Source organism: Arthrobacter pascens, from assembly GCF_030815585.1.
GTDB classification, from domain to species: Bacteria; Actinomycetota; Actinomycetes; order Actinomycetales; family Micrococcaceae; genus Arthrobacter; species Arthrobacter pascens_A.
In genome coordinates this window covers 1,365,295-1,480,637 of record NZ_JAUSWY010000001.1, presented here as the reverse complement: position 1 = coordinate 1,480,637, position 115,343 = coordinate 1,365,295, and the positions used below count along the sequence as shown (strand labels likewise).

Annotated in this window: 90 protein-coding genes, 4 tRNA genes and 2 pseudogenes (1 of these 96 running past the window's edge); 32 read left to right on the top strand and 64 right to left on the bottom strand. The window is 62.6% G+C overall.

The genetic code is table 11. The annotated features are described in order from the left end of the window. Window positions 1-547: 547 nt before the first annotated feature. Both wecB and QFZ30_RS06865 read left to right on the top strand, forming a co-directional pair. Window positions 548-1,690 carry a non-hydrolyzing UDP-N-acetylglucosamine 2-epimerase gene (gene wecB / locus QFZ30_RS06870; protein ID WP_307074687.1) on the top strand — a complete coding sequence of 381 codons (1,143 nt, stop codon included), beginning with the start codon at window positions 548-550 and terminating at the stop codon, window positions 1,688-1,690. Window positions 1,691-1,757: 67 nt separating this feature from the next. Further along, window positions 1,758-4,436 (top strand): heparinase II/III domain-containing protein, encoded by a 2,679-nt coding sequence (locus tag QFZ30_RS06865; RefSeq protein ID WP_307074685.1) that lies wholly within the window; start codon window positions 1,758-1,760, stop codon window positions 4,434-4,436. 98 nt (window positions 4,437-4,534) lie between these two features. On the opposite strand, the gene QFZ30_RS06860 is transcribed toward QFZ30_RS06865, so the two are convergent. The 10 genes from QFZ30_RS06860 to QFZ30_RS06815 form a co-directional block, all read right to left on the bottom strand. Beyond that, window positions 4,535-6,787 (bottom strand): heparinase II/III domain-containing protein, encoded by a 2,253-nt coding sequence (locus tag QFZ30_RS06860; RefSeq protein ID WP_307074683.1) that lies wholly within the window; start codon window positions 6,785-6,787, stop codon window positions 4,535-4,537. A 358-nt stretch (window positions 6,788-7,145) separates the two neighbouring features. Continuing rightward, a complete protein-coding gene (locus QFZ30_RS06855; protein ID WP_307074312.1) occupies window positions 7,146-8,435 on the bottom strand; it encodes an ISL3 family transposase in 1,290 nt (429 codons plus the stop codon). Window positions 8,436-8,590: 155 nt separating this feature from the next. Next, window positions 8,591-13,000 (bottom strand): glycosyltransferase, encoded by a 4,410-nt coding sequence (locus tag QFZ30_RS06850; protein ID WP_307080102.1) that lies wholly within the window; start codon window positions 12,998-13,000, stop codon window positions 8,591-8,593. A 30-nt stretch (window positions 13,001-13,030) separates the two neighbouring features. Further along, window positions 13,031-14,278, bottom strand: a complete 1,248-nt coding sequence (gene wecC / locus QFZ30_RS06845) for a UDP-N-acetyl-D-mannosamine dehydrogenase (protein ID WP_307074682.1) — start codon at window positions 14,276-14,278, stop codon at window positions 13,031-13,033. 19 nt (window positions 14,279-14,297) lie between these two features. After that, a complete protein-coding gene (locus QFZ30_RS06840; protein ID WP_307074680.1) occupies window positions 14,298-16,208 on the bottom strand; it encodes a glycosyltransferase in 1,911 nt (636 codons plus the stop codon). A gap of 2 nt (window positions 16,209-16,210) precedes the next feature. Continuing rightward, window positions 16,211-17,095: an ABC transporter ATP-binding protein gene (locus tag QFZ30_RS06835; RefSeq protein WP_307074678.1), complete on the bottom strand. Its 885-nt coding sequence runs from the start codon at window positions 17,093-17,095 to the stop codon at window positions 16,211-16,213. Then, window positions 17,085-17,945 carry an ABC transporter permease gene (locus QFZ30_RS06830; protein ID WP_307074676.1) on the bottom strand — a complete coding sequence of 287 codons (861 nt, stop codon included), beginning with the start codon at window positions 17,943-17,945 and terminating at the stop codon, window positions 17,085-17,087. Before QFZ30_RS06830 ends, QFZ30_RS06835 begins: the two co-directional genes overlap by 11 nt. A 32-nt stretch (window positions 17,946-17,977) precedes the next feature. Continuing rightward, a complete protein-coding gene (locus QFZ30_RS06825) occupies window positions 17,978-19,738 on the bottom strand; it encodes a glycosyltransferase family 4 protein (protein ID WP_307080100.1) in 1,761 nt (586 codons plus the stop codon). After that, a complete protein-coding gene (locus QFZ30_RS06820) occupies window positions 19,738-20,994 on the bottom strand; it encodes a glycosyltransferase family 4 protein (RefSeq protein WP_307074674.1) in 1,257 nt (418 codons plus the stop codon). Before QFZ30_RS06820 ends, QFZ30_RS06825 begins: the two co-directional genes overlap by 1 nt. A gap of 9 nt (window positions 20,995-21,003) precedes the next feature. Continuing rightward, entirely contained in the window at window positions 21,004-21,417 is a 414-nt protein-coding gene (locus QFZ30_RS06815; RefSeq protein WP_307074671.1) for a hypothetical protein, read from the bottom strand. Between the two features lie 195 nt (window positions 21,418-21,612). Between QFZ30_RS06815 and QFZ30_RS06810 the strand changes: the two genes are divergently transcribed. Then, complete coding sequence (locus QFZ30_RS06810; protein ID WP_307074669.1) at window positions 21,613-21,957, top strand: hypothetical protein; 345 nt, start codon at window positions 21,613-21,615, stop codon at window positions 21,955-21,957. After that, the gene (locus tag QFZ30_RS06805; RefSeq protein ID WP_373462883.1) at window positions 21,954-22,445 is read left to right on the top strand and encodes a DUF3515 domain-containing protein; all 492 of its coding nucleotides are present in this window, start codon (window positions 21,954-21,956) and stop codon (window positions 22,443-22,445) included. Before QFZ30_RS06810 ends, QFZ30_RS06805 begins: the two co-directional genes overlap by 4 nt. A gap of 8 nt (window positions 22,446-22,453) precedes the next feature. On the opposite strand, the gene QFZ30_RS06800 is transcribed toward QFZ30_RS06805, so the two are convergent. The 6 genes from QFZ30_RS06800 to leuC form a co-directional block, all read right to left on the bottom strand. Beyond that, window positions 22,454-23,602 (bottom strand): D-alanine--D-alanine ligase family protein, encoded by a 1,149-nt coding sequence (locus tag QFZ30_RS06800; protein ID WP_307080096.1) that lies wholly within the window; start codon window positions 23,600-23,602, stop codon window positions 22,454-22,456. Window positions 23,603-23,604: 2 nt separating this feature from the next. After that, window positions 23,605-24,657 carry an NAD(P)H-dependent glycerol-3-phosphate dehydrogenase gene (locus QFZ30_RS06795; protein ID WP_307074667.1) on the bottom strand — a complete coding sequence of 351 codons (1,053 nt, stop codon included), beginning with the start codon at window positions 24,655-24,657 and terminating at the stop codon, window positions 23,605-23,607. Continuing rightward, window positions 24,647-25,447, bottom strand: a complete 801-nt coding sequence (locus QFZ30_RS06790; protein WP_307074665.1) for a lysophospholipid acyltransferase family protein — start codon at window positions 25,445-25,447, stop codon at window positions 24,647-24,649. Before QFZ30_RS06790 ends, QFZ30_RS06795 begins: the two co-directional genes overlap by 11 nt. Before the next feature lie 9 nt (window positions 25,448-25,456). Continuing rightward, on the bottom strand, window positions 25,457-26,782 hold the full coding sequence (gene murA, locus QFZ30_RS06785; protein ID WP_307074663.1) for a UDP-N-acetylglucosamine 1-carboxyvinyltransferase: 1,326 nt from the start codon (window positions 26,780-26,782) through the stop codon (window positions 25,457-25,459). 177 nt (window positions 26,783-26,959) lie between these two features. After that, window positions 26,960-27,562, bottom strand: coding sequence for a 3-isopropylmalate dehydratase small subunit (gene leuD, locus QFZ30_RS06780; protein WP_307074661.1), 603 nt, complete (start codon window positions 27,560-27,562; stop codon window positions 26,960-26,962). Between the two features lie 9 nt (window positions 27,563-27,571). After that, window positions 27,572-29,026, bottom strand: a complete 1,455-nt coding sequence (gene leuC, locus QFZ30_RS06775; RefSeq protein WP_307074660.1) for a 3-isopropylmalate dehydratase large subunit — start codon at window positions 29,024-29,026, stop codon at window positions 27,572-27,574. 113 nt (window positions 29,027-29,139) lie between these two features. Here leuC and QFZ30_RS06770 point away from each other — a divergent pair, with 113 nt between their 5' ends. Then, window positions 29,140-29,859 (top strand): IclR family transcriptional regulator, encoded by a 720-nt coding sequence (locus tag QFZ30_RS06770; RefSeq protein WP_307074658.1) that lies wholly within the window; start codon window positions 29,140-29,142, stop codon window positions 29,857-29,859. Window positions 29,860-30,456: 597 nt separating this feature from the next. On the opposite strand, the gene QFZ30_RS06760 is transcribed toward QFZ30_RS06770, so the two are convergent. Then, the gene (locus tag QFZ30_RS06760; RefSeq protein ID WP_307074657.1) at window positions 30,457-31,740 is read right to left on the bottom strand and encodes a hypothetical protein; all 1,284 of its coding nucleotides are present in this window, start codon (window positions 31,738-31,740) and stop codon (window positions 30,457-30,459) included. A gap of 627 nt (window positions 31,741-32,367) precedes the next feature. On the opposite strand from QFZ30_RS06760, the gene QFZ30_RS06755 reads away from it, so the two are divergent. Next, the gene (locus QFZ30_RS06755) at window positions 32,368-32,502 is read left to right on the top strand and encodes a hypothetical protein (protein WP_307074655.1); all 135 of its coding nucleotides are present in this window, start codon (window positions 32,368-32,370) and stop codon (window positions 32,500-32,502) included. 6 nt (window positions 32,503-32,508) lie between these two features. On the opposite strand, the pseudogene QFZ30_RS21960 reads toward QFZ30_RS06755, so the two are convergent. Then, window positions 32,509-33,440: pseudogene (locus QFZ30_RS21960) on the bottom strand (ABC transporter); the annotation flags it as partial. A 218-nt stretch (window positions 33,441-33,658) separates the two neighbouring features. Here QFZ30_RS21960 and QFZ30_RS06745 point away from each other — a divergent pair. Further along, a complete protein-coding gene (locus QFZ30_RS06745) occupies window positions 33,659-34,198 on the top strand; it encodes a DUF1697 domain-containing protein (RefSeq protein ID WP_307074651.1) in 540 nt (179 codons plus the stop codon). A gap of 65 nt (window positions 34,199-34,263) precedes the next feature. Here QFZ30_RS06745 and QFZ30_RS06740 read toward each other — a convergent pair whose 3' ends face one another. Together QFZ30_RS06740 and QFZ30_RS06735 are read right to left on the bottom strand one after the other, a co-directional pair. Next, complete coding sequence (locus tag QFZ30_RS06740) at window positions 34,264-34,914, bottom strand: FMN-binding negative transcriptional regulator (protein WP_307074649.1); 651 nt, start codon at window positions 34,912-34,914, stop codon at window positions 34,264-34,266. A 4-nt stretch (window positions 34,915-34,918) separates the two neighbouring features. Then, complete coding sequence (locus tag QFZ30_RS06735) at window positions 34,919-35,908, bottom strand: DMT family transporter (RefSeq protein ID WP_307074647.1); 990 nt, start codon at window positions 35,906-35,908, stop codon at window positions 34,919-34,921. On the opposite strand from QFZ30_RS06735, the gene QFZ30_RS06730 reads away from it, so the two are divergent. Then, complete coding sequence (locus QFZ30_RS06730; RefSeq protein ID WP_307074645.1) at window positions 35,907-37,319, top strand: aminotransferase-like domain-containing protein; 1,413 nt, start codon at window positions 35,907-35,909, stop codon at window positions 37,317-37,319. The two genes, QFZ30_RS06735 and QFZ30_RS06730, sit on opposite strands and share 2 nt — an antisense overlap. A gap of 45 nt (window positions 37,320-37,364) precedes the next feature. Here QFZ30_RS06730 and QFZ30_RS06725 read toward each other — a convergent pair whose 3' ends face one another. Both QFZ30_RS06725 and QFZ30_RS06720 read right to left on the bottom strand, forming a co-directional pair. Continuing rightward, window positions 37,365-38,981 (bottom strand): GTPase, encoded by a 1,617-nt coding sequence (locus tag QFZ30_RS06725; RefSeq protein ID WP_307074643.1) that lies wholly within the window; start codon window positions 38,979-38,981, stop codon window positions 37,365-37,367. Beyond that, window positions 38,978-40,394 (bottom strand): annotated as a pseudogene (locus QFZ30_RS06720) (ABC transporter). The gene QFZ30_RS06725 and the pseudogene QFZ30_RS06720 overlap by 4 nt, the downstream one beginning before the upstream one ends. A gap of 66 nt (window positions 40,395-40,460) precedes the next feature. Between QFZ30_RS06720 and QFZ30_RS06715 the strand changes: the two are divergent. Next, window positions 40,461-41,750, top strand: a complete 1,290-nt coding sequence (locus tag QFZ30_RS06715; protein ID WP_307074641.1) for an ISL3 family transposase — start codon at window positions 40,461-40,463, stop codon at window positions 41,748-41,750. A 46-nt stretch (window positions 41,751-41,796) separates the two neighbouring features. After that, window positions 41,797-42,660, top strand: coding sequence for a transposase (locus QFZ30_RS06710; RefSeq protein ID WP_307074639.1), 864 nt, complete (start codon window positions 41,797-41,799; stop codon window positions 42,658-42,660). Window positions 42,661-42,874: 214 nt separating this feature from the next. Here QFZ30_RS06710 and QFZ30_RS06705 read toward each other — a convergent pair whose 3' ends face one another. The 29 genes from QFZ30_RS06705 to QFZ30_RS06565 form a co-directional block, all read right to left on the bottom strand. Next, complete coding sequence (locus tag QFZ30_RS06705; protein ID WP_307074637.1) at window positions 42,875-44,710, bottom strand: polysaccharide pyruvyl transferase family protein; 1,836 nt, start codon at window positions 44,708-44,710, stop codon at window positions 42,875-42,877. A gap of 76 nt (window positions 44,711-44,786) precedes the next feature. Beyond that, a complete protein-coding gene (locus QFZ30_RS06700; protein WP_307074635.1) occupies window positions 44,787-45,794 on the bottom strand; it encodes a polysaccharide pyruvyl transferase family protein in 1,008 nt (335 codons plus the stop codon). A gap of 97 nt (window positions 45,795-45,891) precedes the next feature. Then, the gene (locus tag QFZ30_RS06695) at window positions 45,892-47,034 is read right to left on the bottom strand and encodes a glycosyltransferase (RefSeq protein WP_307074632.1); all 1,143 of its coding nucleotides are present in this window, start codon (window positions 47,032-47,034) and stop codon (window positions 45,892-45,894) included. Between the two features lie 38 nt (window positions 47,035-47,072). Continuing rightward, window positions 47,073-48,734, bottom strand: a complete 1,662-nt coding sequence (locus tag QFZ30_RS06690; RefSeq protein ID WP_307074630.1) for a glycosyltransferase family 4 protein — start codon at window positions 48,732-48,734, stop codon at window positions 47,073-47,075. A gap of 107 nt (window positions 48,735-48,841) precedes the next feature. Then, a complete protein-coding gene (locus QFZ30_RS06685; RefSeq protein WP_307074628.1) occupies window positions 48,842-50,638 on the bottom strand; it encodes a hypothetical protein in 1,797 nt (598 codons plus the stop codon). Window positions 50,639-50,861: 223 nt separating this feature from the next. After that, complete coding sequence (locus QFZ30_RS06680; protein ID WP_307074626.1) at window positions 50,862-51,914, bottom strand: polysaccharide pyruvyl transferase family protein; 1,053 nt, start codon at window positions 51,912-51,914, stop codon at window positions 50,862-50,864. Further along, window positions 51,871-54,831, bottom strand: a complete 2,961-nt coding sequence (locus tag QFZ30_RS06675; RefSeq protein WP_307074624.1) for a polysaccharide pyruvyl transferase family protein — start codon at window positions 54,829-54,831, stop codon at window positions 51,871-51,873. Before QFZ30_RS06675 ends, QFZ30_RS06680 begins: the two co-directional genes overlap by 44 nt. A 740-nt stretch (window positions 54,832-55,571) precedes the next feature. Then, window positions 55,572-55,644, bottom strand: a tRNA-Glu gene (locus tag QFZ30_RS06670). Window positions 55,645-55,776: 132 nt separating this feature from the next. Continuing rightward, window positions 55,777-55,848: transfer RNA gene (locus QFZ30_RS06665), tRNA-Gln, on the bottom strand. A 230-nt stretch (window positions 55,849-56,078) separates the two neighbouring features. Next, the gene (locus QFZ30_RS06660) at window positions 56,079-56,270 is read right to left on the bottom strand and encodes a hypothetical protein (protein ID WP_307074622.1); all 192 of its coding nucleotides are present in this window, start codon (window positions 56,268-56,270) and stop codon (window positions 56,079-56,081) included. A gap of 428 nt (window positions 56,271-56,698) precedes the next feature. Next, window positions 56,699-56,911, bottom strand: coding sequence for a hypothetical protein (locus tag QFZ30_RS06655; protein ID WP_307074620.1), 213 nt, complete (start codon window positions 56,909-56,911; stop codon window positions 56,699-56,701). Between the two features lie 643 nt (window positions 56,912-57,554). Continuing rightward, entirely contained in the window at window positions 57,555-58,076 is a 522-nt protein-coding gene (locus tag QFZ30_RS06650) for a hypothetical protein (RefSeq protein WP_307074618.1), read from the bottom strand. A 115-nt stretch (window positions 58,077-58,191) separates the two neighbouring features. Beyond that, window positions 58,192-58,929 carry an HAD family hydrolase gene (locus tag QFZ30_RS06645; protein ID WP_307074616.1) on the bottom strand — a complete coding sequence of 246 codons (738 nt, stop codon included), beginning with the start codon at window positions 58,927-58,929 and terminating at the stop codon, window positions 58,192-58,194. Beyond that, a complete protein-coding gene (gene gltX, locus QFZ30_RS06640; RefSeq protein ID WP_307074614.1) occupies window positions 58,929-60,443 on the bottom strand; it encodes a glutamate--tRNA ligase in 1,515 nt (504 codons plus the stop codon). Before gltX ends, QFZ30_RS06645 begins: the two co-directional genes overlap by 1 nt. A gap of 69 nt (window positions 60,444-60,512) precedes the next feature. Beyond that, window positions 60,513-60,665 (bottom strand): hypothetical protein, encoded by a 153-nt coding sequence (locus tag QFZ30_RS06635; RefSeq protein WP_307074612.1) that lies wholly within the window; start codon window positions 60,663-60,665, stop codon window positions 60,513-60,515. 134 nt (window positions 60,666-60,799) lie between these two features. After that, a complete protein-coding gene (locus QFZ30_RS06630) occupies window positions 60,800-61,576 on the bottom strand; it encodes a fumarylacetoacetate hydrolase family protein (protein ID WP_307074610.1) in 777 nt (258 codons plus the stop codon). Window positions 61,577-61,635: 59 nt separating this feature from the next. Then, window positions 61,636-62,424, bottom strand: coding sequence for an MBL fold metallo-hydrolase (locus QFZ30_RS06625; RefSeq protein WP_307074608.1), 789 nt, complete (start codon window positions 62,422-62,424; stop codon window positions 61,636-61,638). Window positions 62,425-62,484: 60 nt separating this feature from the next. Then, on the bottom strand, window positions 62,485-63,816 hold the full coding sequence (locus tag QFZ30_RS06620) for a polysaccharide deacetylase family protein (protein WP_307074606.1): 1,332 nt from the start codon (window positions 63,814-63,816) through the stop codon (window positions 62,485-62,487). Window positions 63,817-64,084: 268 nt separating this feature from the next. After that, window positions 64,085-65,197 (bottom strand): branched-chain amino acid aminotransferase, encoded by a 1,113-nt coding sequence (locus QFZ30_RS06615; RefSeq protein ID WP_307074604.1) that lies wholly within the window; start codon window positions 65,195-65,197, stop codon window positions 64,085-64,087. Between the two features lie 136 nt (window positions 65,198-65,333). Further along, window positions 65,334-66,386 (bottom strand): 3-isopropylmalate dehydrogenase, encoded by a 1,053-nt coding sequence (locus QFZ30_RS06610; RefSeq protein WP_307074602.1) that lies wholly within the window; start codon window positions 66,384-66,386, stop codon window positions 65,334-65,336. Window positions 66,387-66,565: 179 nt separating this feature from the next. Beyond that, complete coding sequence (metG, locus tag QFZ30_RS06605; protein WP_307074600.1) at window positions 66,566-68,125, bottom strand: methionine--tRNA ligase; 1,560 nt, start codon at window positions 68,123-68,125, stop codon at window positions 66,566-66,568. A gap of 34 nt (window positions 68,126-68,159) precedes the next feature. Further along, complete coding sequence (locus QFZ30_RS06600; RefSeq protein WP_307074598.1) at window positions 68,160-68,915, bottom strand: ABC transporter ATP-binding protein; 756 nt, start codon at window positions 68,913-68,915, stop codon at window positions 68,160-68,162. After that, on the bottom strand, window positions 68,912-71,707 hold the full coding sequence (locus QFZ30_RS06595) for an ABC transporter permease (RefSeq protein WP_307074596.1): 2,796 nt from the start codon (window positions 71,705-71,707) through the stop codon (window positions 68,912-68,914). Before QFZ30_RS06595 ends, QFZ30_RS06600 begins: the two co-directional genes overlap by 4 nt. Before the next feature lie 205 nt (window positions 71,708-71,912). Next, the gene (serA, locus tag QFZ30_RS06590) at window positions 71,913-73,502 is read right to left on the bottom strand and encodes a phosphoglycerate dehydrogenase (protein WP_307074593.1); all 1,590 of its coding nucleotides are present in this window, start codon (window positions 73,500-73,502) and stop codon (window positions 71,913-71,915) included. 123 nt (window positions 73,503-73,625) lie between these two features. Then, window positions 73,626-74,651, bottom strand: coding sequence for a ketol-acid reductoisomerase (gene ilvC, locus QFZ30_RS06585; RefSeq protein ID WP_307074591.1), 1,026 nt, complete (start codon window positions 74,649-74,651; stop codon window positions 73,626-73,628). 108 nt (window positions 74,652-74,759) lie between these two features. Next, window positions 74,760-75,272 carry an acetolactate synthase small subunit gene (gene ilvN, locus QFZ30_RS06580; RefSeq protein ID WP_056628144.1) on the bottom strand — a complete coding sequence of 171 codons (513 nt, stop codon included), beginning with the start codon at window positions 75,270-75,272 and terminating at the stop codon, window positions 74,760-74,762. 2 nt (window positions 75,273-75,274) lie between these two features. After that, complete coding sequence (locus tag QFZ30_RS06575; RefSeq protein ID WP_307074588.1) at window positions 75,275-77,182, bottom strand: acetolactate synthase large subunit; 1,908 nt, start codon at window positions 77,180-77,182, stop codon at window positions 75,275-75,277. A 361-nt stretch (window positions 77,183-77,543) separates the two neighbouring features. Further along, complete coding sequence (ilvD, locus tag QFZ30_RS06570) at window positions 77,544-79,265, bottom strand: dihydroxy-acid dehydratase (RefSeq protein WP_307074586.1); 1,722 nt, start codon at window positions 79,263-79,265, stop codon at window positions 77,544-77,546. Window positions 79,266-79,404: 139 nt separating this feature from the next. After that, window positions 79,405-80,331: a LysR family transcriptional regulator gene (locus QFZ30_RS06565; protein ID WP_307074585.1), complete on the bottom strand. Its 927-nt coding sequence runs from the start codon at window positions 80,329-80,331 to the stop codon at window positions 79,405-79,407. A gap of 169 nt (window positions 80,332-80,500) precedes the next feature. Here QFZ30_RS06565 and QFZ30_RS06560 point away from each other — a divergent pair, with 169 nt between their 5' ends. The 3 genes from QFZ30_RS06560 to QFZ30_RS06550 all read left to right on the top strand — a co-directional run bounded on the left by QFZ30_RS06560 (window position 80,501) and on the right by QFZ30_RS06550 (window position 82,946). Further along, the gene (locus QFZ30_RS06560) at window positions 80,501-81,664 is read left to right on the top strand and encodes a sunset domain-containing protein (RefSeq protein WP_307074583.1); all 1,164 of its coding nucleotides are present in this window, start codon (window positions 80,501-80,503) and stop codon (window positions 81,662-81,664) included. A 46-nt stretch (window positions 81,665-81,710) separates the two neighbouring features. Continuing rightward, complete coding sequence (locus tag QFZ30_RS06555) at window positions 81,711-82,754, top strand: PQQ-dependent sugar dehydrogenase (RefSeq protein ID WP_373462819.1); 1,044 nt, start codon at window positions 81,711-81,713, stop codon at window positions 82,752-82,754. A gap of 116 nt (window positions 82,755-82,870) precedes the next feature. Then, window positions 82,871-82,946 (top strand) — tRNA-Lys (locus QFZ30_RS06550). Window positions 82,947-83,080: 134 nt separating this feature from the next. On the opposite strand, the gene QFZ30_RS06545 is transcribed toward QFZ30_RS06550, so the two are convergent. Both QFZ30_RS06545 and QFZ30_RS06540 read right to left on the bottom strand, forming a co-directional pair. Then, the gene (locus QFZ30_RS06545) at window positions 83,081-84,457 is read right to left on the bottom strand and encodes a hypothetical protein (RefSeq protein WP_307074581.1); all 1,377 of its coding nucleotides are present in this window, start codon (window positions 84,455-84,457) and stop codon (window positions 83,081-83,083) included. Next, on the bottom strand, window positions 84,457-84,936 hold the full coding sequence (locus tag QFZ30_RS06540) for a hypothetical protein (RefSeq protein WP_307074579.1): 480 nt from the start codon (window positions 84,934-84,936) through the stop codon (window positions 84,457-84,459). The genes QFZ30_RS06545 and QFZ30_RS06540 overlap by 1 nt, the downstream gene beginning before the upstream one ends. A gap of 528 nt (window positions 84,937-85,464) precedes the next feature. On the opposite strand from QFZ30_RS06540, the gene QFZ30_RS06535 reads away from it, so the two are divergent. Further along, window positions 85,465-85,791, top strand: coding sequence for a hypothetical protein (locus QFZ30_RS06535; protein WP_307074578.1), 327 nt, complete (start codon window positions 85,465-85,467; stop codon window positions 85,789-85,791). A 340-nt stretch (window positions 85,792-86,131) separates the two neighbouring features. Here the strand turns inward: QFZ30_RS06535 and QFZ30_RS06530 are convergent, their stop codons facing one another. After that, on the bottom strand, window positions 86,132-86,605 hold the full coding sequence (locus QFZ30_RS06530) for an SRPBCC family protein (protein WP_307074577.1): 474 nt from the start codon (window positions 86,603-86,605) through the stop codon (window positions 86,132-86,134). Window positions 86,606-86,933: 328 nt separating this feature from the next. Then, a complete protein-coding gene (locus QFZ30_RS06525; RefSeq protein WP_307080093.1) occupies window positions 86,934-87,389 on the bottom strand; it encodes a MarR family winged helix-turn-helix transcriptional regulator in 456 nt (151 codons plus the stop codon). Between the two features lie 96 nt (window positions 87,390-87,485). On the opposite strand from QFZ30_RS06525, the gene bcp reads away from it, so the two are divergent. The 8 genes from bcp (at window position 87,486) to QFZ30_RS06485 (ending at window position 97,456) form a co-directional block, all read left to right on the top strand. Further along, window positions 87,486-87,971 (top strand): thioredoxin-dependent thiol peroxidase, encoded by a 486-nt coding sequence (gene bcp / locus QFZ30_RS06520; protein WP_307074575.1) that lies wholly within the window; start codon window positions 87,486-87,488, stop codon window positions 87,969-87,971. Between the two features lie 89 nt (window positions 87,972-88,060). Continuing rightward, window positions 88,061-88,142, top strand: a tRNA-Leu gene (locus QFZ30_RS06515). A 278-nt stretch (window positions 88,143-88,420) separates the two neighbouring features. Further along, complete coding sequence (locus QFZ30_RS06510) at window positions 88,421-89,092, top strand: fasciclin domain-containing protein (RefSeq protein WP_307074573.1); 672 nt, start codon at window positions 88,421-88,423, stop codon at window positions 89,090-89,092. 134 nt (window positions 89,093-89,226) lie between these two features. Beyond that, window positions 89,227-90,897 (top strand): ABC transporter substrate-binding protein, encoded by a 1,671-nt coding sequence (locus tag QFZ30_RS06505; protein WP_307074571.1) that lies wholly within the window; start codon window positions 89,227-89,229, stop codon window positions 90,895-90,897. Window positions 90,898-90,976: 79 nt separating this feature from the next. After that, on the top strand, window positions 90,977-92,479 hold the full coding sequence (locus QFZ30_RS06500) for a malate:quinone oxidoreductase (protein ID WP_307074569.1): 1,503 nt from the start codon (window positions 90,977-90,979) through the stop codon (window positions 92,477-92,479). Window positions 92,480-92,506: 27 nt separating this feature from the next. After that, window positions 92,507-95,728: an efflux RND transporter permease subunit gene (locus QFZ30_RS06495; RefSeq protein ID WP_307074568.1), complete on the top strand. Its 3,222-nt coding sequence runs from the start codon at window positions 92,507-92,509 to the stop codon at window positions 95,726-95,728. 130 nt (window positions 95,729-95,858) lie between these two features. After that, window positions 95,859-96,968 carry an LLM class flavin-dependent oxidoreductase gene (locus tag QFZ30_RS06490; protein ID WP_307074566.1) on the top strand — a complete coding sequence of 370 codons (1,110 nt, stop codon included), beginning with the start codon at window positions 95,859-95,861 and terminating at the stop codon, window positions 96,966-96,968. Then, window positions 96,968-97,456 carry a MarR family winged helix-turn-helix transcriptional regulator gene (locus QFZ30_RS06485; RefSeq protein ID WP_307074564.1) on the top strand — a complete coding sequence of 163 codons (489 nt, stop codon included), beginning with the start codon at window positions 96,968-96,970 and terminating at the stop codon, window positions 97,454-97,456. Before QFZ30_RS06490 ends, QFZ30_RS06485 begins: the two co-directional genes overlap by 1 nt. Here QFZ30_RS06485 and QFZ30_RS06480 read toward each other — a convergent pair. Then, the gene (locus QFZ30_RS06480; RefSeq protein ID WP_307074562.1) at window positions 97,453-98,259 is read right to left on the bottom strand and encodes a transglutaminase-like domain-containing protein; all 807 of its coding nucleotides are present in this window, start codon (window positions 98,257-98,259) and stop codon (window positions 97,453-97,455) included. The genes QFZ30_RS06485 and QFZ30_RS06480 overlap by 4 nt on opposite strands. Before the next feature lie 73 nt (window positions 98,260-98,332). After that, window positions 98,333-99,154, bottom strand: coding sequence for a hypothetical protein (locus tag QFZ30_RS06475; RefSeq protein WP_307074561.1), 822 nt, complete (start codon window positions 99,152-99,154; stop codon window positions 98,333-98,335). A 161-nt stretch (window positions 99,155-99,315) separates the two neighbouring features. Here QFZ30_RS06475 and QFZ30_RS06470 point away from each other — a divergent pair, with 161 nt between their 5' ends. Genes QFZ30_RS06470 through QFZ30_RS06460 form a run of 3 tightly spaced genes read left to right on the top strand, consistent with a single transcriptional unit; the run spans window position 99,316 to window position 101,422 of the window. Beyond that, a complete protein-coding gene (locus QFZ30_RS06470) occupies window positions 99,316-99,993 on the top strand; it encodes a DUF1684 domain-containing protein (RefSeq protein WP_307074559.1) in 678 nt (225 codons plus the stop codon). Window positions 99,994-100,010: 17 nt separating this feature from the next. Continuing rightward, window positions 100,011-100,853, top strand: coding sequence for a fumarylacetoacetate hydrolase family protein (locus QFZ30_RS06465; RefSeq protein ID WP_307074557.1), 843 nt, complete (start codon window positions 100,011-100,013; stop codon window positions 100,851-100,853). Window positions 100,854-100,870: 17 nt separating this feature from the next. After that, window positions 100,871-101,422 carry a GtrA family protein gene (locus tag QFZ30_RS06460; RefSeq protein WP_307074555.1) on the top strand — a complete coding sequence of 184 codons (552 nt, stop codon included), beginning with the start codon at window positions 100,871-100,873 and terminating at the stop codon, window positions 101,420-101,422. A gap of 16 nt (window positions 101,423-101,438) precedes the next feature. Here QFZ30_RS06460 and QFZ30_RS06455 read toward each other — a convergent pair whose 3' ends face one another. The 6 genes from QFZ30_RS06455 to QFZ30_RS06430 form a co-directional block, all read right to left on the bottom strand. Further along, complete coding sequence (locus QFZ30_RS06455; RefSeq protein WP_307074552.1) at window positions 101,439-102,596, bottom strand: cysteine desulfurase family protein; 1,158 nt, start codon at window positions 102,594-102,596, stop codon at window positions 101,439-101,441. Between the two features lie 7 nt (window positions 102,597-102,603). Further along, window positions 102,604-103,491: a carboxylating nicotinate-nucleotide diphosphorylase gene (gene nadC, locus QFZ30_RS06450; RefSeq protein ID WP_307074551.1), complete on the bottom strand. Its 888-nt coding sequence runs from the start codon at window positions 103,489-103,491 to the stop codon at window positions 102,604-102,606. A gap of 7 nt (window positions 103,492-103,498) precedes the next feature. After that, window positions 103,499-105,343: an L-aspartate oxidase gene (gene nadB / locus QFZ30_RS06445; RefSeq protein WP_307074549.1), complete on the bottom strand. Its 1,845-nt coding sequence runs from the start codon at window positions 105,341-105,343 to the stop codon at window positions 103,499-103,501. Next, entirely contained in the window at window positions 105,343-106,653 is a 1,311-nt protein-coding gene (nadA, locus tag QFZ30_RS06440) for a quinolinate synthase NadA (RefSeq protein WP_307074547.1), read from the bottom strand. Before nadA ends, nadB begins: the two co-directional genes overlap by 1 nt. Beyond that, entirely contained in the window at window positions 106,650-107,360 is a 711-nt protein-coding gene (locus QFZ30_RS06435; protein ID WP_307074545.1) for an NUDIX hydrolase, read from the bottom strand. The genes nadA and QFZ30_RS06435 overlap by 4 nt, the downstream gene beginning before the upstream one ends. 136 nt (window positions 107,361-107,496) lie before the next feature. After that, window positions 107,497-107,976 carry an Lrp/AsnC family transcriptional regulator gene (locus QFZ30_RS06430; RefSeq protein WP_307074543.1) on the bottom strand — a complete coding sequence of 160 codons (480 nt, stop codon included), beginning with the start codon at window positions 107,974-107,976 and terminating at the stop codon, window positions 107,497-107,499. Window positions 107,977-108,151: 175 nt separating this feature from the next. Between QFZ30_RS06430 and QFZ30_RS06425 the strand changes: the two genes are divergently transcribed. From QFZ30_RS06425 to QFZ30_RS06395, 7 genes are all read left to right on the top strand, one after another. Next, on the top strand, window positions 108,152-109,531 hold the full coding sequence (locus QFZ30_RS06425; RefSeq protein WP_307074542.1) for an amino acid permease: 1,380 nt from the start codon (window positions 108,152-108,154) through the stop codon (window positions 109,529-109,531). A gap of 93 nt (window positions 109,532-109,624) precedes the next feature. Then, the gene (locus QFZ30_RS06420) at window positions 109,625-110,671 is read left to right on the top strand and encodes a thiamine pyrophosphate-dependent enzyme (RefSeq protein WP_307074540.1); all 1,047 of its coding nucleotides are present in this window, start codon (window positions 109,625-109,627) and stop codon (window positions 110,669-110,671) included. After that, window positions 110,664-111,731: an alpha-ketoacid dehydrogenase subunit beta gene (locus tag QFZ30_RS06415; RefSeq protein WP_373462818.1), complete on the top strand. Its 1,068-nt coding sequence runs from the start codon at window positions 110,664-110,666 to the stop codon at window positions 111,729-111,731. The genes QFZ30_RS06420 and QFZ30_RS06415 overlap by 8 nt, the downstream gene beginning before the upstream one ends. Beyond that, on the top strand, window positions 111,724-112,053 hold the full coding sequence (locus tag QFZ30_RS06410; protein ID WP_307074538.1) for a biotin/lipoyl-containing protein: 330 nt from the start codon (window positions 111,724-111,726) through the stop codon (window positions 112,051-112,053). The genes QFZ30_RS06415 and QFZ30_RS06410 overlap by 8 nt, the downstream gene beginning before the upstream one ends. A gap of 4 nt (window positions 112,054-112,057) precedes the next feature. Next, window positions 112,058-112,885 carry an alpha/beta fold hydrolase gene (locus QFZ30_RS06405; protein ID WP_307074536.1) on the top strand — a complete coding sequence of 276 codons (828 nt, stop codon included), beginning with the start codon at window positions 112,058-112,060 and terminating at the stop codon, window positions 112,883-112,885. A gap of 54 nt (window positions 112,886-112,939) precedes the next feature. Beyond that, window positions 112,940-113,815, top strand: a complete 876-nt coding sequence (locus QFZ30_RS06400; protein ID WP_307074534.1) for a serine hydrolase — start codon at window positions 112,940-112,942, stop codon at window positions 113,813-113,815. 111 nt (window positions 113,816-113,926) lie between these two features. Continuing rightward, the gene (locus QFZ30_RS06395; protein WP_307074532.1) at window positions 113,927-114,574 is read left to right on the top strand and encodes a phosphoribosyltransferase; all 648 of its coding nucleotides are present in this window, start codon (window positions 113,927-113,929) and stop codon (window positions 114,572-114,574) included. Window positions 114,575-114,670: 96 nt separating this feature from the next. Here QFZ30_RS06395 and QFZ30_RS06390 read toward each other — a convergent pair whose 3' ends face one another. Continuing rightward, window positions 114,671-115,343, bottom strand: partial view of an MFS transporter gene (locus tag QFZ30_RS06390; protein WP_307074530.1) — the 3' portion only. 659 nt of this gene lie beyond the right edge of the window; the window shows 673 of its 1,332 coding nt (coding positions 660-1,332); its start codon lies off the right edge, out of view; it ends in the stop codon at window positions 114,671-114,673.

Below are 115,343 nucleotides of genomic sequence, written 5' to 3'. Positions count from 1 at the left end.
CGGTCCGTGATCGAAACGGGCGCCTTCCCGGACGTGAATCTGCGCCCGGAATGCACCGTACTGTCGGGTTGAAAACCAGCCGACGGGTGAGCCCGGCTCCCATCCCGCTAGAATCAACGGGGCAACCTGCCGGCCTGAAAGGAGTGTGTGTTGGAACCGTGTGAGAACAACGTCCCTGCGGCGCCACGCCACCTTCGGCGGCGGCGCTTCTGGCAACCGGCCTCCAGCGAGGGTTTTCCAGCTAAGCCGCAAGCCTCAGCGGGCATACCGGCCGCGGGGTCCGCATCGCGGCCTTCGCCCGAAGCTGCAGCGCCGGCACGTGAGTCGGGTGCAGCTCCGCGGAAACCGTTTGACCGCAAGCAGGTTAAGAGGAGCATCGCTTTGGCTGTGGTAATCCTCACGTGTCTGGCGATCGCTGCGCTGCTGTTGGCATTGATCTTCTGGCCCTGACTCCAGTGCAATGTTCCTCCCCTTTTTAGGGGAACCCGCGCCCTGTCCCGTAAAGTTCAACGCGTTGCCATAACCAAAGCCGCCCAGGGGGAAACCAATGCCCGTAGTCATGCCCATTTTCGGCACCCGCCCAGAAGCCATCAAGATGGCCCCGATCGTCACCGCGCTGCAGGAATCCCCCCACTTCGATTGCTTTGTCACTGTCACTGGGCAGCACCGGGAGATGCTGGACCAGGTCAACGAAATCTTCGGCATTGTGCCTGATCACGATCTGAATATCCTCAAGCAGGGCCAGTCACTGTCGGCAATCATGACCCGGACCATCGACGGGCTGGATATGCTGTTTGCCACCAACAAGCCGGACGTCGTTGTGGTCCAAGGTGACACCACCACGTCCACCGCCGGCGCCATCGCAGCGTTCTATCACGGCATCCCCGTGGTTCACGTAGAGGCGGGGCTCCGCAGCGGCAACCTTTTCTCACCTTTCCCCGAGGAAGCCAACCGCAAGATCACCAGCCAGATCGCCAGCCTGCACCTCGCGCCTACGAGCGTCAGCAAGGCCAACCTTCTTGCTGAAGGCGTCAATGCTGCGGACATTGTGGTAACCGGCAACTCTGTCATCGACGCCCTGTTGACCACCGTTGGCAAGGACATCCCCTTCACAGACCCTCAATTGGAGGAATTGGCGGCCAGCGGCCGCAAAATTCTTCTGGTCACCACGCACCGCAGGGAAAACCAAGGCGACGCAATGCGCGGGGTCGGACGGGCCTTGGCGCGCATCGCCGATGCCGAACCCGAGCTTGTCATTGTCCTGCCGGCCCACAAAAACCCCGTTGTACGGGAGGCTGTCCTCCCCGCAATCGAAGGCAAGCCCAACGTTGTTGTGACGGAGCCCTTGGCCTACGGGGAGTTCACCAGGATGCTCGCGCTGGCACACATTGTCCTGACCGATTCCGGCGGCGTCCAGGAAGAAGCCCCCAGTCTGGGCAAGCCGGTGCTGGTGATGCGGGACAACACCGAACGCCCGGAGGCAGTCGACGCAGGAACGGTGACCCTGATCGGTACCGACGAAGAGCGTATCGTAAAGGAAGTTGACCGGCTCCTCCACGACCAGTATCACTTCGATTCGATGGCCAACGCAGTTAACCCTTATGGCGATGGTAAGGCCTCGGAACGAACTGTCGCCGCAGTGGCACACCTGCTTAACCTCGGAGACAGAATCTCCGAGTTCGGTCAATGACCCGATCGGCCACTGCCGGTACCCCTGCCGGGCCCGGCGTGCTGGAACTTACACAAGGACGTAATCGATGACGGATCAGCTCGACTTTGAGTTGATGAAGGAGGCGGTGGCTGACCAGCTACCCCGAACAGCGCATCAAACGGCCAGGACGCGCGCGGAACGCTTCCTGCAAGAGGGAATTATTGTCAGTCCCCGCTTTGGTGACCTGCCGTACCGCGACGGAGAGATATGGGCAGACTCGAGCCAGCGGGCGCGGGCGCGCTTCGTTCATGGCTTCATTTTCTTCTCGGATTGGCACAAAACCGTCCTGAGCGACCCGGAAGTCGCCTCTGCGTATGCTGAAGCCGCCATACGCATAGCTCGGAAGTGGGCAGACACCTATCGGGACGGCCTAGTGCTCCCGACTGTTTCGCATCACGACGAAACGACTGCGCAGCGGCTCATCCAGCTAACGGCTCTTCTCCTCCAGCTTGACGACCTGGTATCCAAGGAGGAATCCAACTGGCTGTTCGGACTGGCCATGGACACGGCGCGTCTCTTGGCCTCCGAGGAGTTCCACTCGGCGGGGAATAACCACGGGATGTTCCAGGATCTCGCCCTCCTCTACTTCAGCGTGATGGCTGATTCCATTGCGCCTCCTGAGCGTCGTCATTTTTTTGATACTTCGATTGTGAGGCTGCACTCGTACTTCTCGTCGTCCTTCACATCAGAGGGCGTGCACATCGAAAACACTCCGACCTATCATCTGATGGTGTCCAAGCACGTGCATGGTGTTCTGGATATCCTGTCCCAGGTCCGTCATGAGCATTCCGGCTTTTACCGTTCGCTCCTGGACAAGGCAGCAGAGTACGCCACCCACGCCCTTATGCCGGATGGGATGTATCCGCCCATCAGCGACACCTCCCAGCAGTTCGAGTCTGCGGCCGCGAGGCAGAACATTTTCGACAGCGAAGAGTTTGTCTTCGCCGCCTCCGGAGGGAAGCTCGGCTCCCGACCCAGCCGCAGAACCCTGGTGCTGCCTGACTCGGGGTATGCGATTTATCGGAGTTCCTGGAATGACCCGAAGGCTACATTTGCTTTCTTTTCCGCCGCTTACAACGCTAATTACCATAAACACTCAGACGATTTGAGTTTTTTCCTCCGCAGCGGAGGTGTCGATCTGCTCTCAGAAGCGGGCGCCTATGGTTACGACTACAAGCATCCTCTAACGAAGTACGCCTACTCGTCGTACGCACATAACTGCCTCGTAGTAGACGGGATCTCACTTCCACGAACAGACAAGTCCAGCCACCTGACGACGCTGGAGTCTGAGAAGGTAGGCAATGACGGTTTCAGGGTTACAGGCCGCACCGAGCGTCTACGAGACACAGCCCACACCAGGACTGTAGAGATTCAGGAAACGGCTGGAATTCCTGAAATAAACCTCACTGACGTCGTCGAAAGCCGCGGCCAGCACTCTTACGAGCTGATTTGGAATCTGGGCCCCGACGTCGAACCGGTGGTTCACGGCCACGGTTTTGAACTTTTTCATAACGGTATCAAGCTCATGGACCTCCACTTTGACGCCGATGTGCCTACCAAGATTTCGCTGCATAAAGGGGAAAAACGTCCGAAGTACCTGGGCTGGCGATTTCCAAGCTTTGGCAAAGCCGTTGCCGCCCCCGCTATCCGGATTACTTTTGCCGGTAGTCGTGCAAAACTTGCGACAAGGATCCGGCTGGCGAATTTCACCTACCGCGACCGGGGCCTCAACGATAAATCGCTTGCCTGGCGGCGCAGCCAGGACGGGATCGGGCTTAACCATCTAACGGTTCCAGCACAGTCCGAAGCGGGCTCCCAGAAGCTCGCTGTGATCTTCAGCGCCATCCATCAAGCTGGCGACTTCACATACAACTACAAGAATTCCATTGACAGAGTGGGCGTGCACGCACTCTACATTCTCGATGATTTCGGGGACCAGGGGTCGTATTATTTGGCCGATCATGGCGACCGTTCCATCTTCGACGCTGTGCAGAGGCTCATCAGCAAGGAACTTTCCCGTTTGAACCTAGCTCCTGGGGACCTCATCACGGCGGGCTCGTCCAAGGGCGCGAGTGCAGCAATTCTCCATGGTGCGGCGGCAGGAGCAGGCCGGATCATCGTGGGAGCCCCGCAGGTGAAAATTGGATCGTTTCTTCGGCAACCGCACCCAAACATACTCGAGTTCATAACCGGGGACACATCGGAAGAGGCTGTCAACCGCTTGGACGGGGTTCTGTTCGATGCGGTGAGCAGCATGAGCGACACCACCCGGCTCTCCATCTTGGTCGGAGAAGCCGACCACCACTACCGGAACCACGTTCTCCCGTTGAAAGCGCACGCGGATACGCGGGGCAAGAACGTGGAACTCACCGTTCTGCCCGGGCTGCCCCACGCCGAAATCGGAGCTGTCTACAAAAACTTCCTAACTGAGAACCTCCAGCAGGAGACTCTCGGTACCTGTGAAGAAACCGTGCCGTACATCTTTCACACGATGAAGGGTCAGCCCGGAAGTCTCGCCCTGCAGGTGCAGGTTCCTGCTGGTTGGGAAGTCGCCTGCCGTCTTTTCAGCGGTTCTCAAGTAATCGCCAAGACATCCTATGCAGGGGACGGCATTGCGGAGTGGGAGGCACTGCCGGCAGGAAAGTATAGAGCCAGGGTCTATCTCAGAAATGCTGAAACCAGTGAGGTTCGCCCGTTCACCACCCCGTGGTGCACCATCGCTTGACATACTGACCTCAAAGGATCTCGCATGTGGCCCTAAGCCCCAAATCCAGGCTACCCCTGACCGTGAGGGTCAGGGGATTGCGGCTAACGGCACGTCTCTTAGTAGGCCGTCGTTGTGAGGTCCAGGCTCTGCACCTGAGGCATGGACAACTTGACGATGGTCAGGGCTTGGCCTTCAGGGCCTTTTTCCGGAGCAACCTCAGCTGTGATGGACGAGCCTGTTGGAATACCGGCAAACCGTAAAACCAGCATTTGGCCGTTGCGGCGCAGTACAGCGCGGTCCGTTCCCAGGCTGACTGAGGCGTCGGTCACCCACTGCCAAACCAGATCTTTGCGCTCCGTCATTCGAACTTCGTCCTTGAGCACGGTGCTTGTAGTTCCGTGCGAAACGGAGCGCGTTGCCGTAGATGCCCCAGGGAAGGCTTGGCGAAGGTCGACGGATGCAGCTGAAGCCGATGCGGAGGTAACCGGGGCAACTGCAGTCATCGGCTGGTTTACGCCCTTCACCATCAGGGTCGAGTGGGCGGAGGTGCTCGGCTTCCAGAACGTCCAGCGCATGGAATCCGAGTAGTAGCCCGGCGGCGCACTGGTCGGTGCGCCGGGGTCCACGGACCACTGCACGCCCTTTCGGTAAATTGAAGCCGTCCCTAAATCGAGATGGGCGTGGTTGGCGCTGTTGTTGCCGCCTTTGAGTGTTGCGGTACTGCCGCTTAGGTGCAGCGCCGCAAATCCCGTCTTCGGGTAAAGCACAGATTTTTTGGTGGGCACGGTGCCGGGTTTCGGAGTCCACCACATTAGGTAGGCGTCGGGCTTTTGTTTGAGTTTTTCCGCCACCCACGCCGAAACTCCTGCGTCATTGCGAACATAAGCGTCCCAAGCTGGCATCAATGGACTCAGCTCTGTGGGCAGAGCGTCAGCAAATGGGGTCGGACGCCCGTCAGGACCAGTGCTGTTCAGCGCGTATTCCGAGACCTTTGCCAGTGAGGGCATGGACACCGGCGGAACTGCGTACACATTGGGCAACGTGGAGTAAAGAACGGCGATCGCGCGGCTTTGGTAAGTCCAGTAGCCAGGTCCTTCTTGTGTCCCACCGTCAGCAGTGATATGACGCAGTGCAGGTTGGATCGACTCGAGGGACTCCTTTGCCAGTGCCGCCGCACGTGCTGGCGATTTCTTAAGAAAGACGGCTGCGGCAACGATGTTGGCTGAATTGTGGATCGCAGCAATGTTGGTCGGGGCGTCCACGAAATTTTCTTTGTCCGCCTGCAGGCAAGTCTGGGGACCGAGCCAGCGGACCAGGACAGTCTCTTCCATCCCAGTGGATTTCGTCCAGTCTGTAGCGGTGGCCGCCGCCAGGAGCAGATGGGATGATGTCAGGGTATTCATGCTTTCCGGTCCGGCAGCGAGGATCTTTCGTGCTTCAGACGCCAGGACGTTACGGGAAGCAGTGTCGCCACCGGACAACCAGCCGTAGCCCAAGCGGGCGATACGGGGAACGTAAGCTCCCTGCAAGTCCGCCAGCGGCAAGGCAATAGCTGCTTCGGACTTTGCGGAGCGGAGCATCTGTTCGTGGATGGCCTTCAGGGAAGCGTCGGCGTTTGCGCGGGAACCCGCGCTGGCAATAGTCACTTTGTTTGTCGCGACACCAGGGCCATCGGTGGGAAGCACCGGATTGAAGGCTGTACCGGCAGACGGCAGTGCGCAGCCGCCTGGGAAACCGACCCATCCTGAGATGGACGGTATTGTGCCGGAGCCGTTCTGCAGCGCACCCAACCAGGCAGGAGATTTCAAATCAGGCGCGGCAAGCGGTTTGCCAATCACTCCAAGCTGGACGGCCGTATCCGCTGCCAGCTGCGTAGTGAAAGCGCTGGCTCTCTCCTTTGTGGCAGCGTAGGTGGTGAGGGAGATTCTGGATACCGTCAGGTCGTCGAAGGCCGTGATGGCGACTCTTTGCTGTGCTTCCCGCAGGTCCTCCAGCACTTCCAACTGTTCCGCGCTCTTGCGCACTGTGGCTGCACGTGTGGCCTCTGCCTGCATGCGCACAGCCACCGCATCCATGGCCGCCTGGGTAGTGGCCACAGTCAGCGCGTCGCCTACTTCCTTAAGAGACGCAGTCCCCGATGCGATCGCGTCTTTTACAATGATGCCGTTCGTCCGTGCGAGCTCCGCAAAGAAAGGACGGGCGTTTACATAGTCTTGCGCCGCTTTATATGAGACCTGCCTGAGGGCGGCGCGCTGCTCGCTAAGAGTCGCCGCTGCCGCCGGACTGGCCAAAAGACCGGACGCCGCCACCGCGAGTAAAAGGCCTGTGGCAGCCTGTCGAACGAAACGCATCGGGGGTCGTGACCGCACGCCCCTATGATTGTGGGGGGCGAATAGCCGTACGAACGACTTCATGTGACAGGACTCCATGATGGCGGGGGGGCGAACATCGATTTCCGAAAACACGGCCTCAAATGGCCCTTCCGAGGGGCCAGCCGACTTGTTTTCGTGGACTCTTCGAGGTTAGCAACCGAGTTCTGGTGTGGCCGATCCCTAGGTTGATCCTGCGCAAAGCCTGCGGATCATGCGATTTTCTTGTAGGAAATCCGCGGAAACGGTGTGTGCAGAAGTGGACACAGCGCCAACTAGCTTTCCCCCAGATATGCCACGGTTCGCCCCATAACCGGCTCTTCACGGTTCGTGGGGAAGTGGATCCCTGGAATGAGTGTCATGCCGCCGTCCGGACGGCACTTCTCAAGAGAATAATCGATTTGTAGTTGGTGGCGTTGCGGTACCCGCGGGCGGTGCGTTTGATGTTCTTGATCGCGGTGTTGTTAGCTTCCACCTTGCCTGTCGTGGCACCGGTGATGATCAGCACCTCGATTTCTTTCCACCACCGGCAGACGGTGCGGTAGAGCCTGTTGGTTTCCGGCCTCGCGGCTGCTGTGACAAGTTCCTCAAGCTTGGCTTTCGCTATCGCGGCGTCCTCCAGGGAGCCGGTGCGCAGCAGGGCTCTGAGTTGTTCCTTGACCTTCCAGACGGCTTGAAGGGTGCCGGTCGGATCGTCAGCGGTGAACACTTCTTCCAACCGGCGGGCGGCCCGGCAGCTGAGGGTGTCGCCGCCACGCAGGAGAAGCATGCGGTGGGCCCAGGCCTTGTCGATGGCCCTGCCGCGGCGGCCCTTGACCTGTTGGGAGAGGTTCTGCCGGGTCTCGGTCATGGACTGGTTGGCCAGCGAGATCAGGTGGAAGTGATCGACCGCGACAGCGGTGCGGGGAAGCCACATCCGCAACGCCTTGCGGAACGCTGCGGAAGGGTCGATCGCGACGACCTGCACGGCCAGCCGCCACTGCAGGGGCCGGGCAAACAGCCAGTCTCCGACGCCTTTGTGGTCCCGGCCATCAACGACGCCAAGGACCTGGCCGGTATCCAGATCAACGATCGTTGTCATCCACGGTTCGAACCGGGTCCACGCCTTCGAGATGGGGTCTTGGAAGTAGCGCACGGACCGGAACCGGTGCTCGTCGATGCCCAGCATTCGAGGACTGAGCTTGTCCACGTCGGGCAGCCGGAGCAGACATGCTTCGGTCACCGCGGCCCGGACCATCCACCAGGACACGGCGAAGCCGGCAGCTGTCTCCGACACAGCCCTGCCGGAGCGGATGACAGCATCCACGAGCTGGTCCCGGAGCCGGGCCGTGGAGCGCGCACGGCGCGGAACCTGCGGAGTGGATTCAAAGAAGGACCGCCGGTCGCAAGCCGTTTCCTCGCAGTACCAGCGGTACTTGGACCAGAGCACTTCGACAGGTCCGGCAACAGGAATATCTCTAAGGCGCTGCACGCGGCGTTCCTTCCGCCGGGACGAGATGACACCGCAGCTCGGGCAGCCCGGCGGCTGGTCACTTTCAACGATGACCTGCCGGGAACCAGCAGTGACGGTGGTGGAGACGACGCGGTAGTCGGGCAGATTAAAGAGGATGGTGGCAGCGTCGGTTGCTACCCCGGTAGGCTCGTTCACGGGCTCGTGGTCCTGTTCCAGGTTGAATGCTAGACACACTCATCCCAGCAGGGCCACGGGCCCCTTTGTCTTCAACGACACGAACTCAATTCCCCACCAACCACGAAGAGCCCCATAACCCGACAAATCGGGCTAGGGGCGAACGCGTAAGTGCGTTAGACTGCCGGTTCTTTCAGGATCGATTCGGCGAGCTCCGCCAGCACCTCACGAGCATCAAAATGGGCGTGCACATATTCTTGGGCTGATTCAGCGGTACGACGCCACGATTCTTCATCAGCTAAACGGCCCAAGGCAGCCGCCATTTCCTCTACGTCCGAGTAAAGCCAATGAACCGGGTAGATCTGGTCGGCACCTGCCCACGCAAGGCTCACGGGTACAGCTCCTGAAGCGGCTCCGTCAGCCAGCGTCAGGTGGAAGGACTCGAAATCGCTGACTGACAGCACTACTCCAATTTTCCGATACCACTCGGCCATGTCGTCGCCGTGGGCATCGAAGAACACAGCCCCGGCGAGCAGCGGCTCGGACTCAATCCGGCGGTACTGCTCTTCGTAGTACGCCATTTCCTCCGGTCGGCTGGCCATCCAGGGGAAGTCTTCCGGTCGTTTCCCCTTGATGAACAGCCGGTAGCGCTTATCCTGGTTCCGCAACTGGCTTAGTACATCTAAAGCCTTGTCTAGGCGCTTACGGGCAGGAACAATCCCAACAAATCCTAGATTAAATCGGGCGTCAGCGGTCTTTTCCCGTCGAAGTGATTCAATGTCGACGGCGTTTGGAACCACCCGGGCAATCTCTCGCGGAACGCCGTGGTCGCGGACGCCGAGGTCGAGAATATGCTGGCCGACAACAACGATCTCGTCGACCTGGTCAAAGGAGACGTTCTTCAGATAAGGGCGGAAGAGCTCCTGAAGATGAATCCGAGTTACCAAGCGCTGGTGGGCAAGTTTGTTCTTGGAATACCACACCGCGTTGCCGAGCGTCCATTCACAGAAGATGGTGTCGGCGTCGGCAAGAAGGCGCTGGCTCACTACCTCATCATGTTTGTTGTGGTCATCCCACTTGTCGAGGACCACCCGGTGGCCGCGTCTGTTCAGTTCGGCGATCAGGCCAGATGCAAACTTCAGGTCGTGTCCCGCTATCAGAACGTTCTTCCGCTGGGCCGGAAGGGTTGAAGCCTGTGATCGGTCAGCGGATACTATCAGTTCCCGGCGGAGGCAGAGATCGGCTTGTCCGCCTTTGGCCGCCAGGGAGCGGAGTTGGGGGGATTCCGCGCTGCCCCGTCCAAGCTGTGCCAGACCCAGTCCGGGAACGTCCAGGCCCTCGCTCGAGAATGTAATGGAATTCCAGGCACCAAAACTGGTGGCGGTCAGCAAGTCCTCGAACACGGTCCGGTCGGCATGGTGCTCGCCGGGCCTGCCCAGGAATGAATGGCCCTCAGCTGTTGCCCGCAGTTCCGCCTCCCTGGCGTTCGAAACGATGGTGAAAGGCACATCGTTATGAACTACTGCGCGTACGCAATATATGTGCGCCGGCGGGACGGTCTGCATGTGCAGGACCGAGAGGACGTCCGCGGTGAGCGTCTCGACGAAGACCCCATATTTCGGCGCCTCGGGAGCGATCAACTGGAGACCGGCGGTCCGGAGTGCATAGGTCAAGCGGTGCGCCGCTGTGTGGCCTCGGTGTACGTGCCGGTATGCCAGCCAGGCATCCCGGAGACGTGCAGGCTCGTTTGTCATCCATTCGTCGACAAGCAGATCCGCTTGATTGCCATCGCTAACAACAGGAACCAGCCCATTCAGGACCTGCTGTACCCCGGCACCTTTTCCGCTTACTACTGTGGCACCTGATGCCGCGATTTCCATCACACGACGTGAAAACATGGTGGGCGAATCGTCCACGGAGTTGACGTTGATATGGACCGGATGGGCCTTGTAAGCCTCGACCATCTCGTCATATTCAAGCCCGCCGCGAACGAAGCGCACAAGGTCATTGGGGAATCGATAGGGGCTATCCGGGTTCAGATGCTGCCTGTCGTAGATCGAGAGGCCATGGTTCTTGGCTACACTCAGCAATTTCGCCAATTCGTCCGAGCGGCTTTTGTACCTGTCGCCGTAATACGATCCCGCATAAGCGACGGAATGATCATAAGGACGTTCGGCGGGGACGATGTTGTGAAGCCGCGGCTGGGCATAGAAGGGCAGGGACGCGACAGTTTGCTGTCGGTGCCCAGCCGTCGCCTTGTACCTGCGGATGCAGTTGGAATCAGTGCTGAACACATGATCAAAGTAGGAAGCTGTCCGACTGAACCGGTTGAAGTGCACCGGGTCTTCCTTGTTCCAGAAAATCGTGGGTACATCACGGGAGTTGCAGTACTCCAGTAGGGCTTTTAGAGCGGAGAAACGCTCCTCGTCGTAGTACCCCACCTGCTGCTTCCACAGGCCACCGTTGCCCTCCCACGCAGACTCAACAAAAAGCGCGTCCAGCGGCTTGCTGTCCAACTGTTCACGCCACGTGTCGGGTTCCAGTGCTATCAAGTCTGCTTCCGCCCGCAGACCCTCAAAGGTGAACTGGTCAGCAATGACACCGATAGTGAGGTCACTCAGGCCACGAGCGGTGGGGGCCACCGCGCTATTGCGTGCAAGCTGATGTGCCTCTACAGCATTCCTGCCCGCACGCCTCCACGTGCGCTCGTTGATCGTCCATAGGCGAGCCCTTCTGCCCATGGTAACGCGCCTTTCCGGATCGCAGGCTAAGGCCGTTATTGCTGCCGCGAGAGATTCAGCGTTTCCCGGTTCACAAAGGAGTGCACGTTCTCGGTTGGGACCGGCAAGATCCCTCAACGGTCCCAAGTCGCTAAGGACGAGCGCTTTGGCGCTGGCCATGGCCTCGAGCGGTTTCAAAGGCGAAACCATTTCAGTTACGGGAAGTCGCCGCCTAGGACAAGGCATGATGTCGAACAGGCTCACATATTCCGGCACCTCGGCAGCAGGTACGCGTCCTGTGAATGTCACCCGGTCTTTGATTCCGAGCTCAACTGACTGCCGTTTGAGTTCGACCAGCTGCTTGCCGTCACCGACCACGACGAGCCGTACGTCTGTACCGCCGTCGACGACGATCTTCATTGCAGACAGCAGGTCGGCAAGACCCTCGTAGGCAACGAGGCTTCCGGCGTAGCCAACCACTACTGAGTCCTCGCTCAATCCGAGCTTTCCGCGTAACGGATGGAAGGGTGGCATCGGGGTGAACGCATCGGTATCCACAGAGTTGGGCACGAGCGATATGATTTCGGCAGCTACACCCCGTTCAATCAATTCATCGCGGACTTGACTGGTGATGGCCAGAACAGCATCGGCTTCCTTGGCTACAAGGGTTTCAAGACGAAGTGCGAGCTTGTAGCGATCTGTTTCTCCCCATCCTGGCTTTGTGGACAGGTCCGTGATCTCCCAAAGCCCCCGCACCTCGTAGACAAACGGGATACCTAGCCGGCGTGCCGCCATGAGCGCCGGTAGCGCTGTCACGTAATTTGAGGCAGCATGAATCAGGGACACACGATTGCGCTGGGCCTCGCGCACGTAGACATCCACTGCCTCCGCGAGGTAGTAGTCCAGCCGGTCGACCGTCCATGTGGGACCCGGATTGAAAATATGCGGAACGCCGCTAACCTCGAGTTCAAACCGCTCCGCGGCCCCAATCTCCACGTCTACCTTGGAGTCCCAGGGATAGCCGGGACGAGCAACGACAAGCACGTCCTCGCCATCGGCTTTGAGGCCGGCGACAATCCCTGCGGTCCGAGTCGAGTAGCCATTGCTGTTGAAGTGTCCGGTGCTATGGGCGCAGTACATAATCCGGTTGCGCTCGGCTGTATATCCAGGGTTTGGTTGCCGGGGCGTCAGAAACTGGTTCTTGATCAGCAGCTCGCGCTGACCAAGGACGTTTTGAAGCAGCGACTGTTCCGATTCTGATGCATCCATGAAGAGCGCAGAATGCCGCTGGATAAACTCAGCTGGCTCTACAATCGCTCCCCCGTCAAAGTAGTCGTGGGAAACCAGTCGGATGGCCGTGCCCTTCGACGGATTGGCTGCAAATTCAGCTGACAGATGTTTGCGCTTCGCTGGACCACTTGTTTCCGCCGCTGGGCGGGCAACATTGCGTGCCGGCACCGGCGCGTCCTGCTGGGCTTGGTGGGGCTTCGCGAAGACCCCGCGCATGTAGGTGCGGGAAAACACGGCGAACCTGTTCAGCAAAGCCCGTGTGGCCGATAGCACGCGCAGCGGTTTACCGAGCGCTCGCCCCGTCCGAAAACTTCTGGACGAGCGGATCGCCTTCAAAACAGCCTTGAGCTCCTGGCGTTCTTTGTTAACCTTGGTTAGCTCGGTCTTGGCGTTGTCCCGTGCCCGCCGCATGGCGCCGAGGTCCCTTTCCAAGGCCTGGATCCGTTTTCTGCTCCGGTTTTCGTGGGACAGAAGGCGCTCGTAGTCCTGAATCAGGCTATCGATGTCCTTGAGGTAACGCCTACGCTTCGCCAGTTGAACCGTGCTCAACTGCGGAACTTCATCTGCATACTTCATTGCTGGCACAGCCCGCCGTATCCTGTTTAGTTATTGCCAAATTCCGCGAGTGTCCACAAGATGCTTACCATTCAAGATGGCTGGATCGATTTCCTTGAACACATCGTGGTCAACTAACAGCAACACTGCATCGGCCGCTGCCACCGAAGACTCCAACTCGCCCAGCGTGACATTCTCCAGTTCCGAAAGCTGATGTGGCAGAGATTCAACGTGCGGCTCGACAACGAGCAGATTGGCAGCGTCAAGTTTCCTGCTCAAGCGCTCGACGATAGAAACGGCCGGGGATTCCCGAAGATCATCAATGTTGGCTTTGAAGGCGAGGCCTAAGACAGCAACGGTCAGAGAAGTCTCTTCACCTACCAAGTCGAGAACCTTGTTGATCACCCAGTCGGGCTTCTGGTCATTCGTCTCACGCGCCTGCCGGATCAGCTGGGCTTCCTCTGGTGCCGCAGCAACAATAAACCATGGGTCCACGGCAATGCAGTGGCCCCCAACTCCGGGACCAGGCTGCAGGATGTTGACTCTGGGGTGGTGGTTTGCCAGCTTAATCAATTCCCAGACGTTGATGCCAAGTTTGTCGCTGATGACGGACAGCTCATTGGCGAACGCGATGTTGACGTCGCGGTACGAGTTCTCCACCAGTTTGGCCATCTCTGCGGTGGCGGCATCAGTCAAGAGGATCTCTCCCTGGCAAAACACTGCATAGAGCGCCTTCGCCAGTTCTGCGGCCTCAGGAGTCAGGCCGCCTACGATCCGGTCGTTAGTCACAAGCTCGATCATGATCCGACCGGGCAGCACCCGCTCCGGGCAGTGGGCGACGTGGATGGCGGGCCTGTCGTCAGCTCCGTCCAGGCTGAGGTCAGGCCGCAGACTGATCAGGAAGTCCCCCAAGAGCTGGGTGGTGCCCGGCGGAGAGGTGGATTCGAGGATGACCAACTCTCCCCCAACAAGGCGGGGGGCGATGTTGCGTGCCGCGGCTTTAATGTATGAGACATCGGCCGTGCGGTCCGGATTAAACGGCGTGGGAACAGCCATAATGTAGGCCTGCACAGCTGGGGTTTCAGCTGACGCGCTCAGCTTGTGTTGGCTGACGGCTCCTGCGACGTACGAGGCGAGGTCCGGCTCGACGAACGGAACTTCCCCGCGGTTTACCGCGTCGATCGTATTGGCATTTACGTCAACACCAATGACGTTGATGCCATTTGCTGCCAGTATGGCCGCCGTCGGCAGCCCGATGTAGCCCAGCCCGATGACTGCTACGTTCTCAATTGTGTCCACGCGAGAAAGTTCCCCCTAATTAGACAGTGACTTCGTCCCTGTAGTTACCAAAAAATTTCAGGTCAGCGGTTGCCAGCAATGACTCATCGCTGACTTTCCAAGTGTGACCATCGCCGGACCGCCGCTGGCAGTAATTGAACCTGTCCGCCGAATAGATTGATCCTCCGGCACTGACGACCTGCTTGAGGAATGCTGTGTCCTCGCCGCTACCCACGTCGGCAAACGGATGTGCCCTGAATATCTCGGCAGACCCCATGATAGTGGGCCCCATGACGGTACGAGTATATCGGTGCTCCCACTGAGCGAAGCGGAGGATCGTCGCGTTGAGGGTTTTCAGATGCATGTAATGGGCTTGTTTACCCACCAGATCGGCCTTGGAGTATTCAAGCGCATACAACTGATCGCTCAGGTAATTCGTGGCGTAATAATCGTCATCATCCATCTTCGTCAAAACTTCGCCATCGGCCGCCGCCGCGCAGACGTTAAGGCACTCACCTAGCGGCCGCGTAGCATCTGCTGTAAGGAATTTCACATCCCCGACTCCATACTTGTCCTTCAGAATGTCGACTTGTCCGCGATCCGGCTCGAAGCCGTGAGTCAGGAGAACCAACTGGAGGGAAACTCCGATCTGGCTACCGACGGTCTGAAAAATATGCTCCAACTGCCAAGGCCTCATTGTGCTGACCATGGCCGACACAGTGGGGCGCCGCACGCCCTGCGCCAGATGTGGAACAGTAGCAGCCAGCACCTTGTTACTTCGATGGCTGTACGTGTGTTCACGCCATATCCGCCTCTGACCTCTATGGAGCTGCCTCTCACCAAGGGCGGGATTCCGGTGCACTGCCAATAACAATGATTCCGCTTCTTGCTGGGTACCAACGGTGAAAATCTCATCGGGTGCAAAATGGGTGCCTATTGAATCGCTCCCGGTGGTAATGACGTTTGTTCCTGAGGCCACGATCTCAAAAATACGCCTTGGGCACATGGTAGGTGAATCCACCACTGAGTTAACGTTGAGGAATGTCTTGAAGGCCTTGTAAGCCGTTACCATCTCAGGGTAATCGAGGGACCCGACAACATGGTTCGCAAATTCGGGCGGGAACTGATATTTCGCGTCCCCTCCGAATTGTCGAGAGAAGATTTCCAGCCCGATGTCCATCTTGGCTGAGGCGTTCTTCGCGGCCGCTAATACGATTTCTAGCTGAGCCTTCCGTTCCGGGTACTTGTTTTCGAAGTACATTCCGGCAAACGCTACGTCACGCTCGTGCCAACCGTCCTTCGGGCGGACAGGGTTATGTATTACGGGCTGGGCCGCAAAGGGCAGAACATCAACCCGGTCATGCTTCAAATCGGAAAGGTAAGCCGGAATCCGGCTTGCATCGCTCGTGAATACACGGTCGAACAACTTAGCCGCGGCCAGAAAATCGTCATAATGCGGCGGGTCTTCTTTGTTCCAGAAAACAGTGGGAACGCCGTGCTCCCCGCACCACTGGGTGACATCCCGCAGGACGGAGGAACTGTGGTCAGCACCTGAAATCTTCCCCGCCCACTGTTGCCCCTGTCCCGACCAGGCGGACTCCACGAATAACAAGTCAATAGTGCCTGCCTGCAGCTGCTCGCGCCAACTTTTGGGAAAAAGGTGCAGGCAATCCCATTCTTGACTCAAGACTGAAGCTGAAAACTCATCCAGAATGACAGCAACCCGCGGCAAAATCCTTGATTCGGTCGAAGGAACCGGAAAGACGGCCGGTTTGAATCGGAGCTGACGACTCTTCCCCCGGCCTACCCAGACCCCCTCAGCACCACGAACCGTCTCCAGCCGGCGGTGTCCGGCTTCGAAAGCCCTTCTCTCAAGCCAAATTTTAACCTGCCTAGGCCCTCCTGCCCGAATATGCCACAGGAACCTCCTCGCGTCGGAAAGCAAACTCAAGATCAACTCCGCGCCCTTCGCAGGGAATTTCGGTCACTCACATCGGCTACCTGCAGGTTATTAAGCATTCTGCGCCGTAGTTTCAGGGCTCCGATTCGGTCACCATCCGCCAGTTTTTGCGTGAAGAGTCGGTACCACTTCACAACGGGCGCAGGATCGCCGTCCGCAACCAGTTCGCCTTGGTCCAACCAAATGACTCTGTTGCAGAGGTCAGCAATGGTGGCCATGCTGTGGCTGACCAGAAAGACCGTTCCGGCCTGTTCCAGCAGCTCCATCATTTTTTTGCGGGTTCGGTCTTTAAATTGGGCATCACCGGTGTTTAGAGCCTCATCGATGATCAGAATCTCTGGATCGATGGCAGCAGCAATGGCGAACCGCAGGCGCGACCCCATGCCCGCAGAGTACGACTTCATCGGCATGTGAATGGCGTCCTCGAGTCCGGACAGCTCAACGATTTCATCGTACTTCGCATTGATTTGACCGCGAGTCATCCCCATTGCCAAGCAACCAAGGACAATGTTCTGATCACCCGACAGGCCGGGAATCAGTGCCGCGTTGACGCCCAGCATCACCGGCGTCGACGTGGCATATACGGCTCCCGTGCTCGGGGGCACCTGGCCGCCCACCAGCTTCAGAAGAGTACTTTTACCCGAACCGTTTCTGCCTATGATCCCCAGGGATTCACCATGCTGGACAACCAACGAAACTTCCTTGAGGGCCGGAACGTCCACAGATTTGGTCCGGCTACCGGGTTGTCTTGCGCCAAACAGGTTTGAGGCAGCCGTTCGACCGGCGCTGCGGGACCGGCTGGTGGTGCGATAGGTCATGCTGACCCTATCGACCACAACAGCCGGGGTTCCCTGAATAAAGTCCAGCTCAGAGTTCACGGCCATAGCTTTCTTCCCCCTTCCAGAAGAAGACCATTCCCACAGCCAACATCCCGAGCGACCACAACGCGAGAATGGACCAAGCCCGCCAGTCGCCCACGCCCCCGTACAGCAAACATTCGCGGGCAAGGTGAAGCACGTTATAGAGCGGGTTCAACTCCATGAGGGCTTTAACGGCCGGGTACTCGTTGAAGCGGTCGATCGAGAAAAACATGCAGGAGCCGTACATCCACAGGCGCATGGCATAGGAAATGATCTGACTCGCATCATTGAATACGGAAACCACCCTGGCTAGGATCAGCCCCAGTCCCAGGTTGAAGACAAACTGAAACGCGACAATCGGGAGGAGCAACATCCATCGCCAGGTAACCTCTTCCGCAGGTGGAAGAACTATCACCAAGATCAGCATGGTGATGAGTACAGGGACGTTGGCGAGCAACTCCCTCACGTTTGCGGCGAGGACCAGGCTGGCCCGGGGGAATTGGAATGCGTGGATAACATTCTTATTGGCCGTAATGACGCGGGATGAGTTGCGGACAGCCCGGGTGGACATCTGGAACAGGAAAACACCAATGATGAGGAACGCGATAAAGTTCTCAACTCCACCCCCCGATTTGAGCAGCACGCCCATGATGAGGTAGAACATCAGCCCATTGAGTAACGGGCCCAGGACAAGCCATAACCGGCCAAGACGGTCATTTTCATGTCCGGTCTGGATCCGGGCTTGGGCGTCGTAAATGATGAAGTGCCGGTAATCCCAGAGCGCCACCATGTAGTCGAGGAACGGTGGGCGCTGCCCGACCCTTCGGAGTCCACGAAGATTAACCGATGTCTCCACCACGGTGGGCACCGGCCCTTGGGGAGTGGCGGACGTTTGTGTGCTCACCGGAAGCGCTCCAAAATTCTCTCGTAAGCCGCGCCTACGGCCTGTGCACTGGATGTCCATGTCCTGGTCTTCAGAACTGTCCGCCTTCCGTTCCTGCCCATGCGGACACGCTGTTGGCTATCCGCCAACAGCATTTCAAGTCTAGCGGCCAAATCCGCCTGGTCTTCTGCGTTGCACAGTAGGCCGTTGGTGCCATCGCTCACAACCTCCTGCAGGGCGGGAAGCTTGCTAGCGATAAAAGGGCGGGCACACGCCAGCGCCGGTACCGGCTTCAAGGGCGTGACACTTCCAGTGACCCGAAGATCCCTTCGGGGAACAACAAAGACCTCCAACGCTTGGTGACTGACATGGGCACGGCTGCGGGAAACCCGCCCGGCGAAAATTATACGCTCCCTGAGGCCGGCCGTACGAGCCTGTTCCTTCAGCGAGGGGAGGGCCACACCACCCCCTACAATGAGGAGCTTCAAGCGCGGATGCCGTGGCGCAAGGATCCCAAACGCGGAAGTAAGATCATTTATGCCTTCATATGTCACCACGCTGCTGACAGTCACCAAGCTGCTGACAGTACCGACGTATTGCCCCTTAGGATCCAGTCCCAGCTGCACGCGGGCTTCCGCAGGTGGAAGCGGTTCGGCGAGGAAAGCACCACCGACGGCGTTCAGAGCCACCAGGACCTTCTCCTCCGGAACTCCATCAGCGACGATGTTGTCTTTCACGGCCCGGCCAAGGGTCACCACGAGGTCCGCGGAAAGCATGGCTTCCGTTTCGCGCTCCTGGAACAGCGTATACCGCTCACTCCCCCTGGCCTCGGCCCCTCCGGTGGCAGCCCACGTGTCGGCCAGGTGGCCGCTGACCTCATATACCCACGGGATGCCAATCACCTCGGCGACCGCACGCGTGACAAGGGCATTCACATGGTGAGAGGTGGTATGCAGCACGCTGGGACGGAATTCCAAGGCTATGGCCAACACTTCTTCAACCTGGTGCTGCAAGCGCCCATCCATGGTGGCTGACAGCCGGGATGGCAATAGGCGCTGATAGGTGGCTCCCACCACGTCACGATTCCGGGCTTTGAGTTTTCCCACCTTCACCGGATAGCCAACTCGAGTGACGGCCAGCGTTTCCCAGCGGGCCTGCTTCTTGGCGAGCAAAATGGAGTGCGAACGGTGCGCATAGCCACTGGCTGTATGGGGCAAGGAGTTGGTCAGAACGTCCAGGGCGTGCCGGGGCACAGGCTCAAAAGGCACAGCCGCGGGCTCCGGCCGCCAGCCTTCCAGGATCCGCAACTCTGCCGCAAGCCGCCTGCCCTGCCGGCGTTCAGCTCCGCCGCCGGCATTTTCCAGAATTTCGACGGCTGGAGTCATCGCGCCGCTGTACCAGAACCTCCGTGCCTGCGCGGCCCGGAAGCGGCGGGCTTCCGTGGCGCGGGCCAGAAATGCGTCGTCGAGGTCCGGTCGGTTGGCGACCAGGGAAACATCCGCCAGCGCCCGCGCCTGATTCGCGGAAAGCCTACCGCGCAACAGCGCCGCCTCCAGGCGCCCGGCGACTTCCTGCTCCTCACCGCTCATGAGGCCGGTCAGGAGCGCACTTGACGAGTATGACTCCTTGCCTGCGCAGCTGCTCACCAGCCGGGCAGTTGGTTGCACAAGGCGGGCCGGCAACAGGCGTGAAATATGCAGCAAGAGCAGTGCGGGGTCATCGGTAAAATGCTCGGCCGCTGTTCCCACAGCGAGACGAAGGTTGGTCAAAAAATGCATCATAGGCGCGGACCATGCTGTTCTGCAAGCAATCCGCGGACCAGATCCATATACCGCAAGGCCAGCAGCGGATAGTCCGCATGCTGCTTGACCCATTGACGGCTGTCCACATTGCGTATCAGCCGGCCGCGGTCTTTCGCCAGGTCTTCCCACAGCGCCGCAACGGCTTCGGGTGTGCTCGGAACGATATCCCCCGCACCGGAGTCTTCCAGAATCCGGGCGGCCTCACCCTTGACGATGCCGGTCACGTGCCGGCCGATCGCCAGTACCTCGTAGGTTTTGGACGGGACCGTCGTCTCAAACGATTTCCAGTCATCCCGCAATGACACCACGCAGGTATCCGCCGAGGCGTATCGGTCCATGACTTCCTGACCCTGAAGGGAGTCATGGAACGTCACCGGCGCATTGAGCTCTTTTGCAAGCCGCTCAAGAGCCGGCCTCTCCACGCCATGGCCCACCATGTGCAGGTGCATCGAATTGCCCACCAGGGCGCTCGCCCGGATGGCAACCTCAAGTCTTTGGCTCTTGCCGTGATTACCGAGGTACAGCGCTTCAAAGACAGGCCGTTCCAAGGGCGGTGGATCCAGAACGGGGAGGGTATGTAAAAGGACACCGTTGCTGATGGTGGCAACATTCTTCAGACCGCGTGTACGCAAGGTCTCGGCGAAACCCTCGGTCACCGTCACCACGAGATCTGCGCGGCGCTGCACAAAATCAACAGCCCACTCCACAAGACTTTCGACATTGCCACGCACTAGCCGTGCATCACGGGCAAGATCCGGCCAAGCGTCACGCATTTCGACGACGAGCGGAATCCTCCGTAGCCTGGCCAGCACGTACCCCGCGCCCAGGAAGGGGAGGCTCGGAGCCGTAACAATCAGCACATCGGAGCGCCGGGTCAGCAGACCCAACGGAATCGAAAGCAGTGCCGAAAAACACTGGTCGGCGAACTTCGCGCCATGCGAATTGCCATGGCGCAAGTAGGGAACGCGCCTGATGATCTCGGAGTACCTGCCGTGCTGGGACCGCAGTGCGTGGCCGGCCACACTATGTGGCAGCCCCAAGCGCCCGTGCGGTGCATGCGCCACAGGCGCCACGACATCAACCTGCCAGCCGGCGGCGCCAAGCTCTTTGATCAGCGCGGACCACCTCCGCTGAGGCGGACTGCTCTCCGGCCAGTACGAATGTGTGAGCAAAGTCAACCGCGGCGTTGGAGCGGATGCGTGCGGATCAGCACCAAGTGTTGGATCTGTCACGGCACCTAGCTACTTGCCAATCTTCATCGCCGAGCGGCGAGCCATGGCTCCCATAAAGCGGAAGTAAAGGACTCCGGCCGCCAGCAGGAACAAGACAGTGAGGATCTGAACGTGCAGAGGGCTGCCGGTTGCCGTGGCGGCGACTGCGCCTATGGTCTTCGTTACAGGCTCGGGAAGAGTTACCGGAGCCGTCCCCTTGCTGGTTTCAGGAGTGATACTTGGTGTCGACGCGGACGTGGCCTCCACTGCGCTGGGAACAGGTTCGGGCACTGTTCCGCCGGAGACATCGAAAGGTGTCCCAGTAACAGGCAAGGGCAGTTCGAAGAGGGTTCCACCAGGAAGAGTTGATACGGGTATGGGGAGTATCGGTGCCTCGCCGGCAGCGGAAGGAGGGAGCACCGGCTCTGGCGCGGGGTCAAGCACCGGCGGAGGCTCTGGCGCGGGGTCAAGCACCGGCGGAGGCTCCGGCGCGGGCGCAGGCTCCGGCGGAGGCTCCGGCGCGGGCGCAGGCTCCGGCGGAGGCTCCGGCGCGGGCGCAGGCTCCGGCGCGGGCGCAGGCTCCGGAGCGGGCGCGGGCAACGTAATCACATCACCCGAAATCGGGCTCTCCTCTCCGGCATGGGCGGCCACCGAGACGGCCAGCAGAGACAGCAGAGCGCAAACAAGGACAACGACGCATCGCTGCGCGATTTCTCCGATTTTGTTCACTACCTGCCCCCCGCAGCGAATTACCATGACGTCATCAATGGTAAGCCCAATACCCTGGATCAGACCGAGACCAAAGAATTGAAATATTCAAAGTACTCGTTACAGCATAAGTTACCTGGCACCACACAGGTTCATTCATCTCTCATTATCTATGAAGCACCCACACATGACGGGCTGAACGTAACGCAGTGCCAACAATCTGGCGGCTCGGCCAAGCAGCGCTGGCCCAGTAGTCTGGACAGGTGCCTCTTCTGACCCATGCCCGCCCTAGCTCCGCCACGACTGCCGTCATCGTCGTGGCTGTCGCCACGATTCTCGCCGGCTGCGCCCCCGTAGTGGATGTAGCACCGGCAGGCGACGCCGGGAACCCTGCCTGCGCTCCCATGATGGTGGCCCTCCCGGACGCCATCGGCGACGCGCCTCTGCGCAGGACCAACAGCCAGGCGACTGCTGCGTGGGGCGATCCGTCCCAAGTGATCCTGCGGTGCGGCGTCAACGTTCCGGGCCCAACGACGGACCGCTGTGTCAGCGTGAACGGCGTGGATTGGGTCATCAGAGAAGGCGATCCGTTCTGGACCCTGACAACGTACGGCCGCAATCCGGCCACCGAGATCCTGATGAACCCGGACACGATCAGCTCCGCCACCGTCTTGGCTGACCTGTCCACGGCAGCAGGCAAACTGCCGGCCACGCGCAACTGCGTGGGCCAGGAAGAACTGCAGAACCTGTCGCAAAGCCAGTAAGCCGGCTGTCAGCGCAACCCGGTTTTACGGTGCAGCGCCAGGTAGATCAGTTCATCGATGAGCTCTGCATAGTCCAGCCCCGAGGCCGCCCACATCTGGGGGTACATGCTTTTGGGCGTAAAACCCGGCATGGTGTTGATCTCGTTGATGATCAGCTCGCCGTCGGGCGTGTAGAAGAAGTCAACACGGCTCAGCCCTTCGGCCCCCACCGCGTCGAAGGCCGCCGCGGCCAGCTCCCGTACCCTGGCGATGGCTTCCTCCGGGATGTCAGCGGGGCAGCTCAGCACCGCGGCGTCGTCTTCAACGTATTTCGCGTTGAAATCATAGAACTCGTGGCTGCCGCCGGCTACGGAGATCTCACCCGGCATGGACGTGCGCGGGGCGTCGGTCCCGCGGCCTTCCAGTACGGCGCACTCGATTTCCCGGCCGACGATGCCCGCCTCGATGACAAGCTTGAGGTCGTGGCGGCGCGCCTCGGCGACGGCGGCATCCAGTTCGTCCAGGGAGTCCACTTTCGATATCCCCATGGACGATCCGGCCCGGGCGGGCTTAACGAACACGGGGAAGCCGAGCAGGTCCACCTGTTTGCGGACAGCCTCGGCGTCCTTGAGCCATTGCCGGTCCGTGACGGCAATGTAGGGCCCTACATGGAGGCCTGCAGCCTCAAACACCACCTTCATGTAGTGCTTGTCCATGCTCACGGCTGAGGCCAACACCCCAGCGCCCACATAGCGTGTGTCCGAGAGTTCCAGCAGCCCTTGGATGGTGCCGTCCTCGCCGAAAGGACCATGCAGCAGCGGGAAGACCACGTCAACGGTTCCGAGTTCCTGCGGAACAGCGTTAGGGGCGGCCACAATCAGCTGGTGCCCGCCGCCGATCTCGGCAAGCGTCACCGTTTCGGACGACGGCGGGACCTCCGGCAGGGACGACGCGGACAGTGACCACTGGGCCGTGTCCCCGGCGGCAAGCACCCATTGCCCGGATTTGGCGATGCCGATGGGAATGACCTCGTATTTGTCCCTGTTGATGGCGCTGAGCACACCGGCGGCGGTCACGCAGCTCACCGCATGTTCGCTGGACCGGCCGCCAAAAAGCACAACCACCCGGGGTTTGGCCTGAGGGGCTGAGTCAGCTGCGGTCAGGTTGTCTTCAGACATCATCAGTAATCGCCTTCAGGTTTCAGGTCCCGGGCCAGCAGCACCGGCCCCAGTTGGTCAACGGAAAGTTTGCCTGCCAGTACGGCAACAACGGCGGCCGTGATGGGCATGTCCACGCCCAGCTTTCCGGCCAGCTCGTGAACGGCCTGACCCGATTTGATGCCTTCGGCCGTCTGGGTCATCTTCTGGGAAACTTCGTCCAGAGTAAGGCCTTGGCCCAGGAGGCGTCCCGCCGTATGGTTCCGGGACAGCGGAGAAGAGCATGTCGCCACGAGGTCGCCCAGGCCCGCCAGGCCTGCCATTGTCCGGGCTTCGCCGCCGAGGGCAAGTGCCAGCCTGGATGTTTCGGCCAAGCCCCGCGTGATCACGGATGCCTTGGTGTTGTCCCCCATCTGTTTGCCTTCACAGATGCCGACGGCCAGGGCTATGACGTTCTTGACGATGCCACCGATCTCGACCCCCACGATGTCCGCGGTGGTGTAGGGACGGAAATAGGGAGCCGTGCAGCTCCTCGCGATCCAGCCGGCCGCTGCCGAATCGATGCACGCCACTACCGATGCCGTTGGTTCCTCACGGGCAATCTCCATGGCAAGGTTGGGGCCCGAAACGACCGCGATGCGGTCCTTCGGGATGTCCAGCTCTTCGCTGATGACCTCGCTCATGCGGGCGTCAGTGCTGAGTTCCAGGCCCTTCATCAGGGACACCACCATGGCGTCCGGGGCAATCATGGACTTCCACTCGCGCAGCTGGAGCCGGAGTGACTGGGCAGGCACCGCCAGGACCACCAGATCGGCTCCCGCGAGCACTGCACGGACGTCAGTTGACGCAGTGATGCTCACTGGCAACGGGATATCTTTCAGATACTGGATATTGCGGTGGATGCTGTTGATCTGCTCCACCACTTCACTGCGCCGGCCCCACAGCCTGATGCTCCGCTGGTCCCCTGCCGCGCTTGCCGCATCGGCGAGGATCTTGGCGAACGTGGTCCCCCATGATCCCGCCCCCAGGACGGCAACAGACCGTGCAGAACCCGGGTGGCTTCCGTCAGCTGTCACGTGGCATCGCCTCGTCGTCCGGCCCGGCCGTATCGGCACCGCCGGCTTGCTGGCCGCGCTCCACAAAACGCCCGTGCTTGGCCTGCTTGTTCTTGGTGGGGTCCCACCGCTCAGCGGGAGCCTCCTCACCCCTGATGCCGGCCAGCAGCCCGGTCACGGCATCCATGATGGCTTCCGTCGCGGCGTTCAGTGTGGCCTTATCCAGGGGGCGGCCGGTAAAGGCGCTGAGATCCACGGGATCCCCCACCACCACGCGGGACGTCCTGCGCGGAAACAGGTGGAACCGCTTGGCGTAGCGCGGGAAGACTTGGTGCGCGCCCCAATGCGCGATCGGCACCACGGGAATTCCCCCTTCCAGGGCAAGCCGGGCCGCACCGGTGTGGCCCTTCATGGGCCACAGGTCGGGGTCGCGGGTGAGGGTGCCTTCGGGATAGATGATGATCGCACCGCCCTCGGCCACGATCTCCTGGGCGAGCTGCAGCGAGCGGTTTGCACCCGCCGTCGAGCGTTCCACCGGGATCTGCTTGGTGGCCCGCAGGATCCAGCCCAGCGCGGGGACCTTAAAGAGGGCGGCCTTGGCCAGGAAGTGCGGCGCACGCTTCTGGTTGTAGAGCAGGTGCCCCACAATGAGGGGATCGATTTCGGTGCAGTGGTTGGGCGCGGCGATGAAGCCGCCGGGTGGCAGCTTCTCAGTGCCCTCCCATTTTTTGGCCATCATGAGGTTCAGCAGGGTGCGCGCTATCGCGGCGATGACCACAAACGTGGCCTGACTTTTGACCGTTTCCTTCACTGTCCACCGCTACTTTGCTGAGGTGATGTCGAAATCGGCCCCGAGGCCGGCAAGCTTTTCCGTGAACCGCTCATAGCCCCGGTTGATGATGTCGATCCCGGTGACCCGTGACGTGCCGGTGGCCGCCAGGGCGGCGATGAGGTGGCTGAAGCCGCCGCGCAGGTCCGGGACATCGATGTCGGTGCCCTTGAGCTGCATCGGTCCGGAAATGACGGCGGAGTGGAGGAAGTTGCGCTGGCCGAACCTGCAGGGCACGCTTCCCAGGCATTCGCGGTGCACCTGGATGCTGGCGCCCATCCTGATCAGGGCGTCTGTGAACCCAAAGCGGTTCTCATAGACGGTCTCGTGCACGATCGAGACGCCCTCGGCCTGGGTCAGGGCCACCACCAGCGGCTGCTGCCAGTCGGTCATGAAGCCGGGGTGTACGTCCGTCTCCAGGACCAGTGGACTGAGCTTCCCGCCCCGGTGGTAGAAACGGATGCCGTCCTCACCGATGTCCATGCCGCCGCCCACCTTGCGGTAGGTGTTCAGGAACGTCATCATGTCCCGCTGGGAAGCACCTTCAACGAAGATGTCCCCGCGGGTGACCAGTGCTGCCGACGCCCACGACGCCGATTCGTTGCGGTCCGAGAGGGCCCGGTGGTTATAGCCGCCCAGGTCCCGGACGCCCTCGATGCGGATGGTCCGGTCAGTCTGGACGCTGATGATCGCGCCCATCTTCTGCAAGACGGCGATGAGGTCGATGATCTCCGGCTCGGTGGCTGCGCCCTCGAGTTCCGTGATGCCCTCCGCGCGGGTGGCGCTGAGCAGCACCTGTTCGGTAGCGCCGACAGAGGGGTAGGGAAGGGATATTTTTGCCCCGTGCAGGCCCTTGGGTGCGGAGATGTGGATGCCGCCAGGCCGCTTTTCGACCACAGCGCCGAACTGGCGCAGGACGTTGAGGTGGTAGTCGATGGGCCGGTCGCCGATCTTGCAGCCGCCCAGATCCGGAATGAAGGCCTCGCCGATCGCATGGATCAGGGGCCCGCACAGCAGGATGGGGATCCTTGAATCACCTGCATGCGCGTCAATGGCGGTGCTCGGAGCAGTCTTGGCAGCCTTGGGATCCAAGGTGAGATCTCCATTGACGGGATCCTTGGTCACTGTCACTCCATGCAGCTGCAGGAGCGAAGTGACCACCTCCACGTCCTTGATTTCCGGAACGTTCCGCAACACCGACGGTTCGTTTCCCAGCAAAGCGGCCACCATTGCCTTGGGAACAAGGTTTTTGGCCCCCCGGACGCTGACGCGGCCTGTAAGCGGGACTCCGCCGCGGATTGTCAGAACACTACTCATATACCGGTTTCCTTACGATTACTCGCCCCAAAATCCTTGCAAAGGCTCCAACTAAGCATAGGAGGTTGCGTTACCGAACCGAAATACGGAGGCGTCCGCGAACAGTCTGTAACGAACGAAAAGCCTGCCCTTTCGGTCAGGACAGGCTTCCGTTACGTGCTGTTCAGGACTGGCAGCTCAGGACAGGCGTGCGGGGAGCGTCTTCGGCTTAAAGGGCGGCCGGGTCGCCTCGTAGGCGGTGATGTCCGCTTCGTGCTGGAGGGTCAGGCCGATGTCGTCGAGCCCTTCGAGCAGGCGCCACCGGGTGTAGTCGTCGATTTCGAACGGTGCCACGATGTTTCCGCACACCACGGTCTTGGACACCAGGTCGACGGTCACCTCGGTGCCCGGGGCGTTTTCCAGCTCTTTCCAGATCAGCTCGATGTCGTCCTGGGAAAGTTCTGCGGCAAGCAGGCCCTGCTTGCCCGAGTTGCCGCGGAAGATGTCGGCGAAGCGGGAGGACAGGACGGTCTTGAAGCCATAGTCCTTCAGCGCCCAGACGGCGTGCTCCCGGGAGGACCCGGTGCCAAAGTCCGGTCCGGCCACGAGCACCGAGGCGGCATTGTAGGGATCCTGGTTCAGGATGAAGGACGGGTCCTTGCGCCAGGCTGAGAAGAGCGCGTCCTCAAAGCCGGTGCGGGTGATGCGTTTGAGGTACACGGCCGGGATGATCTGGTCCGTGTCAACGTTGCTCTGGCGCAGCGGAACGCCGATGCCGGTGTGCGTGGTGAATTTTTCCATGGCGGTCTCCTAGGCTGCGTCGGTGCGGATGGCGGCGGATTCGGGGGCCGGATCAAGGTCCGACGGCGAGCTCAGGGTGCCGCGGATCGCGGTGGCTGCTGCCACCACGGGCGAGACCAAGTGGGTGCGGCCGCCCTTGCCCTGCCGGCCTTCGAAGTTGCGGTTTGAGGTCGAGGCGCAGCGCTCCCCCACCTCCAGCTGGTCCGGGTTCATGCCCAGGCACATGGAGCAGCCGGCGAAGCGCCACTCCGCACCGAAGTCTTTGAAGACCTTGTCCAGGCCTTCGGCCTCGGCTTCCAGCCTGACGCGGGCCGAGCCTGGTACCACCAGCATGCGGATGTTGGGGTCCTTCCGGCGCCCGCGGATGATGTCCGCAGCGGCCCGGAGATCCTCCATGCGCGAGTTCGTGCAGGAACCCAGGAAGACGGTGTCCACCCGGATCTCCTTCATGGGCGTACCGGCGGCCAGACCCATGTACTGCAGGGCGCGCTCAGCGGCGGCTTTGGCGTTCTCGTCGCCGAAGTCCTCCGGCGACGGAACTGAGGCGGAAAGCGAAACGCCCTGGCCCGGGTTGGTGCCCCACGTGACGAACGGCTCCAGGGTGTCGGCGTCGAGGTCCACCTCAACGTCAAAGGTGGCGTCATCGTCGGTACGCAGGGTGTTCCAGTATTCGACGGCGGCGTCCCAGTCGGCTCCCTGCGGCGCGTGCGGGCGCCCGAACATGTAGTCGTAGGTGGTCTGGTCCGGTGCGACCAGGCCGGCACGGGCCCCGGCTTCGATGGACATGTTGCAGATGGTCATCCGGGCTTCCATGGACAGCGCGCGGATGGCGGAACCGCGGTATTCCAGGACGTAGCCCTGGCCACCCCCGGTGCCGATCTTGGCGATCACGGCAAGGATGATGTCCTTGGCTGTGACGCCGGGACGCAGGGTGCCTTCAACGTTGACTGCCATGGTCTTGAACGGCTTCAGGGACAGTGTCTGGGTGGCCATAACGTGCTCCACCTCGGAGGTCCCGATGCCCATCGCCAGCGCACCGAAGGCACCGTGCGTGGAGGTGTGCGAGTCGCCGCAGACCACTGTCATGCCGGGCTGGGTGAGGCCAAGCTGCGGGCCCACCACATGCACGATCCCCTGCTCGGCATCACCGAGGGAATGCAGCCGGACGCCGAACTCCGCACAGTTGTTCCGCAGCGTCTGGATCTGGGTGCGGCTGGTCAGGTCAGCGATGGGCTTGTGGATATCCAGGGTGGGAGTGTTGTGGTCCTCCGTGGCGATGGTGAGGTCCGGACGGCGGAGCTTGCGCCCTGCCAGGCGAAGGCCCTCAAAAGCCTGTGGCGAGGTGACCTCGTGGACGAGGTGCAGATCGATGAAGAGAAGGTCGGGCTGGGCGTTGGCTCCTTCGCCGTCGCCTTTGCGCACCACGTGCGCGTCCCAGACTTTCTCGGCCAGTGTCTTTGCCACGGCCAGCTCCCTTCGCTGCGTTTTGACTGTTGAAGTCCACTGAATCAGCCCGGCTGTGTAATGTGCCAACCGAAACATTTGCATCTCAGATATTGAGACGGCAATATCATTACATGGACAATTCTAGTGGAGTCGGTGTCATTGATAAAGCGGCCCATGTGCTTGACGCACTTGAGGCAGGCCCCACTACCCTGGCGCAGCTGGTGGCGGCAACAGGACTTGCCCGGCCCACCGTCCACAGGCTTGCCCTGGCACTCGTCCATCACCGGCTGGTGAGCCGCGACATCCAGGGACGGTTCGTCCTGGGCAGCAGGCTCGTTGAGCTCGCGTCCGCCGCTGGCGAGGACCGCCTGATCGCGTCCGCCGGGCCGGTTCTGATGCAGTTGCGCGACGCCACCGGGGAGAGTGCCCAGATCTTCCGCCGCCAAGGCGACTGGCGCGTCTGTGTTGCCTCCGCCGAACGGCCGATCGGCCTGCGCGACACCATCCCCGTGGGCACCCAGCTGTCCATGAAGGCAGGATCTGCAGCACAGATCCTCCTCGCCTGGGAAGACCACGACCGCCTCCTGGAGGGCCTGCAGTCCGCGCGCTTTACGCCCACAGTGCTGGCAGGAGTACGACGGCGGGGCTGGGGCCAGAGCCTCGGCGAACGGGAGCCTGGGGTTGCGTCCGTTTCAGCGCCGGTGCGTGGACCCTCCGGACGCGTGATCGCCGCAGTTTCCATCTCCGGGCCCATTGAGCGCCTGACCCGCCAGCCCGGCCGCCTCCACGCCGAAGTTGTCTGCAACGCGGGCCGCATCCTCACCGAAGCACTTCGCAAGAACAACGACTGACGGCCTCGGCCTCCAAGCGTCTGCGTAACGTCGTGCTCACCAGCAGCTGGGGGCCAGCGCGGTAAAATGGGTGTGCGAACAATGGCTCCGGGACGCCTTCGGATTTGAGGCCTGGGTTGTGGTACTGGAAGCTGGCAGAGTGGCTGACCTCGTGTCAGCCTGCCCCTACCCTGAGGATGACAAGACCACCCAACGTACATCACGCTCTCCTCGGACAAAGCCGTATTGGACGAGCTGGATGCTGCAGGGGCAGCGCTCGAAGCCGTTGAGCAAAAGCGGCTGGGGCCTGAGGCGCTTGCCTGGCTGGCACCCGCAGGCGGAACGCTGGACAGCCCCTTCAGCAAGATTTCCGCAAAGGCAAAGTTCAAGACAGCCACCACCACCTGCAACCTGCAACGTGCCGACGATGGTCAAGGTCCGGGACACAGTGGTAACGCTCGAGTCCGACCATTAGTCTCAGAGTCCCTGGCAAACGGGCGGATGTCCGAAGTTGGGTAGCTCACACAACCGTCACCGCGGCGCGCATGGCGGGAGACCGGCGCCCTGCAGGAAATTCGATACCCCTTTGAGGTCCGCGGCCGCTGGGTCACCTACATGTTAGGACTCGATGGCTCCGTTCATGCCCGACTGGGTGAGCGCAATATTGAGGGCCCTCATATTGCCAATGGCCGTGGCGGGCCGAGCAGTTTCAACCGCCCAGTCAAGTGCGTTTTGATCGAGCATCCATGAATTAGGTTGATCCAGAAACGCCCATATGTAGTCTGCCGCGCTGGCTGCGAATTGCCGGCCCTTGTCGGAGCGGGCAAAGAAAACGTTGTTAGCGATATATCGCCGCCAAGGCGCAAGCATGTTGATCCCGGTTGATGCCGCGACCACGACGTCGAATTCGGCGAGCTCACTGTAGGAGTCCGAGATCGGGGAAATCGGGTAGAGATCCACGTCCTGAATCCAGACATCGGTTCCGAACTTATCCATGACTTGTCGGGCGACGAGATAACGTGCGCATGCGTAATATGTGATCGGATTTCCTACTCCCGCCGGCAGGCTGGACGACGACCATGAAAGGGCTGGCAGCTTCGACGACCGGTGACTGAAGCCGTGAATGGTTCTCGCGAGTTCTTTTGCCTCTCGGATAAAGTCCAAGGCCTCACGTTCCGGAGCCACGACATGGAAATGAAGTTGAAGCTTCGGTTCGGTAGCGGCGTAGAAAATAATGCGTGCCAAATAGCGTCGAAGGAACTCCACATTCGCTGAGTAGAGGATCGTCACTCTCGCGTCTTCAGAGGCATCACCACCATGCCAGCAAATATCTACCTTTTTTCCGTCAGCGCTTGGTTCCGGAAACCCGTAAGTGAAGGCACCCATGTCAAGGTACAGGGACTTGATCAATTCGGGACCGGACGAAAGTGCGGTTCGAAACTCCTTGAGAGCCGAAGCCCTGTCTTCAATAACACTCAGAACCTGCCCCCGCAACAGACGCGACGATGTGCTCGGAGAGTTGTACGGGGACGAGGTCTCGGTAATGGTACGGAGTTCTGCCCTTAGAGACTCCGGGATCGAACTGGATGCGGCCCGCGAAACGTGCTCGACCTCGCGCCGTGTCGCAGTTGCATGTTTTTGTAGAACTGCGTGCGCTTCTATGATCGCTGTCAGGCTGGCCATGACATTTCCGGGTAACGAGTCAGAAAAGCCGGATTGGGCTCCATGGAGTTGGCAGAGCAGCGCCACCCGGCTGTTAGGTGGAACGGAACGTGCGTTTCGAAGTTTTCGAAGGACGTCATTCACGATGCGCGTAACCCGGTCCCGCCATTTCGAATCACTAAAATATTCCCATGCAGCCAGCGTTTCCAGCATGGCTGTTGCTTCTGCTTGTGTCGCCATCCGGGTTGGTTGACGTAGCCACAGTTCAAGTCGGGCCACACCCCTCAGGGCGTCCAGTCGAACCCGCGGAGTGAGCGCTCGGGGTTCTCTGCCGGGGTGAACCTCGTCAATCCACGCGACCGTGTGATTTGACGGGCCGGGCAACACGTCAAGGGGTAGTGCGAGTATGGTTCCGGCCTTTAATTTCATGCTCCGGCTGTCCGTAGTAATCCGGTTGCGAAGCCGCAGCACGTGGCTAGTTTCATGAGACGGGGCTACGTGAGTTAGATCGACTGTAAGCACGCTGGTACTTTCTGTTGGCCTTGCAAGGGATGACTATCCATCGGGGAGATGCTAAGGAGTCGTCGTCACCTCCCGGAAGGGAAAATTACGGGGTCTGCACGGGTCTCCGGATGATGACACTAAGCGGGGCGTGTCTGGCTCAAGATTAGGCATCTGTTGGGGAAGCAACAAATCGACACTACGGTGACGTGGTGTGCTGCCAGCTAGCCCGTCACACGTCGCAACTTCCTCGACTGCAAGATTTCCGCCAAGGCGAAATTCAAGGGCAGCCACAACCACCCGCAATCTGCGGACGATGATCCAGGCCAGAAGCCGCTGTCAACAGCGAAAGTAAAGGCAACCAAAATGGCAACAAGGGCAGAAAAAGCTAACTACAGCTACGGCGACTTTTACTGCTTCATGTCGCTCGCGGATTTCGCGGCATACGCCTCCACCGATGACGACGAGGGTGATGGCGGCTTTTCGATCAGGCTCGCCTAGAATGCGGCCTGGCGCCCGCGGGACTTCGGGCACAGGCATCCGGAAATAGCCCAAGGCTTTCAGCACGCCGAGCCAGCCGAGGCCGCCCAGCACGGTGAGCAGCGCCAGCCATTGCGCGACGTTGAAAACGCCCCACCACCACGACGTCCGGTTGGCGGCAAGGTCCGTCCCCGCGATGGCCTGTTCAAGGGCACCGGCAGCCGGTCCCGGCCTTCCCGGCCGGAACCGCGGATGGCCGCCCGCCAGGGACCGGGTGCTCCTGCACTGGCGGCCTCCGCGATTCACACACCGCCGCGTCCGTCCGGGCCGTTCCGGCGCCCCGGCCGGTGGCAGCGATGTCCTGTTCAGCTCTGCGGGGCGTCACTGCAGAGAGGACCGCGACCGGCACGTTCGCTGCCACTGCCAGTTCTGCCGACAGGCGCGTTTTTGCCGGCGCCCGGACCCCGGCGGCCTCGCCGTCCCCCGAAGCCTTCCGCAGCTCCTGCGACGCCATGGTGATATCCGCGGCCAGCCGTTCGGACTGCGCCTTGCGCTGCACCCCCACTTTCCGGATTGCGGCCAGGACCGCATCAACGCCGGCACCGGTAAGTGCGGACGTCGCCAGGACCCGGACCTTGGCCAGGCCGTCCCGGGCCAGGATGCCCCGCAGCGAGTCCAGCACCTGCCGCACATCGCGCTCCGGCGGCCGATCCACCTGGTTCAGGACCACCAGCGTGCGTGAGGGCACCATGGGAGGCCAGCGGTGCGAGGAAACCGTTGTGCACTGCCGCGTCGGCATACTTCTGCGGGTCCAGCACCCAGACCAGGACGTCCACTAGGCCAACCATCCGCTGCACCACTTCACGGTTGGCCGCCCGGGTGGAATCGAAGTCGGGCACGTCCAACAAGATTAGGCCGGTCTCCTCGTCCGCGAATCCCTCCACGGGCGCGGCATGGTGCAGGCGGTCTAGTATGCCGCCGCGGCGTTGGGTGTTGTCGGTCCGGCGTGGTGCACTCGGGCCGATGCGCTGCTCGGTGTTGAGGGCATCCACGTCAATTCCGTCACCGGCACGGGGAGCGGACTACTTCTGCGCGTCGAAACACCCACTGTCCTGGCAGGAGTGTTCGGGCCGCCGCTCCTGCGCTGTCCCACCCCGACCAAGGTTAGGATTTCGGCATGGGCAGCTACGCAGTCTTTCTCCGCGGCATCAACGTGGGCGGGATCAACATCAAGATGGCAGACCTCAAGGCCGCCCTCAGGTCCCGCGGATTCGATGACGTGAAGACCCTGCTGGCCAGTGGCAATGTGGTGCTCGCCAGCGAACAGGACGCTGCGGCAGTCAAGCAGCAGTTCGAAGAATGCCTCCGGGAATCATTCGGCTACGACGCCTGGGTGGTTGTCCTGACTGCGAAGCGCGTGTCCGCACTTGTGGACGCCTGCCCCTATCCGGAAGACGACAAGAGCACCCACACCTACATCACGCTGGCCTCGGACACAGCCATGCTGGATGAGCTCGATGCCGCCGGAGCTGCCCTTGAAGAGGCGGAACAGAAACGGCTCGGACCCGAGGCGCTGGCCTGGCTGGCCCCGGCCGGAGGAACCCTGGACAGCCCGTTCAGCAAGATATCCTCCAAAGCAAGGTTCAAGGCGACCACCACCACCCGGAACCTTCGGACCCTGATTAAGGTGCGGGACGCTGCGGCCGCCCTTGCATAAGCGATGGAACCCGGTCCCGCCTCACCGCGGGTTCCCGTGACCAGCTGATTGGTTGAGAGCCGGCACTAAGAGCGGCCGGGCTTCAGGTCCCCACGTCCGCGGCTTGCCCGCGCGACGTCGGCAGCACTCTCTGCCTGGCCGCGGTCATGAAGCCCTGCCACGATGCCATCGATGTCGGTGGCCGGCCGGTTCTGGCTGAGTTTGGTCTTCGCCTCGATCCTTGTGATGAACAGTTCGACGCCGACGATGGCACGTAGCTGCCCCGAGACATACCTCTCCGGTGCATCATCCACTGTCCAGGGCCGCTCCGACTTTGCTTCGTTGAGGTTGGTGAGCCGCCTGACATGGTGGCCGAGCCATGCTGGGTTGTCGTGGATGACGAGCTTGCCGTACACGTGGGCCGTCGAATAGTTCCACGTCGGTACGACGCGTCCGTGTTCGGCCTTCGATGCGTACCAGGAGGGCGAGATGTAGGCGTCAGCGCCTTGGACGATGGCCAGTGCTTCTCCGATCGCAGGCTCGGACCACTGGGCGTTGTTCCGGGCCATGTGGGTCTGCAGGGCGCCGTGTTCGCCCACCGAGGGGTCGTAGACGAAGGGCAGCAGCGTGGCGAGCAGGCCCTGCCCGGTCATGGTGACGAGGTTGGCTGTGCCCGGCCGGGTGAGGAGGTCATGGATTGCTTCCGGGCCTGCCGCGAAATGGGTTGGGATGTACATGGTGCTAATCCTTTGCTGGCTGGAGTGATTTTGTAGTGTGGAGGTCGGACGGCTGAGCCGGGGCAGGCCGGAGCCGGACGCGGACGGCAGCGCCGGCGCAGAGGATGACGGCCAGGCCGCCGATGAAGGTGATCCATGTGAGGGTCTCGCCCAGCAGGAGGCCCGCCCAGCAGATGGTCAGCACAGGTTGGATGAGCTGGACCTGGCTGACCTGGGCGATGGGGCCGATGGCCAGCCCGCGGTACCACGCGAAGAAGCCCAGGAACATGCTCACGACGCCGAGGTAGGCGAAGCTGGCCCATTGAAGGGGCGTGCCTGACGGCGGCTGCTGTGCGACTGAGACCGCCGTCAGGAACACCATCAGCGGCGACGCCAGCACCAGCGCCCAGGACACGGTCTGCCAGGCGCCGAGCTCACGGGCCAGCAGGCCGCCCTCCGCGTAGCCGATGGCGGCAGCCACCACGGCCCCGAGGAGCAGCAGGTCCGCCCAGTGCACCTGTCCGAAGCCGCCGGATTGCATGGAAGCGAATGCAATGGCCGCCAGCGCACCCGCGCCGGTGACCAGCCAGAACGCCAGCGGGGGACGCTCGCGCCCCCGGAGGACTGCCGCCGTCGCCGTCGCGGCCGGGAGCATCGCGATGACCACCGCGCCGTGGCTGGCGGCGGTGGTGGTGAGCGCGAACGACGTGAGCAACGGAAACCCAATCACGACGCCGGCGGCCACCACGGCGAGGCGCGTCCACTGCACGCCATAGGGAAGTCGCTGCCGGGTGAGTGCCAGGGCGAAGGCCGCCAGCACGGCGGCCAGTACGGCGCGGCCGGACCCGATGAAGAGCGGCGACAGTCCACCGACCGCGACCTTGGTGAACGGAACCGTGAACGAGAATGCCGCTACTCCCAGAAGGCCCCACCGGAGTCCGGTGGGCTGGCGGGACGCAATCCGGGACGGTATCACTGGCCGAATTAGGATAGTAGCGCTACTATTGTCTCTCATGAACAACGATAGCAGTTCCCGGATTGCGACGCGACTGCGGGAATGGATCGCCAAGGCTGCGCCCGGATCCAGGCTGCCGTCCACGCGGTCACTGGTTGCCGAGTACCAGGCCAGCCCCGTGACGGTGCAAAAGGCCCTCCAATCCCTCACCACGCAGGGCCTGATCGAGAGCCGGCCCGGCGTCGGGACGTTCGTGCGGGCGGTCCGGAGCGCGCGCCCGTCCGACTATGGCTGGCAGACGGCGGCACTCCGATCCCCGATGGCACCGTTGCCCCCGGCCTCCAGCACCATGCGCAACGTGGCGAACGATGCCATCTCCTTTCACTCCGGCTACCCGGACCGGGAACTCCTCCCCGAGCGGCTGGTACGGGCCGCCTTCACCCGCGCCGCCCGCGGCGACGCCGCGTTGTCCCGTCCACCCGCGGCGGGACTGCCGGAGCTCCAGTCGTGGTTCGCCCACGAACTCGGCGCTTCGACTCCGGCCGGAACCACACCGCCGAACCCGAGCGACGTCGTCGTACTTCCGGGAAGCCAAAGTGGCCTCAGCTCCATCTTCAGTGCGCTCGCGGGCCGGGGGCAGCCGCTGCTGATGGAGTCGCCCACCTACTGGGGCGCCATCCTGGCGGCGGCGCAGGCTGGAGTCCGCGTTGTCCCGGTGCCCAGCGGGCCTGACGGTCCGGACCCGGAGGAGCTGGCCCGGGCCTTCGAGGAAACCGGCGCGCGCCTGTTCTACGCCCAACCCAACTACGCCAACCCCACCGGTGCGCAGTGGACTGCTGAACGGCGTGAACAGGTCCTGGATGTAGTGCGTGCGAAGGGCGCGTTCCTGGTCGAGGACGACTGGGCGCATGACTTCGGCATCACCACCAACCCCGTGCCCGTCGCCTCCCGCGACGACTCCGGCCACGTTGTCTACCTGCGCTCGCTGACCAAGAGTGTGTCGCCGTCGATCCGGGTCGCCGCGGTCATCGCCCGGGGTCCGGCGCGGGAGCGCATCCTGGCGGACCGGGCGGCCGAGTCGATGTATGTCAGCGGGCTGCTCCAGGCGGCAGCGCTCGACGTCGTCACGCAGCCCGGATGGCAGACACACTTGCGCAGCCTCCGCCACCAGCTCGAATCCCGCCGCGACCTGCTGGTCACCAGCCTGCGCCAGCACGCCCCGCAGGCGCACATCGAGCAGGTGCCCAAAGGAGGGCTGAACCTTTGGGCACGCCTGCCGGACGGGACCGACCTGGAACGGCTGACCCGCGACTGTGAAAGCGGCGGAGTGATCATCGCAGCCGGGCGGGAGTGGTTCCCCGCCGAACCTGCAGGCGCGTTCATCCGGCTCAACTACTCCGGGTCCAATCCGGGGGCCTTCCCCGAGGGTGCGCGGATCATCGGCCAGGCATTGGAACGCAACAGGTCCTAGTCCATCGGAGAAGCAGAAGCCCTGTGTTGTCCTGTGGCGCTCCCTTTACTTGGCGCCAGCCGCCTTCAGGGCGGCGTTGAATGACCTGAGCCGGCTGACCTCCACCTCCACAGGCTCCACCACCAGCTCCCGGGCAACCTCCGCAACGGCGGTCCGGAGCCGTTTCCTGGCCCTGGCGGCCCGAGTCTTTGCTGCGGCCGCCCCGACAAATTTTCCGGCCAGTGCCAGGAAAACACCAAGAACCACACCAACGGCAACCATCAGGGTAGGTGCGGGCCAGCCCTCCACCCGGGGCACCTCCGGGACAGGCATCTGGAAGTAGCCCATGGCGGCCAGCAATCCCAGCCAACCGAGCCCGCCCAGCACCGTGAGCAGCGCAAGCCACTGAACGACGTTGAACACGCCCCACCACCAGGATTTCCGTGATGCCATCAGGTCCGTGCCTGCGATGGCCTGGTCCAGGGCATCGGGCAGCCGCTCCCTCCCCTCCCGTGCGGCGCCGCGGATCGCCGCGCGCCATGGCCCGGGCGCACCCGCGCTGGCATCGTCAGCGAATCCACGGACCGCCGCATCCGTTCGGGCCCTTTCGGGGGCGCCTGCAGGAGGGAGCGATGTCCGGTTGAGTTCCGGCGCGGAAGCACTGCGCAGGTTGAGCCGCCGCAACGGATCCGGCCTGAACCGGACCAGCCAGCGCGTCACCGGCCAGCCGGTGCGGCGGGTTGACTCCAGGCGGTAGGAACGGGCCACGGCGCCAACCACCAAGGGTACATTGGCGGCCGTTGCCAGCTCATCAGCAAGCCGCGCTTTTGAGGCCGGCCTGACCCCCGCGGCCTCACGGTCGCCCGAAACTGTCCGAAGCTGAAGGGAGGCCCGTACAACGTCGGCGGCCAAACGTTGTGAGGACGCCTGCCGTTGCACCACAACATGGCGGATAGCGGAGCGGACCGTGTCCACGCCGGTACCCACCAGTGCCGAGGCCGCCAGAACCTGGACGTTCCCCAGCCCGTCGCGTGCAAGTATCCCCTTCAGGGACTCCAGCACCGGCTGCACGTCCCGTTCGGGAAGCCTGTCCACCTGGTTAAGAACCACCAGGGTGACGGCACCGTGCGCGGCAAGAGGCGCCAGGAATTCATTGTGCACGGCGGCATCGGCGTACTTCTGCGGATCCAACACCCAGACCAGGACATCCACCAGGCCCACCATGCGCTCCACGATCCTGCGGTTGGCTGCCCTGGTGGAATCGAAGTCCGGCAGGTCCAGCAGGATCAGTCCAGTGTCCCCATCCGCGAACCCTTCCACCGGGGTGGCATGGTGCCGGTTCCGCACCTCCAGCCAATCCAGCAGCGGTTCGCTGCCGTCGTCTCCCCAGACCCCAGCCAAGGGTTCCGACGTTGTTGGCCGGCGGGCCGCCGCCGTCGCGATCTCAGCGCCGCTGACAGCGTTGAAGAGCGATGACTTGCCGCTGCCGGTGGCGCCGAAGAAGCCCACTACTATGTGGTCGGCGGACAGCGAGCGCCGGGAGCTGGCGCGCTCAAGAAGCTCGAGCACCTCCGCCAATGACTCGTCGGGCAAAACGCCGTCGGCGAGTTCACGGGCATCGTTCAAGGCTTCAAGCCTGCGGTCCAGCTGCGATGCTTCGCGGGCATCGCTGTGGCGGCTCATGCGCGGCCCGCCAGCTGCTCCAAAGCGGCCGCGTGGCCTGTCAGCACGCGTGCGACGTCGGGGTCGCCGTCGGGGAGGCGGATAAGGAATTTCTGTTGCTCCACCTGGAGCAATTTCTGGCACCGCGCGTGAAGGTCCTCCCGGGCTTTCTGCGCAAGCCGGCGGACAGCATCCTCACCGAACACGGCCTCCAGCAGCTTCTGGCCGACGACGACGGTGCCTCCCGCCACTCCGATCTCCAGCCCGGTGAGGCCCGCAGTCATTGAAATCACTACGATCATCAGCGCGGCGCCCAGTCCGTTGATGCCGAAGGAAAGCCACCTGGCCTGCGTCCGCTCCGGAAAAACTCGCCAGTCCCCACGAAGTCCTGCCATCGGGCCAGAACCTCTCCCCGGAGCAGCGCACCGTCCTTGGTGGCGTCCAGGATGCGGGCCGCCGCGTCGCGATAGGCAGCCAGTGCATCGGCCTGGAGCGTAGCAGCGCCCCGCTGCTGCTCCTCTGCAGCCTGCGCCACGCCGGCGACCCGTCCAGCGAGCGCCCGGACCGTCCCGTGGAGGGTCCGGCGGGCGATTTCCGACCGGCCCGCTGCGTCAGCCGCCAGTTCCTACAGCCAGGACCGCAGCGGTTCCATTGCGTTCGGCGGCAACATTCCCAGGGGGGTCAAGCTCCGTCTCGCGCACAATGAAGAGTCCGTCTCCGCCAAGGCCTTCCTTGTGCAGAAGCGCGCGGAGATCCGCGCTCACTTCCGCTTCTGCCTCCGGCGGCACGCGGTCCAGCACCACGGCCACCATGATGTCCCGCGAGGCCGCATCCAGGAGGAGCTTCCAAGGAACGGCGTCTGCGTAGCGGTTGGCCGTGGTCACGAAGACCCAGAGATCCGCCGCGGCCAGCAGCAGTCGACATCGGGCGCGTCGAGCACGGCAATCCCCTGCGGAACCGCGGGGTCCGCCACCAGCACCAGCGAGGAAATTGCGGCGGCGTCAGGAGTTGCTCCGGCCTGGCTGGCAGGGATGGGATCCGAAGAAACGGTACCCCTGATCCGATTCAGGCTGGGCAGGACCGCTGGCCTTCGAACCAGGCGGCGTCGTCCGGGTGCTGCAGCAGGATGGGCTGCCGGGTAGTGGGCCGGATGGCACCCGAGCGCGTGACCGGATGTCCCACCGGCGCGTTGACCAGTGTTGACCTGCCGGCGCCTGTGGAACCCCCTACGACGGCAAGGAGCGGCGCGTCCAGGCTGCGATATCGCGGAAGGATGTAGTCATCCAGCTGGGCTACGGTGGCACGGATGTCTTGCCGGACACTGTTTGAGTCGGGCAGTGCCAGTGGCAGGGTAGTTGCCGCCAAGTCGCTGCGGACTGCCTTTAACGGCTCTTCACGGTTCGTGGGGAATTGATCTCGTGTCGTATATCCCAGAAGGGCCCGTGGCCCTGCTGGGATGAGTGTGTCTAAGCATTCAAACCAGGAACAGGACCACGAGTCTTGATCGAGCCTACTTCCCCGCGCCCCGATGCTGCCACCGCCATCTTCAACCTGCCCGACTACCGAGTCACCGGCACCGAGATCCTCGCATTCGGTCAGCGACGGATCCACGTCGAAGCCACCGCCGAGTCCGGCTGCCCGTCCTGCGGTGTGATCAGCACCCGGGTGCATTCACGTCGGCCACAACGTCTGCGTGATATCCCCGTCGCCGGACCGGTCGAAGTTGTCTGGGCCAAGCGGAGATTCTTCTGCGATGAGTACCTGTGCCCGCGCAGCACATTCACCGAGGAAACCGCCCAAGTCCCGCGCCGGGCACGGTCCACCCGTCGGCTCCGGGATGCCCTCGTGGCCGCCGTGATCGGATCCGGGAGAGCCGCCGCGGAGGCTGCCTCCTCGTTCGGTGTCTCATGGTGGCTAGTCCAGCGCGCCCTGGACTCCGCGGCGCTGACCCTGCCTGATGTCGATGCCCTCGCACCGCGGATGCTCGGCATTGATGAGCACCGCTACCGGTCCGTGCGGTTCTTCCGCGACCCGGCCACCAAGGCCTGGAAACGCTACGAACCCTGGATGACCACCATAGTCGATCTGGACACCGGACAGGTCCTCGGGATCGTGGACGGCCGCGACAGTGAGGGTGTCGGGGACTGGCTGTTCGCCCGGCCGCTGCAGTGGCGCCTGGGCGTGCAGGTCGTCGCGATCGACCCGTCGGCCGCATTCCGCAAGGCGTTGCGGATGTGGCTGCCACGGACCGCGGTCTCGGTCGACGCGTTCCACCTGGTCAAGCTCGGCAACGACATGCTCACCGAAGTCCGGCAGCGACTCACCCAGCAGGTCCACGGCCGGCGGGGACGCTCCATTGACCCGGTCTGGGCCAACAGGCGGCTGCTCTTGCGCGCCGGTGACTCGCTCTCGGACCGGGCACGGGACAGGCTCAGCACGGTGTTCGCAACCGACGATGCCACGGGGAAGCTGCAGGTGGCCTGGCTGGTCAAAGAGCAGCTCCGGACGCTGCTGAGCACAGGGTCCCTCGCTGACGCGGCCGCTGCAAAAGACCGCCTGCGGGTCCTGGTCGAACGTGCCGCGCAGCCTGAAACAAACCGGCTCTGGCGCACGGTCTGCCGGTGGTGGAAAGAGATTGAAGTCCTGATCGTCACCGGTGCGACAACGGCGAAAGTGGAAGCCAACAACACCGCCATCAAGCACATAAAAAGGACAGGCCGGGGATTCACCAACGCACGCAACTACAAAACGCGTATCCTGTTGCGCAGTGCCGCCAGAACAGCGGCATGAAGATGCATCACGGCAGAACATTCACCACGAACCGTGAAGAGCCGCATTGACTGAGGCCTGTCTCCTCACGCTCCCCGACGTGGACAAACTCAGCCCGCGGATGCTGGGCATCGACGAGCACCGGTTCCGATCCGTCCGGTTCTTCAGGAACCCGGGATCCGGCTCCTGGGTCCGGCATGAGCCCTGGATGAAAACCATCGTGGACCTGCATACCGGCCAGGTCCTGGGGATTGTGGACGGGCGGGACCACAAGGGCGTCGGGGACTGGCTCTTCGCCCGGCCGCTGGCCTGGCGGTTGGGCGTGCAGGTCGTCGCAATCGACCCCTCGGCGGCGTTCCGGAAGGCGCTGCGGATGTGGCTTCCGCGCACGGCCGTGGCCGTTGACCACTTCCATCTGGTCTCCCTGGCGAACCAGGCAGTGACCGAGGCCCGGCAGAACCTGTCCCAGCAGGTCAAGGGCCGTCGCGGACGGGGCATTGACAAGGCATGGGCGCACCGGATGCTGCTCCTCCGCGCCGGCGACACCCTCTCCGACAAAGCGGCACACCGCTTGGCCGAGGTCTCTACAGCTGATGACGCGACCGGCAAGCTGCAGGCCGTATGGAAGGTCAAGGAACAGCTGCGGATACTGCTTCGAACCAGCTCACTGGCCGACGCCGCCGACGCGAAGGAAGAACTCAAAGCCCTGGTCGAGGCAGCAGGACGGCCGGAAACAAACAAGCTCTACCGCACCATCTGCAGATGGTGGAACGAGATCGAGGTCCTCATCGTCACCGGCGCCACGACGAGGAAGGTCGAAGCAAACAACACCGGCATCAAACACATCAAACGCACGGCCCGCGGCTACCGGAACCCAGCCAATTACAAATCAGTTATTCTCATGAGAAGTGCCGTCCGGACGGCGGCATGACACTCATCCGGGAATTACCTTCCCCATGAACCGTGAAGAGCCCCTTTAACAGGCCTAAACCATTGGCTACTCGGGCCGCTGTGACCTGCTCAGCGCGGGGCTGCATATCATCTGCAGCATTTTGCGAGGTCACTGTCCCATCATGCCAGCATCAGCAGCTCAGTGCTCCACTGCCACGCAGTTGAACGGCACGCTCCAAGGAAAGCCAGCTAAATCAACTGTGGAATGCATCCAGCAAGCGCTGTTCGTCGAAGTCAATGGCCACTGAGCTGGGACAAAGACGTGCCAGGTGCTCGCCAAGGACATCAGTAACTTTCAACGGATGCACGGTCTGCACGGGAAGGCCGACTGACAGGAAATAATCTGCGAACTTCAATCCATCTCCTGCAATACTCGAGCCGTCATCAGCGAAGGTGCACCAACGTGCAGGAATTCCGTATGCATTGGCAATGATGATTCCGTGAAGTGAGGTGGATAAGATCATCTCGCAGTCGAGAACATCATCAACCACCCGCTCTATCGTGGATTCACCAACTCCGGCCAAGCAAATGTCTTTAACTCCATCGAACTTCAGATCTAGGGCGTTCTGACTCACGTGCCGGATAAACCCGAGCTTATAGGTGGGTTGGCGGTTCATACGCGGCAAGTATCGGGGCAACAGGAGCCCAGGATCGCCGTAAATCGGGGGACATCTGCCTCCGCTTTCAAGCACTAGATCCCTCGTTAGGGGACCCCGAACAGCCTTATATCGCGCCTCGGAGGAAAGCCGGTCAGACATCCTGGGTGACCCTGAGCCCCAAACCGTCGATTTTTCCGTGGCGAATTTAATGATGCTGCCGATTGCTAGGAGACTGCTGTCACGCCGCCCAAACTTAGCCGGCACGCCCGAAACTTTTTCTACGATCCAAGGGCTAAGAATATCGCCGAAGTTGCCTGGATAGGGCGTCTTCATCCACCACATCGAGACCCGTGACGAATCGGGTATTCCCGCCGCAGCGGCGCGTTCGTCGAGGCTAACGTCGTAGGCCGCAGACTTCGCCCTGGCTCGGACGGAAACGTCCTCGTTGAGGAGCAGATGTTCTATTTGGGCTCTACACCCTTTGAAGTCCTTCTGCTCCTGTAGGCGCCTCAGCAGTTCCTCGCGCACGGCCGATTCGTCTGGAGCTCGCTCCAAATAGGCAGTGAGCACTCCTTGGGACTCAGCCCCCTGTTTGTTCAGCTTAAGATATCGGGACAGCCTGACCACAGCCTCAGGGTCGCTAGGCACGGCTGTTGCAGACCGCTGTGCCAGGCGCAAAGCCCCTAAATTATCGCCGGCTTTCATAGCATCCATGGCCTCGGCGCCCAGAACCCTGGAGCGCAAAGAGGGACTATCAATACGACGCTGATGCTGCTCAACCTGCCGGCGGAAGGACGACACGTTGCCGCTTTCACCGATGACAAAAACACTGGTCTCTGTCGCCACTGCGGAATCCCGGACGATCAGTTCCGGAGACAGCAAACCCACCGAAAGCTGATCTCCGTGCGTCGTCCACGTTTCGTGCAGCACCCAATCATCGGTGACGCGAGTCGTAGCGGACCGTTCCGCATCGTTCATCAGTTCGATGAAACGTGATGCCTTGATTGTCCCGCCGAAGTACAAAACAGCAGGAATCCAAAATCTGGTGGTTTCATATGGATCGTAATCCCGGATATATCGGAACCGCCCGCAGAAACCGGCAATATCGAAGTTGCAGCTCTCAAGTACCTCTGGGATGGCCAGCAGCCTGGTGTCCACGTCGACCCAGAGAATGGCCCCAAACTTGGCATGCATACGCCTGTAGAAATCGATTTTCAATCTACAGATTTGGTCCCATTCCAATCCTGCTGCGTCGAGCTCCTCAATGCAGTGGGGCATCCCCAGCCGTTCGCAGTCGGCTTTCAGGCGTTCTGCCGCCGACGAATAATAAGCATCACCAGCGTAAAAACTTACGAGTGTAGGTAGTCCCGTTGTTGGCCGCGAAGAGGCGCGTCTGCCGGCCTCCGGTTGCCCGCTCATCTCTGCTTCCATTACTCCCCGATATTGTTTGATGTGTCGACTCCTTGGTCAGGGTGTAACAGTAGTGCTGCCTCACCTTGCACGTCGCTCAGCTGCGAGGAAAATCCTTGTTAATGCACCGCACCACGGCATGCACGCCTTCAAATGCTTCCTGGCGGACTGCGAGCAGTGCGTCTTCGGAAATCGGCATCTTTGCGAGCCGTACCTTGTTCAGGAGTTCCTCATCTGAGGAACTTGAGAGAAGAGGGGTGCGGCCAAGACGCCGATACAGGTTTCGTGATTTCGAAGTTGACGACAGGACCACTGAGGATACCCCGTATGTCGAAGCAACCACCGTGCCGTGGAACTTGTTTGAAATCAAAACCTCCAGGCCGCCGATAGTGGAGCTAATCTCGTCTAGTATCTCACTCTCAAAGATTATTTGATTTTCGAGCGGAAATTCCTGCGCTACTTTGAGATCCGCCGCCCGCGTTTTTCCCGTGGCCATCACAACGTTCAGGATGTCGTATCCCTCGGACTGCAATTGGCGGCAAACGTTCACGAGAACAGTGGGATCCGAGTCAGCGCGGTGCGTCCTCAGTGAGATTCCAACAGTGGGCTTCTGAAACTTTCGCGCCGGCGGGTAAAACCCGCTGAAAGCAAGGTCGGCATGGCTCCGCACCTCAATTTTTGGGTTTAGCTTCTTGCGGATCCACTCGGCGCTCTCGACATCGCGGGCGGAGATGTAGCGGACGTTGGGGTGTTGGAAGAAGTACTGCAATCGTTCCATAACATCCGGCGCTTCCGTCCTGATCCACGTGGGAACGCCGACCCCTGAAATGTAGACCGGCTTCTTCAACCATGCCCGGTTCCAGTAGAGCGGCGAAATCTTGTTGGGAATCACCAGGTCACCGCCACCAATAACCACACCATCAAACTCGTCAATAATTGCATCGGCTGGTCTACTGAAGTAGGGGTGCTCGAGCTTGTCATGGACAAGCTCCGTCTCGTGAACTGTTCCTATTGAATTTGTCCAAATTCGGTGGAACAGTTCATCGCCATAATTTCCCCATCCAAAAAATCCTACAAGTCCAATTCTCGCCATTATTTTTTCCACCTTTCACAAGCTCTAAAGAATGGTATGTGCCGCCCAACCTAAGATGTCCGCCGGCACTTCCGAAAGCCGTCCGACGCCGCCTCCCTGATCCGGCGTATCAACCCAGGGTATTTACGCCCAGTTTGGCGGCCAGCGCTTTCGCGAACCGGGTGCTAACCAGTTCAGGCGCGATTTCCTTAAGCGACGTCTGTAGGGCAGCAGTCTCAAAATTCTTGGACACCGACGCCAACTCTTGCAAATTCGTCGCATACGACGATGCACCGGAGTGAGGGTCGAAGTAGCGTGTGGATGCAGGGTCCAACGCTTCTCGCAACACCGGAGTGTCCGTGGCCAATACGGGCAGCCCGAATGTTTGGTACAACAGGGCGGCACCTGAGTTGAGGCTCCTGCTGTAGCCCAACAATCCGGCGTCAGCAGCATTGAGGAAGTTCTGTACACGGTGTTGAGGAACAGTCTTGGTATCAATCATCACCAAGGGGTGTGCTACGGCCCACTTCACAAAGTCCTGAACGATAGGTGCCTCATCGGCCGCTCCTGCAATCAACAACCTAAAGCGGAAGGGAGTGCGCCGTCGGCACAGTTCGTCAAAACCGTCGGCCAGTTCCTTAAGTCCCTTGTACGCCTTCAGCGCGCCGAAGAGGACAAAAACCAATTCGTCCGCATCCAGGCCAAGCGACTGTCGGGATTCTGAGCGGGAAAGATAGTTCTCGTACGCGCCTTCGTAGCTGGGATGCGGAGCCACAATGACTTTGCGCCCGTCAAGCCGCAAATGATCACCGAGAGCTGAAGCCGTCGCGTTCGCCATGACGTGCACAGCGTCTGCTCTTTCTGCAATTCCCTGTTGGAGCGCTAGGTCCACGTCGACGAACCGCGAATCGTGGGGGTAGATGTTATGCGCTGTCCACACCAATTTTCCGCCCGATTCCTTGAACCGATCGATACGTCCGAGAAACCCATTGGATTTCACCACCGCCTCGCGCTCGTTACGTGCACCGCCGATAACGCTGCTTGTCCAATGGAGATGCAGGCCGACGCCCGATGCCATGGGCTTCAGGTGCAACAGTTCACGGAGTCTGGTCACATCAAAGACGGGTGTCACAGCGAAGCCATGTCGTTCGAACGAACGGTAGAGGAGCGCCTGATATGGGTTGACACGTGCCACCGAGCCAAAGCCCAAAAGGAATGGCGCCGTTCCGTCGGGTCCGGCGGTCGAGCGAAGGGCCTGGAAACCCTCTGTCACAGGACTGCTCGGTCCCGGCTTGTATCCTTGCCAATCAACTAGCACTGAGAAATTCCCTCTCGATTTCGCGCCTTTTCGAAGGCGGCGGCATACCGTGGCCCGTTGAATTTCCACTGGCGTTGGGTGACAACCCACGCCCTGGCCTCGTCGGCAACACTTCGGAAACGGTCCGGCTGCGCCATGGCATTTTCCAGCAGGGCCACAATGGCCTGCGCCTCCCCGGGCGCGAAGGTGAAGCCGCGGGTTTCGCTGACAATCTCGCGCAATGCTGGAAGATCCGACACCGCCACAGGCACGCCGCAAGCCATTGCTTCAAAAGGCTTCAAGGGTGTGACGTATTTGCCTGCCCGCTCCGGGATTCGCGGCACGCAAAAGAGATCGATCAGCCGGTAGTAATCAACAATCTCCTGGTGATCGACGTGACCGACGATTCTCAGGTGCTCGGCAACACCCAAGTCTTTAGCGCATTGCCGGACGATTTTTGCTCTGGGACCACTTCCGACGAGCAGAAGTGTCGCTTCGATTCCTCGGGATCGGGCGATTGCTAGGGCTTCGACGAGAGTCTCTTGGGACTCGCGGTAATGATCCATGTTTGAGATGTACCCAAACACAAACGTATCCTCGAGGGCAATGCTTTTGACGAGCTTCTCCGGTTTGGGACCGGGAGTGAAGTTGCCAACATCGACACCATTTGGGATGAGGCCGATCTTCTCCGCAGGAATCCCTCGTCCCACCAGTTCGTCACGCATTGACGCCCCTAGTGTGAGGACGAAGTCAGCCGCATGCATGCACATTTCCTCTACCGCCATACGCCGCTGGAAAACTTCCCCCCGAGATTCCTGCTCCATTTCACTCGTCCAGTTACCCTCAAAGAACGACCGGACTTCGTAAACAAGTGGAAGCCCGGTTTTCTGTTTGAGCGCCAACCCGACCAGAGCGGTCTCGAAACCCCGCCGGCCTGAACTGACGTGAATAACGGAAGGTCGAATTATCCGGAGCCTCTGATACGCCAGCTCGGCAAACATCTCAAGGTAACGATCGACGGGTAGGGCCGAATAGTCGATGTCTCCGAGGTCCAAATGATGATGAGGGACAGAATCCAGGGGCGCAGAGGACCGGAAGTTGTTTCCGGCATGACGTCGGGCAAAGCCAGGCTCAGTAACGACGTGGGGCTCCAGTCCAGCCTCTATTTCTGCCAGAAAATTCGCGTGGCTTCGGGCAACGAATCCGTTGGAAAGGAAGGGACGCGACTCCTTCACCAGGTGCATGATGCGCCTACTGTTCATAGGCGGTACTTCGTCTACCGGCCCACTGATTTGCGGAATCCAGCCACTGAGCTCACGCAGCCTACCGGATGCCACTCGCATGGACGCTGGTGACGTCTTACCCAGCCTCGCCAGATCGAAGCTGACACGCAGTGCCAGTGAGACGGCGCCGGTCTTGCTATAAACTGCGCGGAGAGCTGTCAGAAACTCGGGTAACTCCGAGAACCGGGCATAGTTCGCCTCACCTATCGCGCGTGCGACATCATAACGGCGCGCTGCGACAAGTTCCTGCAGCCAACGGACGACGTCCGCCGCGGGAAGCAGTTCCGTGGAGGAGAGGAAGCTACTCGCGTTCGTCTCGTGGGCCGGCGCCTTGTAATCCACAAAGTTCCCATGGCCGAGACCCGCGTGTTTCACAGCGCGTTCCAGTGACATTTCATTGATCTTCCTTTGGTTGAGCGGCAGCCCATGACTGCAGGTCCAGTGCTGGGCCTGGCCAACTCGAACGAACGGGGTTAAATAGGCCGGCCAGCTGCCACCACTCAGCCTAGCAAGTGAAAGGCGAGGAGTTTTCCGGCAGCTCCTCGGGTGAAATTCAACGGAATCGATTCATCCGCCAACTTCGTCATCGCCTCAGCGTGAACCGGACCGTAGACTGCCCCCAATCCCAAATCAGTGGCCTTTAAATGGCCAGCGCTGGCCAGCTCTGCGATGCGTCCTCGAGAGGCATTGGTCCACAGGCCGTCTACCTCAGCCATGCACTTGAAGATGGCAGAGAAGCCGCTGGAAACCTTAGCCTGGTCCCCCAGCACCGTAAATGGGGTAATGTCCGCTGCAGATAGAGGGCCGCCCATCGCTTTGAGCCGTTCTTGGATGAAATCGTGATCCATGTTTTTGTGGGGATCGTCGTAACGGTGCCCGGCGACTTCGGGGTGTAGGGCGATCACAAGGTCGTTCACAATGCTTGGGGTTCCCTTCGCCGGACTCGGAAAGGGACTGAGCCGGGAATGTGCCAAAGCGACTAATCGCCTCATCTGGAACGGTCGGAATCCAACCATTGAAACACTCGATATTCTCCCGGAATGAATCGCGTTGCGGTAGGCCAAGTAGTGCCATTCTGAGCCGATCGCCGAATTGGGCTCAACGCCCAGGGTAGAAATGCCGTACTCCGCCTGCTCGCGGAAGGCCCGCGCCAACAGAGGGTCAGCAATCTTGTCTGCAATAGTACCCACTGACCGCCAGCCGTAGTTGCCCTTGATTGTTTCGGCACCGTGGCCGCCCACCGTAAATCCATCCGATACGACCGAGTAGTAGGCCGGTGCCACCATGAAGTCGTAGGCGCCGCTTGAAGCGAGGAACCAGAAACCAAGGTTGTCCTTAATTGAACGGGTCCGGGGCTTTTGAGGCACGCCCGCAAATCGACTCCCGAGGCTGAAATCAAAGCGTTCGGACAGCTCTGAAACCACTCGGTAATCGGTAGCGTGCTGTTGCGATTTATTAATGCAACTGAGGACGGAAGCTTGGCGTGCATTCGGTGACAAAAGTGCGGCGGCAATACACACCCTGGAGTCCAACCCACCACTTACCGAGAGTTTCAGGGCTTCCAACCCTGTACCCGCCAAGGCATCAATCAGGGAAACAAAACGCCGCGCCGAGTCTTTCAGCGCCTCGCCATAGGGCTCGGAGTCACTATCGGAAAACAACTCGGGGAGCGGCGTCACGCGCCGGTCAACTCGCAGCACGTCCCCGAGCAAAACTTCGGCAGTGACCCCTGGAGGCAGAAACGTGATTTCATCAACAACACTGTGGGGACTAAGCATTTGTCCGGCCATGGCGTTCCCCCATGCACGGGCGTGCGCGGCCACAGCGTTAACCGTGAGCGGGAGGTTCAGCGCCTTACGGACGCGGGACAATAGGAAGACAGAGTCGGAGAAGGCTACACAGTCAGCCTCAGCGAAACTAAATAGCGAACACATGCCGAAGAGGTCGTTGGAGATCAGGGCTCGGTCCCCATTCCATTCCGCGGAGAAATAGCAGCCTTCAACTGGCTCTCTGGCGTACAGGGCACCAAGGTGTATGCCCGCCTCGATGACACCCTGAAGGCCAAAGACGAGATGCTGCCGGTCGAAGTCGAGAGCATAGCCTCTGAATATCTGGCCCTCAGCATCAACATCGGACCGACCATTGCGCGCTATGTAGAGGAGACGCTGGTGGTCATTCAAAGAAATGTCAACGACATCCGCGGAAAAATTTGTCTGCGTGGCCCCGAGGCGCCGCATCCATGTCTTGACTGCATTCGCCGTGGACGAGGTCGCAATGATCAGTAGGTAATTGGACATGAAGATGACTCCGTAGTGCGCTCCGCCCGCAGAAATCCAAGCCCGGCGGGTCCCCCAATGGCAAGTGTCAATCATTCTAGCCTTAGAAAAAAACAGGCCTGACCAACGGGACGGTACGCGGGTGGCAATGGCAACTAGGGGAACGCGTGAGAGGGGGGAGTTGCGCGTCATCGCACGTTGGATCGACAGTCTGGTCCATCGAAGCCTTGCCATAGCTGCGGCGTCAGTTCGTTGAATTTGACACGGTCTGCAGCGCAGCCCTGACGTCGGCCAACTCAGCCCTCGCGAGCTCGTGGAAGGTCTTTCCGTGACGGGCCAGCGCCTCGGACTCCGTGCAAACATCGGCCACTGCTGGCAACGACTTAGGAATCATCATCGACGTCATCTGAGGCATGCCAAGACGCAACGAAAGGCTCTCGGCTTTAGATGTCTGCCTTAATGACCGCGACGGAATCCCTTGGGCTGATGCCGCAACTAGACCATGGAATTTGGCAGAGTAAAGAATGTCAATCTGGCCGATGGCCTGCACCATCTCTGAGACGGTGCTAAAAGCTTCCGCCCGACTTTCCAGGCGATGAGCTTTGAGTTGCGCAATCTCTTTCTCGCGCTGGATTCCAGTCGCCAGAACCAGCAATCTTAGCCTCAGCGCGCCCACCGCTTCGGCCTCCAAGAGCGCAGCAAGCACTTTCAAGTCGTAGGGCGTGACCGACTTATTCAGCACTATGCCGACTGTCCTCAGACTCCGCTGCTGCCGGGGCGGTTTCGGATGAAGGGCTGCGTAGGCGAGATCCGGGACCAACTTGACCTCCACGGAGGGGTCGAGGTTCTCCTGGATCCAGCGCTGGCTGGCAGGGTCCCGTGCACTGAACGAAAGTATATGTGCACCCGCCATGAAACTCTTAAGGCGTGGGATGACGTCGCTCCGGTGCCGTCCACTATCTTGCGCAACGCCTACCCCCGAGATAACAAGCGGCTTTTCGGTCCATGCCCTGTTCCAGTAAAGACTTGAGATGGACTCCGTGCGGATCAAGTCGCCACCGCCGATCACGAACGCTTCCGCGTCCGCGGCCACGGCAGCCGCCGGACGGCTTGTGTACGGCTTTTGCAGGAGGTCGTTGACGCGGAATGTACGACCACTACCAAGCAGGCCTCGCCATTGGCTCAGGAAAACCTCGTCACCGAAGTTTCCCCAGCCGAAGTAACCTATAAGCCCTGTCCGACCAAACGCAGAGCTACACAATTGCCGGCCCAAGAGCGCCTTCGGCAGGGGAAGCACTTTCAGCCATCAAGTGGTCTCCGCCCTCGGACCGTGCGGCATCGTCTAGCGCAAGTATGGACCGACCGGAAGCGAACATCAAAGCTTCCTTCTGCTCGGCCACGGCGTGGACATGGGAGATCCTGACGGACACCTTGGAGAATCGGCGCCAGCCTTCGGCCTCCCGACAATTATTCAGCACGACGACGGCTACAGAAAAGGGAACACGGCTCTCACCAGCAGTCAGGTAGCGGACGTGAATTGTGTCCTTGCTGCCACAAAGATCCTCCCGCAGAACGGAGTTTCCGATCCGGATGAAGTAGGCAATATTTCCCAGTGCCTTCGGGTTCTGGTATCGGTTCTCAACCTGCAAAGCAATCTCCACCGGGCCGTTGGCCTTGATGCGAATGTGGCCGTGCTGCTCGACCGTCTGTCCTCTCCACGGCTTTGCCGTCGGCAAGGATACGTGAATGGCACGCGGGGAGTCGAAAAGCACATTGAGTCGCCGCTCCGGGATATTACGGAACTTATTGGCCCTCCCAACCATCGGTTCGAAGGTGGCAGTTGCAGCAGGAGGTACATTCTTTTTAGAGGCAGATTCGCTCAGGTAGGTGGGTTTTTCACTTGGTATTCGGTAGACATTGGCGTTGTCGGGGCTGGCAGCAATCTCCGCACAGATGGCCTTGAGGGACGCGGCCGCATGCCGTTCCAAGTCCGAAACCTTCTCTTGGGTGGCCAGCAGGGGCACGCCCCCCAAGGCAAGCATGTGCCTGATGGCGCTGAGAAAATCTGCGTCCGGGTCTGTTATTTCCAAACACAGCTCCGCCGCTCCGACCTCGTCGAAATGTCGCGCCACTTTCGGATCATATGCAAGTCCTACGGTTGGCCGTCCTGCGCGGTGCGCCAGGAGGGCCGCGTGGAGACGCATGGCGATGACTCCGTCGACTACCCGCAAGGCCGAAAGGTAGTCATCGAGCCCGAAATCTCCGCCAAGGGCCACGAACGGTATCTGCTGCAGTAGAGATGCCCCGAATTTGGCAAGGATATCTTCGTCGTGGACGCCACCCAGCTGCATCGGCAAGCCAACGACAGCTATCTTCTCGGATGCCGCAATGTCATTTATCGCTTTCCGAAGTCGCTCGAGCCAAGCGCCCTGCTCCGCATTCCTCCAATGTCGCAGGTTGAGACCTATGAGACGGTATCCCTGTGCGCGAAGTGCTTCCAACTGTTCCGGGGCCGCTTCTGCAGTGGCCGAAATATCAACGGCGTAAACCGTGTCAGGGCTGACGGAAATTGCATCAGGTTCAATTCCCAAGCCTTCCAGGATTGTCCGCGAATCGTGGTCCCGGACGTTCAATTGACGCGCGGTGGAGGCGAGATACCGTACTTGCCGTCTTGCGTCGTCGTCGACGAGCGGACCGGCACCAATGCCGACAGTGTAGAACGGTATGTCAAGCAGATTGCCCATGAGCGGCAGGATGCCAAAACCTGCGATTGACATAGGGGCACCTACGAACAGACTGGCAATCCCCCCGGCCTTTTGGATGGTGTAATCGTGCCAGAGCCCGCCACCTCCTACCACAACGGCCGATGCCGTCCGGAGGACCTCGGACGCTCCGTGGTGGTCGGATCGCTGAAAGGACTGCAGGCCGTGATCGTGCTCGACTCGAATTGGTCGTTCCGACCCTACGTAGACCTGAACGGACGGATCGGCGTCACGCAGGTGCCAACTGATGGAGCGCAATATCATTTCGTCACCGAGGTTGTTGGCCCCATAGAAGCCTGAGAGAATCACCTTTCGCGCCCTGGGGAGGCTTTTCCGGAGCGTTGTCCTAATTTGCGCCGCCCGCTCATCCGAGAGCCAAGCAGCAGTATCCGGGCTGGCCGTACGAATCTCGTCAAAAAGACTCATCCAACGATGCTCGTAAAGATGAGAATTAATGAGTCTCTTGAATCCAGCAACCCTCATACGCCCGGCGCGCGCAGGATCGTTAAGAAGCTCACGAATGTTACGCTCAAGGTCGGCCTCGTCGTCGTAACCGAGAATTTCTTCGCCGTAGTCAAAGAAATGGGCCATCTCCTCGAAGCGGCCAGTTGCTACGATGGCGCCCACGCCGATGGATTCGAAGACCCCGCATTTGATGTTGATATAGCCGGCCCGAGTCAGTGGAAAGTTGACGTGGACTTTGCCCATCTTGAGTGCTTGTAGCGCCCTGTCTCCGCTGACGACTTCGCTTTCTGGCAACTCCCAACCGCGGCCGTAAACCTTGACGTCCAGGGTTTTGGCCAGGTGAGTCATGGCCGTGTTTCGGTCCGGCCGGTTGTTCGCATGGCCTACACAGATGACATCAGCGGAGAATTCGGGTGCATCCGACACCTCTTGCGTTACAAAACCGCGGTCGATGCCAAAAGGGAAGTAGATCGTGTTGTTGACGCCTTGCCCTTTGTACATCTCGAGGGCGAGGGCCGCATTCGTGGTATGGAAATCGAACACGTGGGCATGACCAGCCACAGAAGGGAAGACATCGGGATCGCTGAGTGTAATACCGACTAAGACGATGCCGAGGGCCTTCAACTTGGCTGCGTGCTCTTCCGTAAACGTGAGGCCACCGGCGCAGCAAATAATGATCTGCGGTTGGAAATTCCGCACAATCGACTCAATCTTGTCGAAGTCCACGTAGATTGGCCCGTGTCCTCCGGTAGCACGCGAAGGATTGTTAGTGATGCGATGCTTGGCCGTGTCGATGTCCAGGACGTGGTGCCCAAGATTACGAAGACTTCTCGACATCGACGACACAATATCCGTAGAGCCGTTAATGGACCTTCCCAGAAACAATACTTTCCAGTGGAATCCTTGGTCGAAGACGCGTGTCTTCAGTTCCTCTTTCAGCTCTCGAATCTGTTGATCCACGGTCGTAGGCGCTTCGTTCATCGGCATTGGTGGAGATCCTTACTGGTGTTTACAGACCGTCCAAGGGGAGTGTGTTTCTAGAGGCGGCTAAGGTGCACACACGTCTTGGGAGCCGATCGTCATTTGGGTCTGCCTCGAACGCACAAGCAGGGCCGTGGCGTTCCATTGCCAGCTTACCGGGTTCAACCCGTCGAAGGCGCACCTGACATACGTGGTATCCCACAAACAGAAGGGTTATAGGACACACGTGACGCAAGGGACGGGCATCTTTCCCAGCAGCTGCGGGAGGCAGTCAGACGTAGCAAAGACTGCGGAGCTCTGCGTGGTTGGGGTGCATGCATGTCTGGAATGATTCGTTTGTGGCCGTGCACTGCCTCGGATTGGGAAAACGGCTGCCGGTGAGCAGCGGAAAAGGTGCATGGGTTCCGGGGCAAGCCGTCTGGGTGACGTGCGGATGTGAGCCGGCGGTCGGCGCTTGAGGTATTTCCTGGCTGGCTGGCGAAATCTGCAGCCAGGCATATGTTGTTTCCTTCGCGTCGCACGGTCATTCCGCACGCACCGCGTGCGTGGTGCAGGAACATCACGCCACAGAACCCACTCACCGGCGAGTTCCCGGTCGTCGGGATCTGTCGTTTCGTGATGCTAGCTGATCTCTCTAGCCGGTGCTACGCGCATACCGCAGGATTACGAAGAAACCCCGCAACGGGCCATCGAGCGTCCTAACAACCCAAGAAACGGCCCCGGGCTGATGCCCGGGACCGTTATTGTGACCCCAGCGGGATTCGAACCCGCGTTACCGCCGTGAGAGGGCAGCGTACTAGGCCGCTATACGATGGGGCCGCGTACTTCCAGAACAGCATCTCTACCGTTCGGGCTAAGTGAGTATTTCATATACCTAGCCAGCGTTTCAAATCGGCGTGACCGGCTTGAAAAACCCCTGATTTTCCGCGGAAATCCGTGGATTTATCAGAGCTGGGATACCAGGACTCGAACCTAGAATGACGGTACCAGAAACCGTAGTGTTGCCAATTACACCATATCCCAATGGAACTTTTGGGCCGGATCCGCGGGTCTAAACCAGCGCTCCCGGCGCCTCAGCACGAGTAATTACTCTACCCGAGACTTTTCCTTCGCACAAATCGATTCGTGTTGGATGAGTCATGCTGGGGCGTGCCGCGGCAGTCAGGCCCGTAGCTCACTTAGATGGTCGGGGTGCCATACATTAGTATGCCGTCGTCGTCAGATCCAATGAGGTGACGCGGGCCATCGTGAGTTTAAGGATTGTCAATGCTCTGCCGTCCGTCGTGGTCCCCGGCGCCCAGTACAGCCCCGGCTGGAACTCCGGTCAGGGCGATGGTGATTGCCTGTCCATCACGGCGCAACACGGCCATGTTCGTTCCGAGACTGACCGTGGCATCAGTGAACCATTGCCAGGTGAAGTCTTTTGCCACCGCGGAACGAATCACGTCTTGGACGATCATACTGGTGCTGCCGTGAGTAACAGTACGGGTGGCGCATGGCGTGCCCGGAAGCGCTTGCCGCAGATCCACCGTCGCTCTATGGGACGAGATCCTGCGGACTGGAGCCGTCTCGGAAGTAGGCTGGTTCAGGCTCGTATAGGCAATTGTGGAGTGCGCCGAAGTGCTTGGGTTCCATTAAGACAGCCGCCGACTCTCAGAATAGTAGCCGGGAGTCTGCGCCGGCATTGGTCCAGGATCAACAGCCCATTGGACACCCTTCCTGAAAAACGACACGGTGCCGAGGTCCATGTGGGCATGGTACGCGGAATTTGAGCCGCCCTTTAGCGTTGCCGTGCCATCAGGAATATGGAGGGCTGCAAAGCCGGTGTGAGGATAAACGGTGGACTGCTTGGCAGGGAGGGTTCGGGGCGCGATCACCACCACATCAGATATGCATCCGGCTTCTGCGCGAACCGGCCAGCAACCCACGCAGCCACGGAAGCATCACCGCGCACGCGGGCGTCCCAAGCCGACATCAGTCCGCTAAGCTCCTTCGGCTCGGCATCCGCGAACGGACTCGGCCTGCCATCCGGATCCGTGCTGTTCATCGCATAATCGGAGACCTTCTCCAGAGAGGGCATTGCCACCGGCAGAGTCTCGTATGCGTTGTGGGCGTCGAATATAGCACTGTTATCGCCCTGCTTTGATACGTCCAGTACCCCGGACCCTCCTGTGTACCTCCGTCTGTGGTGATCATGCTCAGGGCCGGCCGGACTGACTTTGAAGTTGGCCGCGTTGTGAATTGCCCCCAGGTTTGTTGGCCCCCTTCACGAGAGTACCGCGGTCCTCGTGCAGGCACGTCTGCGGCCCTAGCCACCGCACGAATACCGTCACATCCAAGCCCGCCAGCTTCACCCAATCAGCGGCCTCGACGCCGCCAGCAGGAGATGGGATGAAGCCAGGGTACTCATGCCCTCCGGACCGCCCAGCAAGGTGCGTTGGGTGTCCGCTGCCAGCATGTCCCGCGCCTTAGCATCGCTTCCGGACAACCATCCGTATCCCAGCCTAGGTGTACGCATGACATAGAACGATCGCAACTGCTCCAGACTCAACTCAAGTGTCGAGTCGTTCCCTGCCGCACGAAGCAGCTGGCGGTGGACTGCCCCAGTAGCAGTGTCTGCTGAAGCGCCTGCAAGGGAATCTCGCAAGATCTGCCAGTTGGTGGCGACGCCTGGGCCGCCGGGCGGAAACGCAGGCCTACAAGCAGGCGGTGCCGCTGGCAATGCACAGTCACCAGCAAATCCAATCATGCCCGATACCGCCGGAATGCTCCCTGCCCCCTTGTTCCAAAGCCGCCACGGAGTTCGGAGATGCAAGTGCCGGCGCGGGCACAGCCTGCCCCACCGCTCCCAGCTGCCTGGAGGTGTCGGCCGAAAGCTGTGTGCTGAAACTACTCGCCCGCGCTTTTTGCGCCTCATACGTCGACGCCGCGATCCTGCCCGCCGTCAGGTCCGTGGGGGCAGTAGTCGCTACCAGCTGCTGCTTTGCCCGCAAGTTCTTCACCACAATGAGCTGATGTCCGCCCTTCTTTACCGTCGCCGCACGGAGCACCTCAGCCTTCATCTTCGCTGCAACTCCATCCATTGAACGCTGCGTCGATGCTGCCGTCAGTTCACCGCCCACAACTTTGAGCATCTCCAGCCCGGACGCGATGGCCCCCTTGATCACAAGCCCGTTGGCCCGCGCCAACTTCGGAACATAATCACGCGAGGCAACGTAGTCCTGCGCCGCAGAGTATTGGGCCTGTCGCAACGACGCACGCTGCTCGCTCAGGTGGCAGCAAATGCAGGCGGTGCAAGAAGGCTACTCAAGGTGATAATCAGTCTGGAAGGGACGATGTCGCAGGCGCCGGCGATGGGTACCGGATCTAAGCGTAGATCTGCTCCAGCGATGAGATCATCGGACCCTTGAAGTCCTCCCGAGGCTCCCCCACCCTGTTGAGCCAGACCCCCAACAGTCCGGCCGTTGTCGACCCCTCCGCGTCCAGCAGCCTGTTGTCACCCACGTACAGGGTGTCCGCCGGGACAGTCCCCAGGAGGCGGACGCCTTCGAGGTAGATCGCCGGCTCCGGCTTGGCCACTCCAACAGTGTCGGTGCCGACCAGGCGTTTGATCCGGTCCAGGCCGGCGCCGTCCAGTTTGGCCCGCTGGTAGTCGTGGACGTTGTTGCTCACCGCGCCATAGGGAACTCCGGCAGCGTCAAGGGCGTCAAGGAGCGGGGCAACATCCTCGAAGGCTTTAACGTAGCCGGGCTGGACGCGCCCATAAGCGGACAGCCATTGATGGGCCTCTTCGCCGTCGGCAAGCTCCACGCCGAAGTGGCCCAGGGCGGCCCGGCCCCGCAGAAGGCGCTGGTCGTTGAACGTTAGCTCGCCTGCCAGGTACCTGTCGTAGTAGTGCGTGGTTTCGTGCGTGAAGATCCTGCCGAAACGCTCCCACCCGGGCTGGTCCAGACCGGGCAGGAGGTGTTCGCTGACCTCGCGCAGGGCGGTGGTCATGGCGTATTCGAGGTCAACCAGGGTGTCATCAATGTCGAAGAGGACACCCCGGATGGTCCCGAAGCGTGACTTCAGAACTCCGGTAGCCCCCTTATCGGTATCGGTCATCAGCCGCGGAAGGTACGGAGCCGGCTCAGGGAAGAGTCCTTGCCCAGGATCACCATGGATTCAAACAGCGGCGGTGAGATGCGGCGTCCGGAGATGGCAGTGCGCACCGGTCCGAAAGCCAGCCGGGGCTTGATGCCGAGGTCCTCCACGAGCGCCTGCTTCAGGGCCGTCTGGATGTTTTCCGGCGTCCAATCCGGGACAGGCTCAAGGGCCGCCAGTGCGGCGTCCAAAACCTCGGTCAGGTTCGCCGGCAGTCCCTTCCTGGCATCGTCGGCGATGTCGATTGCATCGTCGGCTTTGAACAGGAACCCGAGCATCTCCGGCGCTTCGCCCAGCAGGGTCACGCGTTCCTGGATAAGGGGTGCAGCTTCCGTGAGGATCTCCTCCTGGCGTGCCGTGAGCTGCTCCCCCACGAAGCCGGCGGTCCGCAGGTACGGGACAAGCCGGCCCCGGAAGTCTTCGGGGTTGAGCATGCGGATGTGGGTGCCGTTGATGGCCTCCGCCTTTTTGATGTCGAACCGAGCCGGGTTTGCCAGCACATCCTGGACATCGAAGTATTCAATCAGTTGGTCCACGGTGAAGATGTCTTCGTCGGCCGACAGGCTCCAGCCCAGCAGTGAGAGGTAGTTCAGCAGGCCCTCGGGAATGAACCCTCGGTCGCGAAGGAGGAAAAGATTGGACTGCGGGTCGCGCTTGGACAGCTTCTTGTTGCCCTCGCCCATCACGTACGGGAGGTGGCCAAACAGCGGCAGGTAGCCAGCGACGCCGATTGAAATGAGGTAGCGGATCAGCACTACCTGCCGCGGCGTGGAGGAAAGGAGGTCCTCACCGCGCAGCACGTGGGTGATCCCCATCAGGGCATCGTCCACGGGGTTAACGAGCGTGTACAAGGGTGAGCCGTCTGCGCGGACGATGACGTAGTCCGGGATGCTGCCAGCTTTGAATGTGATATCGCCCCGGACCAGGTCGGTGAAGACAACGTCCTCGTCAGGCATCCGGACGCGCAGGACAGGCTTGCGTCCCTCGGCCTTGAAGGCCGCGAGCTGCTCTTCGGTGAGCTCGCGGTCGAAATTGTCGTAGCCGAGCTTGGGGTCGCGGCCGGCGGCACGGTGGCGCGCTTCGACTTCCTCCGGGGAGGAATAGCATTCGTAGGCGTAACCGGCCTCAAGGAGCTTGGCGACGACGTCCTTGTAGAGGTCCAGCCGCTGCGACTGCCGGTACGGCTCGTGCGGGCCGCCAACCTCCACGCCCTCTTCCCACGTGATTCCCAGCCACTTCAGGGCCTCCAGCAGCTGCTGGTAGCTCTCTTCCGAGTCACGTGCCGCGTCCGTGTCCTCGATCCGGAACACGAACGTGCCCTTGGTGTGCTTGGCGTGGGCCCAGTTGAACAGGGCTGTCCGGATGAGGCCTACGTGCGGTGTTCCAGTGGGTGAGGGGCAGAACCTGACGCGCACCGGAGTATCGGCAGTGACGGACGGAACGGAGGCAGCAGTCGAGGCAGAAGCAGTAGTCATAGTGACGTCAACTTTACCGCTTGCCGCGGACTGCCCAAGCGGCGACAAACCGCGACGTCGGTGAAACAGTCAGCGCCGCCGTCGTGCCCTTAGCCGGTGCACAACCTGGCTGGCCAACACCAGCCGGACCAGGTAATAGCAAGCCAGCACAATGCCGGCGCCGGCGAACACCAGCCCCAGCCACACGGGCCCGTCAAGCCAATGAACAGCACGCGCGGCCATCAGGAAAGTTCCCAGAGAACCGGCAGCAAAAATCAGGAATGAGCGGACAGTGCCCACCCTGGATTGGCGCGAGCGCGTCTTAGCCCAGACCGCCGGCCTGGAGGGGACCCTGCGCACTTGTCAGCGGCCTGTTGCTAGCGTCGGACCACAGGGTTGGACAGGCGTCCGATGCCTTCGATCTCGACTTCGTAGCGGTCGCCGGCCTGCACGAGTCCCACACCGGCAGGGGTGCCGGTCATGATGACGTCGCCGGGCAGCAGCGTGAAAGCCTGCGAGACGATGGAAACGAGTTCGCGGACGCCGCGGATCATCTGGCTGGTGCTGCCGTCCTGCCGCAGCTCGCCGTTGAGCCGGCCCTGGATGCCCAGGTCCTCAGTGTCCAGTTCGGTTTCGATCCACGGGCCCAGCGGCGCTGACGTATCGAAGCCTTTTGCACGGGCCCACTGCAGGTCCGTTTTTTGGACGTCGCGGGCGGTGAGGTCATTACCGCAGGTGTAGCCGAAGATCACGTCATCAACGCGCTCTTCCGGAACGTCCTTGCAGATCCGGCCGATGACCACGCACAGCTCCGCCTCGAAGGACACCTCATCAGAGAATTCCGGCAGCACGATCGGATCGTTGGGGCCGATGACGGAGGTGTTCGGCTTCAGGAACAGCAGCGGATGCTGCGGGATTTCATTGCCGAGTTCGGCAGCGTGCTCGGCGAAGTTGCGGCCAACGCCGATCACCTTGCTGCGGGGAATGATGGGGGCCAGGAGCCGGACGTCTTCAAGCTTGTGCCTGACGTGGGTACGCTCCACGCCGTGGAAGAACGGGTCACCGTTGATGACAGTGATTTCCTCACTGCCGGACTCGCCATCAACAACGCCGTAGAGGGGATCAGAATCGACTACAAACCGGGCAATACGCATGGTTCCAAGCGTACCGTCTTGTGTCCCGTACCGATCGACGGTGCCGTTAGCTCTGAATCTCATACCCAGCTGCGAAGGTATTCGAGCTGCGCAGACACGGAAGTTTCGGCTGCCCACCTGACGGAAGGATCGACGTCGGGATAGACAGCGTTGGTGACCGCAGAGATCGATGCTTCCCGGCCAAGTTCTGCCAGGGCGGCCCTGATTTGGTCGAGCCGCTGCTCGCGGTGCCTACGATACTCGCGGCATTTCTGATCGAGGGCCGGCAGCACCGGGCCGTGGGCAGGGAGCAAAGTGGCCGGGCCGAGCGCTTCAAGCCGGTCCAGGCTCGCCAGGTAATCGCGCAGGCGCCCGTCAGGGTAGTCCAAGACGGTGGTGCCGCGGCCGAGGATCGTGTCCCCGGTGAGGACCGAGCCCGTTGCTCCGTCGCCTGGCAGGTAAAAGCAGAGCGAGTCGGAGGTATGACCGGGTGTGGCCACCACGCGGATTTCAACGCCACCCGCGTTCAGGACCTCACCGTCCCCAAGCGGCTCGCCGCCATGGCAGTACTCGGCGGACGCTGCCCGGACGGGCGCGCCGGTCAGTTCATGAAACCTGGCCGAAGCCGCTGTGTGGTCTGCGTGCCGGTGCGTAATAAGTACGACGCCGACCACGCCGGATGCCGCGAGCTCAGCCATGTGCCCTTCGTCTTCAGGGCCGGGGTCCACCACTGCCACCTGGCTGGAGCCGGGCTCGCCGATGACATAGGAGTTAGTGCCCTCCAGGCTCATGGGCCCGGGGTTGGGTGCCAGCCGGAAGCGCGTCAGCTCTGTGCTGCGCACGATGGAGCGGGGGCCGTCCAGGATCATGGTTCCATCTTCCCACTTGAAGTAGGCCAGACGCAGTGACCTCGCCAAGGCGTACGGCAGCTATGCAGCCAGCAACTGGGGCTCTTGCACGTGGAGTTCCCCGCCGGAGACGGGCGTTATGCGAATCCGGACTCGCGGAGTCCCGGTGAGCGGCAAAATGATGTATTGATGCACCTGTTGGAAGCCCGTCGCGGGATATAAGGTGATGTACGTCTCAGCATTGAATGATCCCGGGTTGGCCGGGTCGAGAACCTCTACTTTGACTCGCAGTCCGGTGTTCGAGCGCATCGCGACGCGGAGCTGTCTGGCAGAGCCTGCGTAGATGCCGGTGGGAACATCTTTGAACAAGGCCAAGGACTCAGATCCGCGTCGTGCGTATGTGACTCCTGAGTCTGTGCGCCGAGCCCAGTTAGCGGCCAACCCGTTCCAACCATTCCATCCAGCCTTGAAACTGGAGCTGACGGACAGAAGGTCATGGCGGGATGAAGTTGAGAAGCTTGACATCATGAGCCCGGTGGTCGTGAGAATTTCCAGCCGACCGGCATCGCGTTCGCGGGCGCACCATGCGAAGAAGCCCTCGATGGCCTGCAAGTCGGTGTCGTCCACAAGGCTGGGGTGGTACATGAAGCACACCCCCCTTCCCTGTTTCCGGGCGGCAGCGATGAAGTCCGGTCCGCGGCGCGCGTAGTCCGCGTTTTCAATGCCCACATGCACATTGCCCATACTGTCCAACGGGTTTCCTGTCATTGGCCAATAGCCGGGAACATAGCCGGTCGACATTGCATGTTGTTGCGTAATCAGTCTCCCCGCAAGGTACGTCTGAAACGAATGCTGGGTTTTGCCCCCTGCGAAACCCAGGTACTGTGTCCCGCCGACTCCAGGAGGAATGAACAGCTCAAGAGGCAGTTTGGGCAATGCCGCTGACAGCGCATTGCGCGCACCCACGATTTCTTCCCGAAGACGCTGTGATGTGGCCGCGTCGCTGTGGGTGGCGCCATGATTGGCGATTTCCAGGCCGTTAGTAAGAGCCAGCGCCTGAAGACGGGGGAACGACAGGTTGTTGCTGCCGTTGGTCCCGGTCTCCACCTTGAATATCTGCGACAGGGCCGCGATAGTAACCGGAATGCCGTACTTCTGATGGAGAGGAAGGAGCCGGGATTCAAATTGATTAAGGTGGTGGTCGCAGCGGAACGCGATGGCCACTTTGCCGCCGGTCCCGATTGCGCCACCTCGTCGGGCCACGAATGCATCAACGAGCTCCGCGTTCGGCGTAAACGGATAACTTTCGGTGACGCTGCTGGCGGCGCTGGCAGGCGCCAAGGTGGCCGCAGCACCGAAAACACCCGCGGACAGGAAGCTCCGTCGACTTAGTGGCTTCGAGCCGATCGACATGTAAATCCCCCCAAAGATTCAACTCGTCGTGCCGGTGCTGCGGCAAGTATCCTTAGCATAATTCACCAATGTCCCACCGGCACTGGAAGACGGTAGCGCAGGCCCCGGAAGAACGAAGTCTGTGGATTCACACCGGGATGAGCACAATCCCAAAAATGCGTCGCTGAGGGGCTTCCGCCGGTCGCAACCGACTATGAGCGTGGCGATCAACGAGTGCCGGCCAACCGCCGTCGTCGTTTTGTGCTTAGGCCACGTTGCCCGACCGGCCCTAGGCCAGGCGGGTCAGCCAGCCGTGGGTGTCAGGAACGGTGCCAGTCTGGATGCCGAGCAGCTTCTCGCGGATGGCCATGGTGGTCTCCCCTGCCTTGGCGTCCTCGGACCCGATGAACTCGGTGGCGTCCTTCAGCACTCCGATGGGGGTAATCACCGCTGCGGTACCGCAGGCAAAGACTTCGGCGATCTCCCCTGAGGCCACACCGTCGCGCCATTCATCCAGGGTGATCTTTCGCTCGGTGACCTGCCGGCCCATGTCCTTGGCCACCTGGATGACGGACATCCGGGTGATGCCTTCCAGGATGGTGCCGGTCAGCGCTGGCGTGGCCAGTGAGCCGTCCTTCATCACAAAGAACACGTTCATGCCGCCGAGCTCTTCGACGGCATTGTCATTGAAGTGGTCCAGGAAGAGGACCTGCTTGCAGCCGTTGGCCTCTGCCTCCTGCTGCGCGATGAGGGAGGCCGCGTAGTTGCCGCCGCATTTGGCGTCGCCCGTGCCACCCCTGCCGGCGCGGGCATACTCGCGGGAGATCCAGATGGAAACCGGCTTGAGTTCCCGGCCGAAGTAGTTGCCGGCGGGCGAAGCGATCACCCGGAAGGAGACTTCGCGGGCCGCCCGGACGCCCAGGAACGCCTCGGTGGCGATCATGAACGGCCGCAGGTACAGCGCCTCCCCGTCACCGGAAGGAACCCATTCCTTATCAGCCGCAACCAGTTCACGGATGGCGCCCAGGAAGTATTCAGCCGGAAGCTCGGGAAGGGCAAGCCGGCGGGCGGACTTGTTCAGGCGGGCTGCGTTGGCTTCCGGGCGGAACGTCCAGATGGAGCCGTCCGCGTGCCGGTACGCCTTGAGCCCTTCGAAGATTTCCTGGCCGTAATGGAATACTGCCGCTGACGGATCCAGGGAAATCGGGCCGTACGCCTCGACGCGGGGGTTGTGCCACCCTCCGTTGCCGTTCGCGTCCACGTTGTAGTCGACGATGGCAGTGTTGTCGGTGAAGTAATCGCCAAATCCCGGGTTGGCCAGGATGGCATTACGCTCTTCAGCGGACTTCGGGGTTGCCGAGAGTTGCTGGTTGAATTCGACGCCAGGGGCAGTCTGAGTCATGGTTCCTCCACGATCGGCTGCCCGTGAACGTGGTTCAGCGTTGGACCACAAGGCAGCATTTGGTGATTCGAAACTAGCTTACGCCGCTTGGCAGGGCCTGAACCGCCGCGCCAAGCGGCAGGCCTCGAAGCCTTGCCTAAAGCGCGGCAGTGATGGCATCTCCGACGGCGCTGGTGCTGCGGGCGCCGCCGTTGCGGTTTTCGACGTCGGTAATCACGGCAGCTTCGATCTTCCGTGCCGCCTCGGTGTAGCCGAGGTGATCCAACAGGAGCGCTGCCGAGAGGATGGCGGCAGTGGGATCGGCCTTCTGCTGTCCGGCGATGTCCGGAGCGGAGCCGTGGACGGGTTCGAACATGGACGGAGCGGTTCGGTCCATGTTGATGTTGCCCGAGGCCGCCAGTCCGATGCCGCCGGTGATGGCAGCAGCGAGGTCCGTCAGGATGTCCCCGAAGAGGTTGTCGGTGACAATGACGTCAAAGCGGGAGGGGTCGGTGACCATGAAAATAGTGGCGGCGTCAACATGCAGGTAGTCATGCGTGACGTCCGGAAATTCCTGCGCTACGGCCTCAACGGTCCGCTTCCACAGATGGCCTGCATACACCAGGACGTTGTGCTTGTGCACGAGGGTGACGTGCTTGCGTTCGCGGGCGCTGGCACGGCGGAAGGCATCGCGGACAACACGCTCCACACCGTGGGCAGTGTTGAGCGAAACTTCGGTGGCCACTTCATGCGGCGTACCTGCACGCAGGGTGCCGCCGTTGCCGACGTAAGGGCCTTCGGTCCCCTCACGGACCACGATGAAATCGATGACACCCGGGTTGGCCAGCGGACTCCCCACGCTCCCAAAAAGCCGGGATGGCCGCAGGTTGACGTAGTGGTCCAGGCTGAAGCGGAGCTTAAGCAGCATCTCCCGCTCGATGATGCCGGAGGGGATGCGGGTGTCACCGGGGGCGGCGCCCACGGCGCCGAAGAGGATGGCGTCCCTCGTGCGCAGGTCGGCGAGTACCTCGTCCGGGAGCGTCTCCCCGGTGGCCAGCCAGTGCTCGGCACCGAGCTTGTAGTGGGTCTGCTCGAGGACCACGCCTTCTGCGGCCACTGCCTTTTCCAGGACTTTCAATGCCTCGGCGATGACCTCGGGGCCGATGCCGTCGCCGGGAATAACAGCCAGATTGATGGTGGATGCGCTCATGCTTTTTAGCGTAGCCAAGTCATCCACATTCTGGTCAAGCCGTCTCATTATTCGAACATCAAGCCAGGGACGCTCTCTCACTTCCTGAGCGAAAACGGCAAACGCTCGCTCACCTTCTGTCCAAAGGTGAGAGAGCGTTCTGGAAAAACCCACAGAAGGTGAGAGAGCGTCCCCGGGTGCTAGGCCTCGGCCGGCTCCTCATACTTGGGGAAAACGGGTGAAGGGGCAGGCAATGGCGTCCCGGCGACGATCGGCGTCGGAATGGCCGCAAACTGGCGGGCTGCGCCTTCCGGCTGGCCGAGGGTTTCCAGCAGCGCGGCGGTGGCCGTGGGCATGACCGGCTGCGCGAGGATGGCCACAATCCGCAGCACTTCCAGCGTCACGTACAGGACCGTGTTCATGCGTTCGACGTCGGTCTTCCGCAGCACCCACGGGGCCTGCTCGGCGAAGTAGGCGTTGGTATCACCCAGCACGCCCCAGATCGCTTCGAGGGCGCGGCTGAATTCCTGTTTTTCGAAGGCAGCCCTGGACGCCCGAAGGAGCCCGTTGGCCTGGTCCAGGAGTGCGGAGTCCGCGGCCGAGAATGCGCCCGGGACGGGAACAAGGCCTTCGCAGTTCTTGGCCACCATGGACAGCGAACGCTGGGCAAGGTTTCCGAAGTTGTTGGCCAGGTCCGAGTTCGCCCGTCCCACGATGGCCTCGTGGTTGTAGCTGCCGTCAGCGCCGAAGGGGACCTCGCGGAGGAAGAAGAAACGAACCTGGTCCAGGCCGTATTGCGCGACGAAGTCCGCCGGCGCAACCACGTTGCCCAAAGACTTGGACATCTTGACGCCGTTGTTCTGCAGGAACCCGTGGATCATGATCCGCTTGGGCAGCTCCAGCCCTGCGCTCATCAGGAAGGCGGGCCAGAAGATGGCGTGGAAGCGCGAGATGTCCTTGCCGATGACGTGCACGTCGGCAGGCCAGAACTTCCGGAATGCGTCCGAATCGACGTCCGGATAGCCCACCCCTGTGAGGTAGTTGGTCAAGGCGTCCACCCAGACGTACATCACGTGCTTGTCGTTGCCGGGGACAGGGACGCCCCAGTCGAAGGTGGTGCGGCTGATGGACAGGTCCTCCAGGCCGCGCCTGACGAAGCTGATCACTTCGTTGAACCGTGACTGCGGGGCGCCGAATTCAGGCTGGGCTTCATAGAGCGCCAGGAGCCGGTCCCGGTAGGCGGACAGCCTGAAGAAGTAGCTCTCCTCGGCCGTCCAGGTCACCTCGGTGTCCGTCTCCTTGGAGTAGCGCAGGCCGTCGTCCTTGAGGACGGTGTCGTCCTCGACGTAGAAGGCTTCGTCCCTGACGGAATACCAGCCCTCGTACTTTGAAAGGTAGATATCGCCGTTGGCTTCCATCTTCTTCCAGATGGCCTGCGACGCGGCATAATGATCGGCGTCCGTGGTCCTGATGAACCTGTCGTAGGTGATCCCCAGGGCGGAGTGTGCCGCCTTGTATACCTCGGCGTTTCGGTCCACCAGCTCCTTGGGGCTGATGCCTTCCTTCTCAGCCGTCTGGGCGATTTTCATGCCGTGCTCGTCCGTGCCGGTCAGGAACATCACGTCATAGCCGTCCAGCCGCTTGAAGCGCGCCATGGCGTCGGTGGCAATGTACTCGTAGGCGTGGCCGATATGCGGCACGCCGTTGGGGTACGTGATGGCCGTGGTGATGTAGAAGGGCGTTTTCTCTGAAGCAGTCACGAGCGGACGGTTACCTTTGGTGCGGAGGGACAGGCTAGATCAGTTCAGTCAGCGTATCGCTCAGGCGGACCAGTTCATGGTCATGTGAAGCGACCAGCACGGCGATCCCGTCTGAGGTGGTGTCCTTGAGGATGCTGATGATGCGGTTGGCTGAGGCCCGGTCGAGGCTGGCGGTGGGCTCATCCACTACCAGGACCCGCGTACCCAGGATCAGCGCGCGGGCAATCGCCACGCGTTGACGTTCGCCGCCGGACAGCTGGGCAGGACGGTGGCGCATCCTGCGGCCCAGGCCCACGAGGTCCAGCAGGTCCTTGGCCATGTCACGGCGCTGCTCCACTTCGCCGTCCGGCACTGCCGGCAGGAGCACATTCTCGAGTGCGCTCATGCCGTCGATCAGGGCACCGCCCTGGTCCACGTAGCCGATCAGGGCCCGGCGTCGGTCTGCGATCTCGTCATCGCCCATGCTTTCGAGGGAAACGCCTTCCCAGAAAACACGGCCCGACGTCGGCAGCGTCAGTCCCGCGCCCACTGTCAGGATGCTGGTCTTGCCGGAACCGCTCCTGCCCGCAACGCAGTGCATCTCCCCCGCGTGCAGGGTCAGGTCAAAACCCTCCACTACGCTGACGGCTTCGGCGCCGTTCTTGCCGCCGCCGTAGCGGATGGTGATGTCAGTCAGCTCCAGAGGGGTCCCGTGGTCTTCGGCCTTGACGATGGTGTTGGCGCGCGTCTGGAGAGGGCCGTTGCCGGAGTCGGACCGGCGGCTCCGTTGAACATTCGTCTCGTTTGTCATTGGACCACTTTCGTTGCAATCGGTATCCAGCAAAGTACAGCCACGAGGCCGGCGACTCCGGCCCACAGTGCGGCATACGGGGCGAGGAGCAGTCCTATGCCCAGGGCGCCCAGGACTCCCAGTGGCAGGGCCACGGTTCCCACGAGCGCGTTCTCGAAGATCCGGACCTGGCGGAGCATGTCCGGGTTCCAGCCCATGGCCTCGAGGATGCCAAGGTACTCGCGCTTGGCGTTCAGCTCGAAGCGGCCGGTGACCAAGGTCAGCACGAGTCCAACAATCACTCCCGAGAGCGCCAGGACGATGCTGGGCAACGCAACACTGGCAGCAGCCAGGCCGCTGAGCGCACTGGCACCGGCGGCACGCGGGATGTCGATCAGCAGTGCAATCAGCCCGCCCACCGCGGCTCCGAACACACCCACCGCGACGGCCAGCGACAGCGTGTTGAACTTGTTGGTGCTGAGCTGCCGGTTGGCGAACGTCAGGGGTGAATCCACGGGGATGAGCCGCTCATCGTGCTGCGGTTCCTGGTCCACCTCGTCCCGGTGGCGCAGCTGCTGTGCAGCGAAGAATGCCGCTGCCGCGTACAGGACAAGGACAGAGACCGACACGATGACGGTGGTAAGGCTCCAGCTCAGCAGGCTCAGAACGGTCCCGGCCACAGCAAGCAGCGCCGCTCCCACAGCGAATTCCTCAAGCACCCAGCTCCTTACCCGCCGCTGGGTCCACCCCATGGCCCGCAGGGTGCCGGCTTCCCGCTTGCGTTTGCGGATGTAACTGACGGTGGAAGCTCCGGTCAGCAGCGCGGCGCCGCAGAGCGTCAGGAAGAGAAGCGTGATGTTGGTGCCTGTGAGCGAGCCGGAGACGGCGTCGGCGGCATTCTGCCTGACCCACGACTGCTGGACGGTGCCCAGGGCGGATTCCTTGCCGGCGTCGTCCTTGGAGTAGCCGGGGACGAATATATTGGCGTCCTCGCGGGCCGAGCCGGCCACGACGGTGGCTTCCAGGCCCATATCGCGGATTTCAGCGGCGAGCTTTTCAACTTCGGGCTGGGCCTGCTTCCAGCTGCCAGGCGCCTTCGCCCGGACACGAACGGCGTCGATGACGGAGGCGTTGTCCTTATAGCCGCGGGCAGCAGCCAGGCCATAAAAGTCCGTGATGGCCCCGGCCGACTGGCTGGCAAGCCCGGTGGCGCTCAATGAGGGCTTGAGCTCAGTGGCGGTGACGGCTTTGCCGTCGCCGTCCTTGGTCAGGGTCAGCGGGGTGGGGTCGTAGCCGCCCAGTGGCAGCCTGTTGACGTCACCGGCTGCCTGTTCGACGGCGTTGGGGTCAAAGGTCCCGTAGACCATCGCCAGGGGTGCCGCGAGCTTCTCTCCGGTCGCCAGATCCTCGCGGTAGGACCGCTCGTCCACGGGCTCGCGCTGGGTCTGGTCCACCGGGGCGCCGTTGGCGGCCTTCTCGGGAAGCCGGTTGACAGTGACCCAGTCGCCGGGAACGGCGTTCTTCTCGACGGCGCCGTTCCCGGCGGTGCTGCCATCGGTGTATTTCGGCGCGGCCGCGAAGTCCGTGCTCCAGGTGGCCGGAGTGTAAAGGCCCTGGTTGAAGTTTCCGGCGCTGCCGAGCAGGTCGGAATGGTCGGTGGAACCGGGCCATGACAGCGCGAAGGGGTCCTTGGACACAAACGGCAGGTAGTCCTTGCCCAGGGAGCGCGAAGCTGTACCGACTTCCTTGACCACCTTGCCCGCTGCGTCGATCTCCTCGATCTTGACGTTGTACTTCAGGTCCAGGGACGTGCCCGAACGGACAATCAGGGGAATGGCCTGGGAATCCGCGGTCAGCTGCCCGTCGCGTTTCGCCTGCTGGTACTGGGTCATGAGGGGTGCCCAGTACTTGAGCTTGACGCCCAGGAAGTCAGGTCCCTGGTTCAGTTCCTCCATGCTGATGCCGTTGGTGAAGAGGCTTTCGAAGTGGCGTCCAATAGCGCCGGCGTTCCGGGCATCCGCGGGCGGCGCCTTTTCCAGCGGAGCCAGGAAGTCGCCTGCAGAACCGAGCAGCGCGCGCTCCGACACGGGATCGACGGCGACGACTGACTCTGTCACCTCAGGAGACAGCGGCAGTGACACCGAAAGGTTGAAGAGGTTGTGCTCGGACCCGCCCGCTGGTGCGGGGAACTTGATGCCGGTCTCACCGGCAGGAGGGGCAATGCGGATGCTGCTGCCGCCTGCGGCCTTCTCCTCAACGAGTTTGGCTTTGCCCAGGCTGCCTTCCGCCGTCGACTTGAACAGCGTCTGCTCAGAGACCCCGTCGGAGCTGACGGCGCTGGCCGTAAGCCGGTAAGTCTTGGGCGAATCGCTCAGGACGGATTCAGCGGCCGGCCATTTGCTGGGGTCCGTTGCGCCGGCCGCCTGGTCGGTTGTGGCCGTGCCTGCGAGCCCGGAGTTGTAGCCGAGGTAGTCCATGGCATCGAGCCGGGGCGCTTCCAGGTTCTGCGTCACCCGCGACACCAGGCTGATGGGCGCCGCCACCGAGGTCTCGGAAAGGCCCCGGATGGCCTCCAGCTGGTCAAAGCTGACGCCGCCGCTGCCGTTGGCAATCTCCGGCTGCATGAGCGCCCCCGAGCCGGCCTTGGCCTGCACCAGGACGTCATACAGTCCGCGTGAATTCTCATCCACCGTCCGGTTGAGCGCGGCCTGCGACTGGCCTTGGACGAGGACCGACAAGCACATGGCTGCGATCAAGATGGCCGCGGTCAGCAGCAGCACTTTGCTTCTGATGAACCTTTGGACGGCGTTCATGGGGCTCCCTGAAAGCTGGATGGCGTGCGCACACCGCAGTCCGCGGGCGGCGGACATGGAGGATTTCCTGCCTGGTGTGCAAAATGTTTTGGCCGGCCTGCCGGCTGTGTCCTGAATCAGGACCTAGCCATTGTAAGCAGACCGGCCAATCATACGTGGCCGACGTTAAGACGCAGTCACGCGTAGTTCACAATGGTGCGGGGTGTTAGTCCTCGAGGTCCACTTCGCGGACCATTTCCGCCCCGATGCCGGCCTTGATGGCGTCCAGGACCTGCTGCGGAACGGAGCTGTCGATGGTGAGCAGCGCCAGTACCTGTCCGCCCTCGGCCTGCCGTGCGACCTGCATGCCCGCAATGTTGATGTTGTTCATGCCCAGGATGTGGCCGATCGTGCCGATCACGCCGGGGCGGTCGGCGTAGGCCACCACCACAAGGTGCTCGCTGATCGGAATCTCCACGTCGTAGCCGTTGAGGCCAACCAGCTTCTCCACCTGCTTGGGACCTGTCAGGGTGCCGGCCACGGAGATCTGGGAGCCGTCGCTCAGAGCACCCCGGATGGTCAGGACGTTGCGGTAGTCCTCGGCTTCCGGCGTCGTGATCAGGCGCGTGTTGATGCCGCGCTGCTCGGCGATGACGGGGGCGTTGACGTAGGAGACCTGCTCGGTGACAACGTCAGCGAAGATGCCCTTGAGCGCCGCCAGTTCCAGGACCTTGACGTCCAGGGCGGCGATCTCGCCGGCCACTTCCACGTCGATCTGGGTCAGGGAGGCGTGGGTCAGGGCGGTGAAGATGCGCCCCAGCTTTTCGATCAGCGGGATGCCCGGACGGACGTCGGGGGCGATCACGCCACCGGCGACATTGACGGCGTCGGGAACGAGCTCGCCGGCCAGCGCCAGGCGCACGGACCTTGCTACCGAGACACCGGCCTTTTCCTGTGCCTCGTCAGTTGAGGCGCCCAGGTGCGGGGTCACCACCACGTTGTCCAGGCCGAAGAACGGCAGGTCGGTGCTGGGTTCCTTGACGAACACGTCCACGGCGGCGCCGGCGATCTGGCGGTCCTGCAGGGCAGCGTAGAGGGCTTCCTCGTCCACAAGGCCGCCGCGGGCGACGTTGACCACGTAGGCGGTGGACTTCATCTTCGTGAAGGCGTCGGCGCCCAGCATGCCCACGGTTTCCGGCGTCTTGGGCATGTGGATGGTGACGAAGTCGGACTGGCTGAGCAGTTCGTCCAGGGAGACCAGCTTGACCCCGAGCTGGGCGGCGCGGGCCGATGTGATGTAGGGGTCATAGGCGAGGATCTCGGTATCGAAGCCCTGCAGCCGGGCAGCGACCAGTGCGCCGATCCGGCCCAGGCCGATGATGCCGACCTTCTTCTCGAAGAGTTCAATGCCGGTGTACTTGGAGCGCTTCCATTCACCGTTCTTGAGGGCGGAGCTCGCCTGCGGGATGTGGCGGGCCAGGCTGAGGATGTGGCCCACGGTGAGCTCTGCCGCGGAGACGATGTTCGACGTCGGGGCGTTGACCACCATCACGCCGGCCTGCGTGGCGGCCTTGATGTCCACGTTGTCCAGGCCAACGCCGGCGCGGGCGATGACCTTGAGGTTCTTGGCCGCGGCGATGGCCTCGGCGTCAACCTGGGTGGCGGAACGGACCAGGATGGCGTCGACGTCGGCGATCGCAGACAGCAGCTGGGAACGGTCGGCGCCGTCGGTCTGGCGGATTTCAAAGTCCGGGCCGAGGGCCTCGACTGTGGCGGGCGAAAGTTCTTCGGCGAGCAGTACTACGGGTTTTGACACGGCTGATCCTCTGCGTTGCAGTCCTGGGGATGGAACAAGTCTAGGCCGACGGAAAGGCCGGGCCCACATTGTGAAGTGTGAACCCGGCCATTTCCGGTGCCTGGGCTAGGTGAAAAGCATGGCCTAGCGGGCTACGGAGCCCTCGGTGTAGTCGTCGCTCGTCTTGATCCAGGAGAACAGCTTGCGCAGTTCGCGGCCGGTGGCCTCGATCGGGTGGTCCTCACCCTTCTTGCGCAGCTCGGCGAACTCCGGAGCTCCCGCGTCCTGGTCGTCGATGAAGCGCTTGGCGAAAGCACCGTTCTGGATGTCGGCCAGGACAGCCTTCATGTTTTCCTTCACCTCGGGGGTGATGACCCGCGGGCCGGAGACGTAGTCGCCGTATTCCGCGGTGTCGGAGACGCTCCAGCGCTGCTTGGCGATGCCGCCTTCGACCATCAGGTCAACGATGAGCTTGAGCTCGTGCAGGACCTCGAAGTAGGCAACCTCGGGCTTGTAGCCGGCCTCGGTGAGGGTCTCGAAGCCGTACTGGATGAGCTGCGAAGCGCCGCCGCAGAGAACAGCCTGCTCGCCGAAGAGGTCCGTTTCGGTCTCTTCCGTGAAGGTGGTCTCGATGACGCCGGCACGGGTGCCGCCGATGGCCTTGGCGTAGGACAGGGCCAGTTCCTTGGCCTTGCCGGAGGCGTTCTGCTCCACGGCGATCAGGTCCGGGACACCGCGGCCGGCTTCGAATTCGCGGCGCACGATGTGGCCGGGGCCCTTCGGTGCCACCAGGGCGACGTCGACGTCGGCCGGCGGCTGGATGTAGCCGTAGCGGATGTTGAAGCCGTGGCCAAAGAACAGGGCGTCGCCGGCCTGCAGGTTGGGGGCGATGTCTTCGGCGTACACGTGGCGCTGGACCTGGTCCGGGGTGAGGACCATGATGAGGTCCGCTTCGGCAACGGCAGCGGCGACGTCGAGGACGCGCAGGCCCTCAGCCTCGGCCTTAGCGCGGGACTTGGAGCCTTCCTTCAGGCCGACGCGGACGTCAACGCCGGAATCGCGCAGGCTCAGGGCGTGGGCGTGGCCTTGGGATCCGTAACCGATGACGGCAACGGTGCGGCCCTGGATGATCGACAGGTCGGCGTCGTCGTCGTAGAACATTTCAGTCACTTTGGGTGTCTCCTTTTGAGTGGATTCTCTGGGGTAAATAGTCTGTGGTGCTGCGGTACTGCACGGGCCCTGCACAGCGCTTTGAGGCGGGGCCTCGGGCGCTGGGCGTTACGCCGAGCGTAGGGCCCTGTCACTCATGGAGCGGGATCCCCGTCCAACGGCCAAGGTGCCGGACTGCACAATTTCGCGGATGCCGAAGGGCTCCAGCACTGAGAGCAGCGCAGTGAGCTTTTCGGGATGGCCTGTTGCTTCAATGACAACGGAGTCTGTGGAGACGTCAACCACTGAAGCTCGGAACAGGTCTGCGGCCTGGGTCACCTGCAGACGAGTTGCGGCATCCGCACGTACCTTGACCAGGATGTGGTCGCGCTGTACGGAAGATTCGGAGGTCAGCTCAACAATCTTGATCACGTTGACCAGTTTGTTGAGCTGCTTGGTGATCTGTTCAATGAGATCACCGTCGGCGTCGACGACGACGGTCATCCGGGACATGCCCGGAACTTCCGTCGGTCCGACAGCCAGGGAGTTGATGTTAAAGGCACGGCGCGCAAAAAGGCTCGCAACGCGGGTCAATACACCGGGTTTGTCTTCGACCAGAACGGACAGTGTGTGGCGGCTCATGATCAGTCCTCCTCTTCCCATTCCGGGGTCATGTTGCGGGCAACCTGGATCTGGTCGTTGCTCACGCCAGCGGGCACCATTGGCCACACCATGGAGTTGGGGCTCACCACAAAATCGACGACCACGGGTCGGTCGTTGATTTCAAGGGCCTTCTGGATGGTCGCATCGATGTCCTCGTCGCGTTCGCAGCGGAACGAGGCGCAGCCGTAGGCGTCGGCCAGCTTCACGAAGTCCGGGATGCGGACGGTGTTGTGGCCGGTGTTCAGGTCCGTGTTGGAGTAGCGGCCCTCATAGAAGAGGGTCTGCCACTGCCGGACCATGCCCAGCGAGGAGTTATTGATGATGGCAACCTTGATGGGAATCTTGTTGATGGCGCAGGTGGCGAGTTCCTGGTTGGTCATCTGGAAGCAGCCGTCGCCGTCGATCGCCCAGACCACCCGGTCGGGCTCCCCTACCTTGGCGCCCATGGCAGCGGGTACGGCATAGCCCATGGTGCCTGCCCCGCCGGAGTTCAGCCAGGCATGCGGGCGCTCGTACTTGATGAACTGAGCAGCCCACATCTGGTGCTGGCCGACGCCGGCAACATAGATCCCCTCGGGTCCGGTCAGGGCACCGATCCGTTCGATGACGCGCTGCGGTGCGCTGAGTCCGTCGTCGGGCTCCGTCCAGCCCAGCGGGTAGGTTTCCTTGAGGTTGTTCAGGAAAGCCCACCATGTGGTGAGATCCGGGGTGCCGGAGGTATCAAACTGGGTGCGCACCGCCTCGGTGAGCTCGGGAATGATCTCCTTGACCGATCCCACGATGGGCACATCGGCCGTACGGTTCTTGGAGATCTCGGCGGGATCAATGTCCGCATGGATGACCTTGGCGTGCGGAGCGAAGCTTTTCAGGATGCCTGTGACCCTGTCGTCAAAGCGCGCGCCGAGGGTGATGAGGAGGTCGGACTGCTGCAGCGCCGTAACAGCCGACACCGTGCCGTGCATGCCCGGCATGCCCACGTGCTGCGGGTGCGAATCGGGGAACACACCGCGGGCCATCAGTGTGGTGACCACCGGCGCTCCGGTCAGTTCCGCCAGCTCGCGGAGCTCGGCAGAGGCGTGCGCCTTCACCACGCCGCCGCCGACGTACAGCACCGGCTTGCTGGCGGCCGCGATCAGCTTCGCCGCTTCGCGGACCTGCTTGTTGTGCCCCCGCGTCACGGGGCGGTAGCCCGGAAGGTCTATCTTGGGCGGCCAGGAGAAGGTCATCTGCCCCTGCTGGGCGTCCTTGGCAACGTCAACCAGCACCGGACCGGGCCGGCCCGTGGATGCCAGGTGGAACGCCTCGGCCATCACATGCGGGATCTCGTTGGCGTCGGTGACCAGGAAGGAATGCTTGGTGATCGGCATGGTGATGCCGACAATGTCCGCTTCCTGGAATGCGTCAGTGCCGATCACGCCGCTGGACACCTGGCCGGTGATGGCCACCAGCGGCACGGAGTCCATGTGGGCATCCATGATGGCGGTAACGAGGTTGGTGGCACCGGGGCCGGAGGTGGCGATACACACGCCCACCCGGCCGGTAACCATGGCATAGCCTTGCGCGGCGTGGCCGGCTCCCTGTTCGTGACGGACCAGGACGTGATTCATGCTGGAGGCCATCAAGGGGTCGTAGGTAGGCAGGATCGCGCCACCGGGCAAACCAAAAATATCGTCGACGCCGAGTTCTTCGAGCGAGCGGACAATAGCTTCTGAGCCGGTCATCACCGTTGGGGGTACAACGTTGTTCGGCCCAAGGACAGGAGAGACAGCAGCAAGATCAGCGACGACGGCGGCATGGTCAGCCGATCGGTCGGCGCGTTCCGGAGCCTTGGGGGCTCCAGCGGACTTAGTAGCCATCAGCGAGGGGCTGATCGGCGATCCTTTGCTCATCGGACTCTTCCTTGTGGATCATCTGTTTTTTGGAACTGCGGGAAATAAAAAAACCCCTCAGCCTGGCGGCTCTTCGAGGGGTTTGCGCGTGACGGTTCGTTACCAGTCGGGCTATTGAGCCACGCGCCTGGTAAGGACGACGACTGCATCTGCAGCGGCGCGGCTGGTAACGAAAGCGATCATGCGTTCAGTTTTCCCTCTAAGCAAGATGCGTGTCAACGAAGCACAACGCGATCTCACCATATGGACATCATTGTCCACCAATTGGTAGCCTCCCCCAACTGACTAGCAGTAAACGCACCCAAAAGGGCTTTTGACGACGTTATCTGCGAGTCAGTTGGGTCAGCCACCGGCTGCGGTGCTACCCGCAGTACGCACCAGTTGAGGCGCTGTGCACCAGCTTGGCGTACTTTGCGAGCACGCCCTTGGTGAACTTGGCCGGCAGCGGCTCCCAGCCGACCTTGCGGGCTTCGAGTTCCGCTTCATCGACCAGCAGGTCGAAGCTCCGGGCCGCGATGTCAACACGGATACGGTCACCGTCCTTGACGAAGGCGATGGGGCCGCCGTCGACCGCTTCCGGTGCAACGTGGCCGATACAAAGTCCGGTGGTGCCTCCGGAGAACCGCCCGTCGGTGAGGAGAAGGACGTCTTTGCCCAGACCGGCGCCCTTGATGGCGCCGGTGATCGCCAGCATCTCGCGCATACCAGGGCCGCCTTTGGGGCCTTCGTAGCGGATGACCACAACATCGCCCTTGTTGATCTCGCCGTTGTCCAGCGCATCCAGGGCCCCCTGCTCGCGTTCGAACACGCGTGCGGTGCCTTCGAAAACATCGGCGTCAAAGCCTGCGCTCTTGACGACGGCGCCTTCGGGCGCCATGGAGCCGTGGAGGATGGTGATTCCTCCGGTCTTGTGGATCGGGTTGTCCAGCGCACGCAGGATTTTGCCGTCGAGGTCCGGCGGATTGATGGACGCAAGGTTTTCCGCCAGGGTCTTGCCGGTGACGGTGAGGCAGTCGCCGTGCAATAGTCCTGCGTCGAGCAGCGCCTTCATGATGACCGGCACGCCGCCGATCTTGTCGACGTCGGTCATCACGTAACGGCCGAACGGCTTCAGGTCGCCCAGGTGCGGGATCGTGTCGCCGATGCGGTTGAAGTCATCCAGAGTCAGTTCCACCTCGGCCTCGCGGGCGATCGCCAGCAGGTGCAGCACAGCGTTGGTGGAGCCGCCGAAGGCCATGGTGACGGCGATGGCATTCTCAAAGGCCTTCTTGGTCATGATGTCGCGGGCCGTGATGCCGAGACGGAGCAGGTTGACCACTGCCTCGCCGGACTTGCGGGCGAACTCATCACGACGGCGGTCTGCCGAGGGCGGAGCGGCGGAGCCCGGCAGGGACATGCCCAGGGCCTCGCCGATGCACGCCATGGTGTTGGCCGTGTACATGCCGCCGCAGGCGCCTTCGCCGGGGCAGATGGCTTTTTCAATTCGCTCAAGGTCCCCGAGGCTCATCTTGCCTGCGGCGCACGCGCCGACGGCCTCGAAGGCGTCAATAAGGGTGACTTCCTTTTCGGAGCCGTCCTCGAGCTTGACCCAACCCGGCATGATGGAGCCGGCGTACAGGAACACGCTTGCAAGGTCCAGGCGGGCCGCGGCCATGAGCATGCCCGGGAGCGACTTGTCGCAACCGGCCAGGAGCACGGAGCCGTCGATCCGCTCGGCCTGCATGACGGTTTCCACGGAATCGGCGATGACTTCGCGGGAAACCAGCGAGAAGTGCATGCCCTCGTGGCCCATGGAGATGCCGTCGGAGACGGAGATGGTGCCGAACTGCATGGGGAAGCCACCGCCGGCGTGGACACCTTCCTTGGCTCCTTGGGCGAGCCTGTTCAGGGAAAGGTTGCAGGGAGTGATTTCGTTCCAGGAGCTCGCGACGCCGATCTGGGGTTTTGCAAAGTCGTCATCCCCCATACCGACCGCCCGGAACATGCCGCGCGCGGGCGCTGCGTGGATTCCGTCGGTGACCACCCGGCTGCGGGGCTTGATGTCAGGCTTGTTCTCGGTCGCGATCTGGGTGTCCTCACTCATGGGTCAAAGTCTATGACTCCGATCAGGAGGCCAACGACCCGGAACCGTCCGTTAAGCCCATTTTCGGGAATATTTCGATCGAATAGTGGACTCTCGTCTCGAATGATGAGATGAGGGGCTGCTGGGCGGCAAGGACGTGTCAGGAATCACGCGGTGCGAGGCCAGCTGCGACGGTCTCGGCTTCAAGCCTGAGCATGTCCAGCACCTCCCGGACTGTGGTCCGGGCAGCGATGTCAGGACGGGCCAGCGCCACGATGCTGCGCCGGGCTGTCACGCCCACCAGTGGGCGGAGCACAAAGCCCTTGCCCTGATTGGCCGCCGCCGTGTACCGCGGCAGCAGGGACAGCCCGTGGCCCGAACTCACCAGCGCTTCAAGGACCCGGAGGTCGGGAAACAACTGAGCCCTCACCGCCGCGGAACCTGCCTGCTTTTCGATCTGGCGCAGGACGGCGTCGAAGGGGAAGCCGTCCGGGACGCCCATCCAGGGATACCCAACCACATCCCGGGCCGTCAGGCGGGATTTCGCCGCCAGCGCATGACCGGCCTGCATGGCGACATCGAGCGGCTCGTTGAGCAGTGGAACCACCACCAGCCCGTGGCTGGAAAATACCTCCGGCCCATCCACGCTGTGTGCCAGGACAATGTCGTAGTCCGACGCCAGCCCGGCGAAACCGGCGATGCCGGGATCCTCAAAATGGGCCTCAAAGTGCAGGCCTCCGATGGTTTTGACACGGTGCAGGAGACCGGGGAGGAACATCTCGGCCGCGCTGGGGAAAAAGGCTGCCCTGACATGGGCCTGCCAGCCGTGGCGGTAGGCGTCGATTGTTGCCTCCGCCCGGGCCATCGCCGTGGATACGTCCGCCGCAGCGGAGGCCATTGCCTGGCCGGCCTCCGTCAGCCGAACTCCCCTGCCCGATTTCTCCACAAGGACCACGCCAAGCTCCTCCTGCAGCGTTTTGAGCTGCTGGGAGACGGCCGATGGAGTGACATGCATGGCTTCGGCGGTGGCCCCCACCGTGCCCCGGTCGGCAAGTTCGCGCAGGATCCGCAGCCGCTTGAAGTCCATGTAGAGAGGCTACGTTACGGCAGAGTGTTCTTCGGAAACGGCTCCTGCGTTGGCATCACTGCTGCTCAGGCCGAGTCTGGGCGCCGGGACACAAACCTAGACAGTCCCGTTCACGCCGACGTACCGTCAGTGAACGGCAACCTTGCCATCCGGACCGAAGGGCTCTGTTATGGATTTTGTCTTCTGGATTATTGTCATCGTGCTGATAGTCGGTGTTGTCTGGTGGCTGCTCAACCGCAGCAATTCCGCCGGGACCGGCGGCTCTGCAGGCCAGGACCGGGCTGGCTCGTCCGATGGTACCGGCACAATACGGGCTGACGGGGCCCTGGCAGGCGGCAGCGCCGCAGCCTCTGCCGAGGCCGCAGCAACCGCCGGAATCCCCAGCGCGGCAGGCTTCGGACGGGCCGCCGAGCCGGTACCCCCGACGACGGCGGATGAGACCCCAGAAGTGTCCGGCGCAGCTACCGGTGGGACAGCCGGCCCGGCCCAGCGGGCGGCGGGCGCCGACGCCGTCGGGCCTTCCGAGGCGGCCCCCCTTTCGAATTCCCGTAGCGGGGCCGTTGAGAGCGGGAGCAGCGCTCCCTCCGAGCATGAGACCGAAACCGGAACCAGCAGCCTGGCCCCGGATGACGAGCCCGCTCAGGAAGGCGGGCGTGTGCAGGAAGACGGGCGTGTGCAGGAAGACGGGCGTGTGCAGGAGGATGCGGCCGAGTGGGAGACCCAGTGGTCCGAAGCCGGCGGATCCATGGCAGTGCCGCGTGAAGACAATCCGCCGGCCGGCGCGTCCGTCGGAACGAGCAGCGAGCCCACGGCTGGTCCAGGGCCTGTCCATAACGCGGAGTACACCAGCCCGCATTCCCCCACCCTCCCGGGCGCCGAAACAGCTGCAGGCGAAGGGTCCGCCGACGGGTTCGCCGGAGGTTCCGCCGAAGCGTTCGCCGATGGTACCGCCGAGGCCAGGGCTGACCGGCAACCTGACGTCCCGGACGATGCTGCAGTAGCGGAGACCCTGGACCGGACCCAGTCGTCTGCGGCGGTCGAAACAGCGGCCAGCCACATGGAGGAACCCGAAAGGGATGATGCGGGATTCGGAACTGGTACCGAACCTGCCGGCCACCTTGCTGTGGATCAGCCCTACGGCGAGGGCTCCGCGTCGCCGGGCTCCGACGGCAGCGGCCCGGCCGACTACACGGTGAAGGGCGACGCCGGATCCATGGTCTATTACGAGGAGGGGCATCCGGATTATGAGCAGACGCGGGCGGAGGTCTGGTTTGAATCGGCGGCACATGCGGAGGCTGCTGGGTTCCGGGCCCCAAGGCGGAACCGGCTCTGAGGGTCCGCCTCCACAATCCGGGCACGCCGCCTTGTGGACGGCGTGCTTGGTACTGCTGCTGTCCGGCTGCACGGGGGACGGCAATGAGCTGCCCACCGGCAACAGCACCAGCATTGGAACGGGAACCAGCTCAAAGCCGGCAGTCGCGGAGCGGCTGGACCTCCAACTTAGTGTTCCATGGGCCACGGTATTCCTCCCGGATGGAACGGCCATCATCTCTGAACGGGACTCGGCGCTGCTGAAGGCGGTCCGCAATGGCAGACCAACCACCATCGGCCGGGTCCCTGATGTTGTACCAGGAGGGGAAGGGGGCCTGCTCGGACTCGCTCTCTCCCCCACCTTCTCCACAGACAACCACCTGTATCTGTACTTCACCGCAAGGCAGGACAACCGGATTGCCCGGGTGAAGCTTCAGGAGAAGCCTGACGGGTCGCTGATGTTCGGCGATCCCGACGTAATTTTTACCGGCATTCCCAAAGCTTCCATTCACAACGGCGGCAGGATCCGGTTCGGCCCGGATGGATTCCTCTATGTGGGAACGGGCGACTCAACGCGCCGGGAACAGCCGCAGGACCCCAATGCCCTGGGTGGCAAGATCCTGAGGCTGACTCCCGAAGGGGACCCAGCCCCCGGGAACCCTTTCGGCAACGCCGTTTACAGCCTTGGACATCGCAACGTCCAAGGGCTGGCGTGGGACAGCGCGGGCAGGTTCTGGGCCAGCGAATTCGGGCCCGACGTCAACGACGAACTCAATCTGATCCTGCCAGGCGCCAATTACGGGTGGCCTGCGGTGACTGGAGCACCCCACCGCGACGGGTTCCTCGACGCGAAGGTTGTATGGCCCTCCACGGCGGACTCTTCGCCCAGCGGGCTGGAAATCGTCGGATCCACGGCCTATCTCGGGGCGCTGCGTGGCCAGCGTCTGTGGAAGGTTCCCTTGGATGGGGAAAACGCGGGCACCCCTGTGGCCTATTTCACACGGGAATACGGCCGGATCCGGGACGTTGTGCTGGCCCCGGATGGCCGTATCTGGCTGCTCAGCAACAACCAAGACCCTGATTTTGTACTGGCCCTGCCCCCTCCTGGATAAAGCTTGATGCACCGGCCGCTTCGATTTCACATGGGCGGGAAGTTCGTGTAGAGTTTCATGTCGTTGCGGAGATCAACGGGGAAAGAAAAAGCCCCGAAAGATCAAACCAAACAGATGCACCTCTAGCTCAATTGGCAGAGCAATTGACTCTTAATCAATGGGTTCCGGGTTCAAGTCCCGGGGGGTGCACCAACAGGAAAACAGCCCCTGGCCAGCGGAAACGCCAGCCAGGGGCTGTTTTGTGTTGCCCGCAAATCACGCCTGACGCCTTTTTGCCTGTTCAGCCTACGGATTCCCGGCGATGCTGTCTGCGGACGCTGCGCCACTCACTGGCTGCGCGAAACACCATACTCAACCTTGTAGGTTCCATCTTTGGCGATGGTGATTCGTCCGCCCTGGTAGTCCTGAACGGTGCTGCCATCAGCGGTGACGTAGTTGTCGGTTGTCGGGTAACCAAGCCTTCCGCCTTCAAATCCGGTTGCAGCCCACGCGTTGCGGGTCGCTCCGATGGAGAGGTGAATCCCCGTTGCAGGGCTGGAGACCAACGCACCATTCTGGAAGTTCTGGTAGGAACCACTGTCCTTGAGTCCGGTCACTCGATTGGTGGCGGGGAACCCGAGAGTGCCCAGCCCGCCGGAAGCTTCAAACATGGCGTTGTAGTCAGTAGCTACGGAGTAAGCTCCGAGACTTGCAGTCCAGAAGATCGCTCCGCCCTGATAGTTCTGCTTGACGCCCCCGTTGACTGGAATTTCATCAGTGGTCGGGTAGCCCAGAACACCGTTCTCGAATCCGGTAAGCGCCCAGGCTCCACGCGTGCCGCCGACGGATACGTGAGCGCCGGTAGCCGGTGACCACAGAGTGGCGCCGTGTTGGAAATTCTGGTACACGCCGCCGTCCCTAATTCCTGCCTGCGGGCCCACTGCGAATCCCAGCGTGCGACCCATCTCATCGTGCTTCTGGAAAATTGCTCCGTTGACAACGAAGGTTCCAGCCGCAGTAGCAGTAATGACGCCGCCCTGATAGTTCTGTGCGACACCACCCGGGATGTCGTACTCATCAGTTGTCGGGAAACCAAGGGTGCCGTGTTCAAACCCGGTCGAAGCCCATGCGTCCCTGATCGTTCCCACCGACAGGCGTGCACCGTTGGCGGGCGTCCAGATGATGGCACCACCCTGGTAGTTCTGGTAGGCGCCGCCTTCCTTCAGGCCATAGACAACCTCGGTGGTCGGGTAGCCCAGGCGGCCGCCCTCGAAACCTGCCGAGCCGTACCTGTCACGGATCGGACCTGTCGAAATGTGCGCGCCGGTAGCCGGAGACCACAAAACCGCCCCACCTTCGTAGTTCTGGTAGACGCCGCCGTTCCTGAGCCCGCCCACCTCATCTGATGTGGGGTAGCCGAGAACTCCGTTTTCATAGCCCGTGGCAGTGTACAGCCCACGAATGGCTCCTACGGAGATTCTTGCTCCGGTGGAGGGTGACCAGAGAATCGCGCCGCCCTGGAAGTTCTGGTACGCGCCGCCGTTTTTCAGCCCACCAGTTTCGTTGGAGGTTGGGCTTCCCAGGCCACCGGCCGGACCACCCGTCATGGTGTACTTCTCGGAGATGGCTCCCCACGGGTTGGCCGAGTACGGGGAAAAGATGTCGTCAACTGCACCCATGATGATCCGGTCACCCGGACGGCTGGTACGCAGGAACTGGTTCACTACTCCAAGGCTTGTGGAAATGCAGCCTGCGGACGTGGTGCGGCCTGCGTGCAGGAAGATCGCGTACGAGGCACCTGCGTCACCGGCATGTCCGGCTGGCGGTTGTAGTTGATCACCGCGGCCTGCTCGTAGTAGCCCTGATTCATGTACGTGTAGAGGTTCTCGTCTGAAGGACCGCCTCGGCCCTCAAAGTACTGGTTGTACGTGGGGCCGTGTTCGCCGCCCCAGCGGGAGTCCGGATTGACGGTGTGGTAGGCGAGAGCCGTTCCGGGGTTGGAGCGTCCGAGTGCTTCTGTCACGCTGTAGGACCCGGCGGGGGACTTATAAGTGTCTTCCCAGGTAAGTCCGGGAGGGGCGAAGCCCTTCAGCCCTGCATAGCCCCAGTCCTGCCATTCCTCAACATAACCGTTGCCGGAGCGGACACATCCGGTGATGGTGACGACGTTTGATTCGCGGGTCGCTGCGGTAGCGAACGTCACCCGGTTAGCACCAAAGCTGGAGTACTTGACTTGCCCTGCAGAGAGACGCTGACAGGGGTTATAAACCTGCGGAGCGGCTTCGGCGCTGCTGACACCAACAAGCACACTTCCCAGCGCAGCTATCACTGCCAAAGCGACTGACAATGGTTTGGTTTTCAACACTGATTGCCTTCTTGTCAGGCGTTTCGTGCCGTGAGCCTCGGTCATGGTTCTGCTTTCTTTCGGGAACGAGCTGCGTTTGGTCCATGTGTGCGGAGTCGGACACGCAACTCCCCGCCCCTGCATCAGTAAACATGCGAAGTCCGCTGTTGGGCTGGAGCCCCACCGTGCTACCCGCGGACCACCTGCCACCATCGCCCGGGACATCACCGGAGTCGCGGCCGGTTCGTCCCGGAGGGGAACCTCACAGCATTCCCCTGATCGGCCCGCGGCGCACAGCCGTTGACCGGCAACTGGGGGACCAGTAGTCTTCCGCAAGTGCCTCCTGGCTGGCAGGGCACACCTGGAACGAATTTGGGGGACATTTTCATGCTCGGAAAACCTTTGCGCCTTGTTGCCTACGCGGCAGGCGCTGCTCTGCTGCTAACCGCAGCAGCAGTGCCCGCGAACGCGGCCAGCACGGACGGCATGACCAAAACGACGTACGACCAGTGCATCACCGATGAGCAGACCGGAGTGACCTTCTGCAGGACACCTGATGGACCTTTCTACATCGACCCCAAGGTGACCAGGATCGATTCGGAGAGCACGTCGACCAATTCAGACGGCCTGACGTGCGTCTTCGACATGAACTGGGTCACCGCTAATGGCGACGGCGGGTACGACCACAGCACAATGGTCTGCACGAGCCCATGATCTGACCCGTTCGCAAAAAGGGCCCCGGCTGCTCCTCAGCGGCCGGGGCCTTTTGCGACTCCTCAGGGATCTAGTTCCCGTTGACCAGGACGTTGACCAGGAGCTCCACGACGCCGATCTCGTAGAGCGTGTCCAGGAAAGTTCGGGAAGCCTCTGGACTGGATAAAAACCTCACCTAGCGGTACTTGGTGGCACGACCCGGCCTGGTCGGCAACAGAAACCCAGTCTTTACCGGCTGAAAGCCATGAAGGCGGGGTTTCTGTCTTGCCTGCAAATCCTCAGGAACCTCTCGCTGACGTATCGCGGGACCCGAGGCCCAAGCCGTGACCTTCCAAGGCTTCTAGATTTGCCCGGTCGGGCCGCTGTCCTCGACTTCTCCGCGCCAGGCACCGGTTTCGGTACCGCGTGATTCGATGAAGTCCTTGAATTTACGCATGTCGGCTTTGACCTGTAGTTCGTCGACCTTCAGCGCCGCACCCGCTTTCTCGGTGAGTGTCTCCGGCGCCCATTCGAAGTGGACTTTGACTTTAGTGTGATTGGCATCCAGCGGCGTGAACCTGATGATGCCGGCATGGGACTTGCCGTCGGTGCTGCGCCACGCGATCCGATCGTCAGGCTCCTGGTCAACTATTTCCGTATCGAACTCCCGCTCCACACCGCCCACCTTGGTAACCCAGTGGTTGGTCGTGTCGGTCAGTTGGGTCACAGATTTCACGCCGGACATGAACTGCGGAAAAGATTCGAACTGGGTCCACTGGTCATAGGCCGTATGAACCGGAACTGCGACATCAACGGTCTCTTCAACGGTTTGCATCGTCTTCCTCCTGTCATGACGGGACGGCCCGCAACAACGGACCGGAGGCAGTCGCCGTTATCCTGGAACAGCAACCCCCACAACTGAACCGTAAGTCTACTGACTACCTGTGTCCAGCCCTTCCGGTTCCATGAACAGCCAGGAGCATCGCGATGCGTGACAGGCGATCGAGTAATATTTGGGAGGCCTGTTTCTGCCGCTGGGCCTCTACCGCAACGTAGCGGCCAACTGGCTTTTCGACCCAACACGATCGCCCTGCTGGTCTGCCTTCGCCGGGGCATTGCGGCGCGAAGAGCGATCCGTGCCGCAGATTTCCTAGCCGATTTTTCTAACCGAGAGGTGCACCGTCCACCAGTGCCCTGGTGGCAGGGGAAGCGAACTGACTCGCCAGCTGGCGGACGACGGCCTGCAGTTCCTGACGTAGCACATCGGGATCAATGGATGCCGCGGCGAGCACTGACCGCTCCATTTCCACGGCAGCTGTCACAGCCTCCTGGCCACGTTCAGTGAGGGAAACAACATGGCTGCGGCGGTCCGAGGTGCTGCGGACGCGGGCAATGTGGCCGTGGGCCTCCAGCCTGCTCAGCGTCTTGCCCATGGTCTGGGCCTGAACGCGGACATATTGGGCCAGCTGTGCCTGGGTCATGGGACCCTGCGCCGCAAGGACTTCGATGGCGATCACCCCGGCATGGGTTAATCCAATGGCGCCGAGCTTTTCATTCCACGAGTGTTCCACGAGGCGCGCCGCAGTGGACAAGAGGCGCCCCGTGGGCCAGCGATCCATATCAGGCATACCAGCAAGTATAGCCAAGTACCGATTCGCACCGGTCGGGTGCGGTTACTAAACTGGTGTGTCCCGCCTGCAACAAGGAGATAAACATTGGCTGACAGACTTATGACCGGCGCTGAGGCGCCCGGCTTCACTTTGAAGGACTCGACCGGCAAGGACGTCAGCCTTGCCTCACGGCGCGGGCGCAGCACCATCATCTATTTCTACCCGGCTGCCGCAACGCCCGGCTGCACCAAGCAGGCCTGCGATTTCCGCGACAGCCTGGCGTCCTTCCAGTCCGCCGGATACGAGGTCCTGGGCATCTCCCCCGACCCAGTGGACAAGCTCGCCTCCTTCGCCGAAGCGGAATCCCTCAGCTTTCCGCTGCTCTCGGACAACGACCACGCGGTGGCGGAAGCGTATGGCGTCTGGGGTGAGAAGAAGAACTACGGCAGGACCTACCAAGGGCTTATCCGCTCCACCATCGTTGTTGATCCGGAAGGCAAGGTGGCAGTGGCGCAGTACAACGTCCGGGCAACGGGCCATGTGGCAAAACTGCGCCGTGACTTGAAGCTCGACAGGCAGCCTGCCGCATAATCCCGCGTGAGCCGGCGGGAAACTCCGACGACCCAACGCTACAATGGAAACCGGCGTCGCCGTCGTACGTTTTCCGTAAAGGCCGCCAAGCGCGAGTGGTGAAATTGGCAGACACGCAGGATTTAGGTTCCTGTGCCTTCGGGCGTGGGGGTTCAAGTCCCCCCTTGCGCACAAACGCAGCATGCACAACGCAGCATCAGGAATCCCGGACCGTCTGGTCCGGGATTCCGCTGTTTAACCCTCTTGGGTCATCCCCCAATTCCAGGGAATCCGCGGGCTGGCTGCCGTTCCACCAAAACCTCCTTGAAATCCACCCATCCGTGGGCGGTCACCGACCGAATACCCATTGAGACACCAGCCAAGCGCAGGTGCCCACCGGTCGGAAACGGCCAGAGCGGCAGGCACCAGGCGTGCCGCCGGCAAAATCGGCACAACCAAGGAGAACCGAAATGCTGTCTTTCAAGCGCACAACTTTCACCGTTGCAGGTGTTTCAGCTGCAGCCCTGCTCAGCCTGACCGCCTGCGGCGGAACCGCAGCCACGTCCCAGGGCTCGTCCGCTCCGGCAACCACGCCTGCCGCCTCCGGCATGGCCACTTCGCCGTCAAGCTCTGCGGACCCGATGGATCCCGCGGCCAACCTGGTGGGCCCCGGCTGCGCCGGCTACGCCGAAAAAGTTCCCAGCGGGGCAGGTTCCGTGGCCGGAATGGCACTCGACCCGGTCGCAGTGGCCGCTTCGAACAACCCCATCCTGACCACCCTCACAGCAGCCGTCTCCGGCAAGCTGAACCCAAAGGTTGATCTGGTGGACACCCTCAACGGCAGCGAATTCACCGTATTTGCGCCGGTGGATGACGCCTTCGCCAAGATCGATGCCGCCACCATCGAAACCCTCAAGACCGACGACGCCCTCCTGAGCAAGATCCTGACCTACCACGTGGTCCCTGGCCAGATCAGTCCGGACAAGATTGCCGGCAGCCACGCCACGGTCCAGGGCGGCTCCGTCACCGTCACCGGAAGCAAGGACGCCCTCATGGTTGATGGCGCCAGCGTCATCTGCGGCGGCGTCCAGACGGCGAACGCCACCGTCTACCTGATCGATTCGGTGCTTATGCCCAAGTAGCACCAAGGGCAGGGAAAGGCCGAGGCCCGGTCCACAAGGACCGGGCCTTCAGCTTTGCATTAAGGTCCGTCAACTAGACTGGGCTCGCTCCGCAGTCCGCGGTGCCCGGCCAGCAGCCCAGAGGTGATAGACGAGTGCCCAGCAGTACATCGCGGCGAACGGTGATCAAAACCGGCGCCGTTCTCCTGGCGTTGACGGCAACGTCCTGCACGGGAGTCCCGGCACCCTCGCCCACGTCGACCTCTCCAACAACCCCGGCCGACACAGCCCCGTCGGCGACATTCACCTTTGGCACTGCGTCCCAGCCGCTCGGCCTGGACCCTGCGCTCTCCAATGACGTGGAGTCATACCGGATCACGCGGCAGATCCTGGAGGGACTGGTGGGCGTCGACCAGACCACCGGCAAGCCCACGGCGCTGCTCGCCACGGAGTGGAGTGAGTCCGACGACGGCCGCGCCTACACGTTCAAGCTCCGCAGCGGGGTGACCTTCCAGGACGGCACGCCCTTCAACGCCGACGCCGTATGCGCCAACTTCAACCGCTGGTTCGCCTTTCCGGAAGCGCTCCGGCGGCAGGCGCCGGGAAGTTCGTTCAAGGGCGTGTTCAAGGCCCACTCGGACGAAGCGTCCCTTTCGATCTTCAAGAGCTGCACCGCGCTGTCCCCCGATACTGTGCGCATCGATCTCACCCAGCGCTTCACCGCTTTCCTCCAGGCCCTGACTCTTCCCGCCTTCGCCATTGCCTCCCCGGCAGCACTCGCTTCCGGGACTGCCGATGTCCTGGACCGGACGCGCGGCGGGCAGGCCTTGTCCGCCTTCGCAGCCAGCCCGGTGGGGACCGGACCGTTCAGCCTCTCCGCCTGGGACGACACCAGCGTCCGGCTAGTCAGCAACAAGGACTACTGGGGCGACCGGGGCCAGATCGCCATCATCAACTTCGTTGACTACGACCACCCCCAGACACGCCTCCAGGCACTCTTGGACGGCAAGATCGACGGGTATGACGCCGTCACCGTGGATAACTTCGATCAGTTGGTCAAGCGTGGCAAGCAGATCGTCCAGCGCGACCCCTTCTCCGTGATGTACCTGGGGATCAACCAGGAAGTTCCGATCCTCCAGGACGCAAAGATCCGGCAGGCGATCGAGATGGCGATCGACAAAGACACCCTGATCCGCAAGTTCTTCATCGACAACACCGCCCAGGCCTCACAGTTCGTCCCGCCCAAGATCAACGGGTTCAACAACGATGCACCCTCCCTGGGCCATGATCCGGCCAAAGCAAAGACCTACCTCGCCGACGCCGGCTACGCAGGTGAGGAGCTGAGGTTCTACTACCCGCTCAATGCCACTCGGCCGTACCTTCCCACTCCTGAGAAGGTCTATGCCGAGATCAGCCGGCAGCTGACCGCCGTCGGACTCAATATCAAGCCCGTGCCCGTGGCCTGGTCCGACGGCTACCTCCAGAAAGTACAGTCACCGGGCGACCACGCACTCCACCTGCTCGGGTGGAACGGCGCCTATGCGGACGCCGAGAACTTTGTGGGCCCGCTGTTCGGCGAGAAGAACGGCGAGTTCGGCTACCAGGATGCCCAGGTCTTTTCCAAGATCAACCGGGCCCGCGGCATGCCGGAAGGCAAGGAACGTGATGAGCAGTATCACACCATCAACACCCAGATCGCAGCCTCCGTCCCGGCCGTCCCCATCGCCTTCCCCATCTCGGCGCTGGCGCTGTCGGACCGCGTGGTCAGCTACCCGGCTTCCCCGGTCTTAAACGAAGTTTTCACAAAGGTCCAGCTAAAGCCTTGACGGGCCCGACCAATTTCAGTATGCGGGCCGCGCGGGGATATTCTGTGACAGCCAGAGCCGCTGCTATCGGAGACTGATTGTGACTTTCATTTCCAAGACCCAACATGCCGACGTCGTCCTGATTGGCGGCGGCATCATGAGCGCCACGCTGGGGGCGTTCATCAAGCAGCTAGAACCAAACTGGACCATCTCCCTTTTCGAGCGGCTTGATGAACCCGGGCTGGAAAGCTCAGGTCCGTGGAACAACGCCGGAACGGGGCACGCCGCCCTCTGCGAGCTCAACTACTCGCCTGCAGCCAAAGACGGCTCCGTGGACCCTTCCAAGGCGTTGCTGATCAACGAGCAGTTCCAGCTCTCCCGGCAGTTCTGGTCCCACCTCGTGGAGCAGTCGCTGATCGGATCGCCCAAGGGATTCATCAACACCGTCCCCCACATGAGCTTCGTCATCGGCGAGGACAACACGAAGTTCCTCAGGACCCGCTACGAAGCACTCAAGCCTCACACGCTGTTCCGCAGCATGGAGTACTCCGAGGACCACGCCCAGATTGCCAAATGGGCGCCGCTGATCGTCAAGGGCCGTGACCGCCAGCAGCGCATCGCCGCCACCCGGGCCGCTGAAGGGACCGACGTGGACTTCGGGGCACTGACCAGGGAGCTGACCACCTACCTCGGGAACAACGGCGTCGAAATCAACTATGGCCACGACGTCACCGGCATCTCCAAGGCGTCCGACGGCGGCTGGGACCTTTCGCTCAAGTACCCGGCTTCCGGGGAACACGGGAAGATCCACGCGAAGTTTGTGTTCGTGGGCGCCGGCGGCGGCGCGCTTCACCTCCTCCAGGCCTCCGGGATTCCGGAAAGCAAGGGCTTCGGCGGCTTCCCCGTCTCCGGCCAGTTTTTCCGCTGCACGGACGAGATGCTTGCGGCGCAGCACAGTGCCAAGGTTTACGGCCAGGCCTCCGTGGGCGCTCCGCCCATGTCCGTGCCGCACCTTGACACCCGCTACGTCAACGGCAAGCGCTCGCTCCTGTTCGGACCGTACGCCGGTTTCTCCACCAACTTCCTCAAGAGCGGCTCCTACCTGGACCTGCCTCTGTCCATCCGCCCCGGCAACATCATTCCGATGCTGGCCGTGGCCAAGGACAACATGGACCTGACGGCCTACCTGATCAAAGAAGTGGCCAAGCGCCACGGTGACAAGGTGGAAGCGCTCCGCGAGTACTACCCGGAAGCCAAGGACGGCGACTGGGAACTGATCACCGCCGGCCAGCGTGTGCAGATCATCAAGAAGGATCCGAAGAAGGGCGGCGTGCTTCAGTTTGGCACCGAAGTGATCGCCGGCCGCGACGGTACCATCGGCGCCCTCCTGGGCGCATCCCCGGGTGCCTCCACCGCGGTGCCCATCATGATAGAGCTGCTGCAGAAGTCCTTCCCAAAGAACTTCAAGGGCTGGCAGTCCAAGCTCAAGGACATGATGCCCGGCTACGGCGTCAAACTTGACGACAGCCCGGAACTGGCGGAGGAGCTTGAGAGGGCAACGTCCAAGGCCCTGCAGCTGGAGAACGTTTCCGCCTCCCGCTGACCAGTCAACCCCACAGGAGTCCACGCGATGTTCCGGCTGGCACAACTCTCACTTGCGAACCGGGCCCTGATCGCGCTGGTCACCGTCTTCGTGTCGGTGTTCGGCGTGATCACCATGTCATCGCTGAAACAGGAACTGATACCCTCCATCGAGTTCCCCCGGATCACCGTCCTGACGTCCATGCCGGGGGCATCTCCGGAGGTAGTGGACAAGCAGGTGAGCGCACCGCTGGAGACGGCGCTGAACGGCGTCGAAGGGCTGGAGTCCACCTCCTCCACGTCGCGCAACGGCGTTTCGCAGATCACCATGGCCTTCACCTACGGGTCAAACCTTGACCGGGCCCGGAACCAGATCGACCGCGCGATCTCCAACGCCAAGCGTTCCCTTCCGGAGGATGTGCAGCCGCAGGCCATCGCCGGAAGCATCAGCGACTTCCCCATTGTGTTCCTGGCCGTGTCATCCGATAAGCCGCTCAGCGAACTGAACGCGGACCTCCAGCGCCTCAGCGTGCCAAGGCTACAGAAGATCGACGGCGTCCGCGGCGCCGATGTGACAGGTGGCGCCACCCAGCACATCCAGATCCTCCCGCGCGCCGATGCGATGGCGGCCAAGGGCGCGACGATCCAGTCCATCCGGAACGCGCTCAGCAGCAACGGCGCCCTGGTGCCGGCGGGGACCATCGAGGAGCAGGGCAAGACACTGTCGTTGCAGGTCGGCAGCCCGGTGGATTCCCTTGACGCCATCAAAGCCCTGCCCCTTGACGGGGCCAAGGACGCCGCCACTGTCGGCAACGTGGCCGACGTCAGCCTGCAGGAGGATGCCCGGACCTCCATCACCCGCACGAACGGCGTGGAAACCCTGGCGGTCTCCGTCACCAAGAAACCCGAAGGCGACACTGTCGGGATCTCCCATGCCGTGAACGGCTCGCTGCCCCAGCTTGAGGCCGAGCTCGGGTCAAACGCCAAATTCACGCCCGTGTTCGACCAGGCGCCGTTCATTGAGAAGTCCATCAAGGACCTCACCACAGAGGGACTGCTGGGGCTGGGCTTCGCCGTCGCCGTCATCCTGGTGTTCCTGATGTCGGCCCGATCCACCCTGGTCACGGCTGTGTCCATTCCGCTCTCGCTCCTGGTCACTTTCGTCGGCCTGTCAGCCACGGGCTATTCGCTGAACATCCTGACCCTCGGCGCGCTCACCATCGCCATTGGCCGCGTGGTGGATGACTCCATTGTGGTGATCGAGAACATCAAGCGGCACCTCAGCTACGGCGAGGAAAAAGTCACCGCCATCCTGACCTCCATCCGCGAGGTTGCGGGCGCCATCACTGCCTCCACGCTGACCACAGTGGCGGTCTTCCTGCCGATTGCCTTTGTGGGTGAACTTGCCGGCGAACTCTTCCGCCCGTTCGCGCTGACCGTCACCATGGCCCTGCTGTCATCACTGTTGGTTTCGCTGACGATTGTTCCGGTCCTCGCGTACTGGTTCCTCAAGAGCCCGGCAGGAGCTGCCGCCGGGTTGCCGGCTGCCCGTGAGGCCGCCGCCGCTGCGCGGGCAAAGGCCCATGAAGCGGAGCGGAAGAGCCTGCTTCAGCGCGGGTACCTTCCGGTCCTCTCAAAGACCCAGAAGCACCCGGTGGTGACACTGATCGCCGCGGCGCTGGTCCTCGGCGGCACGGCGGCCATGACGCCGCTGCTGGCGACGGATCTCCTGGGACGGTCAGGAGAGAACAGCATGACCGTCCGCCAGGTGCTTCCGGCCGGGACAAGCCTGACGGATACCAGTGCGGCCGCCGTCCGTCTGGAGGAAGTGCTCCGGGGGATCGACGGCGTGAAGAACGTCCAGGTGACCTCAGGTAACGCCCAAACAGGGTTTGCTGCGATGACATCCTCCGGCGCGTCCAACTCCACTTTCACGGTGGTTACCGATGAGAAGGCCAACCAGGCCCGGCTGCAGGATACGGTCCGTGCCGAGCTCGCCAAGGTGGCGGATTCGGGGAAGATTTCCGTAGGTTCCCAACAGGGCGGCTTCGGCACGTCAACCACGGTTGACATCACCCTCAAGGCCGCAACCTCTGAGGATCTCCGCCAGGCAAGCGATGCCATGGTCCAGGCCATGACCGGAGTACCGGGAACCAGCGAAGTGGCAACCAACCTCGCGGCCAGCCAACCTGTGGTGCAGGTCAAAGTGGACCGGGCAAAGACTGTGGCCGCCGGACTCAATGAAGAGCAGGTGGCAGGCGTCCTGGCCTCCACCATCAGTCCTGTCCCCGCAGGCACGGTCCGGATCGACACCAATGATTTTCCCGTCCAGATCGGTGAGGGCAAACGGTTTACCAGCCTGGACGCCGTGCGGAACATTCCGCTCCCGGCCGCCGGTGCCTTCGTGACACTTGGCAGCATCGCCGCGGTGGAGCAGGTAGACGTTCCCGTCTCCATTACCGCCAGCAACGGTCAGCGGACCGCCAAAGTGTCCGTGACGCCGTCGGGGTCCAACCTTGGTGCGGTGAACACTGAGGTGCAGCAACGGCTTACCTCCGTCCAGCTCCCGCCAGGCGTCACCGCGGAGATCGGTGGTGCCACCACCCAGCAGGCAGAGTCCTTCCGGCAATTGGGCCTGGCTCTCCTGGCTGCGATCGCGATCGTGTACGTGATCATGGTGGCCACCTTCAAATCCCTGATCCAGCCGCTGATCCTCCTGGTCTCCGTCCCCTTCGCGGCAACCGGGGCGGTTGCGCTGCTGCTGATGACCGGTGTTCCATTGGGGCTCCCTTCCTTGATCGGCATCCTGATGCTGGTGGGAATCGTGGTGACCAACGCGATTGTGCTGATCGACCTCATCAACCAATACCGCCAGCCGCGCAACGGCGTGCCCGGCATGAGCGTGGCTGACGCCATCACCCAGGGCGCCCGGCAGCGCCTTCGCCCCATCCTGATGACCGCCCTTGCCACCGTCTTTGCGCTCACTCCGATGGCCCTCGGCCTGACAGGCGGCGGCGGCTTTATCTCCCAGCCACTGGCCATTGTGGTGATCGGCGGGCTGATCTCCTCCACGGCCCTGACGCTGGTGCTTGTTCCCGTGCTGTACCGGCTGGTGGAGGGGCGGCGCGAAAGGATGGCGCTGCTCCGTTCCATGCACGAACGCCCCGAGTTCGGGCCGGCGGACGACGTCGACGCTGAGTTCCGCGACTGGACCACCGACATGACCCCCAGGATCAGCGGCCGCCGGGCCGCTGCGGGGGAACCTGAGTAGCGGGAAAGCCTGAGCAAGCGTGCGGGAATATTCTCCCGGGGGTTGCGTTATATCCGGCGATACATGCAAATGCATGTAACTCGGTTATAGTGAAAGCAAGCCCAGGGAAGTCCGGAACGGAAGGCACATCATGCAGATCGGCGTTTTCAGCGTCAGTGACATCACCACTGACCCCACAACAGGCCGCACGCCCACCGAGAATGAGCGCATCAAGGCGGCCGTGGCCATCGCCAAAAAGGTCGAGGAAATCGGCATGGATGTCTACGCCATCGGCGAGCACCACAACAGGCCGTTCTTCTCCTCCTCTCCCACCACGACGCTCGGCTACATTGCAGCCCAGACCGAGCGAATTACCCTGTCCACGGCCACCACGCTGATCACCACGAACGACCCGGTCAAGATCGCCGAGGACTTCGCGATGCTCCAGCATCTCGCTGACGGGCGCGTGGACCTTGTGTTGGGCCGCGGAAACACCGCGCCGGTGTATCCGTGGTTCGGCAAGAACATCCAGGACGGGGTGGAACTGGCCATCGAGAACTACAGCCTGCTGCGCCGGCTATGGGATGAAGATACCGTCAACTGGTCCGGCAAGTTCCGCACCCCGCTCCAGAACTTCACGTCCACCCCGCGGCCGCTCGACGGCGTGGCCCCCTTCGTGTGGCACGGCTCCATCCGCACACCGCAGATCGCCGAAGTTGCCGCTTACTATGGTGACGGCTTCTTCGCGAACAACATCTTCTGGCCCAAGGAGCACTACCAGCAGCTGATCGGCCTCTACCGCGAACGCTATGAGCACTATGGCCACGGCAAGGCGGATCAGGCGATCGTGGGCCTCGGCGGTCAGTTCTTCATGCGGAAGAACTCCCAGGATGCGGTCAAGGAATTCCGTCCCTACTTCGACAACGCGCCGGTCTACGGTCACGGCCCGTCCCTGGAGGACTTCACCTCCCAGACCCCGCTCACGGTGGGCAGCCCGCAGGAAATCATCGAAAAGACGCTCACCTTCCGTGAGTACTTCGGGGACTACCAGCGCCAGCTCTTCCTGATCGACCACGCCGGCCTGCCCCTGAAGACGGTGCTGGAACAGCTTGACCTGTTTGGCGAGGAGGTCCTCCCGGTCCTCCGCAAGGAATACGCGGCCCTCAAGCCGGCGCACGTTCCGGACCCGCCCACGCACGCCGGCCGGGTTGCCGCGCTGCTGGCAGCCCAGGGCACCCCGAGTGCTCCCGCGGAGCTGTGATGACGTCCGAAGCCAAGGTCTCCCCGGTACGCCTGGCCGCAGAGACCTGGGAGTCCCTCTTCCGGGCACAGGTCGCGGTCATGCGGAAGCTTCAGGCCGCGCCTGCCTTTCGTAAACTCGCACTGAATGAATACGACGTGATCTTCACGCTGTCACGGTGCCCCTCCGGCTGGCTCCGGCTCAACGAGCTCAATGACAATGTCCTGCTCAGCCAGTCCAGCCTCAGCAGGCTGGTGGAGCGTTTGGAGAAGCGCGGACTTGTGGCGCGGATGCCGGCTCCGGATGACGGCCGCGGTGTGCTGCTCAAACTGACACCCGAGGGCGCGGCGCTGCAGAAGGAGATCGGCCGCGAGCACGTCCGGGACATCTCCGGCCTGCTGGGTCCTGCCCTGACAGCCGCCGAGCAGAAGGAGCTGAAGCGGCTGACGGACAAGCTCCGCAACTCGTTGGGTCCCCGGCCGGCGCAACAGCGGCAGCTGGATCCTTAGCCCAGCTGCACCAGCTTGGCCGGGTCCTCCATCGGAAGGGGACCGTTCACCACTGCAGTGATCTGGAGCTGGTTCAGGGTGAGGCTCCCCCCTACCGTGGACAGGAAGGCCGTGTCCGAGGAATCCCGGCCGGCCGTGATCCTCAACATCGATTCCCGCGGGGCCAGGCCGGTGGGGTCGATGATGTGCCAGGCACCGTTGACATGGGCTTCCGCCACCGCATGGAAATCCATGGGGCTCAGCCCGGGGGCATACACAGCAGCAAGACGGGCCGGAATGTCCTTTGAGCGGAGCAGCGCTATGGCCAGGTGGGCGAAGTCGCGGCAAACACCGCGCCGGTTCAGGAGGGTCTCCACCGCCCCGTCGGTCCCCCGTGACGAGCCGCTGATGTACTTCAGCTCCCCGTACACCCAGTTCCGTACCGTGTGCAGCAGCTCCTCTCCCTGAATCCCACCGAATTCGGCGTAGGCAGTGGGCAGCAGCCGGTCCGATTCGGCATAGCGGCTGGGCCGGACGTAACGGATCAGGTCAGCCAGCGGTGCGTCCTCAGGGACGGCCCGGCCGCTGACCGTTGCCGAATATTCAACGCTGACTTCAGCCGGGTCGGCGAATTCCATGTAATGGATCCGTCCGCCGTGGTGGTCCGGGAGTTCCGTCAACGGGACCTGCTCCCCGCCCGCCGTCACGGACAGGGATTCCTGAAACGAGGTGTAGCCGGGGTTCCTGGCTACTGAAATGGCCAGGGCCGCCTTGGTGTGGGCCACGGTCTTGAATACCAGGCGTGCGGCAACGCTGCGTTCCATATATCTCCGGGGTATGAGGTGGCTGCAGAACAGTCGCCGCTCTGGCCCGGCGTTGGTGGGGCCGGCAGCAGGACTAGTTTTTGATCTCCAGCGACATTAGCATCCGTTGGACATTGGCGAATTCAGCGTTCTCGCCCACATACTTTGCTGCCTGGTCCAGGGTGTCAAAGGCCTTGGCGGGAGCTACCTTTTCGTCCGGGGCAAAAGCCTTGAGCACGGGCAGGTCGCCGAAGGAGTAGTCGCCCTTCCCCGCAGGTCCGCGGACTACGTTGCGCAGCTCGCAGGCCTGCCCATCGGCCCCGCCCACGATGTTGGTGATGCCGTACGAGCCGAAGTACCGGTAGCCCTGGATCACACGGAACACGACGTGGGGAGTTATGGTGCCCTCCCCGGCCAGGGCCGGAAGTTCCACAGGCACGCTGCTGACCACCGTGTAGGAGCGGCGCGCGCTTTCCTCGCACCCGGGCGCCGACGGCGGCAGTCCCGTCCTGAGGGTGGCCACAACTGCGCCGTCCTGCTTCTTCACCTCGATCTTCAAGGCCCCGGCCAAGGTCCCTTCCTCAGGGGTGACCGATTGGGCGATCCACTCTTCCGGCAGCTCGAAGCTGACGGTTTTGCCAGGATCCGAGAAGGACTTCCAGGCGGACGCCGTTGCAGCGGGTCCCGGTGACGCAGAAGCCGTTGCTGATCCGGCCGTTGTAGACCCCGCCGCAGGATCTGACGACGTCGGGCCGGGTGTGCCGCCTGGGCCGGAGGGGGCCGCGGCGGTTGACGTGTCCGGCTGTGCAGTCCAGGCGGGCTCCGCTTTGCCCTGGCTGCTGCACCCGGCGGCGAGTGCCCCGACCATCAGTACGGCCGCCATCCGCATCCCGAACATTGTTGCCTTGCCTGTCATGGAGCCAGCCTAACCGCCTGCACCGGCCCGGCGCGGACAGGGCAGCAGCGTTTCTCCAAAGGGTTCCGCCGCACCGGCTAGGGACGGCTATGAAGGAGGGTCACCCGCCATGTGTCGCGGCCGCACCGTAAGCGGCCGCGGAGGGGACTAGGCTGGTGGTTATGGCGGAAGAGCAGTACGGCGCGGCCGATGACAGCGTGGCGGACATCTCCGCCATCGATATTGCAGACTGGCGGCTACGGACCTTTGCTCTGTATGACACGGTGCGGAAAATTGCCGTGGAAAGCCCCGCGGAGGCGCATACCTACTGGCGGCAGGAACGCGACCGAATGTTCGGCACCCATCCGGCGTCCGCGCTGACCGAGCAGGACAAAGCGCGTTTCTCCGGGCTCAAGACCGCCGACTACGATCCCATCTACCGCTTCCATGTGCCGCTGACCAATGAGGGCGCCGGCCGGGAGATGACCGTGGAGGCAGGGACCGAAGGCGTGGTCAGGTTTGTCCGCCTGGGTACCTTCGACCTTCCCGAGATGGGCCAGTTGGCGGTGTGGAAGCTGCAGGGCTACGGAGGCGGAATATTCGTTCCCTTCCGGGACGCAACGGCGGGCCTGCCCGGAGGCAGCTACGGTGAGGGCCGGTATCTGCTGGACACCACCAAGGGCGCCTTCCACGGCGTCCACGGCTCCGGTCCCGGGGCAGAATTCGTGCTGGACTTCAATTTTGCCTACAACCCGTCCTCCGCCTACAACGAGGCCTGGGTCTGCCCCCTCGCCGGGCCCTCCAACCGTCTCGCCGTGGATATCCCGGTGGGCGAACTGTACTGGCCCGGCTGGTCTTGACCGGTCCGACGGGAACGGTGACCGGCGCGCACCGCCTTGCCCGTGTCCGTCCGTTGTCCTCCGCATCACCGGCAGAGCAGTTCTTCGTGGCAAATGGTGACGCCGACTTCTTGGGCGGGACCGGCACAGTGTGGACGGTAGTGGATACGCCATTCCCGGACTCCCCTGCAAACGCCTGCAGCGCCCCGCGCAAGGGCTGGGAAACCGGGGATTCAGTGCCCCGGGAGACCTTTCAGTTTCTTGCCCCCAGCGTCCCGGCCAACGTGCTGGGGATGGCGCACAACACCGGCCAGGCAGGCCGTGGCCTGCCGCCCCAGGCCTTCCATAAGGCAGCCACCAGTGTGGTCGGCCCCGGTGATGCCATTGAGCTGCCTGCCGGGGCGGGCCATGTGGATCCCGAGGCGGAGCTGACCATCGTGGTGGGAAGGAAGGCCAGGGGCCTGACGCCCGGGAACGCCCGCAGCGCAGTACTGGGCTTTACCATCGGCAACGACGTGACGAGCCGGGACCTGCAGAAATCAGACGAACTGTGGATCAGCGCAAAGAGCCAGGACACGTTCACTCCTGCCGGTCCGTGGATCGTCACCGGCCTGGATGACGCCGACCTGGCCGTCAGCATTGTCCACAACGGTATTGAGCTGAAGGCGGCCAGCACCGCCAATCTGGGATGGAAGGTGGATGAAATCCTGGTCTACCTGACGTCCTTCATGACGCTGCACCCGGGGGACCTGGTCCTGACCGGCTTCCCTGCCGAGTCCGCACCACTTGTTCCCGGTGACACCGTGAGCTGCCGCGTGCAGGGAATCGGCGAACTCACCAACCCGGTCAAGGCCGTCTCCTGGGAAAATTTCAGTGCGTGATGTGTCAGGCTTAACCCATGGATTCCCCTGCCGCGCCCGCCGCCCAGCTGACGCAGCAGCCCAGCACTGAGCAGTCCAGCCCTGAGCAGTCCAGCACCGAGCAGTCCGGCACCGAACAACCACGGCGGGGAGCGCCGGCCACCAGGCATTACCGTGGAGTACTTCGGTTTCCGGTGGTCCGCCAGCTCATCCGCTTTACGGGAGTGGGCGTCGTCTGCACGGCCACATCGCTGGCGCTGTATGCCTTGTTGCGTCCCTGGCTGGGGCCGCAACTGGCCAACGCTGTGGCGCTGGTCCTCACGTCGCTGATGAACACCGCCCTCAACCGGAGGCTGACGTTCAAAATCACAGACCAGCGAAGGATTGCCCGGGACCACCTCAACGGCTTGTTCGTCATTGCCGTGGCCCTGGTCATCACCGGCGGCAGCCTGGGTGTGCTGCACTGGCTGCGCCCGGAAGCCACCGTGGCCGATGAACTCTGGACCACCACACTGTCAGGCTTCCTGGCCACCGCCGTCCGCTTCACTATGCTGCGCCACTGGATCTTCCGCCGCGCCCGCCACCGCTAGCAAGCCCGGACAGGCGTCACGTTCGGCCCAAGGTCCGGACGCTGGCGACGGCGGCCTGTACCGCCTGGGCGGCTGTCTCCAGATCCACGGCGCTGATGGAGGAGTCGAAACTGAACCGTACTGCGGTCTGGGCTACTTCAGTCTCTATGCCCAGGGCAGTAAGGACCGGCGACGGCGCGTCCGAACCCGCGGCGCACGCCGAACCGCTCGAACACACCACGCCCTGCCGCTCCAGCTCCAGGAGCACCGATTCGCCGCTGGTACCGGGGAAGCAAAAAGACGCCACGGAGGGCAGCCGTTCGGTGGGGTGGCCGGTCAGGACTGCCCGGGGAACGGTGCCAAGGACGGCTCCGATGAAGCGGTCCCGCAGCGCCGCCACGCGTTCCGCCGTTTGCAGCTGCTGGGCGTGCGCCAGCGTCAGGGCTGTGGCCAGGCCCACGGCGCCCGCCACGTTTTCGGTGCCAGAGCGGCGTCCGCGTTCCTGGCCACCGCCATGAACCAGCGGCTCAATCCGGGTCCGGCCGCGGACATACAGCGCACCGCAGCCCTTGGGCGCACCGAGCTTGTGGCCGGAAATGCTCAGCGCGTCCACGCCCAGCGCCTTCACGTCCAAGGGCAACCAGCCGGCGGCCTGGACGGCGTCGGTATGGAACGGGATGTCCCGCGAGCGCGCCAGGGCCGCCAGCTGGGCGATCGGCTGGACAGTTCCCACCTCGTTGTTGGCGTACATCACGCTGACCAGGGCAGTCTCCGGCCTCAATACTGCAGCGAGCGCCTCCAGCGTCACGCGCCCGGCCCCGTCGACCGGAATGACGTCCACGGCGAATCCGTGGAACCGTTCCAGATACCGGGCGGATTCCTCCACTGCAGGATGTTCGATGGCGCTGATCACCACCCGGTTCAGCCGCGCCTCCGTTGCCTGCCGCGCCAGCGCAATCCCCTTCATGGCCAGGTTGTCCGCCTCGGTGCCGCCCGACGTGAACGTCACCTCCCCGGACCTGCAGCCCAGCACTCCGCTTACTGCGGCGCGTGCCCCGGCGAGCGCCGCGGCGGCAGACTCCCCCAGCGAATGATGGCTGGACGGGTTGCCGAACTCGCCGGTCAGATAGGGCCACATGGCATCCAGCACTTCACGTCGTACGGGCGTGGTGGCGGCCGCGTCAAGAAAAATCATTGCCTGCTCAATCCATGGTCAGCTCGACGTCGAGGCCAAGGTCCAGCGCCACCACGCTGTGGGTGAGCGCGCCAACGGAGATGACGTCCACGCCGGTGGCGGCGATCCCCGCCACCGTCTGGAGGTTTACATTGCCACTGGCCTCCACCCGGGCGCGTCCGTCTACCACTGCCACGCCGGCTTTTAGCTCGTCCACCGTGAAGTTGTCCAGCATGATGGTGTCCACCCCGGCGGCCAGCACCGGTTCGATCTGGTCCATCCTGTCCACTTCAACTTCGAAGTGGGTGGTGTGGCCAAGCCGTGCTTTTGCCGCTGCGAGAAGGCCGGTGAGCCTGCCGGGATCGCCGCCGGTCATCACGGCGAGATGGTTGTCCTTGGCCAGCACGGCATCGGAGAGGCTGTAGCGGTGGTTGGCCCCGCCCCCGCAGCGGACAGCGAACCGTTCCAGGATGCGCAGCCCGGGAGTGGTCTTCCGTGTGTCCGTAATCCTGGCGTCGGTGCCTTCGGCCAGCTTCACGTATTCCGCCGTCTTGGTGGCGATCGCGGACATCCGCTGCACCAGGTTGAGGGCTACGCGTTCCGCAAGCAGCACCGAGCGCGCCCGGCCGCTGACCCGTGCGAGGGGAGTGCCGGCGTCGAACGTTTCACCGTCGGAGAGCAGCAGTTCCACCTCGGTGTCCGGATCGACCAGCAGCATGGCATCCCGGAACACCGTTGCGCCGCTGAAGACGCCGGGAACGCGGGCATTCAAAACTGCCGTGGCGCGGGCTTCAGCCGGTATGAGCAGCTGGGAGGTGATGTCCCCCGCCGGGGCATCCTCCGCGAATGCCCGTTCCAGGATCTCCCGCACAGGCGCTGACGGAAGGGCCAGGTCAAACTTGGCGGGTTCAGTCATGGAGGGTTCAATCACGGGCAAGGCTCACTTTCGGGCGCATTCGGTAGGACTCTTCAAGTTCTTCGATGCCGGTGTCTTCGATGCCGGCATCGGACAGCCGGCTGTCACTGCGGTAGTGGGCGCCCAGGGAATCCCGGCGCCCCTGGGCCGCGCGGACCAGCAACCGCGCTGCCAGCAGGAGGTTGGCGTCCTCATGCGCCCGCGGATCCCCGGCATCAGGAACGCTTTCGGGACGGACGACGGCGGCCCAAGCCTCCAGCGCATCTCCCGCCTCCCGCAACAGCACGCCGTTCCGTAGCACCCCGGCCTTGGCAGTCATCAAGCGGCGAAGGGCATCCCGTGAAAAAGGCTGAACAGGCTCGGGGCCAACACGTTCCCACTCGTACGCGTCGGCAAGGTGCATTTCCGGAGCGCCGCCCAGACCGCCCTGCCCGCCGTCGTCCGAGGGTGTTCCGGAAGCGTGCGTCAAGGGGAGGCCGCCAGCGGCCGTGGGCCCACGCGATCCGGGTTCCCGGGCCGAGCTTGCGAGGTTGGGGAGATCGTGGGGAGCACGCGGAGGAACAGCGTCGAACGATGCCCCAGCCGAGGGACCTGCGGAGCTGTCCCCCAGGAACCCTTCGACAGCGCGCCGCCCGAAAACCAGTCCTTCGAGGAGCGAGTTGCTTGCGAGCCGGTTGGCACCCTGGACGCCGGTGCAGGCAACCTCGCCGGCGGCGAGGAGTCCGGGCACGGACGTCCTCGCGTACAGGTCGGTGGAAACGCCGCCCATCCAGTAGTGTGCCGCCGGAGCAACGGGCACAAGGCCGCGGGTCCAGTCGATGCCGGCCTGTCGGGTGCGCTGGCTGATGGTAGGGAAGCGCTTGTCGAGAAAGCCTGGGCCCTTGGCGGCCTCGATGACCCGGGCGTCGAGAAACACGTGGCCGTTGGGGTCGCCGAGCTTGGCCAGATGGAGGGCGATGCTGCGCGAGACGACGTCCCGGGGGGCAAGCTCGGCATCCGGATGGTATTCAGGCATAAAGCGGTGGCCGCGGGCATCCAGCAGTACAGCGCCTTCACCCCGCACTGCTTCCGAGATGAGCATCGGATCCCGGTCCGCCCCTGGTGCCGCGGCTTCACCGATGGGCACCAGGCATGTGGGATGGAACTGGAAGAATTCCAGATCGGAAACGGCCGCCCCGGCGCGCCAGGCGAGGGCCAGCCCGTCTGCAGTGGCAACCGCGGGATTGGTGGTCTGGGCGAACAGCTGGCCCGCACCGCCGGTGGCCAGCAGCACGGCGTCGCCCGCCAAGCGCAGGCTCCGTCCGTCTTGGGTGAACTCGACGCCGGACACCCTGCCCTCCGACTGGACCAGGGCTGTGGCCCGGGCATGACCGAACAGCTGGATGGTTCCGTGCGCCTCCCGTGCCAGGACGGCGCGGATCAGCGCGTTTGCCACCCGGGCTCCGGTGGCGTCACCGCCGGCGTGCAGGATACGCGGGGCAGAGTGGGCGGCTTCGAGCCCCAGGGACGGTCCGCCGTCGTGGTCCAGGTCGAACGGCACGCCGAATCGCCGTAACGCTGCGATGTCATGGCGCGCTTCCGAGCAGAGCACCCGGACTGCCTCTTCGATGCAGTGGCCAGCACCCGCCCTCAGCGTGTCGGCGATGTGCGCCGCTACGGTGTCTCCGGTTGCCGGACTGTCCAGAACGGCGGAAATGCCGCCCTGGGCGTAGTAGGTATTGCTTTCCGCGAGGGCTCCCTTAGTCAGCAACACCACGTCTGCACCGGCGTCGGCAGCCAGGAGAACGGCGTAGAGTCCGGCGATGCCGCTTCCGACGACGACAAGCCGCCGGGGCGCTGAGGTCCGGGTCACTACGGCCTGGCGGCGAGCATGCGCTCGAGCGCCGTCCGGGCGTTCGCCTGCACGGCGTCCGCAACGGTGATCCGGTTGACGATGCGGCCCGCTGCCAGTTCTTCGAGGACCCAGGCGAGGTAGCCGGGGTGGATCCGGTACATCGTGGAGCAGGGGCAGATGACAGGGTCAAGGCAGAAGATGGTGTGCTGCGGGTATTCGGCGGCCAGCCGGTTCACCATGTTGATTTCGGTGCCGATCGCGAACGTGGTGGGCTCGGTGGCGGCAGCAATGGCCTTCTTGATGAAGTCTGTGGATCCGGCGGCGTCGGCGGCGTCCACCACCTCCATGGGGCACTCGGGATGCACGATGACCTGGACTCCTGGGAAGTCCGCCCGCGCCTTGTCGATCTGAGCCACATTGAAGCGCTTGTGCACGGAGCAGAAGCCGTGCCAGAGGATCACCCGGGAATCCAGCAGGTCCTGTTCGGCATTGCCGCCCAGGACCTTCCGCGGGTTCCACATGGGCATCTGTTCCAGCGGCACACCCATGGCTTTGGCGGTGTTGCGGCCCAGGTGCTGGTCCGGGAAGAACAGCACACGCTGGCCGCGCTGGAACGCCCATTCAAGGACGGTCCTGGCGTTGGAGGAGGTGCAGACGATGCCGCCGTGTTCGCCACAGAACGCCTTCAGTGCTGCGGAGGAATTCATGTAAGTGACGGGAATGACCGGGACGCGGCCGGCGGCGTCGGGCTCGGTGCCAAAGATCTCTTCGAGCTGCTCCCAGCACTCTTCCACGGAGTCGGTGTCCGCCATGTCCGCCATGGAGCATCCGGCCGCCAGGTTGGGCAGGATGACCGCCTGTTCCGGTGTGGACAGAATGTCTGCCGTTTCGGCCATGAAATGCACGCCGCAGAAGATGATGGCCTCGGCGTCGGGTTTTGTCAGCGCCGCGTTAGCCAGCTGGAACGAATCGCCAACAAAGTCGGCGTACTGGATCACTTCATCGCGCTGATAGAAGTGGCCCAGGATGACGGCCCGGTCGCCAAGGGCTGCCTTGGCCGCGCGGATCCGGGCGTCCAGTTCCGCGTCGCTGGCGAGCTTGTATTCCGCCGGAAGCTGGCCCTGGCGGGGAGTGGCAGCCGGGGCAACATCCGCGCTGGACGCACCCGGACCATAGGCGGGGACACCTGCGAGCGCCTCGGCGAGGTCATAGTCCCAAGGGCCCTTGGCAAGCGCGGGACTGCAGGTGCTGCCGGCCTTGCTGCCCGTGACGGCCTCTTCGGCCTGCTCGCGCGTGATCAGCTGGATTGCTGTGTTAACGCTGCTCATGATGTGCTCCTGTTATCTGGGTCAAGGCCGGGGCGGCCGGTGAAGCGGTAGAGGCGTGGGGGACGGTGTTTGCCGCCCTGGAGGTACTCACCGGTCTCTTCGATCTCCGGTGTGGACATGATCTGGCGGCGGAAATTGGCCGGATCCAGCTGCCGGTCCAGCACGGCCTCATAGACTTCGCGGACCTGGGCGAGAGTGAAGTACTCCCCCAGCAGGTGATAGGCCACGGAGCCGTAGGCAAGCTTGTTGCGCAGGCGCCAGAGGGCGTAATCAACAATGGCGTTGTGGTCAAAAGCCAGCTCGCCGAGGCGGTCTGCCCGGAACCATTTGACGTTTTCCGATTCGTCGGCGAGCGCGGCTTCCGTGGGCTGCACCAGGGCCCAGTAGACGATCGATACAACGCGCTGGCTGGGTGAACGGTGCAGGCCGCCAAAGGCGTAAAGCTGTTCCAGGTAGCTCGGGGCCAATCCGGTGGTCTCCTGGAGGTTCCGTGACGCCGCGTCCTGCAACGACTCGGAGTGCGTCAGCGGTCCGCCCGGGATTGCCCAGAGGCCCTTGAACGGCTCACGGATGCGGCGGACCAGCGGCATCCAGAGGGTGGGCCTGCCTGAAGCTTCACTGGGCCGGAGCGCAAAAATGACAGTGGAGATGGCAAGCGACGGAGGTGCCGCCTGGCGCTCGGCAACGTTCGCTGAACTGGTGTACAAGGCTGCTCACCCACTCTCCGACTTCACTCGCCTAGTTATGGTCATATTGACCAAAACTAATTCTACGGGCAGCCCGTTCGGAATCAAAATGTTTCGCTTCGCTGCCCCGGCTGCCCCGGCGTGCGGCCGCGGACGGCTAGCTGTCCGGCGTGGAGGCCGCCGCCTCCAGCAGCCTCAGGGTCCTGCCCTGGAAGTGGGTGTTGAGGACAATAACAGAAGACGCCCGTTGCACCGTCCTGGTGGCGATCATCGCGTCCAGGACGCGTTGAAGGTCCAGGTTGGACCGTGCAGCGATTCTGGCCATGAGGTCAGAGCTCCCGGAGACAGTGTGGATTTCGATCAGCTCGGGGATAGCGGCCAGTGCCTCGGCCACAGCGTCATGGCCCAGGTCCTGGTTGATGGTCAGGGAACAGAAGGCCACCACCGGAAACCCGAATCTGGCCGGGTCCGGCTGGGGAACCCACGAACTGATCACGCCCGCCTCCGTCATCCTGTCGAGTCTCGACTGGATGGTGGCACGGGCCACGCCAAGGACCCGGGAGGCCTCAAGCACGGACGCCCGCGGGTTGTCCGTGAAGAATCGGACAACTTTGGCGTCCAGGGCATCGACGTTCATACAGTCTCCTCTGGGTGCACGTACTTGGGCGGCAATTTGATACACCCTAGGCATTTTGATGAACCAAACTGCATCCATGTTTGCACAGCTGCGGCGTCGCCAGCGCCAGCAGAGGCGGTAAATTCGAGTGGTCCCACGAGGACCGACCACCTACACCCCAAGAAGGTTCAACTGCATGACACTGAAGTCGACGCAAGTGCGTCCGGAAACGCACCTCGGCCACAGCATGAAACCCCGCCAGCTCACAATGATGGGGCTGGGAAGCGCCATCGGCGCCGGACTGTTCCTGGGCTCCGGCGCCGGAATCCAGGCCGCGGGGCCGGCTGTCCTCATTTCCTACCTGGTTGCCGGCACCCTCATCATCCTGGTGATGTGGGCTCTCGGTGAAATGGCGGCCGCGAACCCTGCCAGCGGCGGGTTCTCCGTTTACGCTGAGCGTGCCCTGGGGAAGACGGCGGGCGCCACAGTGGGCTGGCTGTGGTGGCTTCAGCTGGTGGTGGTCATTGCCGCCGAAGCCCTTGGTGCCGCAGGGCTGCTGTTCTCTGTCTGGCCTGTCATACCTGTCTGGGCCCTGGCCCTGATCTTCATGGTGGTATTTACTGCCATCAACCTCGCCGGGGTCAGGAACTTTGGCGAGTTCGAATTCTGGTTCGCCATCCTGAAGGTTGCCGCCATTGTCCTGTTCCTCGCGGTGGGGGCTGCCCTCCTCCTGGGACTCCTCCCGGAGGTGTCGTCGCCAGGACTGGCCAACATCACCACGGACTTCGCCCCGGCAGGACTCGGAGGAGTCGCCACGGCGCTGTTTGTGGTGATCTTTGCCTTCGGCGGCACCGAGATTGTTTCCGTGGCGGCTGCAGAAACCGAGGATCCGGAGCACAGCGTGGGCAAGGCGATCCGCACCGTGGTGTGGCGGATCCTGGTCTTCTACATCGGCTCGGTCTTTGTCATTGCAGCAGTACTGCCAGCCACGTCCGGAAGCCTGGCTTCGCCGTTCGCGGGCGTGCTCGACGCCGCCCAAATCCCCGGCGCCGCTACGGCAATCACCCTGGTCGCCGTCGTCGCACTTCTCTCCGCCCTGAACGCGAACCTTTATGGCGCCTCCCGCATGGTCTATTCGCTGGCTGAACGCGGCGAGGCGCCTGCCTTCCTGTCAAGGCTCAGCGGCGCGAGGGTGCCCATGCTGGCCGTCGGCGTCTCCGTGGCCTTCGGATTCGTCGCCACCGTCCTGGAACTGATGTTCCCGGAAAGGATCCTGCCAGCCCTGTTTCAACTTGTTGGCTCCACCTGCCTGGTGGTGTGGGGCACAGCCCTCGTCTCCCAGCTGATTCTCCGGCGGCGTGCGGACAGCAGGGGCGATTCCCTGCCACTGCGGATGAAAGGCTTCCCGGGCCTCACGATCTTCGGCCTGGTACTCCTGGGCCTGATCTTCGCTGTCGGTTTCAGCGCCGAGAGCAGCCGCAGCCAGCTGTTCAGCACTTTTGCCCTGGTTGCCTGCCTCGCTGCAGCCTGCTGGTTCGGCGCGCGGCTCACCACCCGCGAGCGCCAGCCCAACTAGCTCGCAGTTAACGTCGCCATGACGGCCCATGGCGGCGTTAACTGCTACTCAGTTTGGGAAGGTTCGACGGCGACGGTGGCTAAGGTCACAGTCATGGACACACTTCCTCCCTTGGCAACCGGCGAAACGGCCGCGCCCAGCCCGGGGCAGCTCCGTGAGTTGTATTCGCTCATGGTTGCCGTCCGGCACCTGGACAGCTCCGCCGTCGCGTGGCAGCGGCAGGGCATCATCCCCGGCTATGCCCCGGAACTGGGCCAGGAGGCAGCCCAGGTGGGCAGCGGATACGCCGTGGATCTGACCCGGGACTTCGTCTTCCCCACGTACCGGGAAATGGGCGTTGCCCGGGCCATGGGCGTGGACATGGTGGCCTACATGGCAACGCACAAGGCCACATGGCACGGCGGCCTCTATGACCCGATGGAATCCCGGCTTGCCCCTATCCAGGCCGTAGTGGCCGGCTCCGTCCTGCATGCGGTCGGCTGGGCCCACGGCCAGACGCTTACCGGCACTGCCGACGGCAAGCTCGGCGTGGCCCTGAGCTACTTCGGCGACGGCGCCTCCTCCCAGGGCGATGTCCATGAGGCCATGAACTTCGCCGCCCTGATGAAGGCACCCGTGGTGTTCTTCGTCCAGAACAACGGCTGGGCCATCTCGGTCCCCACTGAGCGCCAGGTGGCCGGCGGCTCCGTTGCCGCCCGTGCACAAGGCTATGGCATCCCCGCCATCCAGGTGGACGGCAACGATGTAGTGGCCGTGCTCGAAGCGACCCGCCATGCCCTGGCCCACTGCAGGTCCGGAAACGGGCCCGCCCTGGTGGAAGCCATGACGTACCGGCGCGGCCCGCACTCCACCTCCGACGACCCCGGCCGCTACCGGTCCCTCGCTGAAGAGCGCGACGGCGGCGGCGAGGATCCGCTGGAACGCTTCAGGCAGCGGCTGCTCGCCGACGGAATTGCGGACGAGGCTTTCTTCGCCGCCGCCCTGGCCGCGGCCAAGGCCGAAGAGGAACAGATCCGCGCCGGTATCCAGGCATTGGGTCCGCGCCCCGGAAACGAGATGTTCGACCTGGTGTTCCAGGAAACCACGCCTGCGCTGCAGGCCCAGGGCGCCAGCTGGCGAGAGGAGTCGGAACATGTCTAGCGCCATCCTTGAAAGCGGGGCCGCCGTGGCACACGGAGTTGAAAGGCACAGACTTGAAGGGCACGGAGTTGAAGAGCTCTCCATGCAGCAGGCACTGAACCGGGCGCTGGACGAAGTCCTGGCCACGCAGCCCAAGGCCCTCATCTTCGGAGAGGACTGCGGCCGGCTGGGCGGAGTCTTCCGCATCACGGACGGCCTGCAGCTGAAATACGGCGAAGCCCGCGTGTTTGACACGCCGCTGGCGGAGTCCGGCATCCTGGGCATGTCCGTGGGACTTGCAATGGCAGGCTTTCACCCCATCCCCGAGGTACAGTTCGACGGCTTCGCCTATCCGGCCATCAACCAGATCGTCTGCCAGATAGGACGGATGAACTACCGCAGCCGCGGCACTCTGCCCATGCCCATCACGCTGCGGGTTCCCAGCTTCGGCGGCATCCGCGCCCCCGAACACCACGGCGAGTCGCTGGAGGCGCTCTTCGCGCACGTGCCCGGACTCAAGGTGGTGTCGCCGTCGACACCCCATGAGGCCTACCACCTGCTCACATACGCCGCTTCCCTTCCTGACCCCGTGATTTTCATGGAGCCCAAGTCCCGGTACTGGCAAAAGGGCCCGGTGGACTTTGCCAGAGGCCCCGAAACTATCGGCTCCCCCACTGGCGCCAAGGTCATGCGGCAGGGGCGCCACCTGACCGTCGTGGCGTGGGGCGCCATGGTGGCGCGGTGCCTCCAGGTGGCGGATCTGGCGGCCGAAGACGGGGTGGACATCGAGGTCCTGGACCTGCGCTGGCTGAAGCCCATCGACGCCCAGGCACTGGCGACCTCGGTACAGAAGACGCGGCGCGCCGTCGTCGTCCATGAAGCGCCGCTGACCTCAGGACTTGGTGCTGAAGTGGCGCAACTGATCACGCACGGCTGCTTTGACACCCTCAAGGCGCCCGTGGAGCGGGTGACCGGTTTCGACGTCCCCTATCCGTCCGGTGACCTGGAAGATGAATACATCCCCAACATTGACCGAATCCTCAATGGCATCAAGAGGGTATTGGAGTACCGCCGTGGCTGAAATGTCCTTCCCGCTCCCGGATCTCGGCGAGGGGCTCATCGAAGCGACCGTGCTGGAATGGCTGGTTTCCCCCGGTGACCAGGTGGAGCGAAACCAGCCTCTGGTGGAGGTGGAAACCACCAAATCGGCTGTTGAACTGCCCAGTCCGCAGGCAGGTAAAGTGGTGCGTACCTTCGGTGGGCCCGGCGACAGGATCAATGTCGGCGAACCCCTGATCGTGTTCGAGGTCCCGGACAATACGGCCGGAATCGTGGGCACGGTACCGAAGGATGAGGCACCGAAGCGCCGGGTCCGCCTGAGCGCCGTACTTGATGAGGACTGACACCATGAGCGGCAGGCACACCGGCGGACAGCATACCCACACAGTGGAAGGGACGGATCCCCAGCTGTATGTGGAGGTGCACGAACCCACCTCGGACGCCGGGCTCAGGCCCGTGCTCCTGCTGCATGGCTTTTCCTCGTCCAGCAAACTCAACTGGGAAGACACCGGGTGGCTGGCGGCGCTGCTTGAGGCGGGCCGGCGCGTCATCACCGTGGACCTGCCCGGCCACGGCCGCAGCGGCGCCCCGGAAGACCGGGATTCCTACTCTCCGAGCCGGATCAGGGCGGACCTGCTGCAGATAGCGTTCGACGCCGGAGTGCAGCCTCTGCATGACGGTGACCCTTCCAGCGGACTGGACATAGTGGGTTACTCCCTTGGTTCCCGCCTTGCCTGGGAGTTCGGCGCCACCCAGCCGGAGATCGTCCACCGCCTGGTCATGGGTGGACCGAACATCGCGGATCCGTTGGCTGCCTTTGACCTCGTGGCGGCACAGCGCTACCTCGCCGACGGCACGCCGATTGCGGACGAGTCCACGGCGGGCCTCCTCAAGATGGCCATGCTGCTTCCGAGCAACAATATTTTCGCCCTGCTTTCGCTTGTCGAGGCCATCAAAGACGAACCCTACGATCCTGCTGAAGCCGTGCCACACATGCCCATGCTCCTGGTGGCCGGGGACCAGGACGACCGCGCGGCAACCATGCCGCAGCTGGCCGAACTTGCCATCACGGCGGGATCCATGGCTGAACAGCTGGTGCTGCCCGGGCGCACCCACACCAATGCCATCACCAGCAGGGCCTTCAAGCAGGGTGCCATCGCCTTCCTGGGTGTCTGATGCCTTACAGTAATTTCCCAGCTCCCGCCTAGCCCGCGTTGCTTTGATGGGCTCATGCACGATCCCTCCCATCGCCGCCCCCGTCTCCGGAGGGTCTTCGCCGCACTCCTTGCGGCGGCCCTGGCAGCCGCCGCTTACGCCATGATCCAGGCGCCGCCGTCGCAGACCGCGCCGCCGCAGCAGGGCGCGCCGCCGCCGATCGGATCAACCGGCAGCAACCCTGGCCAGGCGATCTCTCCACGGATCGGACAGCAGCTCGATACCGCGATTGCCGGCATCATCAGCGCCAACACGCAATACCAGGTGGGAGTGGCCCTCATCGACCTGAGCGACGGCGCGCTCCACCAGTACGGCATTGGGGCACCTTTCGAGGCGGTCAGCACGGCCAAGATCGTGACCGCCGCCGCCTACTATCAGCTGGTGGAAGCCGGCACCGCGTCCCTTGACAGCCCGCTGGGCGACTTTACGTCAGGCTTCCAGATCCGGGAGATGGTCCAGGATAGCGACAACGACTCGTGGAGCCTGCTCATGGACGCGGTGGGCCATTCCGGCCTCCAGAGCTACGCGGCATCGATCGGCGTCTCCTACGACCCGGAGGCGAACACCCTCTCCGCCACTGACATGGCCCGCGTTCTCGCCGAGCTGTACGCGGGAAAGCTCCTGGACCCGGAACATACACAGGAGCTGCTGTCCTACATGCAGAACACCAACTATGAGAGCCTCATCCCTGCTGCAGTCCCGGACGATGTGACCGTCTTCCATAAATACGGTCTGCTCGACACGGAATTGCACGACGCCGCCATCCTCACCGGCGGAGCTGCCGGCTGTGGGCTGGTGGTCTACACCAAAGGCAATGGCCTGGACGATGTACCGGAGCGGACCGGCGTGATCCACGAAATCACCCGCGCCGTCACCGCTGCCTTCTTCTGACGTTCAGGTGGCCATGACTTTCAGGCCGGCCCGGGCCGGCTCCGGACTTCCCTGCAGCACCACTCCTGACGGTAGGCTGGAGAAGGGGCGGAGCGAGCCGGAGGGGGACCAATGAACACGCGTTTTGAAGACCGCACGGATGCCGGCGAGCGCCTGGCCGCGGTCCTGACGCAGTTCCGGGAACGTCCCGACGCGATCATCCTCGGGCTTGCACGCGGCGGCATTCCTGTGGCGGCGGCCGCAGCCAAGGCCCTCTATCTGCCGCTTGGAGCCGTGCTGGTCCGGAAACTCGGCATCCCCGGCCACGATGAGACCGCTTACGGTGCCCTTGCCTGGTCCCAGGGCAGGGTTGTGCGGCTGCTCAACAAACCCCTGATGAGCCGGGTCCTGGAACACGGGGTCCGCCCGGAGTGGCTGGCAGAAGTGGAACAACGCGAACGGGCGGAGCTGCTCCGCCGCGTTGAACGCTATCCCGGCATAAGCCACGAGCTCAAGGGCAAGACTGTGCTGCTGGTTGATGACGGACTGGCTACCGGCGCCACAATGCGGGCGGCAGTCGAGGCCGTCCGCGGCGGCGGGGCTGGCCAGGTGATAGCCGCTGCACCGGTTGGTTCCGTGGAGGCGGAAGCGTCGGTGTCGAGGGTGTGCGATGCGGTGCTGTGCCTGCATTTGCCCGGAAAATTCCGTGCTGTGGGCAGCTTTTACCACCACTTCGAGCAGCTGACGGACGAGGACGCCATCAGCCTGCTGAGTCCCTAGCGGCGCGACACACAAGGCGGCGGGCACGGACTGTGTGGTCCGTACCCGCCGTTTTCACGGCCGCGTTCCTATGAGTGGCCGAGGCGGCGTGCGCCCCTAGTGGTGGCTGACGCCCAAGGGGCGGCCCTTGGTTTCCTTGGCCAGCAGAACGCCAACGGCCGAGATCACGCAGAGGATCATGATGTAGATACCGATCGACCCGGTCCATTTTGTGCTCAGCAGCAGCCACTCCGCAATGGTGGCTGCGAACGCGCCGCCCAGGATGGCACCGAAGGCGTAGCCGATGGATATGCCCGAGTAGCGGACGTTGGCCGGGAACATCTCCGCGTACATGGCAGACATTGGGCCGTAGGACAGACCCAGTCCGATGGTCAGGACAAAGAGGGCCACGCCGTAGAGCCAGATGTTCTTGGTATCGATCAGCGCGAACATCGGAATCATCCAGACAAAGACGATGGCGTAGCCGGTCAGGAACGTCTTAACCCGGCCGATCCGGTCTGAAAGCCAGCCGCCCGCCAGGGTAAAGATCAGCCAGCCGAAGGAGGCCAGTGTGGTGGCGAGCAGGACCTGCGGCAGCGGCATCTGGAGTGACCTGGTGGCATAGGAGATGAAGAAGGCGATCAGGAGGTAGCCGGCCGCGTTGTTGGCGATGAAGATCATGGTCGAGTAGAGGACTGACTTCTTGTGGTGCCTGATCAGTACGCCCAGGGGCGCCTTGCTTTCTTGCTTGCGGGCGGTCATTTCCTTGAAGACCGGGCTTTCGGCCACT

Coding starts and splice junctions, on each gene's coding strand:
- wecB (WP_307074687.1), top strand. CDS start 548: ATGCCCGTAGTCATGCCCATTTTCGGCACCCGCCCAGAAGCCATCAAG.
- QFZ30_RS06865 (WP_307074685.1), top strand. CDS start 1,758: ATGACGGATCAGCTCGACTTTGAGTTGATGAAGGAGGCGGTGGCTGAC.
- QFZ30_RS06850 (WP_307080102.1), bottom strand. CDS start 13,000: ATGAAGTATGCAGATGAAGTTCCGCAGTTGAGCACGGTTCAACTGGCG.
- QFZ30_RS06825 (WP_307080100.1), bottom strand. CDS start 19,738: ATGCATTTTTTGACCAACCTTCGTCTCGCTGTGGGAACAGCGGCCGAG.
- QFZ30_RS06810 (WP_307074669.1), top strand. CDS start 21,613: ATGGGCGGCCACCGAGACGGCCAGCAGAGACAGCAGAGCGCAAACAAG.
- QFZ30_RS06800 (WP_307080096.1), bottom strand. CDS start 23,602: ATGTCTGAAGACAACCTGACCGCAGCTGACTCAGCCCCTCAGGCCAAA.
- murA (WP_307074663.1), bottom strand. CDS start 26,782: ATGAGTAGTGTTCTGACAATCCGCGGCGGAGTCCCGCTTACAGGCCGC.
- leuD (WP_307074661.1), bottom strand. CDS start 27,562: ATGGAAAAATTCACCACGCACACCGGCATCGGCGTTCCGCTGCGCCAG.
- QFZ30_RS06770 (WP_307074658.1), top strand. CDS start 29,140: ATGGACAATTCTAGTGGAGTCGGTGTCATTGATAAAGCGGCCCATGTG.
- QFZ30_RS06760 (WP_307074657.1), bottom strand. CDS start 31,740: ATGGCGACACAAGCAGAAGCAACAGCCATGCTGGAAACGCTGGCTGCA.
- QFZ30_RS06755 (WP_307074655.1), top strand. CDS start 32,368: ATGGCAACAAGGGCAGAAAAAGCTAACTACAGCTACGGCGACTTTTAC.
- QFZ30_RS06745 (WP_307074651.1), top strand. CDS start 33,659: ATGGGCAGCTACGCAGTCTTTCTCCGCGGCATCAACGTGGGCGGGATC.
- QFZ30_RS06740 (WP_307074649.1), bottom strand. CDS start 34,914: ATGTACATCCCAACCCATTTCGCGGCAGGCCCGGAAGCAATCCATGAC.
- QFZ30_RS06730 (WP_307074645.1), top strand. CDS start 35,907: ATGAACAACGATAGCAGTTCCCGGATTGCGACGCGACTGCGGGAATGG.
- QFZ30_RS06735 (WP_307074647.1), bottom strand. CDS start 35,908: ATGAGAGACAATAGTAGCGCTACTATCCTAATTCGGCCAGTGATACCG.
- QFZ30_RS06725 (WP_307074643.1), bottom strand. CDS start 38,981: ATGAGCCGCCACAGCGATGCCCGCGAAGCATCGCAGCTGGACCGCAGG.
- QFZ30_RS06705 (WP_307074637.1), bottom strand. CDS start 44,710: ATGGAAGCAGAGATGAGCGGGCAACCGGAGGCCGGCAGACGCGCCTCT.
- QFZ30_RS06690 (WP_307074630.1), bottom strand. CDS start 48,734: ATGTCACTGGAACGCGCTGTGAAACACGCGGGTCTCGGCCATGGGAAC.
- QFZ30_RS06685 (WP_307074628.1), bottom strand. CDS start 50,638: ATGTCCAATTACCTACTGATCATTGCGACCTCGTCCACGGCGAATGCA.
- QFZ30_RS06675 (WP_307074624.1), bottom strand. CDS start 54,831: ATGCCGATGAACGAAGCGCCTACGACCGTGGATCAACAGATTCGAGAG.
- QFZ30_RS06645 (WP_307074616.1), bottom strand. CDS start 58,929: ATGACCGATACCGATAAGGGGGCTACCGGAGTTCTGAAGTCACGCTTC.
- gltX (WP_307074614.1), bottom strand. CDS start 60,443: ATGACTACTGCTTCTGCCTCGACTGCTGCCTCCGTTCCGTCCGTCACT.
- QFZ30_RS06635 (WP_307074612.1), bottom strand. CDS start 60,665: ATGGCCGCGCGTGCTGTTCATTGGCTTGACGGGCCCGTGTGGCTGGGG.
- QFZ30_RS06630 (WP_307074610.1), bottom strand. CDS start 61,576: ATGCGTATTGCCCGGTTTGTAGTCGATTCTGATCCCCTCTACGGCGTT.
- QFZ30_RS06625 (WP_307074608.1), bottom strand. CDS start 62,424: ATGATCCTGGACGGCCCCCGCTCCATCGTGCGCAGCACAGAGCTGACG.
- QFZ30_RS06620 (WP_307074606.1), bottom strand. CDS start 63,816: ATGTCGATCGGCTCGAAGCCACTAAGTCGACGGAGCTTCCTGTCCGCG.
- QFZ30_RS06615 (WP_307074604.1), bottom strand. CDS start 65,197: ATGACTCAGACTGCCCCTGGCGTCGAATTCAACCAGCAACTCTCGGCA.
- QFZ30_RS06610 (WP_307074602.1), bottom strand. CDS start 66,386: ATGAGCGCATCCACCATCAATCTGGCTGTTATTCCCGGCGACGGCATC.
- QFZ30_RS06600 (WP_307074598.1), bottom strand. CDS start 68,915: ATGACAAACGAGACGAATGTTCAACGGAGCCGCCGGTCCGACTCCGGC.
- QFZ30_RS06595 (WP_307074596.1), bottom strand. CDS start 71,707: ATGAACGCCGTCCAAAGGTTCATCAGAAGCAAAGTGCTGCTGCTGACC.
- ilvN (WP_056628144.1), bottom strand. CDS start 75,272: ATGAGCCGCCACACACTGTCCGTTCTGGTCGAAGACAAACCCGGTGTA.
- QFZ30_RS06575 (WP_307074588.1), bottom strand. CDS start 77,182: ATGAGCAAAGGATCGCCGATCAGCCCCTCGCTGATGGCTACTAAGTCC.
- ilvD (WP_307074586.1), bottom strand. CDS start 79,265: ATGAGTGAGGACACCCAGATCGCGACCGAGAACAAGCCTGACATCAAG.
- QFZ30_RS06565 (WP_307074585.1), bottom strand. CDS start 80,331: ATGGACTTCAAGCGGCTGCGGATCCTGCGCGAACTTGCCGACCGGGGC.
- QFZ30_RS06560 (WP_307074583.1), top strand. CDS start 80,501: ATGGATTTTGTCTTCTGGATTATTGTCATCGTGCTGATAGTCGGTGTT.
- QFZ30_RS06535 (WP_307074578.1), top strand. CDS start 85,465: ATGCTCGGAAAACCTTTGCGCCTTGTTGCCTACGCGGCAGGCGCTGCT.
- QFZ30_RS06530 (WP_307074577.1), bottom strand. CDS start 86,605: ATGCAAACCGTTGAAGAGACCGTTGATGTCGCAGTTCCGGTTCATACG.
- QFZ30_RS06525 (WP_307080093.1), bottom strand. CDS start 87,389: ATGGATCGCTGGCCCACGGGGCGCCTCTTGTCCACTGCGGCGCGCCTC.
- QFZ30_RS06510 (WP_307074573.1), top strand. CDS start 88,421: ATGCTGTCTTTCAAGCGCACAACTTTCACCGTTGCAGGTGTTTCAGCT.
- QFZ30_RS06495 (WP_307074568.1), top strand. CDS start 92,507: ATGTTCCGGCTGGCACAACTCTCACTTGCGAACCGGGCCCTGATCGCG.
- QFZ30_RS06490 (WP_307074566.1), top strand. CDS start 95,859: ATGCAGATCGGCGTTTTCAGCGTCAGTGACATCACCACTGACCCCACA.
- QFZ30_RS06485 (WP_307074564.1), top strand. CDS start 96,968: ATGACGTCCGAAGCCAAGGTCTCCCCGGTACGCCTGGCCGCAGAGACC.
- QFZ30_RS06480 (WP_307074562.1), bottom strand. CDS start 98,259: ATGGAACGCAGCGTTGCCGCACGCCTGGTATTCAAGACCGTGGCCCAC.
- QFZ30_RS06475 (WP_307074561.1), bottom strand. CDS start 99,154: ATGACAGGCAAGGCAACAATGTTCGGGATGCGGATGGCGGCCGTACTG.
- QFZ30_RS06470 (WP_307074559.1), top strand. CDS start 99,316: ATGGCGGAAGAGCAGTACGGCGCGGCCGATGACAGCGTGGCGGACATC.
- QFZ30_RS06460 (WP_307074555.1), top strand. CDS start 100,871: ATGGATTCCCCTGCCGCGCCCGCCGCCCAGCTGACGCAGCAGCCCAGC.
- QFZ30_RS06455 (WP_307074552.1), bottom strand. CDS start 102,596: ATGATTTTTCTTGACGCGGCCGCCACCACGCCCGTACGACGTGAAGTG.
- nadC (WP_307074551.1), bottom strand. CDS start 103,491: ATGACTGAACCCGCCAAGTTTGACCTGGCCCTTCCGTCAGCGCCTGTG.
- nadA (WP_307074547.1), bottom strand. CDS start 106,653: ATGAGCAGCGTTAACACAGCAATCCAGCTGATCACGCGCGAGCAGGCC.
- QFZ30_RS06430 (WP_307074543.1), bottom strand. CDS start 107,976: ATGAACGTCGATGCCCTGGACGCCAAAGTTGTCCGATTCTTCACGGAC.
- QFZ30_RS06425 (WP_307074542.1), top strand. CDS start 108,152: ATGACACTGAAGTCGACGCAAGTGCGTCCGGAAACGCACCTCGGCCAC.
- QFZ30_RS06420 (WP_307074540.1), top strand. CDS start 109,625: ATGGACACACTTCCTCCCTTGGCAACCGGCGAAACGGCCGCGCCCAGC.
- QFZ30_RS06415 (WP_373462818.1), top strand. CDS start 110,664: ATGTCTAGCGCCATCCTTGAAAGCGGGGCCGCCGTGGCACACGGAGTT.
- QFZ30_RS06405 (WP_307074536.1), top strand. CDS start 112,058: ATGAGCGGCAGGCACACCGGCGGACAGCATACCCACACAGTGGAAGGG.
- QFZ30_RS06400 (WP_307074534.1), top strand. CDS start 112,940: ATGCACGATCCCTCCCATCGCCGCCCCCGTCTCCGGAGGGTCTTCGCC.
- QFZ30_RS06395 (WP_307074532.1), top strand. CDS start 113,927: ATGAACACGCGTTTTGAAGACCGCACGGATGCCGGCGAGCGCCTGGCC.